General features: G+C 65.0%; 109 protein-coding genes (2 of these 109 running past the window's edge). 75 read left to right on the top strand and 34 right to left on the bottom strand.

Features of this window, described 5'->3' with window-relative positions:
* From CN673_RS16725 to glpK, 14 genes are all read left to right on the top strand, one after another.
* Window positions 1–573, top strand: partial view of a Bug family tripartite tricarboxylate transporter substrate binding protein gene (locus tag CN673_RS16725; RefSeq protein WP_099867538.1) — the 3' portion only. It extends 429 nt beyond the left edge of the window; only the last 573 of its 1,002 coding nucleotides appear in the window; the start codon falls outside the window, past its left edge; it ends in the stop codon at window positions 571–573.
* Between the two features lie 97 nt (window positions 574–670).
* Window positions 671–1,252 carry a tripartite tricarboxylate transporter TctB family protein gene (locus CN673_RS16730; protein ID WP_157928932.1) on the top strand — a complete coding sequence of 194 codons (582 nt, stop codon included), beginning with the start codon at window positions 671–673 and terminating at the stop codon, window positions 1,250–1,252.
* A 9-nt stretch (window positions 1,253–1,261) separates the two neighbouring features.
* Window positions 1,262–2,785 (top strand): tripartite tricarboxylate transporter permease, encoded by a 1,524-nt coding sequence (locus tag CN673_RS16735; RefSeq protein ID WP_099867540.1) that lies wholly within the window; start codon window positions 1,262–1,264, stop codon window positions 2,783–2,785.
* 36 nt (window positions 2,786–2,821) lie between these two features.
* The gene (sauS, locus tag CN673_RS16740; protein ID WP_099867541.1) at window positions 2,822–4,252 is read left to right on the top strand and encodes an acylating sulfoacetaldehyde dehydrogenase; all 1,431 of its coding nucleotides are present in this window, start codon (window positions 2,822–2,824) and stop codon (window positions 4,250–4,252) included.
* 10 nt (window positions 4,253–4,262) lie between these two features.
* Window positions 4,263–5,399 (top strand): succinate--CoA ligase subunit beta, encoded by a 1,137-nt coding sequence (locus CN673_RS16745; RefSeq protein WP_099867542.1) that lies wholly within the window; start codon window positions 4,263–4,265, stop codon window positions 5,397–5,399.
* Window positions 5,396–6,268 (top strand): succinate--CoA ligase subunit alpha, encoded by an 873-nt coding sequence (locus CN673_RS16750; protein ID WP_099867543.1) that lies wholly within the window; start codon window positions 5,396–5,398, stop codon window positions 6,266–6,268. Before CN673_RS16745 ends, CN673_RS16750 begins: the two co-directional genes overlap by 4 nt.
* A 121-nt stretch (window positions 6,269–6,389) precedes the next feature.
* Window positions 6,390–8,165 carry a sulfoacetaldehyde acetyltransferase gene (gene xsc / locus CN673_RS16755; protein WP_099867544.1) on the top strand — a complete coding sequence of 592 codons (1,776 nt, stop codon included), beginning with the start codon at window positions 6,390–6,392 and terminating at the stop codon, window positions 8,163–8,165.
* Window positions 8,166–8,199: 34 nt separating this feature from the next.
* The gene (locus tag CN673_RS16760; protein WP_099867545.1) at window positions 8,200–9,171 is read left to right on the top strand and encodes a phosphate acyltransferase; all 972 of its coding nucleotides are present in this window, start codon (window positions 8,200–8,202) and stop codon (window positions 9,169–9,171) included.
* Window positions 9,172–9,193: 22 nt separating this feature from the next.
* Window positions 9,194–12,028, top strand: coding sequence for a molybdopterin oxidoreductase family protein (locus CN673_RS16765; RefSeq protein ID WP_099867674.1), 2,835 nt, complete (start codon window positions 9,194–9,196; stop codon window positions 12,026–12,028).
* Window positions 12,025–12,768 (top strand): 4Fe-4S dicluster domain-containing protein, encoded by a 744-nt coding sequence (locus CN673_RS16770; RefSeq protein WP_099867675.1) that lies wholly within the window; start codon window positions 12,025–12,027, stop codon window positions 12,766–12,768. The genes CN673_RS16765 and CN673_RS16770 overlap by 4 nt, the downstream gene beginning before the upstream one ends.
* Window positions 12,768–13,694, top strand: coding sequence for a dimethyl sulfoxide reductase anchor subunit family protein (locus CN673_RS16775; RefSeq protein ID WP_099867546.1), 927 nt, complete (start codon window positions 12,768–12,770; stop codon window positions 13,692–13,694). Before CN673_RS16770 ends, CN673_RS16775 begins: the two co-directional genes overlap by 1 nt.
* 87 nt (window positions 13,695–13,781) lie before the next feature.
* Window positions 13,782–14,546, top strand: a complete 765-nt coding sequence (locus CN673_RS16780) for a DeoR/GlpR family DNA-binding transcription regulator (protein ID WP_099867547.1) — start codon at window positions 13,782–13,784, stop codon at window positions 14,544–14,546.
* A 113-nt stretch (window positions 14,547–14,659) separates the two neighbouring features.
* On the top strand, window positions 14,660–16,189 hold the full coding sequence (gene glpD / locus CN673_RS16785) for a glycerol-3-phosphate dehydrogenase (protein ID WP_099867676.1): 1,530 nt from the start codon (window positions 14,660–14,662) through the stop codon (window positions 16,187–16,189).
* Window positions 16,190–16,267: 78 nt separating this feature from the next.
* Window positions 16,268–17,767 (top strand): glycerol kinase GlpK, encoded by a 1,500-nt coding sequence (glpK, locus tag CN673_RS16790; RefSeq protein WP_099867548.1) that lies wholly within the window; start codon window positions 16,268–16,270, stop codon window positions 17,765–17,767.
* Between the two features lie 30 nt (window positions 17,768–17,797).
* Here the strand turns inward: glpK and phnE (CN673_RS16795) are convergent, their stop codons facing one another.
* From phnE (CN673_RS16795) to phnD, 4 genes are all read right to left on the bottom strand, one after another.
* On the bottom strand, window positions 17,798–18,601 hold the full coding sequence (gene phnE, locus CN673_RS16795; RefSeq protein WP_099867549.1) for a phosphonate ABC transporter, permease protein PhnE: 804 nt from the start codon (window positions 18,599–18,601) through the stop codon (window positions 17,798–17,800).
* Entirely contained in the window at window positions 18,595–19,389 is a 795-nt protein-coding gene (phnE, locus tag CN673_RS16800) for a phosphonate ABC transporter, permease protein PhnE (RefSeq protein WP_099867550.1), read from the bottom strand. Before phnE (CN673_RS16800) ends, phnE (CN673_RS16795) begins: the two co-directional genes overlap by 7 nt.
* Window positions 19,386–20,189: a phosphonate ABC transporter ATP-binding protein gene (gene phnC, locus CN673_RS16805; RefSeq protein ID WP_099867677.1), complete on the bottom strand. Its 804-nt coding sequence runs from the start codon at window positions 20,187–20,189 to the stop codon at window positions 19,386–19,388. Before phnC ends, phnE (CN673_RS16800) begins: the two co-directional genes overlap by 4 nt.
* 123 nt (window positions 20,190–20,312) lie before the next feature.
* Complete coding sequence (phnD, locus tag CN673_RS16810; RefSeq protein ID WP_099867678.1) at window positions 20,313–21,320, bottom strand: phosphate/phosphite/phosphonate ABC transporter substrate-binding protein; 1,008 nt, start codon at window positions 21,318–21,320, stop codon at window positions 20,313–20,315.
* Window positions 21,321–21,511: 191 nt separating this feature from the next.
* Here phnD and CN673_RS16815 point away from each other — a divergent pair, with 191 nt between their 5' ends.
* The 6 genes from CN673_RS16815 to CN673_RS16840 all read left to right on the top strand — a co-directional run bounded on the left by CN673_RS16815 (window position 21,512) and on the right by CN673_RS16840 (window position 27,436).
* Window positions 21,512–22,345 (top strand): HAD-IIB family hydrolase, encoded by an 834-nt coding sequence (locus tag CN673_RS16815; protein WP_099867679.1) that lies wholly within the window; start codon window positions 21,512–21,514, stop codon window positions 22,343–22,345.
* 1 nt (window position 22,346) lies between these two features.
* Window positions 22,347–23,117 carry a DeoR/GlpR family DNA-binding transcription regulator gene (locus CN673_RS16820; protein WP_099867551.1) on the top strand — a complete coding sequence of 257 codons (771 nt, stop codon included), beginning with the start codon at window positions 22,347–22,349 and terminating at the stop codon, window positions 23,115–23,117.
* A gap of 157 nt (window positions 23,118–23,274) precedes the next feature.
* Window positions 23,275–24,585 carry a sn-glycerol-3-phosphate ABC transporter substrate-binding protein UgpB gene (gene ugpB / locus CN673_RS16825; protein WP_099867552.1) on the top strand — a complete coding sequence of 437 codons (1,311 nt, stop codon included), beginning with the start codon at window positions 23,275–23,277 and terminating at the stop codon, window positions 24,583–24,585.
* Window positions 24,586–24,656: 71 nt separating this feature from the next.
* Complete coding sequence (ugpA, locus tag CN673_RS16830; RefSeq protein ID WP_099867553.1) at window positions 24,657–25,538, top strand: sn-glycerol-3-phosphate ABC transporter permease UgpA; 882 nt, start codon at window positions 24,657–24,659, stop codon at window positions 25,536–25,538.
* Window positions 25,539–25,546: 8 nt separating this feature from the next.
* Window positions 25,547–26,383, top strand: a complete 837-nt coding sequence (ugpE, locus tag CN673_RS16835; protein ID WP_099867680.1) for a sn-glycerol-3-phosphate ABC transporter permease UgpE — start codon at window positions 25,547–25,549, stop codon at window positions 26,381–26,383.
* A 6-nt stretch (window positions 26,384–26,389) separates the two neighbouring features.
* Window positions 26,390–27,436: a sn-glycerol-3-phosphate import ATP-binding protein UgpC gene (locus tag CN673_RS16840; protein WP_099867554.1), complete on the top strand. Its 1,047-nt coding sequence runs from the start codon at window positions 26,390–26,392 to the stop codon at window positions 27,434–27,436.
* A 273-nt stretch (window positions 27,437–27,709) separates the two neighbouring features.
* Here CN673_RS16840 and CN673_RS16845 read toward each other — a convergent pair whose 3' ends face one another.
* Window positions 27,710–28,156 (bottom strand): Lrp/AsnC family transcriptional regulator, encoded by a 447-nt coding sequence (locus CN673_RS16845; protein ID WP_099867555.1) that lies wholly within the window; start codon window positions 28,154–28,156, stop codon window positions 27,710–27,712.
* Window positions 28,157–28,290: 134 nt separating this feature from the next.
* Between CN673_RS16845 and rocF the strand changes: the two genes are divergently transcribed.
* Complete coding sequence (gene rocF, locus CN673_RS16850) at window positions 28,291–29,211, top strand: arginase (RefSeq protein ID WP_099867556.1); 921 nt, start codon at window positions 28,291–28,293, stop codon at window positions 29,209–29,211.
* Complete coding sequence (gene ocd, locus CN673_RS16855) at window positions 29,211–30,269, top strand: ornithine cyclodeaminase (RefSeq protein WP_099867557.1); 1,059 nt, start codon at window positions 29,211–29,213, stop codon at window positions 30,267–30,269. The genes rocF and ocd overlap by 1 nt, the downstream gene beginning before the upstream one ends.
* A 38-nt stretch (window positions 30,270–30,307) precedes the next feature.
* Here ocd and CN673_RS16860 read toward each other — a convergent pair whose 3' ends face one another.
* From CN673_RS16860 to CN673_RS16925, 14 genes are all read right to left on the bottom strand, one after another.
* On the bottom strand, window positions 30,308–31,288 hold the full coding sequence (locus CN673_RS16860; RefSeq protein WP_099867558.1) for a quinone oxidoreductase family protein: 981 nt from the start codon (window positions 31,286–31,288) through the stop codon (window positions 30,308–30,310).
* A 98-nt stretch (window positions 31,289–31,386) separates the two neighbouring features.
* Complete coding sequence (locus CN673_RS16865; protein ID WP_099867559.1) at window positions 31,387–32,118, bottom strand: amino acid ABC transporter ATP-binding protein; 732 nt, start codon at window positions 32,116–32,118, stop codon at window positions 31,387–31,389.
* Window positions 32,115–32,789, bottom strand: a complete 675-nt coding sequence (locus tag CN673_RS16870) for an amino acid ABC transporter permease (protein WP_099867560.1) — start codon at window positions 32,787–32,789, stop codon at window positions 32,115–32,117. The genes CN673_RS16865 and CN673_RS16870 overlap by 4 nt, the downstream gene beginning before the upstream one ends.
* Before the next feature lie 6 nt (window positions 32,790–32,795).
* Window positions 32,796–33,554, bottom strand: coding sequence for an amino acid ABC transporter substrate-binding protein (locus CN673_RS16875; protein WP_099867681.1), 759 nt, complete (start codon window positions 33,552–33,554; stop codon window positions 32,796–32,798).
* A gap of 112 nt (window positions 33,555–33,666) precedes the next feature.
* Window positions 33,667–35,457, bottom strand: a complete 1,791-nt coding sequence (gene apnL, locus CN673_RS16880) for a D-apionate lactonase (RefSeq protein WP_099867561.1) — start codon at window positions 35,455–35,457, stop codon at window positions 33,667–33,669.
* Window positions 35,454–36,485, bottom strand: coding sequence for a Gfo/Idh/MocA family protein (locus CN673_RS16885; RefSeq protein WP_099867562.1), 1,032 nt, complete (start codon window positions 36,483–36,485; stop codon window positions 35,454–35,456). The genes apnL and CN673_RS16885 overlap by 4 nt, the downstream gene beginning before the upstream one ends.
* A gap of 15 nt (window positions 36,486–36,500) precedes the next feature.
* Window positions 36,501–37,568, bottom strand: a complete 1,068-nt coding sequence (locus tag CN673_RS16890; RefSeq protein ID WP_099867563.1) for an ABC transporter permease — start codon at window positions 37,566–37,568, stop codon at window positions 36,501–36,503.
* Window positions 37,565–39,139 carry a sugar ABC transporter ATP-binding protein gene (locus CN673_RS16895; RefSeq protein WP_099867564.1) on the bottom strand — a complete coding sequence of 525 codons (1,575 nt, stop codon included), beginning with the start codon at window positions 39,137–39,139 and terminating at the stop codon, window positions 37,565–37,567. The genes CN673_RS16890 and CN673_RS16895 overlap by 4 nt, the downstream gene beginning before the upstream one ends.
* Entirely contained in the window at window positions 39,136–39,798 is a 663-nt protein-coding gene (locus CN673_RS16900; protein ID WP_099867565.1) for a DUF2291 family protein, read from the bottom strand. The genes CN673_RS16895 and CN673_RS16900 overlap by 4 nt, the downstream gene beginning before the upstream one ends.
* A 97-nt stretch (window positions 39,799–39,895) precedes the next feature.
* Window positions 39,896–40,837: a D-ribose ABC transporter substrate-binding protein gene (locus CN673_RS16905; protein WP_099867566.1), complete on the bottom strand. Its 942-nt coding sequence runs from the start codon at window positions 40,835–40,837 to the stop codon at window positions 39,896–39,898.
* 82 nt (window positions 40,838–40,919) lie between these two features.
* Window positions 40,920–41,744 carry a phosphogluconate dehydrogenase C-terminal domain-containing protein gene (locus CN673_RS16910; RefSeq protein ID WP_099867567.1) on the bottom strand — a complete coding sequence of 275 codons (825 nt, stop codon included), beginning with the start codon at window positions 41,742–41,744 and terminating at the stop codon, window positions 40,920–40,922.
* Window positions 41,745–41,820: 76 nt separating this feature from the next.
* Complete coding sequence (locus CN673_RS16915; protein ID WP_099867568.1) at window positions 41,821–42,318, bottom strand: GNAT family N-acetyltransferase; 498 nt, start codon at window positions 42,316–42,318, stop codon at window positions 41,821–41,823.
* A gap of 58 nt (window positions 42,319–42,376) precedes the next feature.
* The gene (locus CN673_RS16920) at window positions 42,377–43,147 is read right to left on the bottom strand and encodes an enoyl-CoA hydratase-related protein (RefSeq protein ID WP_099867569.1); all 771 of its coding nucleotides are present in this window, start codon (window positions 43,145–43,147) and stop codon (window positions 42,377–42,379) included.
* 98 nt (window positions 43,148–43,245) lie between these two features.
* The gene (locus CN673_RS16925; RefSeq protein ID WP_099867570.1) at window positions 43,246–44,145 is read right to left on the bottom strand and encodes a LysR family transcriptional regulator; all 900 of its coding nucleotides are present in this window, start codon (window positions 44,143–44,145) and stop codon (window positions 43,246–43,248) included.
* Window positions 44,146–44,265: 120 nt separating this feature from the next.
* Here CN673_RS16925 and CN673_RS16930 point away from each other — a divergent pair, with 120 nt between their 5' ends.
* The 6 genes from CN673_RS16930 to CN673_RS16955 all read left to right on the top strand — a co-directional run bounded on the left by CN673_RS16930 (window position 44,266) and on the right by CN673_RS16955 (window position 53,642).
* Window positions 44,266–45,801, top strand: coding sequence for a 3-hydroxyacyl-CoA dehydrogenase (locus CN673_RS16930; protein ID WP_245409966.1), 1,536 nt, complete (start codon window positions 44,266–44,268; stop codon window positions 45,799–45,801).
* Between the two features lie 29 nt (window positions 45,802–45,830).
* Window positions 45,831–47,033 (top strand): acetyl-CoA C-acyltransferase, encoded by a 1,203-nt coding sequence (locus CN673_RS16935; protein ID WP_099867571.1) that lies wholly within the window; start codon window positions 45,831–45,833, stop codon window positions 47,031–47,033.
* 28 nt (window positions 47,034–47,061) lie between these two features.
* Window positions 47,062–48,282 (top strand): acyl-CoA dehydrogenase, encoded by a 1,221-nt coding sequence (locus tag CN673_RS16940; RefSeq protein WP_099867683.1) that lies wholly within the window; start codon window positions 47,062–47,064, stop codon window positions 48,280–48,282.
* Between the two features lie 38 nt (window positions 48,283–48,320).
* On the top strand, window positions 48,321–50,441 hold the full coding sequence (locus tag CN673_RS16945) for an acetate--CoA ligase family protein (RefSeq protein ID WP_099867572.1): 2,121 nt from the start codon (window positions 48,321–48,323) through the stop codon (window positions 50,439–50,441).
* 180 nt (window positions 50,442–50,621) lie between these two features.
* Window positions 50,622–51,596, top strand: coding sequence for a TAXI family TRAP transporter solute-binding subunit (locus CN673_RS16950; protein WP_157928933.1), 975 nt, complete (start codon window positions 50,622–50,624; stop codon window positions 51,594–51,596).
* Window positions 51,597–51,710: 114 nt separating this feature from the next.
* Window positions 51,711–53,642, top strand: a complete 1,932-nt coding sequence (locus tag CN673_RS16955) for a TRAP transporter permease (RefSeq protein ID WP_099867574.1) — start codon at window positions 51,711–51,713, stop codon at window positions 53,640–53,642.
* Between the two features lie 153 nt (window positions 53,643–53,795).
* Here the strand turns inward: CN673_RS16955 and CN673_RS16960 are convergent, their stop codons facing one another.
* Window positions 53,796–54,998, bottom strand: coding sequence for an alpha/beta hydrolase (locus CN673_RS16960; protein ID WP_099867575.1), 1,203 nt, complete (start codon window positions 54,996–54,998; stop codon window positions 53,796–53,798).
* Window positions 54,999–55,294: 296 nt separating this feature from the next.
* Between CN673_RS16960 and CN673_RS16965 the strand changes: the two genes are divergently transcribed.
* The 4 genes from CN673_RS16965 to CN673_RS16980 all read left to right on the top strand — a co-directional run bounded on the left by CN673_RS16965 (window position 55,295) and on the right by CN673_RS16980 (window position 58,224).
* A complete protein-coding gene (locus tag CN673_RS16965; protein WP_099867576.1) occupies window positions 55,295–55,615 on the top strand; it encodes a hypothetical protein in 321 nt (106 codons plus the stop codon).
* Window positions 55,616–55,688: 73 nt separating this feature from the next.
* Complete coding sequence (locus tag CN673_RS16970; RefSeq protein ID WP_157928934.1) at window positions 55,689–56,084, top strand: DNA breaking-rejoining protein; 396 nt, start codon at window positions 55,689–55,691, stop codon at window positions 56,082–56,084.
* A gap of 154 nt (window positions 56,085–56,238) precedes the next feature.
* Window positions 56,239–57,810 carry a sensor histidine kinase gene (locus CN673_RS16975; RefSeq protein WP_099867578.1) on the top strand — a complete coding sequence of 524 codons (1,572 nt, stop codon included), beginning with the start codon at window positions 56,239–56,241 and terminating at the stop codon, window positions 57,808–57,810.
* A 12-nt stretch (window positions 57,811–57,822) separates the two neighbouring features.
* The gene (locus CN673_RS16980; protein WP_280951196.1) at window positions 57,823–58,224 is read left to right on the top strand and encodes a response regulator; all 402 of its coding nucleotides are present in this window, start codon (window positions 57,823–57,825) and stop codon (window positions 58,222–58,224) included.
* A gap of 22 nt (window positions 58,225–58,246) precedes the next feature.
* On the opposite strand, the gene CN673_RS16985 is transcribed toward CN673_RS16980, so the two are convergent.
* The gene (locus tag CN673_RS16985) at window positions 58,247–59,176 is read right to left on the bottom strand and encodes a sugar kinase (protein ID WP_099867684.1); all 930 of its coding nucleotides are present in this window, start codon (window positions 59,174–59,176) and stop codon (window positions 58,247–58,249) included.
* 207 nt (window positions 59,177–59,383) lie between these two features.
* Here CN673_RS16985 and CN673_RS16990 point away from each other — a divergent pair, with 207 nt between their 5' ends.
* Window positions 59,384–60,841: an aldehyde dehydrogenase family protein gene (locus CN673_RS16990; protein ID WP_245409967.1), complete on the top strand. Its 1,458-nt coding sequence runs from the start codon at window positions 59,384–59,386 to the stop codon at window positions 60,839–60,841.
* Between the two features lie 176 nt (window positions 60,842–61,017).
* Here the strand turns inward: CN673_RS16990 and CN673_RS16995 are convergent, their stop codons facing one another.
* Window positions 61,018–61,785 (bottom strand): FadR/GntR family transcriptional regulator, encoded by a 768-nt coding sequence (locus tag CN673_RS16995; RefSeq protein WP_099867580.1) that lies wholly within the window; start codon window positions 61,783–61,785, stop codon window positions 61,018–61,020.
* Window positions 61,786–61,973: 188 nt separating this feature from the next.
* Between CN673_RS16995 and CN673_RS17000 the strand changes: the two genes are divergently transcribed.
* From CN673_RS17000 to denD, 5 genes are all read left to right on the top strand, one after another.
* Window positions 61,974–62,957: a TRAP transporter substrate-binding protein gene (locus tag CN673_RS17000; protein WP_099867581.1), complete on the top strand. Its 984-nt coding sequence runs from the start codon at window positions 61,974–61,976 to the stop codon at window positions 62,955–62,957.
* 67 nt (window positions 62,958–63,024) lie between these two features.
* Window positions 63,025–63,543 (top strand): TRAP transporter small permease, encoded by a 519-nt coding sequence (locus CN673_RS17005; RefSeq protein ID WP_099867582.1) that lies wholly within the window; start codon window positions 63,025–63,027, stop codon window positions 63,541–63,543.
* Window positions 63,540–64,817, top strand: coding sequence for a TRAP transporter large permease (locus CN673_RS17010; RefSeq protein ID WP_099867583.1), 1,278 nt, complete (start codon window positions 63,540–63,542; stop codon window positions 64,815–64,817). Before CN673_RS17005 ends, CN673_RS17010 begins: the two co-directional genes overlap by 4 nt.
* Window positions 64,818–64,862: 45 nt before the next feature.
* The gene (locus tag CN673_RS17015; protein WP_099867584.1) at window positions 64,863–65,612 is read left to right on the top strand and encodes a glucose 1-dehydrogenase; all 750 of its coding nucleotides are present in this window, start codon (window positions 64,863–64,865) and stop codon (window positions 65,610–65,612) included.
* A gap of 2 nt (window positions 65,613–65,614) precedes the next feature.
* The gene (denD, locus tag CN673_RS17020) at window positions 65,615–66,592 is read left to right on the top strand and encodes a D-erythronate dehydrogenase (protein WP_099867585.1); all 978 of its coding nucleotides are present in this window, start codon (window positions 65,615–65,617) and stop codon (window positions 66,590–66,592) included.
* A 25-nt stretch (window positions 66,593–66,617) separates the two neighbouring features.
* Here the strand turns inward: denD and CN673_RS17025 are convergent, their stop codons facing one another.
* The gene (locus CN673_RS17025; RefSeq protein ID WP_099867586.1) at window positions 66,618–67,343 is read right to left on the bottom strand and encodes a transcriptional regulator NanR; all 726 of its coding nucleotides are present in this window, start codon (window positions 67,341–67,343) and stop codon (window positions 66,618–66,620) included.
* Between the two features lie 158 nt (window positions 67,344–67,501).
* Here CN673_RS17025 and CN673_RS17030 point away from each other — a divergent pair, with 158 nt between their 5' ends.
* The 3 genes from CN673_RS17030 (at window position 67,502) to CN673_RS17040 (ending at window position 71,247) form a co-directional block, all read left to right on the top strand.
* Window positions 67,502–68,761 carry a ribulose-bisphosphate carboxylase large subunit family protein gene (locus tag CN673_RS17030; RefSeq protein ID WP_099867587.1) on the top strand — a complete coding sequence of 420 codons (1,260 nt, stop codon included), beginning with the start codon at window positions 67,502–67,504 and terminating at the stop codon, window positions 68,759–68,761.
* Window positions 68,758–70,050 (top strand): four-carbon acid sugar kinase family protein, encoded by a 1,293-nt coding sequence (locus tag CN673_RS17035; RefSeq protein ID WP_099867588.1) that lies wholly within the window; start codon window positions 68,758–68,760, stop codon window positions 70,048–70,050. The genes CN673_RS17030 and CN673_RS17035 overlap by 4 nt, the downstream gene beginning before the upstream one ends.
* A gap of 138 nt (window positions 70,051–70,188) precedes the next feature.
* Window positions 70,189–71,247 carry an alcohol dehydrogenase family protein gene (locus CN673_RS17040; protein WP_099867589.1) on the top strand — a complete coding sequence of 353 codons (1,059 nt, stop codon included), beginning with the start codon at window positions 70,189–70,191 and terminating at the stop codon, window positions 71,245–71,247.
* Between the two features lie 145 nt (window positions 71,248–71,392).
* On the opposite strand, the gene CN673_RS17045 is transcribed toward CN673_RS17040, so the two are convergent.
* Window positions 71,393–71,701 (bottom strand): hypothetical protein, encoded by a 309-nt coding sequence (locus tag CN673_RS17045; protein WP_099867590.1) that lies wholly within the window; start codon window positions 71,699–71,701, stop codon window positions 71,393–71,395.
* A 221-nt stretch (window positions 71,702–71,922) separates the two neighbouring features.
* Here CN673_RS17045 and CN673_RS17050 point away from each other — a divergent pair, with 221 nt between their 5' ends.
* Window positions 71,923–73,539 (top strand): bifunctional AfsR/SARP family transcriptional regulator/alpha/beta hydrolase, encoded by a 1,617-nt coding sequence (locus tag CN673_RS17050; RefSeq protein WP_099867591.1) that lies wholly within the window; start codon window positions 71,923–71,925, stop codon window positions 73,537–73,539.
* A 10-nt stretch (window positions 73,540–73,549) separates the two neighbouring features.
* On the opposite strand, the gene CN673_RS17055 is transcribed toward CN673_RS17050, so the two are convergent.
* From CN673_RS17055 to CN673_RS17065, 3 genes are all read right to left on the bottom strand, one after another.
* Window positions 73,550–75,052, bottom strand: a complete 1,503-nt coding sequence (locus tag CN673_RS17055) for a tripartite tricarboxylate transporter permease (protein WP_099867592.1) — start codon at window positions 75,050–75,052, stop codon at window positions 73,550–73,552.
* Entirely contained in the window at window positions 75,052–75,519 is a 468-nt protein-coding gene (locus CN673_RS17060) for a tripartite tricarboxylate transporter TctB family protein (RefSeq protein ID WP_099867593.1), read from the bottom strand. The genes CN673_RS17055 and CN673_RS17060 overlap by 1 nt, the downstream gene beginning before the upstream one ends.
* A 74-nt stretch (window positions 75,520–75,593) precedes the next feature.
* The gene (locus CN673_RS17065) at window positions 75,594–76,586 is read right to left on the bottom strand and encodes a tripartite tricarboxylate transporter substrate binding protein (RefSeq protein ID WP_099867594.1); all 993 of its coding nucleotides are present in this window, start codon (window positions 76,584–76,586) and stop codon (window positions 75,594–75,596) included.
* A gap of 172 nt (window positions 76,587–76,758) precedes the next feature.
* On the opposite strand from CN673_RS17065, the gene CN673_RS17070 reads away from it, so the two are divergent.
* Entirely contained in the window at window positions 76,759–77,670 is a 912-nt protein-coding gene (locus CN673_RS17070) for a LysR family transcriptional regulator (protein ID WP_370853066.1), read from the top strand.
* Between the two features lie 12 nt (window positions 77,671–77,682).
* On the opposite strand, the gene rpiB is transcribed toward CN673_RS17070, so the two are convergent.
* The 6 genes from rpiB to CN673_RS17100 form a co-directional block, all read right to left on the bottom strand.
* Window positions 77,683–78,129: a ribose 5-phosphate isomerase B gene (rpiB, locus tag CN673_RS17075; RefSeq protein ID WP_099867595.1), complete on the bottom strand. Its 447-nt coding sequence runs from the start codon at window positions 78,127–78,129 to the stop codon at window positions 77,683–77,685.
* 24 nt (window positions 78,130–78,153) lie between these two features.
* Window positions 78,154–79,428: a TRAP transporter large permease gene (locus CN673_RS17080; protein ID WP_099867596.1), complete on the bottom strand. Its 1,275-nt coding sequence runs from the start codon at window positions 79,426–79,428 to the stop codon at window positions 78,154–78,156.
* Between the two features lie 9 nt (window positions 79,429–79,437).
* Complete coding sequence (locus CN673_RS17085; RefSeq protein WP_099867597.1) at window positions 79,438–79,905, bottom strand: TRAP transporter small permease; 468 nt, start codon at window positions 79,903–79,905, stop codon at window positions 79,438–79,440.
* 80 nt (window positions 79,906–79,985) lie between these two features.
* Window positions 79,986–80,978 (bottom strand): TRAP transporter substrate-binding protein, encoded by a 993-nt coding sequence (locus tag CN673_RS17090; protein ID WP_099867687.1) that lies wholly within the window; start codon window positions 80,976–80,978, stop codon window positions 79,986–79,988.
* Between the two features lie 35 nt (window positions 80,979–81,013).
* Window positions 81,014–81,775, bottom strand: coding sequence for a FadR/GntR family transcriptional regulator (locus tag CN673_RS17095; RefSeq protein WP_099867598.1), 762 nt, complete (start codon window positions 81,773–81,775; stop codon window positions 81,014–81,016).
* 116 nt (window positions 81,776–81,891) lie between these two features.
* Complete coding sequence (locus tag CN673_RS17100; RefSeq protein WP_099867599.1) at window positions 81,892–82,638, bottom strand: SDR family NAD(P)-dependent oxidoreductase; 747 nt, start codon at window positions 82,636–82,638, stop codon at window positions 81,892–81,894.
* 87 nt (window positions 82,639–82,725) lie between these two features.
* Here CN673_RS17100 and CN673_RS17105 point away from each other — a divergent pair, with 87 nt between their 5' ends.
* The 5 genes from CN673_RS17105 (at window position 82,726) to CN673_RS17125 (ending at window position 87,440) form a co-directional block, all read left to right on the top strand.
* A complete protein-coding gene (locus CN673_RS17105) occupies window positions 82,726–83,394 on the top strand; it encodes a GntR family transcriptional regulator (protein ID WP_099867600.1) in 669 nt (222 codons plus the stop codon).
* A gap of 14 nt (window positions 83,395–83,408) precedes the next feature.
* Window positions 83,409–84,359: a TAXI family TRAP transporter solute-binding subunit gene (locus tag CN673_RS17110; RefSeq protein WP_099867688.1), complete on the top strand. Its 951-nt coding sequence runs from the start codon at window positions 83,409–83,411 to the stop codon at window positions 84,357–84,359.
* An 84-nt stretch (window positions 84,360–84,443) separates the two neighbouring features.
* Window positions 84,444–86,264: a TRAP transporter permease gene (locus tag CN673_RS17115; RefSeq protein WP_245409969.1), complete on the top strand. Its 1,821-nt coding sequence runs from the start codon at window positions 84,444–84,446 to the stop codon at window positions 86,262–86,264.
* A gap of 58 nt (window positions 86,265–86,322) precedes the next feature.
* Window positions 86,323–86,736 carry an MbcA/ParS/Xre antitoxin family protein gene (locus tag CN673_RS17120; RefSeq protein WP_099867601.1) on the top strand — a complete coding sequence of 138 codons (414 nt, stop codon included), beginning with the start codon at window positions 86,323–86,325 and terminating at the stop codon, window positions 86,734–86,736.
* Entirely contained in the window at window positions 86,730–87,440 is a 711-nt protein-coding gene (locus tag CN673_RS17125; protein ID WP_370853068.1) for an RES family NAD+ phosphorylase, read from the top strand. Before CN673_RS17120 ends, CN673_RS17125 begins: the two co-directional genes overlap by 7 nt.
* A 36-nt stretch (window positions 87,441–87,476) precedes the next feature.
* Here CN673_RS17125 and CN673_RS17130 read toward each other — a convergent pair whose 3' ends face one another.
* Window positions 87,477–88,496 carry a LysR family transcriptional regulator gene (locus tag CN673_RS17130; RefSeq protein WP_099867603.1) on the bottom strand — a complete coding sequence of 340 codons (1,020 nt, stop codon included), beginning with the start codon at window positions 88,494–88,496 and terminating at the stop codon, window positions 87,477–87,479.
* Between the two features lie 124 nt (window positions 88,497–88,620).
* On the opposite strand from CN673_RS17130, the gene CN673_RS17135 reads away from it, so the two are divergent.
* The 27 genes from CN673_RS17135 to CN673_RS17265 form a co-directional block, all read left to right on the top strand.
* Window positions 88,621–89,403, top strand: coding sequence for a transporter substrate-binding domain-containing protein (locus tag CN673_RS17135; RefSeq protein WP_370853069.1), 783 nt, complete (start codon window positions 88,621–88,623; stop codon window positions 89,401–89,403).
* Window positions 89,404–89,478: 75 nt separating this feature from the next.
* On the top strand, window positions 89,479–90,270 hold the full coding sequence (locus tag CN673_RS17140; protein WP_099867605.1) for a creatininase family protein: 792 nt from the start codon (window positions 89,479–89,481) through the stop codon (window positions 90,268–90,270).
* Between the two features lie 7 nt (window positions 90,271–90,277).
* Window positions 90,278–90,928 (top strand): amino acid ABC transporter permease, encoded by a 651-nt coding sequence (locus CN673_RS17145; protein ID WP_099867606.1) that lies wholly within the window; start codon window positions 90,278–90,280, stop codon window positions 90,926–90,928.
* A gap of 2 nt (window positions 90,929–90,930) precedes the next feature.
* Entirely contained in the window at window positions 90,931–91,587 is a 657-nt protein-coding gene (locus CN673_RS17150; RefSeq protein ID WP_099867607.1) for an amino acid ABC transporter permease, read from the top strand.
* Window positions 91,588–91,594: 7 nt separating this feature from the next.
* Window positions 91,595–92,356, top strand: coding sequence for an amino acid ABC transporter ATP-binding protein (locus CN673_RS17155; RefSeq protein ID WP_099867608.1), 762 nt, complete (start codon window positions 91,595–91,597; stop codon window positions 92,354–92,356).
* 2 nt (window positions 92,357–92,358) lie between these two features.
* Window positions 92,359–93,714, top strand: coding sequence for an aminotransferase family protein (locus tag CN673_RS17160; RefSeq protein ID WP_099867609.1), 1,356 nt, complete (start codon window positions 92,359–92,361; stop codon window positions 93,712–93,714).
* Between the two features lie 5 nt (window positions 93,715–93,719).
* The gene (gene kce, locus CN673_RS17165) at window positions 93,720–94,652 is read left to right on the top strand and encodes a 3,5-dioxohexanoate:acetyl-CoA acetone transferase (RefSeq protein ID WP_099867610.1); all 933 of its coding nucleotides are present in this window, start codon (window positions 93,720–93,722) and stop codon (window positions 94,650–94,652) included.
* Complete coding sequence (locus tag CN673_RS17170) at window positions 94,639–95,139, top strand: GNAT family N-acetyltransferase (protein WP_157928935.1); 501 nt, start codon at window positions 94,639–94,641, stop codon at window positions 95,137–95,139. Before kce ends, CN673_RS17170 begins: the two co-directional genes overlap by 14 nt.
* A complete protein-coding gene (locus CN673_RS17175) occupies window positions 95,136–96,170 on the top strand; it encodes a histone deacetylase family protein (RefSeq protein ID WP_099867612.1) in 1,035 nt (344 codons plus the stop codon). The genes CN673_RS17170 and CN673_RS17175 overlap by 4 nt, the downstream gene beginning before the upstream one ends.
* A 123-nt stretch (window positions 96,171–96,293) precedes the next feature.
* Entirely contained in the window at window positions 96,294–96,737 is a 444-nt protein-coding gene (locus tag CN673_RS17180) for an SRPBCC family protein (protein WP_099867613.1), read from the top strand.
* A gap of 48 nt (window positions 96,738–96,785) precedes the next feature.
* Window positions 96,786–97,130, top strand: coding sequence for a RidA family protein (locus tag CN673_RS17185; RefSeq protein WP_099867614.1), 345 nt, complete (start codon window positions 96,786–96,788; stop codon window positions 97,128–97,130).
* A gap of 82 nt (window positions 97,131–97,212) precedes the next feature.
* Window positions 97,213–98,445: a 3-methyl-2-oxobutanoate dehydrogenase (2-methylpropanoyl-transferring) subunit alpha gene (locus CN673_RS17190; RefSeq protein ID WP_099867615.1), complete on the top strand. Its 1,233-nt coding sequence runs from the start codon at window positions 97,213–97,215 to the stop codon at window positions 98,443–98,445.
* 142 nt (window positions 98,446–98,587) lie between these two features.
* The gene (locus CN673_RS17195; RefSeq protein ID WP_099867616.1) at window positions 98,588–99,601 is read left to right on the top strand and encodes an alpha-ketoacid dehydrogenase subunit beta; all 1,014 of its coding nucleotides are present in this window, start codon (window positions 98,588–98,590) and stop codon (window positions 99,599–99,601) included.
* A 4-nt stretch (window positions 99,602–99,605) separates the two neighbouring features.
* The gene (locus CN673_RS17200; protein ID WP_099867617.1) at window positions 99,606–100,958 is read left to right on the top strand and encodes a dihydrolipoamide acetyltransferase family protein; all 1,353 of its coding nucleotides are present in this window, start codon (window positions 99,606–99,608) and stop codon (window positions 100,956–100,958) included.
* 1 nt (window position 100,959) lies between these two features.
* Window positions 100,960–102,357, top strand: a complete 1,398-nt coding sequence (lpdA, locus tag CN673_RS17205; protein WP_099867618.1) for a dihydrolipoyl dehydrogenase — start codon at window positions 100,960–100,962, stop codon at window positions 102,355–102,357.
* A 92-nt stretch (window positions 102,358–102,449) separates the two neighbouring features.
* A complete protein-coding gene (locus CN673_RS17210) occupies window positions 102,450–103,484 on the top strand; it encodes a LacI family DNA-binding transcriptional regulator (protein ID WP_245409970.1) in 1,035 nt (344 codons plus the stop codon).
* A 77-nt stretch (window positions 103,485–103,561) separates the two neighbouring features.
* Window positions 103,562–104,239: an amino acid ABC transporter permease gene (locus tag CN673_RS17215; protein ID WP_099867619.1), complete on the top strand. Its 678-nt coding sequence runs from the start codon at window positions 103,562–103,564 to the stop codon at window positions 104,237–104,239.
* A gap of 9 nt (window positions 104,240–104,248) precedes the next feature.
* Window positions 104,249–104,905, top strand: a complete 657-nt coding sequence (locus tag CN673_RS17220; RefSeq protein WP_099867620.1) for an amino acid ABC transporter permease — start codon at window positions 104,249–104,251, stop codon at window positions 104,903–104,905.
* A gap of 46 nt (window positions 104,906–104,951) precedes the next feature.
* Window positions 104,952–105,755, top strand: a complete 804-nt coding sequence (locus CN673_RS17225) for a transporter substrate-binding domain-containing protein (RefSeq protein ID WP_099867621.1) — start codon at window positions 104,952–104,954, stop codon at window positions 105,753–105,755.
* Between the two features lie 89 nt (window positions 105,756–105,844).
* Window positions 105,845–106,561 carry an amino acid ABC transporter ATP-binding protein gene (locus tag CN673_RS17230; protein WP_198586043.1) on the top strand — a complete coding sequence of 239 codons (717 nt, stop codon included), beginning with the start codon at window positions 105,845–105,847 and terminating at the stop codon, window positions 106,559–106,561.
* A gap of 24 nt (window positions 106,562–106,585) precedes the next feature.
* Window positions 106,586–107,551: a 2-hydroxyacid dehydrogenase gene (locus tag CN673_RS17235; RefSeq protein ID WP_099867623.1), complete on the top strand. Its 966-nt coding sequence runs from the start codon at window positions 106,586–106,588 to the stop codon at window positions 107,549–107,551.
* On the top strand, window positions 107,548–107,871 hold the full coding sequence (locus CN673_RS17240) for a hypothetical protein (protein WP_099867624.1): 324 nt from the start codon (window positions 107,548–107,550) through the stop codon (window positions 107,869–107,871). Before CN673_RS17235 ends, CN673_RS17240 begins: the two co-directional genes overlap by 4 nt.
* Before the next feature lie 145 nt (window positions 107,872–108,016).
* Entirely contained in the window at window positions 108,017–108,973 is a 957-nt protein-coding gene (gene dctP / locus CN673_RS17245) for a TRAP transporter substrate-binding protein DctP (protein ID WP_099867691.1), read from the top strand.
* Window positions 108,974–108,982: 9 nt separating this feature from the next.
* Window positions 108,983–109,483, top strand: coding sequence for a TRAP transporter small permease (locus tag CN673_RS17250; RefSeq protein ID WP_099867625.1), 501 nt, complete (start codon window positions 108,983–108,985; stop codon window positions 109,481–109,483).
* A 4-nt stretch (window positions 109,484–109,487) separates the two neighbouring features.
* Window positions 109,488–110,804 (top strand): TRAP transporter large permease, encoded by a 1,317-nt coding sequence (locus CN673_RS17255; RefSeq protein WP_099867626.1) that lies wholly within the window; start codon window positions 109,488–109,490, stop codon window positions 110,802–110,804.
* 79 nt (window positions 110,805–110,883) lie between these two features.
* Window positions 110,884–113,040, top strand: a complete 2,157-nt coding sequence (locus tag CN673_RS17260; RefSeq protein WP_099867627.1) for a thiamine pyrophosphate-dependent enzyme — start codon at window positions 110,884–110,886, stop codon at window positions 113,038–113,040.
* On the top strand, window positions 113,037–114,155 hold the 5' portion of the coding sequence (locus CN673_RS17265; RefSeq protein WP_099867628.1) for an indolepyruvate oxidoreductase subunit beta family protein. 486 nt of this gene lie beyond the right edge of the window; the window shows 1,119 of its 1,605 coding nt (coding positions 1–1,119); it begins with the start codon at window positions 113,037–113,039; its stop codon lies off the right edge, out of view. The genes CN673_RS17260 and CN673_RS17265 overlap by 4 nt, the downstream gene beginning before the upstream one ends.

The following is a 114,155-nucleotide window of genomic DNA, read 5'->3' on the forward strand; positions in this document are numbered from 1 at the left end:
TTCTCCGACTGGGAAAGCATGGTCGCCTACATGGAGGAAAGCGGTGAGCAGCTGACGGTCGCCAATCTCGGCCAGGTCGGGTCCATGGAACAGATCACGATGGACATGATGGAGGATGCCGTCGGTCTGGAGTTCCGCAAGGTTGCCTACGACAACCCGTCCGAGCGCTACGGGTCGCTGATCGGCGGCCATGCCGACGTTCTCTTCGAACAGCCCGGCGATGTGCGCAACTTCATCGAGTCCGGCCAGATGAAGCCGATCGTCACCTTCTACGAGGAACGCCCGGAGGTCTTCGCCGACGTCCCCACGCACCGCGATCTCGGCGCCGATTTCGACGCGATGCTGCGGTTTCGCGGCTTCTACGTCAAAGGCGGCACGCCGCAGGATCGGGTCGACTTCCTCGTGGAGGCTTGCGAACGCGGCTTCAACACGGAGTCCTATCAGGCATTCAATGCCGACAACTACATGGATCTGATCGACAGCTTCCGCGACCAGGAAGGCACCCGCCAGCTGATCAACGATACCGTGGCGACCTATCAGGCGATCTACGAGGAGATGGGCATCCTCGAATAGCCGAGGCTCTGCCGGTCGGCGGGCGGCCACCTGGGGGTGCCCCCGCCGACCCCTTTCCCATTCATCCTTCAGAACCATGTCCGGGAGCATTTGTGCCATGGCACGATCGACCGAATTCGACGTGACGACGTCCAGCGGCCCGTCGCCCTATCTTCGTCCCGCTTTGGAATGGGCCGTGTGGGTCGGCTTCGCGCTGCTTGCTTATTCCCAGACCGGACTCTTCGATCGCGAGATACCCGAATACCGCTTCGGCGCGACGGGCTGGCCGCGTGCCGTCTGCCTCCTGATGATCGCCGGCGCCACCGGGCAATTCCTGATGCGATGCCTGACGATCGCGCGCGGCGTCGTCGAAACGGACGCGGCCGAGGAAGCGCCGCGGCAAAAGCTCAGCGGCCGCGAGATCGCGCAGCGCACTGCGATCTTCCTGCTGCCGCTCGTCTATCTCTATGCCGTTCCCTATCTCGGCTTCTACCTGATGACGCCGCTCTTCATGCTGGCGCTGATGCTGATCCTTGAGGTGCGCTCGCCGGGGCCGCTCATCGGCGTGCCGCTCACCGTCTCGGTGATCTTCCTTCTGGTCTTCACCCGCCTTTTCTATGTCGGCATGCCCGTCGGCAATTTGCCGGGCTTCTACGACGTCAACAACGCCATCATCGGGTTCGCCCGGCTGGGCATGTAGGAGGACGTCATGGAAGCGTTCATCGGCGGTACGATCAGCCTTTTCGGCGACCCCACGTCGCTCATGCTGTTCTTCTTCGGCCTGATCGGCGGCATGCTGTTCGGCGCCATCCCCGGCGTCAACATGCTGACGCTCGGCGCCGTTCTTCTGCCCTTCACCATCACCATGAATCCCGAAAACGCGGTGATGCTGTTTTCGGTCATCTACTGCGCCGGTGTCTTCGGCGGGGCGATCACCGCGATTCTCTTCAACATTCCCGGCGCGCCGGAGAACGCGCCAACCTGTTTCGACGGCTATCCGATGACGCAGAAGGGCCAGTCCGGCAAGGCGATCGGCGCGGCCGTCATCTGCTCGGCGGCCGGCGGGCTGGCCTCCGTCATCCTGATGATGACCTCGACCGGCATCATCGCCGGCTGGGCGATCCGCGCCTTCGGCCCGCCGGAGATCTTCGCGCTGATCTTCTTCGGCCTCGCCGTCTCCGCGTCCGTCGGCGCCAAGACGCTGTGGAAAGGCTGGCTGTCGGTGATGATCGGCCTCCTGCTTGCCACGGTCGGCACCGATCCCGTCGGCGGCATCCGCCGCTTCAACGAGGGGTCCTTTCTCGGGCTGGACTACAGTTCCTACTATCTCTCCGCCGGCATTCACTTCATCCCGCTGATCCTCGGCTTCTTCGCCGTGTCGGAAGTGTTGACCCAGGCGATCAACATCGCGACGGGAACCCGCGAGCGGCCGAAGGCGGGGCTTGAGTTCCCCACGATCGCCGAGTTCTGGCAGGTGCGCTACACGATGATCCGTTCGACGCTGATCGGTTTCTTCGCCGGCGTCCTTCCCGGCATCGGTGCGACGCTCGGCGCGTTCCTGAGCTACACCCAGGCGCTGCGCTGGTCGAAGAACCGCAAGAATTTCGGCAAGGGCGAACTTGAAGGTGTCGTCGCGTCGGAAACCGCGAACAACGCGGCAACCGGGGCGGCGATGATCCCGCTGCTTGCGCTGGGGCTTCCCGGCGGCGCGCTGACGGCGATGATCATGGGCATCTTCCAGATTCACGGCATGGAACCGGGGCCGCTCATCTTCATCAATTCCAGCGAGCTCGTCTGGATCACGTTTGCGGCGATGTTCTGGGCCAACCTGATGATCATCGTGCTCGGCTGGGTGCAGACGAAGACCGTGGTGCATATCCTGAGGGTGCCGTTCCGCTGGCTCGCCCCCGGTATCCTCGTTCTGGCGATCGTTGGCGCCTATGCGCTGCGCAATCTCTTCGTCGATGTCTGGGTGATGTTCCTGGCCGGCATCGCGGGCTACTTCCTGCGCTCCACCGGCTATTCGGCGGCCGGCGTCGTGCTCGGCCTCATCCTCGGGGCGATCGGCGAGTCAGCCTTTGCGACCTCGGCGCAACTGCTCGACTATTCGATCCTCAATTTCCTCTCACGGCCGATCGCCGCGACGCTCTTCATCCTGGGCGTGCTGACGATCGTGACCAGCGTCATCAACGAACTGCGCGGGGCCGACCAGCCCAAGGCCCTGATCGACTGATCAGCGGCGCGCGCCGACAAGCCCAAGGAGGCAAAAATGTCAGCAACAGTGGAAAGGCTCGACGAGCGACAGCCGGACGAAGCCGCAAAGGTGGCCGCACTGATCGATCGCGCCCGCGCCGCCATGGAGGCCTATGAGAACCACGATCAGGCCCGCGTCGACGAGGCGGTGACCGCGCTTGCATGGTCGATCTACAAGCCAGAAAACGCGCGCCGGCTGGCCGAACTGGCGGTGGAGGATACCGGGCTCGGCAATGTGGATTCCAAGATCATCAAGAACACGCGCAAGACCTTCGGTACCCTGCGCGACCTGATGCGGGCGAAGACCGTCGGCGTGATCGACGAACAGCCGGAAAGGGGCCTCGTTCTCTACGGCAAGCCGGTTGGCGTGGTGGCCGCCGTCTGCCCGTCGACCAACCCTGCGGCAACGCCGGTCAACAAGGCGATGATGGCGCTGAAGGGCGGCAATGCGGTGATCATCGCGCCCTCGCCGGCCGGTTACCAGACCACGGCGGACACGGTGGCGCTGATGCGGGCGGAACTCGCCAAGGCCGGCCACCCCGAAGACCTGGTGCAGATCCTGCCCAAGCCCGTCAACAAGGCGATGACGCAGGCGCTTCTCGAAATGGCCGATCTCAACGTCGTCACCGGCTCGCAGAACAACGTCAAACGCGCCATGCAATCCGGCACGGTGTCGATCGGCGTCGGTGCGGGCAACGCGCCGGTCGTCATCGACAGTTCCGCCGATTTCGACGATGCGGCGGAGAAGATCACGGCATCGAAAATCTTCGACAACGCGACCTCATGCTCGTCGGAAAATTCGGTGATCATCCTCGACGACGTCTATGAGGAGGCGATGGCGGCGCTCGAGCGGGCTGGCGGCTATCGCTGCTCGCCCGAGCAGAAGGACGCCATCGGCGCCACGCTCTGGGTCGACGGCAAGCTCAACCGCCACGTCCTTGCCAAGGATCCTGCCATCGCCGCAGAGGTGTTCGGCCTGCCGGCCGAAGCCCGCGAACGCAAGTTCTTCATGGTTGAGGAGGCGTCGGTCGGCGGCAAGCATTCCTTTGCCGACGAGAAGCTGTCGCTGGTTCTGACGGTCTATCGCGCCAAGGATTTTGATGATGCCAAGCGCATCGTGCGTGACGTGCTGAACGTGACGGGACGCGGTCACTCGGTCGGAATCCACACGAGCGACATGAACCATGCGCGGGACCTCGCGGCGGCGACTGATGTCGTGCGCGTGCTGGTCAATCAGGCGCACACCTTCGGCAATGGCGGGAGCTTCAACAACGCGCTGCCATTCACCCTTTCGATGGGCGGTGGCACCTGGGCAGGCAACACGATCGACGACAACCTCAACTACCGCTGCTTCATCAACGTCACGCGGCTCGTCACCACCATCGCGGAGGACAAGCCGGGCGAAGACGAACTCTTCGGGGCCTACTGGGCGAAATTCGGCAAGTGAGGGACCAGCGATGAACTTCGAAGAATATGTAGCAAAGCCGCTGCTCGCGGGCGTCGGCATCACCGTTCCCAGGAGCCGCCTTGCCGAGGATCCGGCCGAGGCGGCAAAGGCCGCGGCCGAAATCGGTGCCTGCGTCGTCAAGGCGCAGGTGCCGACCGGCAAGCGCGGCAAGGCCGGCGGGATCAAGCTGGCTGCGAACCCGGACGAGGCGCGCGGCCATGCCGAGGCGATCCTCGGAATGGAGATCGACGGCCATCGCGTGATGAAGGTGACCATCGAGGAACAGGTGCCGATCGCCCTGGAACTCTACGCCAGCATCGTCAGCGATCCGCAGAGCCGCTCGCCCATGCTCCTGTTCTCCGCGATGGGCGGGATGGACGTCGAGGAAGCGGCCGAGACAAATCCCGATGCCATGCGCCGCCGCGTGATCGACATCACCGAGGGGCTGAGCGAGGAAGACGCGGCGGCGGCCTGCGCCGGACTCGACCTTGGCGGGCAGGAAGCGGACGTCGCCAGCACGCTCGTCCGGCTCTACGCGGCCTATCGCATGTTCGACGCCGAGCTTCTTGAGATCAACCCGCTGGTCATCACCAGGGATGGCCGTGTCGTCGCCCTCGACTGCAAGCTGACGGTCGACGATTCCTCCGCGCCGCGCCAGGGCGAGATCGCCGGCCGGGCCAGCGCTGAGAAGATGAGCGCGCTGGAGGCCGAGGCGCGCGCAGCCGATCTCAAATATATCGAGCTTGGCGGCGATGTCGGCATCCTGGCCAACGGCGCCGGCCTTACCATGACGACGATGGATGCAGTGAACCACTATGGCGGCAAGGCGGCGAATTTCCTGGAGGTGGGCGGCGAGGCCTATACCAAGGCGCACACGGCGCTGGCGATCCTTCTGAAGAACCCGGAGATCAAGAGCCTCCTGGTCAATTTCTGCGGCGCATTCGCGCGCACCGATGTCATGGCGTTGGGCGTCGTGGAGGCCTGGAAGGATCTCAAGCCGGATATCCCGGTCTTCTTCACCATTCACGGAACCGGCGAGGAAGAGGCCATCGCCCTCGTCAAGCGCGAACTCGGCATCGAACCTTTCGACCGGATGGACGATGCCGTCAGGGCCGCGGTCGCGGCAACGGGGGCAAGAGCGGCATGATCCTACGCAAGCACCACAAGATCCTCGTCCAAGGGATCACCGGCAAACAGGGCACCTTCTGGACCGGCGAGATGCAGACCTATGGCGCCAACGTCGTCTGCGGCGTCAATCCGCGCAAGGCGGGCACAACGCATCTGGGCGTTCCGGTCCATGCCAGTGCCAGGGACGCGGCCGGGCAGTTTGACGTGGCGCTGATGTTCGTGCCGCCGATGATGGCCAGGGATGCCACGATCGACGTATGCGAAGCCGGTGCCAGGCTCGTGATCTGTCTGGCAGAGCACATTCCCGCCCATGACGTGATGATGATGCATGCCGCGGCGAAGGCAAACGGTGCGCGCATCGTCGGGCCCAACACATCGGGCCTCGTGACCCCCGGCGAGACGTTCGCGGGCATCATGCCGGCGTTCAATCCCAAGGTGTTCCAGCCAGGCCAGGTCGGCGTCATCTCGCGCTCGGGCAGTCTCGGCACGCTAGTCAGCCTCATGCTGACCCAGGAGGGCATGGGGCAGTCGGCGTTTTACGGCGTGGGCGGCGATCCGATGATTGGCACGACAACCCGCGAGGCCCTCGAATTCCTCGATGCGGACGAGCGGACCGAGGCCATCGTGCTGTGCGGCGAGATCGGCGGCAATGCCGAGGAGGAGGCGGCTGACTATGCCCGCACGATGAAAAAGCCGGTGGTGGCCTTCATCGCGGGCCGCTCCTCTCCGCCCGGCAAGAAGATGGGCCATGCCGGCGCCATCGTTTCCGGCGGCAAGGGCGACTATGCATCAAAGCGCCGCGCGTTGGAGAAGGCCGGCGTCAGGGTGGCCGACGTGCCGAGCCAGATCCCCGTGATCATCGGCGAGGAGATGCGCGCCGCGGCCTGAAAACGTCCCATGCCCGCCGAGGGCATGTCCAATCGCATGTTCCAATCTGGCCTTATGACATCCCCCGCCAAGGCGGCAAGATGGGGCCAGTCCGTTTCAAGGGAAGAGGTTTGTTTACGCCATGAAGATGACGACCGAGGAAGCATTCATCAAGGTTCTGCAGATGCACGGCATCCGCCAGGCCTTCGGCATCATCGGTTCCGCGATGATGCCTGTTTCGGATCTGTTTCCGAAGGCCGGCATCACGTTCTGGGACTGCGCCCATGAGACCAACGCGGCCCTGATCTGCGACGGCTACACGCGCACCACCGGCGAGATGGCGATGGCGATCGCGCAGAACGGGCCGGGGGTCACGGGCTTCGTCACTTCGATCAAGACCGCCTACTGGAACCATACCCCGATGCTGCTGGTCACGCCGCAGGCGGCGAACAAGACGATCGGACAGGGCGGTTTCCAGGAAGTCGACCAGATGGCGATGTTCGAGGAGATGGTCTGCTATCAGGAGGAGGTCCGCGACCCCTCGCGCGTCGCCGAGGTCCTCAACCGCGTGATCGAAAAGGCGTGGCGCGGATCGGCGCCGGCGCAGATCAACATTCCGCGCGATTACTGGACACAGGTCGTCGACATCGACCTTCCGCAGATCGTGCGGCTGGAACGTCCCGCCGGCGGGCGCAAGGCGATCGCCGAGGCGGCCAAGCTTCTGTCGGAAGCGAAGTCACCCGTCATCCTCAACGGCGCCGGCGTCGTCATCGGCGACGCGATCGAGGAATCCAAGGCGCTTGCCGAAAGGCTCGATGCGCCGGTGTGCTGCGGCTACCAGCACAATGACGCCTTTCCCGGAAGCCATCCGCTGGCAGTCGGCCCGCTCGGCTACAACGGGTCGAAGGCGGCGATGGAACTCATCGCCAAGGCCGATGTCGTCCTGGCGCTCGGCACGCGGCTCAACCCGTTCTCGACCCTGCCAGGCTACGGCATCGACTACTGGCCGAAGGATGCAAAGATCATTCAGGTGGATCTCAATTCCGATCGCATCGGCCTCACCAAGAAGGTGACCGTCGGCATCTGCGGCGATGCCAAGCTCGTTGCCCAGCAATTGCTCGAACAACTGTCGCCGTCGGCCGGCGATGCGGGGCGCGAGGAGCGCAAGGCGACGATCCACCAGACGAAGTCGGCCTGGCTGCAGAAGCTCGCCTCGATGGACCACGAGGACGATGATCCGGGTACGGTCTGGAACGAGGAGGCACGCAAGCGCGACGCTGATCGCATGTCGCCGCGCCAGGCGTGGAGGGCCATCCAGGCGGGACTGCCGAAGGATGCGATCATCTCGACCGACATCGGCAACAACTGTGCCATCGGCAACGCCTACCCGACCTTCGAGGAGAGCCGGAAATATCTCGCGCCGGGCATGTTCGGGCCATGCGGCTACGGCTTCCCGTCGATCATCGGCGCCAAGATCGGCAACCCCGACACGCCGGTCGTTGGATTTGCCGGCGACGGCGCCTTCGGCATCTCCATGAACGAGATGACCTCGATCGGCCGCGACGAGTGGCCGCCGATCACCATGGTCATCTTCCGCAACTACCAGTGGGGCGCAGAAAAGCGCAACACGACGCTCTGGTACGCCGACAATTTCGTCGGCACCGAACTCAACCTGAAGCTCTCCTATGCCAAGGTCGCCGAGGGCTGCGGGCTGAAGGGCGTCACGGTGACGACGCAGCAGGACCTGACCGCCGCGCTGCAGAAGGCGGTCGAGGATCAGAAGAACGGCGAAACCACGTTCATCGAGGTGATCCTCAACCAGGAGCTCGGCGAGCCGTTCCGGCGCGACGCCATGAAGAAGCCCGTGCCGGTGGCCGGCATCAGCGCCGGGGACATGCGCGCCCAGACCGTCGCGTAGCGCCACGGATCGACGCTGGAGCGAGGAGGCCGCGATGATACTGGAGCAACCGACCACAGAAGCCGATCGCTCGCCGTTCCTGGCGCGCGAGAAGCCGGTGTGCAACGAAAGCCTCTTGCGGCGGGCGCGCGGGCTCGGCCGCTTTCGCGTCGCCATCGCCCAGGCGGCGGCTCCCTTGCCGCTGATCGCCACGCGTCAGGCGATGGAAGCGGACCTCGTCGAGCCGGTGCTGGTCGGCGACAGGGACGCCATCCTTGCCGCCGCCGCCGAGGTCGACTGGGATGTCTCCGGCATCGAGATCATCAATGGCGAGGGCGAGGAGGGGGCGGCCGTCGCCGCCTTTGCCGCCGCGCGCGCCGGTCATGTCGACGCGGTGATGAAGGGCCACCTGCACAGCGACGTTCTGATGCGTGTCGCCATCGACCGGGACCGCGGCATCCGCGGCGGCCAGCGCTTCGTGCATGTCTTCCATCTCACCGTTCCGGGATCCGACAAGCCGTTGTTGATCTCCGATGCCGCCGTCAACGTCGTTCCCGACATGGCGACACGCCAGCAGTCGATTCGCGTTGTCGCCGACATGCTCGCCAAGCTTGGCATCGCGCGCCCGCGCATTGCGATCCTTTCGGCGACGGAGACACCGATGGCGTCGATGGCGTCGTCGATCGAGGCACGCCAGCTTGCCGACTGGGCGGTCGAGGCGGTACCGCAGGCCGATGTGCGCGGACCCTATGCGCTGGACCTCATCCTTTCCTCCGATGCGGTGAAGGTGAAGGAGTTGAAGGATGATCCGGTGGCCGGGCGTGCCGACGGAATTATCGTGCCCGACATCGTTTCGGGCAATGCGCTGTTCAAGGCGCTGGTCTATGTTCGGGGCGCCTGCGCCGCGGGCGTCGTCATCGGCGGCAAGGTGCCGGTGATGCTGACGAGCCGGGCCGATCCGCCAGAGGCGCGGCTTGCCTCCTTTGCGCTGGCAGCGATCGCCGCGCGTGCGCAGACGGCGCAATGATGACAACCAAGGACGGGGCAGATTGACTATTTTCCAGAGAAAGCCGCTTGATCCATCGCCCTACGTGTCCGACGAGGTGCGCAAGACGACCTGCTACATGTGCGCCTGCCGGTGCGGCATCGACGTGCACATGCGCGACGGCAAGGTGCGCTACATCCAGGGCAACCGCGATCATCCGGTCAATCGCGGCGTGCTTTGCGCCAAGGGCTCGGCCGGCATCATGCAGCACTATTCGCCGGCCCGCCTCAGGGCGCCGCTGAAGCGTGTCGGGCCGCGCGGCTCCGGGCAGTTCGAGGAGATTTCCTGGGAAGAAGCGCTGACCACCGCCGCCTCTTGGCTCAAGCCGATCCGTGACACCGATCCCGCCAAGCTCGCCTTCTTCACCGGCCGCGACCAGAGCCAGAGCTTCACCGGCTGGTGGGCCCAGCAATTCGGCACGCCGAACTATGCCGCCCATGGCGGCTTCTGCTCCGTGAACATGGCCGCCGCCGGCATCTACACGATGGGCGGCGCGTTCTGGGAGTTCGGCCAGCCGGACTGGGAACGCTCCAAGATGTTCATGATATTCGGCGTCGCCGAGGACCACGATTCCAACCCGATCAAGCTCGGGCTGTCCCGTCTCAAGGAACGCGGCGCCAAGATCGTCGGCGTCAATCCGGTCCGCACCGGTTACAACGCCATCGCCGACGAATGGATCGGCATCACGCCGGGCACGGACGGGCTTTTCATCCTTTCGCTGGTGCACGAGCTCATCCGGTCCGGCAAGGTCGATGTCGATTATCTGAGGCGCTACACCAACGCGGCCCATCTCGTCATAAAGGACAAGGGTGCGCCCGACGATGGGCTCGTGGCGCGTGACGAGACCGGTGAGGCGCTGGTCTTCGACGAAAAGAGCGGCACCGTCACGGGCTGGAAGAAGATCGCGACGACGGCCGCGCTGAAGGGTGAATTCCGGCTCGCCGACGGGCGGATCGCAGTGCCCGGATTCCAGCTGATGGCGCAGAAATATCTGGACGATGCCTATGCGCCGGACACGGTCGCCACCAGGACCGGCATTCCCGCCGCGACGATCCGCCGGCTCGCGGCTGAACTGGCCCACACCGCCTTTGAGGAAGAGATAACGATCGATCAGCCCTGGACCGACTGGCGCGGCGAGCGGCATGAGAAGATGATCGGCCGGCCGGTGTCGTTCCACGCCATGCGGGGCATCTCGGCCCACTCCAACGGCTTCCAGACCTGCCGCTCGCTTCACCTGCTGCAGATCCTGCTCGGCAGCGTCGAATGTCCGGGCGGCTTCCGCTTCAAGCCGCCCTATCCCAAGCATTTCACCCACCACCCCACGCCACACGGCATGGCGATCCCCTCCAGTCCGCTGGGCGGGCCGCATCTGGGCTATCCGCGCGGGCCGGAAGATCTGCTGGTCGACCCGAAGGGCGATCCGGTGCGCATCGACAAGGCATTCAGCTGGGAGGCACCGCTGTCGGTGCACGGGCTGATGCATATGGTGATCTCCAACGCCGTCGCCGGCGATCCATACGAGATCGACACGCTGTTCCTCTACATGGCCAACATGGCGTGGAACTCCTCGATGAACACGCGCGGCGTCATGGAGATGCTGGAGGCAAAAAAGGAAAACGGCGACTACAAGATCCCGCGCATCATCTATTCCGATGCCTATTCGTCGGAGATGGTCGCCTATGCCGATCTCGTTCTGCCCGACACCACTTATCTGGAGCGCCACGACTGCATCTCGCTGCTGGATCGGCCGATCTGCGAAGCGGACGCGGCGGCCGATGCGATCCGCTGGCCGGTCGTCGAGCCCGACCGCGACGTGCGCGGTTTCCAGACGGTCCTTCTGCAGCTTGGCGTCAAGCTTGGTCTGCCCGGCATGACCGCTGAGGATGGCAGCGCCATCTACAAGGACTACGCCGACTACATCACCCGCCACGAGCGCAAGCCGGGGGTCGGCCCGCTTGCCGGTTTTCGCGGCGAGAACGGCGAGAAGAGCGGGCGCGGCGCGCCGAACCCGGAACAGATCCAGCGTTACATCGACAATGGCGGCTTCTGGGTGAACCACATCCCGGACGAGGCGCTCTATTTCAAGATGGCGAACGCGGCCTATCAGGATTGGGCCGTGGGGATGGGCCTTTTCGACAAGCCGCAGCCCTATGTTTTCGATCTCTACCAGGAGGTGCTGCGCAAGTTTCAGCTTGCCGCCGAGGGGCATGGCAAGCGCCAGCCGCCCGATCATCTGCGCGAACAGGTGAAGACGGCGTTCGATCCGCTGCCGACCTGGTATCCGACATCAGCCGAAACGGGCGGCGGACGCGAAAGGTTTCCGCTCCATGCCATCACCCAGCGCCCGGCGGCGATGTACCATTCCTGGGGGTCCCAGAATGCCTGGCTGCGCCAGATCCACGGCGAGAACCCGCTCTATGTGCCCGGCGAGGTGATGGACGCCTTGAACCTGACCGAAGGCGGCTGGGCCTGGGTGATCTCTGAGCACGGGCGCATAAGGGTGCCGATCCGCCGCACCGACGCGGTCAATGCGCGCACACTTTGGACATGGAACGCCATCGGCAAGCGAAAGGGGGCGTGGGCGCTCTCGGAAAACGCGCCCGAGGCCAGGAAAGGGTTCCTGCTGAACCACCTCATCAACGAATTGCTGCCGCCGAAGGGTGACGGGCTTAGATGGTCGAACTCCGATCCGGTGACGGGCCAGGCGGCCTGGTACGATCTGCGCGTGCGGATCGAGCCGGCAGAGGAGACGGGCCTTGTGCCGGCCGTTGCCGGCCAGGTCTCGCCCGTCGGTCGCGGCCCGAAGACAGTGCGCTACGGAAAGGAATGGACCTCGTGACTGCGCTCCCGGAGACAACGGCCCGCAAGCTGGGCCTGGTCATCGATCTCGACATCTGCGTCGGCTGCCATGCCTGCGTCGTCAACTGCAAGGAGTGGAACACGTCGGGCTACGGCGCGCCGCTTGCCGACGAGGACGCCTATGGTGACCAGCCGGTGGGTGCCTGGCTCAATCGGATCCACACCTATGAGGTCAAGCCGGACAAGGGACTGGCGCAGATCGTCCACTTTCCCAAATCGTGCCTGCACTGCGAGGACGCGCCCTGCGTCACCGTCTGTCCGACCGGCGCGAGCTTCAAGCGTGCCGAGGACGGCATCGTTCTGGTGGAGGAGGACTGGTGCATCGGCTGCGGCCTGTGCGCCTGGGCCTGCCCTTATGGTGCGCGCGAGATGGACCCTGTCGAGCAGGTGATGAAGAAATGCACGCTGTGTGTCGACCGCATCTATAACGAGAACCTGCCGGAAGTGGACCGCGAGCCGGCCTGCGTGGCGACGTGCCCCGCAAGGGCGCGCCATTTCGGCGATCTTGCCGATCCCGAGAGCGACGTTTCGAAGATGGTCGCCGAGCGTGGCGGCTTCGACCTGATGCCGGAGCAGGGGACGAAGCCGGTCAACCAGTATCTCCCGCCACGGCCGAAGACGACCGGCTTCGATGAACCGCCGGCCGATCTCGTTTCCCTGGCTGAGCCGGCGGCCGGCGGCTTCCTCGGCTGGCTCGACCGCGTTCTGGAGAAGGTCTGATGCATCCGGCCTATTCCGTCATCTTCTTCACCGTGACGTCCGGCGCCGGTTTCGGTCTCTTCACGATGCTTGGCCTCGCCCCGCTTTTCGGTTTCGCGCCGACCGGCGCATTCGGCTGGACGGCGTTCGTGCTTGCCTATCTGCTGTCGGTCAGCGGGCTCGTCTCGTCGACGTTTCATCTCGGCCATCCCGAGCGTGCGTGGCGCGCGCTGACCCAGTGGCGCACCTCCTGGCTGTCGCGCGAAGGCGTTCTTGCCATTGCGACGACGGGCGTTGCCGGGCTTTATGCGATCGGCGCGCTGTTCTTCGACCGCGCGATCATCCCGCTTGGACTCCTGACCGCGATCCTCGCGCTCATCACCGTCTATGCCACCTCGATGATCTACGGCGTCCTCAAGACCGTGCAGCGCTGGCACCAGCCCTTGACGCCGGCCAGCTACATCGCATTCTCGCTTGCCGGCGGCTCGGTCCTGATGAGCGCGCTGGTTGCGTTGTTCTCCGCCGAGCGGTCGCCGCCGCTCCTCGTCCTGGCGCTCGCCCTTCTCGGCGGCGCCTGGGCGATCAAGCTGGTGTGGTGGCGGCGCGGCGATACGGAGCCGTTGAAATCCACACCCGCGAGCGCGACGGGGCTTGGCCACCTCGGCCGTGTTCGCATGCTGGAATCGCCGCATACGGGGACGAACTATCTGATGAAGGAAATGGTCTTCACCATCGCGCGCCGCCATGCGCTGAAGCTGCGCGCCATCGCCGGCCTTGCCGGCGGCCTCATGCCGGCGCTGCTGATCCTCATGGCAAGCGTCGTGCCCGGCGCGGGGCTGATCCTGCTTATCGCCTTCGCCGTGCATATCGCCGGCCTCTTCGTCGAGCGCTGGCTGTTCTTCGCCGAAGCGCGCCATGCGGTCGCCAATTACTACGACCGGGGCTGAGGAAAACGCCGCCTTCCGGCTTGTGCGTTTCCTTTGCCGCCCCGCCGGCCTATAGTCCGCGGCGGTTTCAAGGGAGCGGCCGCGGGCATGTATCTGACAGCGCGACAGAGCGACATCGTCGCTCTTGCCAAGGAGCGCGGACGCGTGCTCGTCGACGACCTTTCGGCGCGCTTTGCCGTGACGCCCCAGACGATCCGCAAGGATCTCAACGATCTCTGCGACATGAAGCAGCTCGTGCGCATCCATGGCGGCGCGATGCTGCCGAGCGGCAACGAGAACATGGAATACGAGCAGCGCAAGCTCATCGCCGCCCGTGAGAAGCTGAGGATAGGCGAGCGGGCCGCCGCGCTCATTCCCGACAACGCGTCGCTCTTCATCAACATCGGCACCACGACGGAGGCGGTCGGCGAAGCGCTGACCGGGCATTCCAGCCTGATGGTGATCACCAACAACATCAATGTGGCCAACAAGCTGCGTCTCTTCCCGGCACTGGAAGTGATCATCGCGGGCGGTGTGGTGCGTGGCTCCGACGGCGGCGTCGTCGGTGAAGCCGCGGTCGATTTCATTCGTCAGTTCAAGGTGGACTACGCCGTCATCGGCGCATCCGCGCTCGATGCCGACGGGGCCTTGCTCGACTATGACTTTCGCGAGGTGAAGGTGGCGCAGGCGATCATCGCCAATGCCCGGCACGTCATTCTGGTGTGCGATTCCACCAAGTTCGAGCGCAACGCGCCGGTGCGCATCGGCCATCTCTCGCAGGTCGGAACGTTCATCACCGATCGCTGCGATCGCGACAGCATTCGCAACATCTGCGCGGAGGCCGATGTCCGGCTCATCGAGACCGATATCTGACGCGGGGTTCGGCGCGTTGATTGTTTGACATTCGTTTCAGGTTCACTATCCTTTCGGAAAGTTTCGATCGGCTTCGATCCTCGAAGCGAACACAGCAGCGTCCGGACATATCATTGGCACAGACCGACACAGTCGACATCTTCATCGTCGGAGGCGGCATCAATGGCTGCGGCATTGCGCGCGATGCCGTGGGCCGCGGTTATTCGGTGTGCCTGGCCGAGATGAACGACCTGGCGTCGGGCACCTCCTCCTGGTCGACCAAGCTCGTCCATGGCGGCCTTCGCTATCTCGAGCACTACGAGTTCCGGCTGGTGCGTGAAGCGTTGATGGAGCGTGAGGTGCTGTGGGCGATGGCGCCTCACATCATCCGGCCGCTGCGTTTCGTGCTGCCGCATCATCGCGGCCTGCGCCCGGCCTGGCTGCTGCGCCTTGGTCTTTTTCTCTACGACCATATCGGCGGACGCAAGAAACTGCCGGCAACGCGCACGCTCGACATGCGCCGCGACGAAACCGGCAAGCCGCTCGGGCCGGATTTCGTCAAGGGGTTCGAGTATTCCGATTGCTGGGTCGATGATGCGCGGCTTGTCGCGCTCAACGCGCGCGATGCCGCCGAGCGCGGCGCCGAGATTCTGACGCGCACCGAAATGGTGGCCGCGAGGGCGAAGGGCGACGGCTGGTCGATCACGCTTGCCGACCGCGCCAGCGGCACTACGCGCGAGGTGCGCGCGCGGCTTCTCGTCAACGCGGCGGGGCCATGGGTCGACCATATCCTTGCCCGTCCGCTCGGCCGTGACAGCGCGCACAATGTCCGCCTCGTGCAGGGCAGCCACATCGTGGTGAAGAAGCTCTACGATCATGACCGCTGCTATATCTTCCAGAACGGCGACGGTCGCATCATCTTCGCCATTCCCTATGAAGACGAGTTCACGCTGATCGGCACGACCGACCAGGACTACGAGGGCGATCCGCAGGACGTCGCGATCACCGACGGGGAAGTTGACTATCTCTGCGCCGCGGCCAGCGAGTATTTCGCCGCGCCCGTGTCGCGCGAGAATGTCGTCTGGACCTATTCCGGTGTCCGCCCGCTTTATGACGATGGCGCCTCCAAGGCGCAGGAAGCAACGCGAGACTATGTCCTGAAGACCGAGCGGGTCGACGGAAAGGCCCCGCTGGTCAACATTTTCGGCGGCAAGATCACCACCTATCGGCGCCTGGCCGAATCCATGATGGAGCGGATCGCCGACGCCATCGGTGGCAAGGGCCGTGCCTGGACCGCGGGCGCGGCGCTTCCAGGGGGCGATTTCGCGGTCGAGGACTTCGATCTTGAGGTGTCACGCCTCAGGAAAGCCTATGCGTTTCTCGAGCCCGCTCATGCGCGCCGCCTCGTTCGGCTTTACGGGACGCAGGCACACACGCTTCTCGGGCCGGCACAGGGGACGGCCGATCTCGGCCGCCATTTCGGCGCCGATCTCTATGCTGCCGAGGTCGACTACCTGATCGCCAACGAATGGGCCCGCACGGCGCAGGATGTGCTCTGGCGGCGCACCAAGCGCGGCCTGCATGTCGGCGAGGGGACCCACGCCGCGCTCGACGCATACATGGCCGACCGGATCGGCGCGGTGCAGGCGGCTGCCGCGCAATAGCAATAGGTCCGGCGGTTTCCTCGCGCGCGCCGAAGAGCTAAAGCGGAGATCGAAACGCAAGAGACGGGCGGGAGGATCATGACCGCGACGCACATCCTGGCCATCGACCAGGGCACCACATCGAGCCGCGCCATCGTCTTCGATGCCGAGCGCGCTGTCGCCGGCAGCGGGCAGAAGGAATTCAAGCAGCACTTTCCAAAATCGGGCTGGGTGGAGCACGATGCCGACGAGATCTGGAAGACCGTCACCTGGTCGGTCGAGGAGGCGCTGAGGAACGCCGGGATCGGAGCCGAAGACGTCGCTGCGATCGGCATCACCAACCAGCGCGAGACCGTCGTCGTCTGGGACCGCGAGACGGGCGAGCCCATCCACCGTGCGATCGTCTGGCAGGATCGCCGCACGGCGGCGCGCTGTGCCGAGCTCAAGGATGGCGGACATGAGGCGATGGTGGCTCGCAAGACCGGCCTCCTGCTCGATCCGTATTTTTCGGCGACCAAGCTCGCCTGGTTGCTCGACACCGTCGGCGGCGCGCGCGAGCGGGCCGAGGCGGGCGCCCTGTGTTTCGGCACAATCGACACCTTCCTGATCTGGCGGCTGACCGGCGGCACGTCCTTCGTCACCGACGCGACGAACGCCTCGCGCACGCTGCTTTTCGATATTAAGACGCAGGACTGGGACGACGAACTGCTGGCGCTTTTCGGCGTGCCGCGGGCGATGCTGCCGGAGGTGCTCGACTGCGCGGCGGATTTCGGCACGGCCAAGAAGTCGCTTTTCGGCGCGGGGATACCGATTCTCGGCGTTGCCGGGGACCAGCAGGCGGCAACGATCGGCCAGGCCTGCTTTGCGCCCGGCATGCTGAAATCGACCTATGGGACCGGCTGCTTCGCGCTGCTCAACACCGGCGCGGACCGCGTCGCATCGAAGAACCGTCTTTTGACCACGATCGCCTACAGGCTGGGCGGCGAAACGACCTATGCGCTGGAAGGCTCGATCTTCGTTGCCGGCGCCGGGGTGCAGTGGCTGCGCGACGGCATCGGCGTGATCGAGAAGGCAGACGACAGCGGGGCGCTGGCCGAACGGGCCGATCCCGAGCAGGACGTCTACCTCGTGCCGGCCTTCACCGGCCTTGGCGCACCGCACTGGGACGCCGACGCGCGCGGTGCGATCTTCGGCATGACGCGCAACACCGGTCCGGCGGAGTTCGCCCGCGCCGCTCTGGAGGCCACCTGCTTCCAGACCTGCGACCTGCTCGATGCGATGCATGGCGACTGGTCGGGCGCCAACGGCGACACCGTGCTGCGTGTCGATGGCGGCATGGTCGCTTCCGACTGGACGATGCAGCGCCTTGCCGATCTTCTGAACGCGCCGGTCGACCGTCCGACGATCCTGGAGACCACGGCGCTCGGCGCGGCCTGGCTTGCCGGCTCGCACGCCGGCCTATGGCCGGACCGCGACGCCTTCGCGAAGGCGTGGGAGCGCGACCGGCGCTTCGAACCGCGGATGGACGCGGCAACGCGCACGCGCAAACGGGCCGGCTGGTCGGCTGCGGTGCGCCGTACGCTCACCGACACGCGCTGATCGCCGAGCGTTCCGCGTCGCCACGAAGCTTCAGATGATCCGCTTGCGCAGGACGGCGGAGATGATTTCACCGAGAATGACCAGCGCCAGGATGGCCAGCAGCACGGTCGCCGCTTCCTGCCATGCGAACGTATCGATGGCGCCCTGCAGGATCACGCCGATGCCCCCTGCGCCGACCAGGCCAAGCACGGTCGATTCGCGCAGGTTGATGTCCCAGCGAAGGATGGAGACGGCGAGGAATGTCGGCATCACCTGCGGCATGATCGCATAAAGGATGATCTTGAAGCGCGACGCCCCCGTTGCTTCCAGCGCTTCGACGGGGCGGCGGTCGATCTCCTCGATCGCCTCGCCCATCAACTTGCCGAGAAATCCCAGCGAGCGGAAGGTGATGGCCAGGATGCCGGCGACGACGCCGGGTCCGAAGATCGCCACGAAGAGCAGCGCCCAGATGATGGTGTTGACCGATCGGCTCGACACCAGGATGAAGCGGCCGAGCCACAAGGTTGCGGCGTTGGGGGTCGTGTTCTGCGCCGCGATGTAGGCGACGGGGAAGGAAAGCGCGACGCCGATAACGGTGGCGATGGTGGCGATGTTCACCGTCTCCAGCAGCGCCGCGAGGATCGAGCGCAGATTGGTGACGTCCGGCGGCACCATGCGGCCGAAAAGGTCGGCCATCTGTTCGGGAGCATCGATCAGCCACGGCCAGAAGATTTCGACATTGCCGAACGCCCACACGATGGCGATCAGGATGAAGGCGAAGATGGCGTAGCGCTGCATGCGCTGGCGCGGCGTGAAGCGTGCCCAGTCCTCGGGGTGTGCGTCGAGACTTACCATATCCGCTTCCTGATCTGACCGCTCACGGCCTCGGAGATGAGGATCGCGCCGATGATCACCAGCATGATGGCGAGCGCGAAGTCGTAGTCGTAGCGTCCGAAGGCATTGGCGAGCGTCGAGCCGATGCCGCCAGCGCCGACGATGCCGACCACGGCGGAGGCGCGCAGATTGCTGTCGAGCTGGTAGATCGAAAGCCCGATCTGGCGCGGCATGATCTGCGGGAATACGGCATAGATGAGCGTCTGCGGATAGTTGGCGCCGGCCGCGCGCATCGCTTCGACCTGGCCTTCGTCGATCTCCTCGATCCGTTCCGCCAGCATCTTGGCGACGAAGCCGATCGTGTAGACGATGAGCGTCAGGATGCCTGCAAGCGGCCCGAAGCCGACGGCCTTGACGAAAATGATGGCGACGATGACGGGATGGAAGCTGCGCGCCACGATGATCAGGCCGCGACCGAACCAGTAGACCGGCAGTGGCGCCAGATTGCGCGCTGCCATCAGCGCGATCGGGATGGACAGCAGCACGCCGCCGGCCGTCGAGATGATGGCGATCTGCAGGCTTTCCAAAAAGCCCTCGATCAAGAGTTCGTGGCGGTCGAAGTTGGGCGGAAAGGCGCCGGAGAAGATGCGCTGTGCCCGCTCCAGACCTTCCGCCGCGCGGCCCCAGTCGAAGGGGAGGGTGCCGATCGCCCAGCCGAAATAGACGAGGATCGCCGCCCAGACCGTATAGCGGATCACCGGGTTGGCGATAAAGGGCGGCTTGTGCCAGGTGTCGCGCGCGGTCGTCATGACGTATGCATCGCCGCACTGCCGACCGCCGGGGCCGCGTGCGAACTGTCGCCGCGCTCCTGCGCGGGAACGCCGGCATAGATCTCGTCCATGGCCGGCTTGTCGAGCGCCTCGGGCTTGTCGTCGAAGATGATGCGGCCGAAGCGCATGCCGACGATGCGGTCGGTATAGGCCTTGGCCTCGTGCACATTGTGGATGTTGATCATCACCGGAAGCGACAGCTCGCGCGAGAGCGAACGCAGCAGTTCCATGATCTGCTCGGAGGTCTTGGGGTCGAGCGAGGCTGTCGGCTCGTCGGCGAGCAGGATTTCCGGCTCCTGCATCAGCGCGCGGACCACGCCGACGCGCTGGCGCTCGCCGCCGGACAGTTCGTCGGCGCGCTTGTTGGCATAGTGCGCGATACCGACGCGCTCCATCAGGTCGAAGGCCCGGCGAATGTCCGCCTTGGGGTATTTGCGCAGCGCTGCGCGCCATGTGGAGATGTAGCCGAGCCGGCCCGACTGCACGTTCTCCATGACCGTCAGCCGGTCGACGAGGTTGAACCCCTGGAACACCATTCCGATGCGCCGGCGCGCAGCGCGCAATTCGCGGCCCTTGAGCGCGGTCATGTCGACGCCATTGAGCTCGATCGTGCCCGACGTCGGCTGCACCAGCCGGTTGATGCAGCGAAGCAGCGTGCTCTTGCCGGCACCCGAAGCGCCGATGACGGACACGAGGCCGCCCTCGACGGTCAGGTCGAGATTCTTGAGCACCGGCTTGTCGGAGCCGTAGCTTTTGACGAGGTTGGAGATGCGAAGCATGGCACAGCCTTTGGCGCCGCTTTTGGCCCGGGCATGATCTGCCGGACCTTCAAAACGCGGCGAAAATGAAAAATCGGGACCGGCGCGGCCTTTCGCGGGCCGCGCCGGTCCCGGCATCGTGGGTTATTCCGCGGCCAGACCCTGCGGCGTGTATTCGACACCGTTGGTCTTCTGGATCTGGCGGATGATCGCCCAATCCTTCTGGTAGGAGATCGGGATGAACTTGGTCACGCCAGCGAATTCCTCGCCGAGCGCCGTGCCCTCGAAATCAAACGAGAAGAAGGCTTCCTCGATCTTCTCCTTCAGCTCCGGCGCGAGGTTGTGCGCGTAGGTGTAGGAGGTCGTCGGGAAGGGTTCCGATTCCCAGACGATCTTGACTTCCTCGGGGTCATAAAGACCGCGCTCGGCCATGCGGTCGACCACTTCGGACGCCACGGGCGCGGCGTCGTAGTCGCCGGCGACGACGCCCAGCATCGACTGGTCGTGCGAGCCGGAATAGGTGACCTCGTAATCCTCGTCCGGGGTGACGCCGAGATCGGGGAAGAGGGCGCGCGGCGCCTGGTTGCCCGAGTTGGACGTCGGCGAGGTGTGCGCGATGCGCTTGCCGGCCAGATCTTCCATGGTCTCGATGCCGGAATCGGTGCGGGTGTAGACCTGCAGCGTATAACCGAAGCGCCCGTCGTCAGCGCCCATCAGCGCGAAGGGAACGGCGCCGGCGAGATTGACCGCGAAGGGCGTCGGGCCGGTCGAGAAACCCGCGATGTGCAGGCGGCCGGAGCGCATGGCCTCGACTTCCGCCGAGTTCGACTGCACGGCGAAGAACTGCACGTCCTTGCCGGTCACTTCTTCCAGATGCTCGATGAAGGGATCCCAGATGTCCTCGTAGACGGCCGGATCCTCGACGGGCGTGTAGGCGAAAACCAGCGTGTCGGGGTCTTCCAGCATGCTCTCGTCGGTCGGCGCGTCGGCAACGAGGTCGCCGTCGGCGTCGCAATACATCGTGTCGAGCGCGCCGCGTTCGGCGCAGTCCTCCTGGGCGAAAGCACCCGGTGCGCCAAGCGCGAGGGCAAAGGCGCATGTGGCAAGTGCCACACGCACGGGCGTAACGGTCTTGGTGATGGCTGTGTGCATTGTTGTCTCCTCCGGATGCGGCTTCAGGGGGTCGTCTGCGCGACCCACCGCTCGATCAGACCATAGAGGCGACGGATTGGGACGCGCAACAACAAATCTGCTTTTTTGTGTGACTTGCCAGATTTTTTTTGGCAGTTTCAGTGAAAGTCGCAGATGCGTCGTCGACGCCGCCATTCGGGGAAACGCCAAACATGACACCGCCGCCTGCCGCGCTCGCCACCGTCGAGACGCCTTTGCCGCTCGGCAATCTGCCTGCCGACCGGCTGAGGTCTGTCGACGTGGTGCTGACCGATATCGACGATACGTTGACGCTCGACGGGCGTCTGCCCGCTGTCGCCTATGGCGCGCTGGAGCGGCTGCGCGCGGCCGGAAAGATCGTGATCCCGGTCACCGGCCGGCCGGCGGGATGGTGCGACCTCATCGCGCGGCTCTGGCCCGTCGATGCCGTCGTCGGCGAGAACGGCGCGTTCTATTTCCACCATTCGCCGGAGAAGGGCATGGTGCGCTGCTATGATCGGGCCGCCGGGCAGAGAGCGCGCGACCGCGACCGGCTGGAGGGCGTGCGCGATGCGGTCCTTCGCGGCGTGGCGGGTGCACGCGTTTCGGCGGACCAGGCCTACCGCGAATCCGACCTCGCGATCGATTTCGCCGAGGATGGCCCGCGTCTCAGCGATGCGGCGATCGACGACATCGTCGCGACCTTCGCCAAGGCCGGGGCGACGGCCAAGGTCTCCTCGATCCACGTCAATGGCTGGTTCGGCGACTATGACAAGCTGGGGATGAGCGCGCGGTGCCTGTCGGAGGTATTCGGCATCGATATCCACAGCGAGAATGCACGCGTTGCCTATGTCGGCGATTCGCCGAATGATGAGCCGATGTTCGCCTTCTTCGACAACAGCGTCGCGGTCGCCAATTTTGCCGCCTTTGCCGACAGGGTCGAGCGGCAGCCGCGCTACATCACGGCGCGCGAGGGCGGCGAGGGGTTTGCCGAATTCGCCGAGCAGCTGTTGATGAGCGGACGCTGAGATGAGCCGTCTCGGCAAGCTGGAGCGGCGCGACCGCATTCTCGGGCAGCTCAGGCTCTCGCCCCATGTGCGCATTTCCGAGCTTGCCGACCAGTTCGGCGTTTCTACCGAGACCGTTCGACGCGACGTCGATGCGCTGAGCCGGCAGGGCCTCGTGGCGCGGGCCTATGGCGGCGCGGCAGCCTCCACGGTCGGCTTCCAGCCGCCCTTCGGCGAACGCAACCAGCGGCTCGTGGACGAGCGCGCCCGCATCGCAGGCCGTGCCGCCTCGCTGGTCAAACCGGGCGAGGTGGTGATGATCGACGCCGGCTCGACGACGACCCAGTTCGCCAAGGCGCTGGCGATGCTGAACGTGCCGCTGACGGTGCTGACCAACAGCCTGTCGGTCGCCACCACGCTGGGCCAGCAGCCAACGATCGACATGATCATCTGTCCGGGCGATTTCGTCGCCAGCGAGGCGGCCGTCTACGGCCACGAGACGGAGGCGTTCCTGCGGCGCCACCATGCCGACCACGCCTTCATCGGCGCGAGCGGCATTGCCGAAGCGGGCATCATGGACGCCAACCGCCCCGCCAGTGCCATCAAGCGGGTGATGATCGCCCAGGCGCGCCAGACGACCTTGCTGATCGACCGTTCGAAATTCGAGAAGAGCTATCTGTCGATCATCTGCCCGCTGTCGGACCTTGATGCGGTGATAACGGACTCGCCGCCGGGGCGCATGCTGGAACAGGCACTTGGTGCATCCGGCGTGACCCTGCATGTCGCATTGTGACAGGGTTATCCACGAAATCGCGTACAGGGTGCGCCTGTCCGTCGATCATTTCGTTTTATTGCGTTTCATCTTCATATTGGTGCGCATTTCGGTTGCCCGATCGCGAGGCGCTGCTTACGGTCGCCGCCGTCGACAAGACACATGACGGGAGAACCTGATGACACGCTTGACCCTCGCGGCGCTCGCCGCAACGACTTTGCTGACCGCGACGCCTGCCTCGGCGCAGGTGCAGATCGATTTCTGGCATGCCTTCACCGGGCGGCTGGCCGAACTTCTCGACGCGCAGGTGGCCCAATTCAATGAGAGCCAGAGTGACTATCAGGTGGTCGCTGCGCCGAAAGGCAATTATTCCGAAGCGCTGAACGCGGGCATCGCAGCCTTCCGCGCCGGCGAACAACCGCACATCCTGCAGGTCTTCGAAGTCGGCACCGCATCGATGATGGCCGCCGAAGGCGCCGTCAAGCCGGTCTTCGAAGTTATGGAGGAGGCCGGGGCCGACTTCGATCCGGACGCCTATCTCGCTGCCGTTACCGGCTATTACTCGAACACCGAGGGCGAGATGCTCTCCTATCCCTACAACTCTTCGACGCCGGTGATGTACATCAACCGCGACGCGTTCGAGGAAGCCGGCCTCGATCCGGACATGGAGCTTGAAACGTGGGCACAGGTGGAAGAGGCCGTCACCGCGCTGAAGGAAGGCGGCAGCAGCTGCCCGTTCACGACCGCCTGGCAGAGCTGGGTGCAGCTTGAATCGTTTTCCGCCTACCACAATCTTCCCTTCTCCTCGCAGGAAAACGGTTTCGCCGGTTTCGATACCGAGTTGCAGTTCAATGGTCCGGAGCAGATCGCCCACATTGCCATGCTTGGCGAGTGGACTGAGGACGGCCGCTTCATCTATGCGGGGCGCCGCAACGAGGCGGGCCAGCCGTTCCGCGCCGGCGAATGCGCCATCATGACGGAATCCTCCGCCGGTTATGCAGGCGTCAAGGACGAGGCCGAATTCGCCTTCGACATCCGTCCGCTGCCCTACAATGGCGAAATCGAGGACGCGCCCTACAACACGATCATCGGCGGTGCGTCGCTGTGGGTGCTGGAAGGTCACGAGCCGGAGAAATACGAAGGGGTCGCCGCCTTCCTCAATTTCCTGTCGACCCCGGAAATCCAGGCGCAGTGGCACCAGGACACCGGCTATCTGCCGATCACCACGGCCGCCTACACGCTGTCGCAGGAGCAGGGCTTCTACGAGGAGAACCCGGGGACGGACATCGCCATCATCCAGATGACCGGCAAGGAGCCCACGCCGAATTCGAAGGGCGTGCGCCTCGGCTCGTTCGATCAGGTACGCACCGTGATTGACGAGGAGCTGGAAGCAGTCTGGGCCGGCGACAAGACCGCCGAAGAGGCGCTCAACACCGCCGTCGAGCGCGGCAACCAGTTGCTGCGCCGCTTCGAGCAGGCCAACCGCTAGGCCTCGACTTGACCATCACCCCGGAAGCGGCCATCTCGCTTCCGGGGTGATGTCCTGCCAGTGGGGATGACATGCAAAAGCGCGTGACGTTCAACAACAAGTGGCTGCCCTATCTGCTGTTGGCGCCGCAGATCGTGGTGACGATCGTCTTCTTCTTCTGGCCTGCCGGACAGGCAATCTACCAATCCGCCTTCATCCCTGATCCTTTCGGACTCAGCACCCAGTTCGTCGGCCTTGGCAATTTTGAGTTCTTGCTGAGCGATCCCTACTATCTCTCCTCCTTCGGGACGACGGCGATCTTCAGTTTCTTCGTCACGTTGATCTCGATGAGCTTCGCGCTGTGGCTCGCGGTGATGACCGACCGCGTCATCAAGGGGTCTGGCCCCTATCGCACGCTGCTCGTCTGGCCCTATGCCGTCGCGCCCGCCATCGCCGGCGTCCTCTGGCTGTTCATGTTCAATCCGTCCATCGGAATCCTGCCATGGTATCTGGCGCAGGTCGGCTATGACTGGAACCACACGCTGAACGGCGGCGAGGCGATGACGCTCGTCATCCTGGCCGCTGCATGGAAACAGATAAGCTACAATTTCCTCTTCTTCCTCGCGGGCCTGCAATCGATACCGCGCAGCGTGATCGAAGCGGCGGCAATCGATGGGGCCTCGTTCTGGAAGCGCTTCCGCACGATCGTCTTTCCATTGCTCGCGCCGACGACCTTCTTCCTGCTGGTCGTCAATGTCGTCTACGCCTTCTTCGAGACCTTCGGCGTCATCCATACCATCACGGCGGGCGGGCCGCAGCAATCGACGACGATCCTCGTCTACAAGGTCTATGCCGACGGCTTCGTCGGCCAGGATCTCGGCTCTTCGGCAGCCCAGTCGGTGATCCTGCTGATCATCGTCGGGCTGCTCACCGTGGTCCAGTTCCGCTATATCGAACGACGGGTGCACTACTGATGAGCGGCATGGTCGAGAAGAAGGGCTGGCGCCGGGTGGCGTTGCATGCCGGCATCATCACCGGCATCGCGATCGTGTGTTTTCCGATCTACGTCGCCTTCGTGGCGTCTACGGTGACGCAGGGCGATCTCGTGCGCCCGCCGATGCCTCTTCTGCCCGGGCCGCATCTGATCGAAAACTACACGCGCGCCATCTTCCAGGGCTACGGAACGCCGGTCTGGCGCATGCTGTGGAACTCTCTGGTGATGGCTCTCGGCATCACGGTCGGCAAGATCGCGATCTCGATCGTTTCGGCCTATGCGATCGTCTATTTCCGCTTTCCGTTCCGCATGTTCTTCTTCTGGATGATCTTCCTGACGCTGATGCTGCCGGTCGAGGTGCGCATCGTACCAACCTATGCGGTCGCCGCCGATCTTTCGCTGCTCAACAGCTATACCGGCCTCATCCTGCCGCTGATCGCCTCCGCCACGGCAACGTTCCTGTTCCGACAGCTTTTTCTCACCATCCCGGACGAACTGGTCGAGGCGGCGCGGATCGACGGGGCGGGGCCGATCCGCTTCTTCCGCGATATCCTGTTACCGATGTCGCGCACGAACATCGCGGCGCTCTTTGTCATCCTCTTCATCTATGGGTGGAACCAGTATCTCTGGCCGCTCCTCATTACCACCGATGCCGACATGAACACGATCGTCATGGGCATCAAGCACATGCTGCCGACCGGCGACCAGACGGTCGAATGGCCGGTGATCATGGCGACCGCGCTCCTCGCCATGCTCCCCCCGGTCGCCGTCGTGCTCTTCATGCAGCGGCTCTTCGTCAAGGGCCTGGTCGAAAGCGAGAAATGAAACGTCATGGCTGAAATCGCTCTTCGCGACATCCGCAAATCCTATGGCCCGACCGAGGTGATCCACGGTGTGAGCGCTGATATCGCCGATGGCGAGCTGATTGTCATTGTCGGGCCGTCCGGATGCGGCAAGTCCACGCTGCTGCGCATGGTCGCGGGCCTGGAGACCGTCACCGCGGGCTCGATCGCGATCGGCGGCCGGGTGGTCAACGATCTGGAGCCGCGCGAACGCGACATCGCCATGGTCTTCCAGAACTACGCGCTCTATCCCCATATGTCGGTTTTCGACAACATGGCGTATGGGCTGAAGATCGCCGGCATCTCGAAATCCGACATTGCGGCGAAGGTGAATGACGCCGCACGGATGCTGGAGCTTGAGCCCTATCTTGCCCGCAAGCCGCGGCAGTTGTCCGGTGGCCAGCGTCAGCGGGTCGCCATGGGGCGTGCCATCGTACGCAGCCCCTCGGCCTTTCTCTTCGACGAGCCGCTGTCGAACCTCGATGCCAAGCTGCGTGTGCAGATGCGACTGGAGATCAAGGCGCTACAAAGGAAGCTCGGTGTCACCTCGCTTTATGTGACGCACGACCAGGTCGAGGCGATGACGCTGGCCGACCGGATGATCGTCATGAATGAAGGCGTGGCCGAGCAGATCGGCACGCCGCTCGAAGTCTACAACAATCCGGCGACGACGTTCGTTGCCGGCTTCATCGGCTCGCCGCCGATGAATTTCCTCGATGCCGAGAGATTGCGCTCCGTGCTTGCTAGGCAGGGGCCGAATCGTCTCGATCGCGCCGTAACGATCGGAATCCGCCCCGAGCACGTCGAGCGCACCACGGTCGGCAACGGTCTTCTGGACGCGACCGTCGCATTCATCGAAGCGCTCGGCGCCGAAACCCTGCTGCACCTGAAGACGGACGCCGGCGAGACCGTTGTCGTGCGCAGCGCCAACCCCGAGGAAACCGTCAGGCCTGGCGAGCGGATCGGGTTGAAGGCTGTGCCGGACCATCTCTTCGCCTACGACGCTGACGGCCGCCGCGTTGCCTCGGAGGATTGACGCAGAATTGCAACAGGCGCGGAGCAAGTTAACCAGTCATGCGTCTCACGCATTGGTGCATTGCAGCAAAGACACTGGCGACTCGGGTGGGGATCCCCTAGATATTGGTCATCGACGCGGCGCACTCCTCCTCCCAGCGCCGCCCGATATCGGTCGATGGTTCTCCTCCTCCCAACCATCGACTTGGTTTAAGAGCCTGCCGCACCTCCTCCCGCGGCAGGCTCTTTTTCCGTTTCAGCCCAGGCATTTATCGAGAATTTGCTGCCGGTCCTTTCAGGAAGCGCGCAAGGCCGCGCGCGTGCTGCGCGGGGTGGCGAGCAGAAGGCTGGTCTCGCTGCCGGCGACGCCGGGGATCAGTCTGATGCGGCGCAGCACGGCGTCGAAATCGGACAACGTCGCGGCGCCGAGTTCCACCACGATGTCCCAGCGGCCATTGGTCGTGTGAATCGCCGAGATTTCGGGAAAGCCACCCAGCGCCTTCACCACACGGTCGGCCGCGTGACCCTCGATGTCGATCATCATGATCCCGCGTACCGGCAGATCGACCGCATCGGCGCGCAGGATCACGGTGTAGCCGAGGATCGCGCCCGATCGCTCCAGCCGCTCCATGCGCGCGCGCACGGTGGCACGCGAAACGCCGAGATCGCTCGCAAGATCGGAGATGGACCGCCGCCCGTCATGGCGAAGGCGGGTGATCAATCGGTTGTCGAGTTCGTCCATGGATCATATCGAGCAGCAGATATGCCGTTTTGGCAAGTCGAAATCCAATATTTGTCAATCTGCTCTGTTCCATCCGCCAGCATTTGACGGTTTGCTCATGGACGAAGCAAGTGAGATCGAGGGGCTGTTGGAGCATGCGTGTCAAACTGATCGGCGCACCGGTCGAGGACGGGGCAGGGCGCATGGGCTGCGAGATGGGTCCGAGCGCGCTGCGCACCGCCGGCCTTGCGAGGGCGCTTGGTGATCTCGGTCACGAGGTTCTGGACCTCGGCACTGTCGCGCGTCCACCCGCGATGCCCCTTGCCCACGGCAATACAGCGCTGAAAGCGTTGCCGGAGACGGTCGCCTGGGTCGAGGCGCTTGGCGCGGCGGCTTATGAGGCGAGCGCCGACGGCCTGCCGATCTTCATGGGCGGGGATCACTCGCTCTCGGCCGGCACGGTTGCGGGTCTGTCCCGCCGGGCGAAGGAAAAGGGCCGACCGCTCTTTCTTCTCTGGCTCGATGCCCATCCCGATTTCCACACGCTGGAAACGACGAGAAGCGGCAATCTGCACGGCGTACCGGTGGCCTACGTCACAGGGCAAAAGGGGTTTTCCGGCGTCTTCCCACCGCTTGACGCGCCGGTCGATCCCGCGCGCATCGCCATGCTGGGGATCCGCAGCGTCGATCCGGCCGAACGTGCCGCGCTCAGCGATGCCGGTGTCAGCGTCAACGACATGCGCCTGATCGACGAGCACGGCATTGCGCCGCTGCTACGCACGTTCCTGAAGCGCGTTCAGGCGGAAAACGGCATGCTGCATGTCAGCTTCGACGTCGATTTCCTCGACCCGGCGATCGCGCCGGCGGTCGGCACGACCGTTCCTGGCGGCGCGACGTTTCGCGAAGCGCATCTCGTCATGGAAATGCTGCACGACAGCGGACTGGTCACCAGCCTCGACCTGGTCGAACTCAACCCCTTCCTCGACGAGCGCGGCCGCACCGCCACCTTGATGGTCGACCTGACGGCAAGCCTGATGGGCCGCCGCGTGATGGACCGCCCGACACGGAGCTTTTGATGACCGACACCTTGAACACCGTCCCCTTCGTCAGCGTCGACAACATGATGCGGCTCGTCCTCAAGGTGGGGATCGAGACATTCCTTGGCGAGCTGTCCGCCTATATCGAGGAGGACTTCGCCCGCTGGGACCGGTTCGACAAGACGCCGCGTGTCGCCTCGCATTCGCGCGACGGGGTGATCGAACTGATGCCGACCAGCGACGGCACGCTCTACGGCTTCAAATATGTCAACGGCCACCCCAAGAACATGCGTGAGGGGCGCCAGACGGTCACCGCCTTCGGGGTGCTGGCCGATGTCGGCAACGGGTATCCGATGCTGCTTTCGGAAATGACCATCCTGACGGCGCTGCGCACCGCGGCGACGTCGGCGGTGGCGGCAAAGCATCTCGCGCCGCAAAAGGCGCGCACCATGGCGCTCATCGGCAATGGCGCGCAGGCCGAATTCCAGGCGCTGGCCTTCAAGGCGCTCCTCGGCGTGGATCGCGTCCGGCTCCATGACATCGATCCGTCCGCGACGCGAAAATGCATCCGCAACCTCGCCGGTCGCGGTATCGAGATGCTGCACGCGGCAAGCGCGCAGGATGCCGTGGAGGGCGCCGAGATCGTCACCACGGTCACGGCCGACAAGCAATACGCGACCATCCTCACCGACAACATGGTCGGCGAGGGGATTCACATCAACGCCGTCGGCGGGGACTGTCCGGGCAAGACCGAACTTCATCCCGATATACTGAGGCGCGCCGCGATATTCGTGGAATATCCGCCGCAAACCCGGATCGAAGGCGAAATCCAGCAGCTTGCCGCCGACCATCCGGTCACCGAACTGTCCGACGTCGTCGCAGGGCGGGCAACGGGGCGAAGCGATCCTCGCCAGATCACGCTGTTCGATTCCGTCGGCTTCGCCATCGAGGACTTCTCCGCCCTTCGCTACGTGCGCGACAAGCTGCGCGATACGGGCCTTTACGAAGACCTCGACCTTCTCGCCGACCCCGACGAGCCGCGCGACCTCTTCGGCATGCTCCTGCGCTGCGAGGCGCGCCTGCAGGCTGCGGAATAGAGATCGAGTCGCGGGCCGGCGGATCTGCCTTTCCGGCTCTATGGCACGATTACGATCGCGCCGCTGGCGCGCCGTTCTTCCGCGGCCTGGTGAGCGTCGGCCACCTTTTCGAGCGCGAAGCGCTGGCCGATATCGACGGCGACATGTCCTTTGGCGATCGCCTCGAAGAGGTCGGCGGCATTCTCGCGGAAGATCGCCGGATCGGCGTTGTGCGGGAAAACCGAAGGGCGCGTCAGATAGAGACAACCCTTCTTGTTCAGCATCTCCGGGTCGATCGGCGGCGCCTTGCCGGAGGCCGAGCCATAGATGACCACCAGGCCGAACGGCGCGGCGCAATCGAGCGAGGCGAGCGCGGTGTCCTTGCCCACGGCATCGTAGACGACGCGTGCCTTTTCGCCGCCGGTCGCCTCAAGGAACGCTTTCGGCCAGTCGGGATCGTTTGTTTCGACCGCGGCAATGCAGCCGGCAGCAAGCACCGCATCGCGCTTCTTCGGCGAACTGGTCGTGCCGACGACACGCGCGCCGAGCGCCGTTGCCCAGCGCGTCAGGATCTGCCCGACACCGCCGGCGGCCGAATGGACCAGCAGAAGGTCGCCGGACGCAACGCGGTGGGTGCGGCGGATGAGATACTGCGCGGTCATGCCCTTGAACAGAAGCGTTGCCGCGGTTTCGTCGTCGATGCCGTCAGGGATCGTCACCAGCTTGTCCGCCGGCACGTTGCGCAGGTCCGCATAGGCGCCGACCCCGGCGTTCATGTAGGCGACGCGCTGCCCGACGACGATATCGCCGGCATCGGACCCCACCGCTTCCACGACGCCTGCGGCCTCGAAGCCGAGACCGGTCGGCAGCGGCAGGGGATAAAGCCCCTTGCGCTGATAGGTGTCGATGAAGTTGAAGCCGATGGCGCGCTGGCGGACCTGCGCCTCGCCCGGCGCTGGCGGTGCCAGGTTCTCCTCACGCACCTTAAGTACCGACGGGCCTCCCACCTCGTCGATCACGACGACACGCCGCTTGGCCATGAATTATCCTCCTCACCATGCCCGATGCGCCGCTCTTGCGGCGAGGAGGCTGTGTGCGGCAATTGTCGGGCGCTGGTCAATGCGCCCTGGCCAAAAAGTCAGGTGACCCGGCGCAGGAAGTCGCGGGTTCGCGGGTCCTGCGGGTCGTCGAACAGCCGTTGCGGCGGGCCCTCTTCGACGATGCGTCCCTGATCCATGAAGACGACCCTGTCGGCGATCTCGCGGGCGAACTGCATCTCGTGGGTGACGATCAGCATCGTCTGGCGGCTTTCGGCGACGCGGCGCATCAGGTCCAGCACCTCGCCGACCCATTCCGGATCGAGCGCCGAGGTGGGTTCGTCGAACAGCATCAGTTCGGCGTCGAGCGCCATCGCCCGGCCGATGCCGACGCGCTGCTGCTGGCCGCCGGAGAGCGCGGCCGGATATGACCCCGCCTTGTCGGAAAGGCCCGTCTCGCGCAGCACCTGGTCGGCGCGTGCATCAGCCTCGCTCACCGACTGTCCACGAACGGTGATCAGCGCCTCGGTGATGTTCTCGCGCGCCGTCTTGTTGGCGAAGAGCGAATAGTTCTGGAAGACGAACGCCGTGGCGCGGCGCAGCGCCAGGATTTGACGGCGCGTCGCCTTGGCTGCGTCGACCGAAAGATCGCCGATCGCGATGGTCCCCGCGTCGGGGCGGTCGAGAAAATTGATGCAGCGAAGCAGCGTCGACTTGCCGGTGCCGGATGGGCCGATGATGACGATGCGCTCGCCGGCCTTGATGTCGAGATCGATGCCGCCGAGAACGGTGTTGGCGCCGAAGCGCTTGGTCAGACCCTGGATGCGGATCATCGTGCGAAGGCCCTGTTCAGTCGGGTTTCAAGCCGGCGCTGGCCGAAGGACAGCGCCTCGACGATGATCCAGTACAGTATGGCGACGACCAGAAACGCCTCGAAATAGAGGAAGGATCCGGCGGCCTCCTTCTGCGTCGCTCCCATCATCTCGGTGACGCCGAGCGTGAAGGCGAGCGATGTGCCCTTGATCATGTCGATGAAGTAGTTGACGAGCGTCGGCGCGGCGATGCGGGCGGCCTGCGGCAGGATGATGCGGCGCATCATCTGGCCGCGCGTCATGCCGACGGCTTCGGCAGCTTCCCACTGGCTGCGATCGACCCCCGTGATCGCCGCGCGAATACTCTCGGCCATATAGGCGGAGAAATGCAGCGTCAGGCCCATGATGGCGGCGGTGACACCGTTGATCTGCGTCAGGAACGCCAGCACCTGCGGCAGGCCATAGTAGAACAGGAAAAGCTGCACAAGCAGCGGCGTGCCGCGAAAGAAGCTGATGAACAGGACAACAGCGGAATCGAGGACGGGGACGCGGATGACGCGCTCGACAGCCAGCAGCGAAGCCAGGATGAGGGCGAGTACCATGGCGGCGAGCGCCATGGCGAGTGTCAGTGGGACATAGCCGAGAAGAACGGGCACCAGACCCAGCATGTAGTCCAGATCAAGTGCCCGCATGCCGGCTTACTCCTGCGTGGTGATGTCGCTAGCGAACCACTTATCGGAGATTTCCGCCAGTGTGCCGTCCTCGCGCAGCGTCGAAAGCGCCTGGTTGACCGCGTCGCGCAGCGCCTGGCCCTCCGCGTCGTCGCGGAACGGATAGGCATTTCGGATCTCGCTGAATGGCTGGCCGGCGAGCGCCAGCGGCAGGGGGCTTTCCGCGATCACCTGCGCGGAGGAGACGCGGTCCATGACGAAAGCGTCGACCCGGCCGAGCGCGGTGTCCTGCTCGATGTTGCTCTCATAGGTTCGGATGTCGATCTCGTCGGCGTTCGGCAGATCGCGCAGGAGGTCCTCGAAATTCGATCCGAGATTGACGGCGACCGACTTTCCGGAGAGGTCGTCGGGGCCCGAAATATCGCCCTCGTTGCCCTCGCGCGTGACGATCTGCGCGCCGTCGTAGACATAGGGTTCGCTGAAGATGAAGGCGGCCTCACGCTCGGGCGTGATGGTGATCTGGTTGGCGACGGTGTCGATCCGGCCGGCCTGCAGGGCGCCGATGAGACCGGAGAACGACATCGTCTCGAATTCGACTTCCCGGCCGAGTTCCTCGCCGATCGCGTTCATCAGATCGACCTCGAAGCCTTGCAACTCGTCCTGGCGCACGAAGGTGAAGGGGAAATAGCCGCCCGACATGCCGACACGGATCGGCGCGTCCTGGGCGAAGGCTGGCACAGCGATGCTGATCGCGGCAGCGGTGGCCAATGCGATTTTTGCGAGCATGGTCTTGATCCTTTCCGTTTGGCCTCGCCATATGGCGGCGGGACCCGGCCGGATCAATGGCGCGATGCTGAAAACACCGTTCAACCGGCGCATGGCTGCCTTGCAGGTCCACTTAGGGTGATATCAAGCGAACCGCGAAGGGGCCGAGGCGGCAGGTGGGCTCGTCGATGTCGATCGGTGCCGCCGTCAGGTTGACGAGAAGGACGGCAGGCCCGTCATCGGTTTTAACGCTGAGCGTCGCGCGCCTTCTGTCGAGCGATCGCGCGGTGAGCCTCTTGCCGGACAGTCCGGCAAGCGTCGCGATCACCTCGCCGATCGGCAGGAGCCCGCCCTGCGCCGCGAGAATGCCGCGTGGGCCGGTAAAGGCAGCGGGGACCCAGCGCGTGATGCCGGCATCGGCGATGGCCGCCGCATATCCGGCCGTCCATGCGGCGGCGAACAGGCCGCGCTGGCGCGGATCGTCATGAGCCATGCAGATGCGCTCGCCGTCAGGGTTGTCCATCGTGCGCGAGCCATAGGGGTTCTGCCGCATGGCAATGGTGGTCGGGCCGAGCCGGTAGTCCATGTCGCGCCCCGCAAAGGCCCGCACCGAGCGCGTGATGTGGGCCAGCGCCTCCAGTGTTTCCATGACCGAAATGTCGTCGGCCGCGTGGACGATCGGTGCCGTGCCGTGCGTGACGAAGTCTATCAGATCGAGGGGAGGGCGCTTGCGGTTGAGTTCGGTGAAATAGCTCGCCATGCCGCCGCCGAGCGTGACGTGCGGGAAGGCGCGGCGGGCGGCGGAATAGATGTCCGCGAGCGGCGGGCAGGCCGGCCATCGGCTGCCGGGCGGCGTCGACTGGCGATCGACGGACGGACACACGAAAACCGCGTCAAGCGTCAGGCCGGCGGCGCGCACCATCGCGGCCACGCCGCCAAGCTCCTCGTCGAGATCGCCGTTGGCGGCGAGGATGCACTCCAGTTCGTAGTCTGCCGGATAGGCCCTTTGCAACGCGGCGAATGCGTCGAGTGCGTCTTGTCCATGGCCGGCCATTCTGTCGAAATGACAGAGGATGACCTGCGGCGCGACCGCCCGCAGGGTGTCGATTGCGGCAAGCGCGTCGCTAGCCTCCTCGGGGGCGATGACGAGGCCGATCTTCGGCATGCGGAGATCGCCCGCAAGGCTGTCGTCGCATGGCGGGGCGGGTGATGGCGCGTTGCGTGCCGCGCGCACGCTCAGCGTCACCGACTGGCGATCGGCGATGCCCGCCGGCATGACATAGGGCCAGGGCCTGGCGAGAGGGCGCACATAGGTCTTGTAGGACGCGTCCGACCAGTTGCGCTGGTCCTCCATTTCGAAGGCATCGCCCTCCATCCGGCAATCCACGCTGAGCCCCTCGGGAAAGTGCGTCAGGGCGCGGATGTCCTTGAAGGGCTGCCACGGTTCGATGAGATCGGGAAAGGCCGCCGCCTCTACCACGCCGTCGCAGTGCTCGACGCGCACCGCCTCGCCGGACACACCGCCGATCGGGTGGAGGACGGTAAAGCCGCAGCGGTTGGTCTCAAAGTCGCCGTCCGGCATGGCCTCGACCGAGAATGACAGGCGGCCGTTCGCATCGCCTTCGATCTTTGCACGATAGAGGAGGGTCGCGCCCGGCCCATGGCATTCGCCGCGATAGGACACGCTGAACCGTTCGTTGTCTTCCAGAACGGACAGATCGCGGATGACCGGCGCCAGCGTCCCCCAGTCCCGGTCGCGCACCACATAGGAGATGGCCCGGATGATCTCGGTGTCACCGTAATGGATGTGGCGCAGATTGCCGGCCTCGAGGCGTGCTGTCAGCAGCCCGGCGCGAAGCACGCGGAAGGGTTCTGCGGGGACCGCCGTGCCGTAGAGACGGCATGGATCGGAAGCGCCGTTCATGTCCCGAATTCGCTCATGGCGATCGTCCGGCCGCCGCTTTCGGCCGACGCGTATGCGGCATGGACGAGGGCCAGCGTCTTGAGGTTGTCGCGGCCGGAGGTTTCCGGCTGGCGGCCGGCCGACAGGCAGTCGACGAAATGGCGCTGAATCGCAAGGACGCTTTCCTGGATGTTGTGCCAGGGGCGCTCGGCCCACGATAGCAGCGGAGGCGCGACGTCCGTTTCTCCGGTTTCGTCTCCGTCGTGCACGCTCAGCCGATAATCGGCGCCAAGGCGCAGCGTGCCCTCGCTGCCGTCGATCTCGATCAGCGTCTCGGGAAAATTCTCGCGCGGCAATCGCGTGGCATAGGAGCAGTCGACGATGCTGGTTGCGCCCCCCTGGTGGACGAGCATCATGGTTGCCACGTCCTCTGCGCGGATTTTCGGATTGACCCTTTTCGTGGAAGCCGCAAGCGTCGCGACGTCGCCGAAAAGAAAACGCGCGATGTCGAGGATATGGATGCCCAAATCCTCGATTATGAAGCGCTCGCCAGTGGCGAGATAGGGTTGTCCGGCATAGACGTCGTAGGCGGAGCGGAAGCTGACGCGCCCGAAAAACGGTGCGCCGATGCGGCCCTCGTCAAGCACCGCCCTGACGGTGCGCAGCGCTGACTGCCAGCGGAAATTCTCATGCACCATCAACGTGACGCCGGCGCGGTCGGCAGCCTCGACCATGGCGGCCGCATCTTCCATCGTCTCGGCGAAGGGCTTCTGGCAGATGATGTGGAGCCCGTGGCTTGCGGCCATCTCCACGAGCGGGCGGTGCGTTGCGGCGGTCGTCGCGATGTCGACGAAGTCGAGATCTTCTTCTTCGAGCATCCGTGCTGCGTCGTCATGGGTGCGCGCGATGGTGAAGGCGTCGGCGGTTTGCGAGAGCCGCGCGGTATCCCGGTCGCAAAGCGCGATGATCTGCGCGCCATCGATATCACGCCAGGCGTGGAGATGGTTCTGTGCGAAGAAGCCGCAGCCGATCAGCGCGCCCTTGAGCATCCTTGTCTCTCCTTCTCAGCGTCCGATCGCAGCTTGCTGCTGCAGTGCGACGCGCGCCTGCAGACGCTGCTGGGCCTGGTCGACCACGACGGCGGCGATGATGACAAGCCCCTTGATCACGGTCTGCCAGAAGGACGATACGCCCATCATGACGAGACCGTCGGAAAGGATGCCGATGACGAAGGCACCGACGATTGTGCCAGCGATACGGCCGCGCCCGCCCGACATGGAGGTTCCTCCGAGCACGGCTGCGGCGATGGCGTTGAGCTCGAAGGTCTCGCCGGTCGCCGGGTGCGAGGCGACGAGCTGGGACGAGATGATGAGGCCGACGATCGCTGCGCAGAAGCCGGAGAACATGTAGACGAACATCTTGACGCGCTTGACCTTCACGCCCGAAAGGGCAGCCGCGCGCTCGTTGCCGCCGACGGCGTAGATGTGGCGGCCGAGCGGCGTGCGCTGCGCGAGATAGGCCGCGCCGCAGCCAACCGCGATCAGGATCCAGATGGTGAAGGGTATGCCGAGGAAGGAACCGGCGCCGAGAACATAAAAGCCGTTGGAGCCATACTCCGGATTGCCGTTGAGGTTCGGGAATGTCGACCCGTCGGACGACAGCAGCGCCAGGCCCCGCGCGATATAGAGCGTGCCGAGCGTCGCGATGAAGGGCGCGACGTTGAGCCTGGTGATCAGCGTCCCGTTGACCGCGCCGACGAGGACACCGACGAGAAGCGTGATCGCGATGATCTCGAAGATGTTGAAATAGAGCGTGTAGCCGATGCCGAGATCGACGCCGTTGAGGATCAGCCAGCCCGCCACCATGCCGCACAGGCCGACGATGGATCCGACCGAAAGGTCGATGCCGCCGGTGATGATCACGAAGGTCATGCCGATGGCGAGAAACGCATTGAGCGCGACGTGCTTCGACATGATGACGAAATTCGCGGTGCTGAGGAAGTTGGGCGCGGCGAAGGCGAAGAAGGTGAACACCGCGATCAGCGCGATGAAGGTGCGCATCTTGAGAATGAGCAGCAGCAGCGATTGCCGTGAGGCAGCGGGCGCGCCGACCGTGGCGGTTGTGGTCGTCATGGATAAGCCTCCTCGGTGGCGCTGTCGGGTGCATGGGCCGGCGCATGAGCCGGCGCGTGGCCGACGGCCGATGCGGCGACGATGTCTTCCTCGCGGGCGTCCTCGCCCGAAAACGTGCCGGTGATGCGTCCGTTCGACATCACCACGATGCGATCGGACAGCGACATGACCTCCTCCAGATCGGAGGTGACGAAGAGGATGCCCAACCCCTCGGCGGCAAGCCGGCGCATGGTGCGGAAGATCTCCGCCTTGGCGCCGACGTCGACGCCGCGACTGGGCTCGTCCATCAGCAGGATCTTTGGCCGCGTCATCAGCGCCTTGCCGATCACCACCTTCTGCTGGTTGCCGCCGGAGAGCGAGCTGACCGGGTTCTCCGGGCTGGCGATCTTGATCGTCAGCCGTCGAACGAAATCCATGACGCCGTCACGTTCGCGCCTCAGATCGAGGTGGAAGCCGCGGGCGAAGCTCTTGAGGCTGGAGAGCGACATGTTCTCGCGGATCGCCATGATCTGGATGAGGCCTTCGGCCTTGCGGTCCTCGGGGATCAGCGCGATGCCGCGGGCGATCCGTCCGCTGACGTCGCGTTCGTCGAGCGGCCGGCCCTCGACGTGGAAGGTGCCCGTCGAATGCGGATGTTGGGCCATGATGCATTCGAAGAATTCAGAGCGCCCGGCACCCATCAGCCCGTAGATGCCGATGATCTCGCCGGCCCTCAGCGACAGCGAGACATGGTCGACCGAAAGCGCGCCGGTGCGCGAGGGCAGGCAGATGTCTTCGGCGCGGAAGATCTCCGGGCCGAAATCGTGCGCCTGGGCCTTGGCGAAATCCTTCGAGGCCGAGCCGATCATGTTGCGCACGATCCAGCCGACATCGACGCCGTCCATGGCCTGAGCGCCGGTGATCCGGCCATCGCGCAGAACGGTGATGTAGTCGCCGATACGGATCAGCTCTTCCAGCCGGTGCGAGATGTAGACGATGCCGACGCCCTGACGCTTCAGGTCGGCGATCACGCGGAACAGGATCTCCACTTCCGATGCGCTGAGCGCCGAAGTCGGTTCGTCCATGATCAGGATGCGGGCATCCTGCGCCAGCGCCTTGGCGATCTCGACGATCTGCTGTTCGCCGATCCTGAGTTCGCCGACCAGCGCGTCCGGTGCGATGTCGTGTTCGAGCCGCCGCATCAGCGCGCGTGTCGCCTCGGCATGGTCGGCGCCGTCGATATCGACGCCCAGCCTCGTTTTCTCGCGCGCGATGAAGATGTTCTCGGCGACCGTCATGTTGGGAAAGAGATTGAGTTCCTGAAAGACGATTCCGATGCCGTGGCGCGCCGCATCGCGCGTGTCGGAAAGGACCACCGGCTCGCCGTCCAGGAGGATGGTCCCCTCGGTGAGTTTCTCGACGCCGGCGATGACCTTCATCAGCGTCGACTTGCCCGCGCCGTTCTCGCCCACCAGCACGTTGACGGCTCCGAGGCGGACGTCGAAATCGACCTTGTCGAGCGCGCGGGTGCCCGGATAGACCTTGCTCGCCCCGCGCACGGACAGGCCGATCGGATGGCTTTTCGGGCTCAAGGCGCGATCTCCTCAAGCGCAACCGGCGTCACGAGAATCTCGCCGCCGGCCTGGCTCAGCGCGAACGCGCCGGTGACCCGGACCTGCCGGCCTTCCAGATCGTCGCGGTCAAGCGGGGCCAGCGCGCCGTCATAAGCGCGCGTGTTGAGCGAACGCGAGAGCTGGGCAAAGGCGATCTGATCGCCGAACGAGGTGAAGTCGATGAAGGGCAGCGCATCGCGAAGCGCCGTGCCGCGCAGCACCGGCCCGAGTTGCACCGTCGCATCGCCCGCCCCGTCGCCGTCGATGTCGACATCGGCAGTGGCCGCGCGTGTCTCGGTGTCGGCAGCGACGATCGTGCCGGTGAACTGAGTCGTGAAATTCCATGCGCCGCCGCTGCCCGCCGGGCGGTAGGCGTATTCCTCTCCGGCCGCCTCGATGTCGCTTTCGATCGCCGGCAGAAGCGTGGCGAGATCGGTCGCCGCGTCGTTGAAATGCGCCATCACCTGATCGTCCCACATGGCGGCGACCTGCGCGTCCATGTCGTTGGCCGGCGCCGTGGACGAGCCACCGGCGGCAGAGCCTTCGCCCGCCTCGTCGACGTTCTTCACCAGCTTGCAGCCGGCCAGCGATGTCAGCGTGAGGGCGAGGGCGAGGGTGAGCCGGAAGGGAAGGGGCATGCCGATATCCGTCCTGTGGCGCGCGTCAGCGGACGCAATTGCTGAAAGCCCGCGTCGAAGAGGCGCGGGCTTCCCGCCTTGAAGGCATAATCGCGGATCAGTTCGTCAGCGCGAAGGTTTCAAGCGCATCGGCGTTGTCGGCGTTGATCAGGATGCAGTCCATGAGCTGCTTTTCGTCGAGGCCGGTCGATCCGGTCTTGAGATACTGATCGGCCTGCTCGACGGCCATTTCCGCCTGGCGATAGGCCGGCTGCAGCACGGTCGCCTTGATCCCGCCGGCCTTGATGGAATCACGCACGTCGTTCGACCCGTCGAAGCCGACGACGATGACGTCGGTGCGGCCGGCTGCTTCCAGTGCCGCCCATGCGCCCATCGCCATGGTGTCGTTGCCCGAGATCACGCCCTTGATCTCCGGATTGGCCTGCAGGATGCTTTCCATCCGCTCATAGGCTTCCGTCTGGCTCCAGTTCGCCGATTGCTGGGCAACCATTTCCAGATCGGGATACTGGTCGATCACATCGTGATAGCCCGACGAGCGGATGCCGGCATTGGTGTCGGACTCCTTGCCGAGCAGTTCGGCATACTGGCCTTCCTCGCCCATCAGCGAGACGAACTCTTCGGCGCCGAGCTGTGCGCCCTGATAGTTGTTGGAGACGATCTGCGAAACGGCGATGCCGGTTTCGGAAATCTCGCGGTCGATCAGGAATGAGGGAATGCCCGCTTCCTTGGCGCGGCGGACGGGCGCGACCGATGCGTCGGCGCCGGCATTGTCGAGAATGATCGCCTTGGCGCCGCGTGCGATCGCCGTGTCGAAAAGCTGGCTCTGCTTGTTGGGGTCGTCGTCATGGACAAGCACCAGCGTCTCGTAGCCGAGTTCCTCCGCCTTTGCCTGCGCGCCTTCCGCCTCGGCCTTGAAGAACGGGTTGTCGTGGGACGGTGTGATGATGGCGATCAGATCGGCGGCGGATGCGGCCATGGGCTGGCCGATCATCATCGCGGCGGCAACGCCGGCAAGAAGCACTCTGCGTGTGAAAGTCATGGTTTCCTCCCTCAAAGACCTTCGAAACGAATATGTGAAAAACGCGTCCGGCCTCGCCCCGGACGCATCAGGTCCGCATCGCTCAGGTGATCCGGCGAATGCTCTCGGCGATCTCTCCCGGTTCGAAGACGCCGATCCAGTCGTCGCGCATCAGCCGTGGCTTGCCGTTGGCGATCGCCTTGTTGCAGGCATCGGAAAAGACGCCCTCGACCTCGCCCATCGTGACGGCACCGAGGATGTTGAGATGGCCGAGCAGGAAATCGCGGGCCGCCTCGCGGTCGACGCCGCGGCGCACGACCTCGTCCATCGCTTCCTTCATGACGACGAGCAGCGTGGCGCACACCGTCTCCGACAGTCCAGGCTCCAGCAGCGCCATCTGTTCGACGGTCACCCGGTGGGCGCGCAGGATCGGCTTGAAGATGGTTTTCGCGATGTCCTCGCCGATCGCATAGTGCTCCTCCGGCCCTTGCATCAGAGCCGAGACGATCGCCTGTCGCGCGGCGACACCGCCGAAGAAGTCACGCTTGGCTGCCATGTCCGTCTCGTCGTTGAAGATCGGCGGATGGCACGGATGCGTGACGAAGAAGGTGACGTCATCGCGCTCGGGGAAATGACCGGCGAAAGGAGCTGCCGCATCCAGCGCCATGAGGATGGTGCCCGGCGCGACCTTGTCGATCAGGCCCGATGCGACCTTGCGGATTGCCGTGTCGGGCACAGCAAGGATAACGGCTTTGGCGCCATCGAGCGCATCCTCCAGCGCGACGCAGTCGACGCCCACTTCTGCCTTCAGGCGCTGACGGCCGGCCTCGCCGACCTCGACATGCGCCACGTCATAGCGCGAGCCGACGAGATTCTTCGATAGCCGGACGCCCATTTTGCCGCCGGCGCCGATCAACGCGATCTTCATGAATGGTCCTCCCCAAACGTGTGGGAAGGACCATCGCAGTGAAAGATCACCTTGTCAACTGGTATGACGAGATGACTTATTGGGCGTCAAACCCCGGATGGAACGCGACACGCCCGGTGGGGGCGGCGCCGCTGAAGACGAGGCGTTGAAAATAGATCGGCGGCGGGCCCTCGAATGTGAGGGCGGGATCGTGTGTGAACCCGAAGCGGGCATAATAGGCCGGATCACCGAGCACCACGCAGCCGCGCGCGCCCTGCGTCTCAAGGCGCGCCAGGCCGACGCCGATCAGTTGCCGGCCGATGCCGTGTCGCTGCCGGTCGGGCCGCACAGATACGGGGCCGAGCCCGAACCATCCATCATGTCTGCCGTTGATCGTCACCGGCGAGAACGCGGCATGGCCGACCACTGCTCCATCCTCGACCGCGACGAGCGAAACCGTCAGCGCGTCGGCCGCGCGCAAGGCGTCGACGATCGCCGCCTCCGTTCCGCTTGCATAGGGAACGGTGGAAAAGGCGGCCGACGTGACCGCGCGAATGTCGTCGCCGTCGCCGGCCCGTTCGTCGCGAATGTCCATGCGTCAGACCTGCCCGAGGCGGAGGCGGCATGCAAGTCGGTCTTGCCGGGCCTTGCGGTTATTTGCCCGAAAAGGCCGCCGTGCGCTTTTCGAGGAAGGCGCGCATGCCCTCCTTCTGGTCGTCCGTCGAAAAGAGCATCTCGAAAAGCCGTCGTTCCATCAGGAGGCCGGTGTCGAGCGAGGCATCGGCGCCGGCCAGCGTGACCTCCTTGGTCAGCCGGATGGAGATCGGCGGCAAAGCCGCGATGGTGCGAGCGATTTCGAGCGCGCGCTCCATGACGTCGCCATCCGGCACGACCTCGCTCGCCAGCCCCATTGCGAAGGCCTCGGTGCCGGTCACCGGCTCTCCCGTCAGCACCATTTTCATGGCCCGGTATTTGCCGACCGCGCGGATGAGCCGCTGCGTGCCGCCGCCGCCGGGCATGACGCCGACGCGCACTTCGGGCTGGGCAAAGCGCGCGTTCTCGCCCGCCACGATGATGTCGGCGTGCAGCGCCAGTTCGCAGCCGCCGCCGAGCGCAGCGCCGCGCACCGCCGCGATGATCGGCACCGGGCAGGCGACGATGACGTTCCAGAATTGGCGGATCCGGCGGCGCATGATGTCGACGGCGCCATCCTCCACCACTTCCTTGAGGTCCGCACCCGCGGCAAACGCCTTGTCGTCGCCGGTGACGATGACGCAGCGCAGGCTTTCATCCTCGTTCAGCGCCTGGAACTGGGCGACGATCTCGGCGCGCAAGGCCGTGTTGAGCGCGTTGCGCGCTTCCGGGCGGTTGAGCCGCAGCACCACGATGCCGGCCGCTGGCTCCTCACGCAGGACAAGTGCCATCTTCGCTCCTCCGTTGATACGGCAGCGACGCTAGCGGCTCGGGGCGTTATTGGGCCAATGGAATTACAAAATGGCGTTCATTCATTTCGATGATGATCCTAAAGCCGATGGCACAGCGCCTGCAGGGCCTGGCGCAGCCAGATGTGCCCCGGATCACGCTCCATGTTGTCGCTCCAGATCACGTAGATCGGGATTTTTGGAAAATCGATGGGCGATTTCAGAACCTTGACCCGAAAATGCTCCATGTAGAGCATCGCCATGCGGCGCGGCAGTGTGCAGATGAAATCGGTGCTCTTGACGATCAGCGGCATGGAAATGAAGTGCGGCACATGCAGGGCGCGATTGCGCGACAGGCCTCGCTTTGACAACTCCCGGTCGACCATCGGGGCTTTTTGCGAAAGCACCACATGGGGCAGGGAGATGTACTGCTCGAGCGTCAGCGTGTCGCGGATCGTCGGATGGTCGACGCGAACCATGGAGACGAGTTCGTCCGTCATCAGGTGCTGGTTGGTGAAGCCTTCGCCCCTGACCCTGAAATAGTCGATCGCCAGATCGATCCGCCCGTCCTTGAGGTCTTCCTGCAGCGCCAGGCTCTGCTTCGGCAGGACCTGCGCCTTGATATGCGGCGCAACGCCCGTGAGCCAGTCCATGAAGCGCGGCGTGATCACGGCTTCGCCGTAATCCTCGGCGGCGATGGAAAAGATGCGGTCCGACTGGGTGTAGTCGAACTGGGCTGCGGTGTTGCGCAGCGCGCTGGTGATCAGGTCCAGCGCCTGACGCACCTCCTGGATCATCTGGCGGGCGCGCGGTGTCGGGCTCATGCCGCGGGCCGTGCGCAGGAACAGCGCATCGTCGAGCGCCCCGCGCAGCCGCGCCAGGGCGTTGGAGACCGCCGGCTGGCTCATGGCCAGCCGATCGGCGGCGCGCGTCAGGTTGCCCTCGGTGTAGATCGCTTCGAACACCAGCAGCAGGTTGAGATCGATCGTCCGTAAATTCATGACATCAATAATGACGATTATGGACTTCAATTAGACTTATAGCATGCCTGCTTCTAGCGTTCCTGGCAATGAGGAGAGCGACCGGACGGGACGCCGGTCGAAAATGCGAGGAGGCGGGCCGTGGCAATCGACAATGCCGCTGAAATCAGAACCATCGGCGTCGTTGGCGCCGGGGCGATGGGGCGGGGGATCGCGCAGGTCGCGGCGACCGGCGGCTATGCGGTGCGTCTCATGGATGCCAAGCCGGGTGTCGCCGATGCCGCCCGGACGTTCGTCGGCGATCTTCTGACGCGCGCCGTCGACAAGGGCCGGATGACCAAGGACGAGGCCGATGGCGCCATGCAGCGCCTGACGCCGGTCGAATCCCTCGGCGCGCTCGCTGATTGCGATCTTGTCATCGAAGCGGTCGTCGAAAAGCTCGACGTCAAGCAGGCGGTGTTCGCAGAGCTTGAAGACGTGGTCGGCGATGATTGCATCCTCGCCAGCAATACCTCTTCGCTCTCCATCACCGCGATCGCTGCGGGCAGCCGGCGCCCCGAACGCTTCGCCGGCATGCATTTCTTCAACCCGGTGCCCCTGATGAAGCTGGTGGAGGTGATCGATGGGCTTTTGACCGGGCCGACCGTCGGCGAGCGGCTGGTCGAGGTCGGCCGGCGCATGGGACGCGAGCCGGTGCGCGTCGGCGATGCGCCGGGTTTTCTCGTCAACCAGATCGGCCGCGGCTACACCATCGAGGCGGCCCATATCGCCGACGAGAAGATCGCCGATTTCGCCGCGATCGACCGCATCATGCGCGACCTCGTCGGCTTTCGCATGGGCCCGTTCGAATTGATGGACCTTACCGGCCTCGATGTCACCCATCCGGCGACCGAACTCATCCACGACCAGTTCTATTTCGAGCCGCGCTACCGACCCTCGCTCCTGATGGCGCAGCGTGCGACGGCCGGCGTCCTCGGCCGCAAATCCGGCGGCGGGTTCTACGCCTATGCCGACGGCAAGCCAGTGACGATAGCCGAGGCGGCGCCGGCCGGAACGGCGGATCGTCCCATCTGGGTCAGCCGTGCGGATGCCTGTCTCGGCGGCGGGCTGGCGAAGGCGCTTGCGGCGGGCGGTGCGAGACTGGACGAGGCGGCGAGACCGGGCAGCGATGCGGTCTGCGTCGTCACGCCGATCGGCCAGGATGCGACGAGCGCGGCGCTTGCCGAGGGCCTCGACCCGGCCCGCACCGTGGCGGTCGACGGCCTCTTCGGCTTCGACCGGCGGCGCGTCGTCATGCCAACGGCGGCCACCGCGCCAGAGGTGATGTCGCAAGCGCGGCTCGCGCTGGCCGCCGGCGGCGTGCCGGTGACGGTGATCCGCGAAAGTCCGGGCTTCGTCGCCCAGCGCATCGTCGCGATGATCGTCAACATCTGCGCGGCGATCGCCCAGAGCCAGGCGGCCGCGCCGGACGACATCGACAAGGCGCCGCAACTCGCGCTCAATTACCCGGCCGGGCCATTGAGCCTCGGCGACAGGATTGGCGCGGACCGCATCCTCAGGGTGCTGGAATCCCTGCAGGCGGCGTATGGCGACCCGCGCTACCGGCCAAGTCCCTGGCTTTCGCGCCGCGCGCGGCTCGGCCTTTCGCTGACGGCGCCGGACCCGTCCCTGACATGACCGACCGAAACGTTTGAAGGATTGACCTGATGCTCGACGCCTATCTCTACGACGGACTGCGCACGCCCTTCGGACGCCATGGCGGCGGGCTCGCAAGCGTGCGGCCGGATGACCTTCTGGCCGGCGTGATCCGCGACGTCATGCTGCGCGTCCCATCGGCGCGCCCCAGGATCGAGGACATCGTCGTCGGCTGCGCCAATCAGGCAGGCGAGGACAGCCGCTGCGTCGCCCGCCATGCCGGGCTCCTTGCCGGTCTGCCGATCGAGGTCGGCGGCACCGTCGTCCAGCGCAATTGCGGCAGCGGCCTTGGCGCCATCGCCTCCGCCGCCCATGCCATCACGGCGGGCGAAGGCGAGGTCATGATGAGCGGCGGGGTGGAAAGCATGAGCCGCGCCGCCTTCGTCATGAGCAAGGCCGAAACCCCGTTCAGCCGCAACGTGCAGATCTTCGATTCCGGCGTCGGGGCGCGCTTTCCCAACAGGAAGATTGAAAAGACCTTCGGTGACGATTCGATGCCGCAGACGGCGGACAATCTTGCGGAATGCCATTCGATCAGCCGCGGGGATGCGGACCGCTTTGCCCTGCGCTCGCAGGAAAACTATGCCCGCGCGGCCGCTGCCGGCTATTTCGACGAGGAGATCGCACCGGTATCCATTCCCCAGCGCAAGGGCGACCCCAAGATCGTGGCAAAGGACGAGCATCCGCGTGCGACGACATTCGATGCGCTGGAGGGGCTCAAGCCGCTTCACGCGGGCGGTGTGACGACCGCAGGCAGTTCGTCCGGCATCAATGACGGCGCCGTCGCGCTCCTGATCGGCAACCGCGAGGCGGAGCAGAAGCTGGAACGCGCACCAAGGGCGCGGATCCTGGCGACGGCCGTCTCCGGCGTTGCGCCGAAGATCATGGGATACGGCCCCGTGCCGGCGTCGACCAAGGCGCTGAAGCGTGCCGGCCTTGCGATCGGCGACATGGACGTCATCGAGATCAACGAGGCCTTCGCCGCACAGGTTCTGGCCTGCCTCAAGGGTCTTGGCGTTGCCGCCGACGACAGCCGCGTCAATCCCAATGGCGGGGCCATAGCGCTCGGCCACCCGCTTGGCGCATCGGGCCCGCGCATCTTCCTGACGGCTGTGCGTCAACTGGAGAGAACCGGCGGGCGCTATGGCCTCGTCTCCATGTGCATCGGCATGGGGCAGGGGATCGCCGTGGTGATTGAACGCCTGGAGCATTGAGGGAAAGGACGTTGCCATGACTGTCGCCATGCACGCCGCGCCGGCCGCCGACGAGGATTTTTCCGCCTTCACGCAACTCGGCGGGGCATTCCAGTGGGACGATCCGTTCCGCATCGACGATGCGTTGTCCGACGACGAGCGGATGATCCGCGACAGTGCCCGCGCCTTTGCCCAGAAGCGGCTGATGCCCGGCATTCGCGACGCCAACCGCACAGAAAGCTTCGATCCGGCGATCATGCGCGAGATGGGCGAGATGGGGTTTCTCGGCGCGCCGATCGAGGGTTATGGCTGCGCCGGCATCAGCTATGTGGCCTACGGGCTGATCATGCGCGAGCTCGAGCGCGTCGACACGGCCTATCGCTCTGCCTGCGGCGTCCAGACGACGCTCGCCATGACGCCGATCTATGCCTATGGCAGCGAGGCGCAGCGCCGCAAATATCTGCCCGATATGGCAAAGGGCACGCTGCTCGGCTGCTTCGGCCTCACTGAGCCTGACCACGGCTCCGACCCCGGCAGCATGAAGAGCCGGGCGCGCAAGGTCGCGGGCGGCTGGCGGCTTTTCGGCAACAAGATATGGATCACCCATTCGCCGATCGCCGACATCATGGTCGTCTGGGCCAAGGACGATGACGGCGTGATCGGCGGGTTCATCCTGGAACGCGGCATGGACGGCATCTCGACGCCGAAGATCGAGGGCAAGTTCTCGGTCCGCGCCTCGCCGACCGGCGAGATCGCGATGAACGATGTCTTCGTGCCCGAGGCGAACCGGTTGCCTCATGCCAGGGGTCTCGCCGCACCCTTCGGCTGCCTCAACAATGCGCGCTTCGGCATCTGCTGGGGCGCGATCGGCGCCGCCGAGTTCTGCTGGCACGCGGCGCGAAGCTACGTGATGGAGCGCAGCCAGTTTGGCCGGCCGCTCGCCGCCAACCAGCTGATCCAGAAGAAGCTCGCCGACATGCAGACCGAGATCACGCTCGGCCTGCTTGGGTGCCTGCATCTCAGCCGGTTGAGGGACCAGAAGCAGGCTTCACCGGAGATGCTGTCGCTGTTGAAGCGCAATTGCGCCGGCAAGGCTCTGGACATCGCGCGCACGGCCCGCGACATGCATGGTGCCAACGGCATCGCCGACGAGTATCACGTCATACGGCATGTGATGAACCTGGAGACGGTCAACACGCTGGAAGGTACGCACGACATCCACGCGTTGGTTCTCGGCCGCGCGCAAACGGACATTCAGGCGTTCCGCTGACAGGACTGGCAAGACGGCCGGGGAGGGGCCAGGACAAGATGACAACCGATCTATCACGGCTCGTGCGCCCGCAATCCGTCGCCGTCGTCGGCGCTTCGTCCGATTTCCGAAAGGTCAGCGGTCGCCCGATCAAGCATCTGATCGACAAGGGCTATCAGGGCCGCATCTTTCCGATCAATCCGAAGGCCGAGCGCATCGGCGACATCCCGGCGCTCGCCTCGATCGCCGATCTGCCGGAGGGCGTCGATCTCGCCATCGTGGTCCTGCCGGCCGATGCGGTCGCGGGCGCCATCCGCGCGCTCGGCCGGCGCAAGGTCGCGGCCGCTGTCGTTTTCGCCTCCGGTTTCGGCGAAGTCGGGCCAGAGGGCGCGGCGATGGAAGCCGAGCTTGCCGGCGTCGCGCGCAGTGCCGGCGTGCGGCTCCTCGGGCCGAACTGCCTCGGCCTGTTCAATGCGTTCGAGCGCATGATCGGGACGTTCAGCCAGTATGTCGACGGCGAAGTGCCGGCCGGCCCGGTCGCCTTCGTCTCGCAGTCCGGTGCCTTTGGCACGGCCATCTCCGCGCTGGCGCGGGCACGCGATCTCGGCCTCGGCTATTTCGTCAACACAGGCAACGAGGCCGACATCACCTTTGTCGACGCGATGGGCGAGGTCCTTGCCGACGAGCGCATCAGGGTCGGGGCCGGCTATATCGAGGGCCTGAAGGACGGGCCGGGGCTGGTGCGCCTTGCCGAAAAGGCAATGGACCTCGGAAAGCCGCTGGTTCTCACCAAAGTGGGCCGAACCGGTGCCGGCGCGAAGGCCGCCGCTTCGCACACGGGATCGCTGGCCGGCGAGGATATCGTCTTCGACGGTGTGCTCAGCCAGAACGGCGTCCTTCGCGCGCGCAACGAGGAGCATATGCTGGACCTCGTCGAGATCCTCGCCAATTGTGCATTGCCGGCTGGCGGCGGCGTCGGCATCGCCACGCAGTCGGGCGGAGCTGGCGTCCTCATGGCCGACCGCGCCGAGGAACTCGGGCTGACGGTCGCCGAATTGTCTGACGCCACGCGGGCGAAGATCGCCGCCACCATTCCCGGCTTCGGCGCCACAGGCAATCCGGTCGACGTCACCGGCCAGTTCGTCGCCGATCCGGCGGTCCTCAGCGACAGCGTCGTCCATATGCTGGCGGACCCGGCCGTCGATGTCGGCATTGTCTGGCTGCAGCTCATGGGCGGCCATGTCGACACGCTGGTCTCGATCTTCGAGGACATCAAGGCCCGTGTGGAAAAGCCGTTCGTGGTCGCCTGGGTGGCTGCGCCGGAAGCTGCGCTCAGGGCGCTTCGTGCGCGCGGCATCGCCGTGCTGCGCGGCGCTGAGCCTGCTGTCGACGCGGTCGCGGGGCTTGTGCGCTTTGCCGCCGCGCGCCGCCAGCATATGGACGACAAGCACGATGTGCCTTCAGGCGCGCCGGGGCATTCACGCCTGACACAAGACGGCATCGTGCCGACTGTCATGGCGACGGAGCTGTTGCAGTCTGCCGGCGTCTCCATCGTGCCGGCGCGTGCTGCCCGGTCGGTCGAGGAGGCGGTGGCCGCGGCAGCCGAGCTCGGCTACCCGGTCGCCATGAAGGTGGAATCCCCCGATATCCTGCACAAGACGGAAATCGGCGGCGTCAGACTTGGCCTTGCCGATGAGGCTGGGGTGCGGCGCGCGTTTGGTGAACTGGACGCGGCGGCGCGGCACCATCGCCCGGATGCGCGGCTCGATGGCGTCGTGCTGCAGCCGATGCGCACAGGCGCGGTGGAGGCGGTGATCGGCCTGAAGAACGATCCGGTCTTCGGCACGGTCGTGATGCTCGGTCTCGGCGGTATCTTCATCGAGGTGCTGAAGGACGTCGTCTTCGCAAGATGCCCCGTCACGCCGAGCCAGGCAAATGCGATGATCGGCGGGCTCAAGGGTGCCGCGATGTTCGGCGCGGTGCGCGGGCGTGCCCCGGTCGACACGAAGGCGCTGGCGGAGATGGTGGTCGCGGTCTCGCGGTTCGGCGCCGAGTACGACGGCGCGATCAGCGAGCTCGATCTCAATCCGGTGATGCTGAGCGCCAGCGGCGCGGCGGCTGTCGATGTCGTGTTGATCGGTGAGGGGGCGTCGGCGACGAACCTCGCGCGATCCGCCTGAACGGCCTTGGCAGCGCATTCATGCAGCCTATAAGGCAGATTATGAGTATCAATTGGACGAATAATGCTGACGTGACTACCGTCGTGATATGGCGGAAACCCCGTCGAATTTAACGGGTAAACGGAGTTTTGGTCGAAAAACGCTAATCGTTCTGGGAGGAATATCGAGATGGCGTATGCAATGAGAACAGTGATCGCGGCAGGGGCGCTGGCGCTCGCCACACAAGGCGCCGTCGCACAGGATTTCAGCCTCATGTCGGCACCGTTCGGAAGCGGCTCCTACGTGCTCGGCGGCGCGCTGGAACAGATCGTCGCCGCCAATTCCGAAACCATCCGCGTCAGCCACAGCGAAAGCCCGGGCTTTGCCTTCAACCACATTCAGCTCCAGCGTGAACCGGATCTGCGCAAGACCATGATCATCGGGTCGGGCCGGGCGATCAGCCAGCTTGCCGTGCGCGGCGAGCCGCCCTTCGAGGAAGAGCTGCCGCCGGTCAAGGCGCTCGCCAACTACAATCTCGGCAGCAATTTCCTGGCGACGCTCGATCCCGAGATCAAGACCGTCGCGGACCTTGAGGGCCGGCAGGTCGCGCTCGGCCGGCCGCCGCAGATCAACTGGACGATCCAGCCCGAATGGCTGCTCAAGGAAGGGTGGGGGCTCGGCGACAGCGTCTCGATCCAGTATCTCGGCACGCAGGAAGCGGTGACGGCATTGCTCGACGGTCAGGTCGATGCGGCGATCGTCGGCGGCTATTTCGATCCGCTGTCGCAGCAGATGGAACTGTCGCCGCAGACGTCGGAATTTCTCGCCTCGGGACGTGAGGCGCATTTCCTCGACTGGGGCACCGCGGAGGTGGAGAAGACCGCCGAAGCAGGCATGCCGATGACGCCGATCACGCTGCCCGCCGAGGCGCTGCCCGGCCGCGACGAGCCGCTCGAAGGCTTTGCCGACACGATTTCCTGGACCGTCTCGGAGGAATTCCCCGAAGAGGCGGCCTACGAGATCACCAAGCTGATCATCGAACATGTCGGCGAGTTCGCCGAATATCACGCGCTGGGCAAGCTGATGTCGCCCGAGGCGCTGGTCTATGGCTGGGACCGGGAGGAGTTCCATCCCGGTGCGCTGCGCGCCTACCAGGAAGCCGGTATCCTGGAATAAAGACCGCCGCGCCCGCCTGCGCCGGATGGCCGGGCGGGCGCCGTCATCCGCATCGGTACCCGTGGTGGACCCCTCGGCGCCTCGACTGGCGCCGGGATGGAGGAGGTGGATCCCATGACGTTCGAGAAGGTTCTCAACGCGCTCATCCTGACGGTCGCCCTGGCCGCGGTCGGTTACCACATGCTGATCACCCAGGTCCTGCTGGTCGGCTCGTTCGAACACCAGACGATCCATCTCATCTTCCTCATCGCGCTGATCTTCCTCGGCGGCATCCGCGCCGCCGAAACATGGGTCTCGCGCCTTGCCTCGACCGCCTTCCTCGCGGCCGGGCTCCTGGCCACCGGCTATATCCTCTTCAATCTCTCGCATCTTGAAATGGTGCTCGGGTTTCCCGAGCCGACGGACGTCCTGATCGGCGTGCTCTTGATCCTCGTCGTCCTGGAAGGCACACGCCGGGCCTGGGGCATGGTGATGCCGCTCGTCGTCATCGTCTTCGTCGCCTATTTCTTCCTCGGCCACCATATGCCGGGGCCGCTCTATCACCGCCCGTTCAATTTCAGCTACGTGATCTCCTATCTCAGTGTCGGACTTTCGGGCATCTACGGCAGCTTCCTTTCGATCTCCGCCAATTACGTCTTCCTCTTCGTCGTCTTCGGCGGGCTTCTGGAAATCCTGAAGGTCCACGATCTCTTCGAGGAACTGGGCAAGATCGCCGGGCGCTATCTGCGCGGCGGGGCAGGTCAGACGGCGGTCGTCTCCAGCGCGCTCGTCGGCACGGTCACCGGCGCGGCCGTCGCCAATGTGGCGATCACCGGCGCCTTCACCATCCCCTACATGAAACAGACGGGCTACAGGCCGCACGTCGCCGGCGCGATCGAGGCGACGGCCTCGACCGGCGGGCAGCTGATGCCGCCGGTCATGGGCGCGGCGGCATTCCTGATGGCCTCGTTCCTCGGCATCTCCTACGCCAGCATCATGCTCGCCTCGCTCATCCCGGCGATGCTCTATTTCTGGAGCTGCATGCTCAGCGTCCAGCTCATCGCGGTGCGCCACAAGATCGAGGCGCCGGTGCAGGCCGTCGATACCGGCCTCATCCTGCGCCGACTGCCGCTCTTTGCCATTCCGCTTGCGGTGCTCGTCGTGATGCTGCTCATGCAGTATTCGGCCAATCTCTCGGCATTCTGGGCCATCATCGTCGCGATCGTGCTCGCCTATGTCTCGCCCGAGACCCGCCCGACGCCGCTGGCGCTTGCCAAATGCCTGGCGCGCGGTGCCATCGTCGGCGCGCAGATCGGTATCGCGCTCGCCTGCGTCGGGCTGATGGCGCAGACGCTGATCACCACCGGCATGGGCACCAAGATCGCCGGACTGGTGGAGATGCTGAGCGGCGGCAGCCTGCTCCCGGCGCTTCTCATCACCATGGTGGTCTCCATCATCCTCGGTCTCGGCATCCCGACCAGCGCAGCCTATGCGCTCGTCGCCATCGTCGTCGTGCCGGCGCTGGTGCGCATGGGCGTGACGCCGCTCAGCGCCCATTTCTTCGCCTTCTATTTCGCCGTCGTCTCGGCCATCACGCCGCCCGTCGCGCTCGCCTCGCTCGCCGGGGCGAGCATTGCCGGCGCGGACTACATGAAGACGTCGCTCTGGGCCTTCGGCATCGCGATCTCCGGCTTCATCATCCCGTTCCTCGTGGTCTACAACCCGGTTCTGGTGCTCGCGCCCGACAGCTGGTTCCACGGCATCTTCGCGCTGATCGCGGTGCCGGTCGGCATGAGCGCGCTGACGATGGCCATGTTCAACTGTGCGCTGACCATGTTCACGCTCACCGAACGCGCAATGGCGATCGGCTCGGCCGTGCTGATGCTCGGCTTCGTCGTTCTGCGCCAGGACACCAGCCACAGCCTCGAATATGCCGCGCTGACCCTCGGCCTCGCCATCTTCGCCGCCCTGATGAGCGGCCAGCTGCGCAAGCGCCGCGCCGAAAAGGCCGAGACCGCCAGCGGCCCGACACCGACCGGCCCGGCACGGCTCCACGGCGTGCTCTAGCGAATGGTGGAACGGCGCGACCCAGGGTGTGGTGCCAGTTCCATAAGAAGACTTATGCAGCTGAATGCGGGGCGTAGAAGCCCGAGGTGCCGGACTTCGGTGGACACGGATTGGCGGATTTTGGAACGTCAGGCTTCGAATTTTGTCATCAGCTCAAGGCGCCAGGTTCCTTTTGCGAAGATATTCATGCGTTATTGTCAGCCTCGCCTGGTTGCCGATCGAGTTTGAGGCGATCTGATCGTAGACATGATTGGCGAATGGAATGCGGACGATATCGACTTCAACGCCGGCTGCCTTCGCCGCCTCGACGAACGCATAGACGCTATCGGACACGACGAGGCCATCTCTCTCTGGTTCGATCACCAAGGTGGGTGGTGCCTCGGCCGAAATGTAGGTTGCCGAACTGATCGCCGATATCCTTTCCGGAAATTCGTCCGGCGTGCCACCCACATATCCCATCATCAGCATTCGGGGCTCGAAGCCCGGCACCGGGAAGCCACGTTCATAGGTGGCGACGGGATCCACAGCAGGATATTGTACGACGACGGCCTTGGGCACCGGCACATTTCCGCAATTCGACCGTACGCGGCCCAGTGCTGCACCATAGGCCAGATTGATGGCGAGATTGCCGCCGGCGGAGTCTCCTGCCAAGACAATACGCTCCGGGTCTCCGCCAAACGTCTCCGCGTTAGCGTAAACCCAAGCAAGGCCGCAGGCCACGTCCACTGGGGCTTTGTTCCATGTCGGGTTATCAGGTGTGAAAAGTCGATAGCTCAAGCTGAACACGACCCAACCACGATCGGCAAACCAGCGCAGATCGGCCGCAGTCTCGGTATTGGTGCCGATCATGAAACCGCCGCCGTGAATATAAGCGTAGACGGGCGCGACGAGTGGCGGCGTTGGCGGAAGATAGATTGCGGCTGTAAGGGCATTGCCCTCTACGTTAGAAAATGTCGCGATCTGATCGGGCCGCGGCTCTGCCATCTTTCCCAGGAAGAGACCGGTAACAGGATTGATCCTTCCACCCGCTGCGCCTGCCGCCAACATGATGCTGCCGACAATGAAGGTCGAAGCCAGCACTCCTGCAAGTGAAATGACAATTGCGGCGAGACCGAGCCGATGGGATCCCAATCTCCAGCATGCAATGCCGACAATCGCGGCGATCAACGCAAGCATCACGAGATGAGGCCCAAACGTCGTCCAAAGCGACGACGACATGGCCGCGTAGTAACTGTATGTCGGGTCGAGCGTGGCGCCGAGAGCCAAAGCCAACACCATTCCAGCAACTGCGATGGCTCCGAGGCACAGCACCAGTTTTAGCCACCACAGCGTGTTGCGCTTCGAACTCTGAACCATGTGGCTGCCTCGCAGAGCCTCGCCGACAATCGATCACACAGAAACCGAGATTAACACGAACCGTGCTCAGTTCGGTTGTGAACGTCAGTGTTGGCGGAACGATGGTTCTCCCTCTTGATCGGCAACGACCCGAACCCGGCCGGAAGCCGACGAACACCGGAAGAAACAAGATCCCAGACCCCTCACCCAGTCGACGCATCAGGCGCCCCACGAAATCAGCATTGTCAGCTCTGTCCGATGGGCGCATTCTGGCCGCAGGATGCGTCAGGGTCTGTTGATCGGCAGGGAGTGCGGTCATGATGGGCGTGCGGTGTTCCTTCGTTCTTGTCCTGGTCGCCGGGCTGGCGGGTTGCTCGGAAACCACCGGGCCACCCGCGCTGTCCCCGCCAGACCCCGCACCCATGCGGACCGGGAGTGCCACGGACGAGCAGGCGTGCGAGCTTGCGGTGACGCGCCAGACGAACAATGGCGACGTCGTGACGCTCAGCTCGGATTTCTCGCAGGCCAACACGGAGGTGATCGTCGGCGTCGGGCCGGATCGCGCCCGTTGGCGCTGCCTCGTCTCCAGCGGCGAGGTGGCCGAGGTCATGTCGCTGACGGACGAAGGCGCGCTTTGACGGCGTCGCATCGCATCCTGGCGCATACAGGCGCTGCCTGTCGCAGCGCGCACCATCGGCCATCGAGGGCTCCATGAAACGTTCCATGTCGCGTGCCGCCGTCTGCGTCCTCCTCGCCTGGCTGCCCTCGGCTGCGGGCGCGCAGAAAACACAGACGGTGCGCTTTCCCGCTGGTCCGACAGGCACGACGATCGAAGCGTCGGTGACCGGAGACAGCTATGCCGACTACAAGCTGGCGGTCCGCAGCGGCCAGGTCATGCGGGTCACGCTCGATCCGGAAACGGTCTACTTCAACATCCTGCCGCCGGGCAGCGAGGGAGAGGCGATCTTCATCGGCTCCATGGAAGGCGGCAGCTTCTCCGGAACCCTTTCGATGGACGGCATCTATACCATCCGCGTCTACCAGATGGGCGCCGCCGCCGACGAAGGCCGAACGCGCGGTTTCACCATCGATGTCGGCGTGAAGTGACGAGTTCGATGGTGCAGGCGCGGTCCAACAAAAGATAAACTGGTCTCTGCTTTATACTGTATCGCCAACGTTCTTATTCTGATCTAAGCGATGAGACCTTTTGTCGTCTCATCAATCGCCGGGTCGCATTCGCTTGAAGCCAGATAGACAACTTATGGACGAACCCTCACGCTCGGCGGCGCTCCACAGCTATATGGTGCTGGACTCGCCGCGTGAGGAGGAGTTCGACGATATCGCGAAGCTGGCGGCGGAAGTGTGCGGCACGCCGATCGCGGTCGTGAACCTGGTTGATACCTACCGCCAGTTCTTCAAGGCGGAAGTCGGGCTCGGTGTTCGAGAGACGCCGCTTGAAACCTCCTTCTGCGGGCACGCCATACTCGCCGAAGACATGATGGTCGTGAACGATGCGTCGAAGGATCCGCGGTTCGACGGAAACCCGTTGGTGCACACGGAAGGTGGCCTGCGGTTTTATGCGGGTGCAATCCTCAAGGCGCCGGGTGGACTGCCAATCGGCACCGTCTGCGTTCTGGACACCGTCCCGCGCGATCTCGATGATCATCAGATTCGTACGTTGAAGCTTCTGGCGCGGCAGGTCATGACGCAGCTCGAACTCAGGCGTTCTGTTGCTCACCATGCGTCGGCCGCCGAACGTCTCTCGGCGCTCATGGAATTGGGCGAGCGCTTGCGGCCCTGCGAAAACCCGGCTGAAATGGGCAGCATCTCCGGCGAGATCGTGGCGCGCACGCTGAAGGTGACCCGCGCCGGCTTCGGACGTTTGCGAAGCGAATCCCGCTCGATCACGATCGACGGTGACTGGGTGAGCGAAGGTCAGGTGAGTGTCGCCGGCACGCATGAATTCGGCGACCATGGCCCATTCAGCGCCGTTTTGCGGCAAGGGCAAAACGTCGTGTTCGAGGATGCCAGGACCGATGCCCTTCCGGAAGGCGTGTCGGCATTCCTCCAATCGATCGACGTCATGTCGATGATCAACGTCCCGGTCGTCAGCAATGGAAAGACGATTGCGATCTTCTTCGCCCACGACCGGGCGCCCCGCGCCTGGAGTCCCAGCGACGTCGATTTCGTCCGGTCGGTGGCGGATCGGGTTCAACTGAGCATGGATAGGCTGAATGCCCGGAAAGATCAGGAAGTTCTGAATCAGGAACTGAGCCATCGCCTGAAGAACACCTTGGCGATGGTCCAGGCCCTCGCCACGCAGACGCTTCGACCGGTCACGGATCGCCAGGCGGTGGACGCCTTTACCCAACGGATCGGGGCGCTGTCACGGGCCCACGACGTCCTGCTCAATCAGAACTGGTCGGAGGCGAGCGTTCGGGACGTCACTGCGGCGGTGCTGTCGACATTCGATCGATCAGAGCGTTTCACTCTCCTGGGCCCGAACCTGCGCATGGGGCCACGGGCGACGCTATCGCTGTCGCTGGTTCTCCACGAACTGGCAACCAATGCCCTGAAATACGGCGCCGTTTCGGTGCCTGAAGGCCGCGTTTCCGTTGAATGGCAAGTCGAGCCGGGAGAGATTGAACGCACTTTCGTGTTGCGTTGGACCGAAAAGGGCGGTCCGCCTGTGTACGAGCCCGCAGAGCGCGGGTTCGGGTCGCGGCTGATTCGGATGGGTTTGATTGGAACCGGTGGCGTCGACATCAGTTACGAACATTCGGGCCTGGTGGCTCGCATGCAGGCTCCGCTGTCGCAGATGCAGCAGGCATAAGGCAGTATCGGTTTGATCCAGCCTTCTCACCATCGGCCCATTGTCCTTGTCGTCGAGGATGAACCGCTCCTGCGTATGGCAGCGGTGGGTCTCGTCGAAGATGCCGGCTTCGACGCGCTCGAAGCATGCGACGCGACCGAAGCCGTGAGGATCCTCGAAAGCCGTACGGACATTCGCATCGTGTTCACGGACATCGACATGCCGCGAGGCATCGATGGCATGAAGCTTGCCGCCTTGATCCGCGATCGTTGGCCGCCCATCCACATCATCGTGACGTCCGGCCACGTGGCGGATCGGAACGTGCGGCTACCAGTCGATGCCAGCTTTTTCGGAAAGCCCTACGATGAGCGGCAGGTCACCAAGGAGCTCCATCGGATGGCTGCAGTCGCGCAGCGAGAAGTGCCGGGACTGTGAAGCACGGGCATTGTTTGCCCCCTCACCTCCGGAGCACATCGAACGGCACCAGCGCGCCGCGATGGGCGATGCACCGGGCGGCGGTGGCGTGGGCGCTTCGGGCGGCGGCTTCGGAGTCTGCGCCTTCGGCGCGGGCGGCGAGATAGGCGCCGTTGAAGCTGTCGCCCGCCCCTGTCGCGTCGAGCACGGCGCTGACCGGTTCGGGCGCGATCTCGGCTTGTCCGGCGGGCGTAGACAGCAGAGCCGGCGCGCGCCCGTTTTTCACCACGACTTCATCGGCGCCGAGAGCGCGATAGCGCGCGGCGGTGGCATGAGGATCGGTATCGCCGAAGAAGCGGGCCTCGTCGTCGAAGGTCGGCAGCACGATCGTCGCCGCGCGGCCGGCTTCGCTCACCGCCTCGCGCGCTGCATCCTCGCTCGGCCACAGCGCCGCCCGGATGTTGGGATCGAAGGCGACGGTGGCACCGGCGGCTCGCGCCGTTTTCAGCGCATCGAACAGCGTTCGCCGCGCGGTCGCGGTGAGGATGGCGAGCGTGATCCCCGAAAAATAGACGATCGCCGCGCCGTCGATCGCTTTGGCCAGCGCGGCCGGGTCGTCGGCGAGGCAGCGCGCGGCCGACATGTCGCGCCAGTAGGTGAAGTGCCGGTCGCCGTCCGCCTGATGGATGAAGTAAAGGCCCGGCCGGCGATCGGGGATCGTGCGGATCGCGCCGGTGCCGATGCCGTTGTCGTCCATGAAGGCGCGCATCGCGGCGGAATAGCGGTCGTTGCCGAGCGCGCTGACGTAGTCGACGGTCCAGTTCTCTGCCAGCGCGGCGCGGGCATACCAGGCCGCGTTCAGCGTGTCGCCGGCAAAGCCCATGTGCCAGCGTCCCCCGGCGCTCTCTCCGTCGGGATCGCCGCCCGACATCTCGATCATCGCTTCGCCTATGGATACCAGACGTTTGGGCATGCCGATCTTTCCTCGTTCATGCGCGCCTGCCAGGGTGAAGCGCGCCGCCATCCCGATATCCGATCGCACCGCCCTCCGTCCAGCCTTGGCCGAGACCCTCGCCGGGACGTGGCGATTGGTAAAGTTGTTTGACTCATCGCTTTGCCGTACCGCATAGTACGCCGTCAGGACTTGCGGCAGCGCGATGCACGGCGGACGGAGGATCACATGCTCGACAAGACGGCCATGATGGCGCTTGGCCATATCATCGACGGCGCGGTGGTGGACCGGGCCGAGGCGGGCGGCATCGACGTCATCGACCCCTCGACGGGTGGAGCCTTCGCCCGCATCCCGGCTGGCGGCAAGGCCGAGATCGACCGGGCTGTCCAGGCTGCCCGCTCTGCCTTCGAGGGCGCCTGGGGCGAAAAATCCGCTCTGGAACGGGGCCGCATCCTCATCAGGCTCGCCGGGCTGATCGAGGCGCATTTCGACGAGCTGGCCGATCTTGAATGCCGCGACACCGGAAAGCCGATGAAGCAGGCGCGCGCCGACATCACCGCCGCTGCGCGCTATTTCGAATATTACGGCACCGCGGCAGACAAGCATCACGGCGAGACCATTCCCTATCAAAAGGGCATGACGGTCATGGCGCTGCGCGTGCCGCATGGGGTGACCGGACACATCATTCCGTGGAACTACCCGGCGCAGATCTTCGGACGCTCCGTCGGCGGAGCGCTGGCTGCTGGCAATGCCTGCGTGGTCAAGCCGGCGGAGGACGCCTGCCTGACGCCGCTCAAGATCGCCGAACTCGCCATCGAGGCGGGCCTGCCGGCCGGTGCGCTCAATGTCGTGTGTGGCCTCGGCACTGAGGCCGGCGCGGCGCTCGCTGCCCATCCCGGCATCAACCACATCTCCTTCACCGGCTCGCCGCAGACCGGAACGGCGGTCGCCAGGGCCGCGGCCGAGAACCACGTCCAGGTGACGCTGGAACTTGGCGGCAAGTCGCCTCAGCTCGTCTTCGCCGATGCCGATCTCGACGCGGCCCTGCCCGTGATCGTCAACGCGATCGTGCAGAACGCCGGCCAGACCTGCGCCGCGGGCAGCCGGGTGTTGATCGAACGGTCGATCTATGACGATGTCATGGCGAAGCTTGCCGAACGGTTCGCCGCGCTCACCGTCGGTCCCGGCGCTGAGGACCGCGATTGCGGACCGATCATCAGCGCCAGGCAGCTCTCGCGCGTCAAGACGCTGGTCGACGCCGCGCTGGCGGACGGCGCAAAGGTTGTGGCCAAGGCAGCGCTCGGAGCCGACGCGCCGGATGGCGGTTTTTATTATCCGCCGATGCTGCTCGACGGAGCGGCGCCGGAAAGCCGTCTGGCGCAGGACGAGGTGTTCGGCCCTGTCCTGGCCGCCTTCCCCTTCGACGACGAGGCCGAGGCGATCCGCCTTGCCAACGCGACGCCCTATGGCCTGACCGCATCGGTCTGGACCGCCGATGGCGGGCGGCAGATGCGCTGCGCCAACGCCATCGAGGCCGGTCAGGTCTTCATCAACAATTACGGCGCCGGCGGCGGAATCGAGCTGCCCTTCGGCGGCATGAAGCGCTCCGGCTACGGCCGTGAAAAGGCGTTTGAAGGCATGATCAGTTTCACCACGGTCAAGACGGTGGTGCTCAAGCACGGTTGACACGCCAGACTTTTTCCCTCCCGGGACGGGCGTCGCGACCCTGGTTGCGGCGCCTTTTTTCGTGCGGCGGATCGGGACGGGGCGAGCCGGGTAGGATGACGCAGGACCCGGCGCGACGAGGCCGCCGTGACCGCCGGCGATTTCTCGGACCTGGCAAGCGTGGCGGTCGCCGGCTGTCAGAAGCCGGGCCGGTTGCTCATCATCCGCACGCGTGCGTGCTCGATGTGGTTGCGCATGGCGCGCTTGGCCTTGGTCGCGGCGCCGGCCTCGATGTGGCGGAAAATGTCCTCGTGTTCGGCCTGCACGGCCTCCGTGCTGACCAGCGGCTGGAACTGCACGAGAAAGCGCATCAGGTTGACCGAGCGCGAGACGTCGTATTCCAGCGATTGCAGCGTCTGGACGATGCGCTGGTTGCAGGTGGCGGCGGCGACGGCCTCGTGGAAAGCGTAGTCGTGATGGTGCAGGATGGCGTCCTGGCGCATCGCCTCGTCGAAGCGGTCGAGCGCGGCGCGCATGCGTTGGATGTCGGCGGGCCCGCGCCGCCTGGCCGCCAGGCTCGCCGCCTGCGGTTCAATGATGAGGCGCAGTTCGATGCCGCGCAGAAGGTCGCCAATGCGCTCGAGCGCGTCGCGATCCGTAGCGTCCGCCCCGTCCTCCCGGCGCGCGCCGATTGGATTTTGAACGTAATTGCCAGAGCCGCGCACCGACGAGACCAGGCCTTCGTCGCGCAGCCTGTCGAGCGCCTCGCGCAGCACCGGGCGCGAGACGTCGAATTCTCGCGCCAGGCTGTTCTCCGAAGGCAGACGCGTGCCGACCGTTATCATGCCGGTGACGATCGCGTGGAACAGGTTCTCGTAGACGCGGTCGGCCAGACGCTCCGGCTTGGGGCCGGATAGATCGGCGATCGGGAAGTCGGCAAGGCCCGCGGGCGCGGATTTGTCCATTCCATTCACTCATCTGAGGATCGGGACGTCAGACCGCTCTTTCTCGCCGACCGCGCACCTGCCGTGAAGGGCGGGAAAGGCTGATCATCATACCAGTCCAAGTCAAGTTGTAAAACAGGTTGACTGAATTCTCAGCCATCGTCAAACTCCCGGCCTCGTGATGGGGAGAAGCACCAGGGAGGAAACCAATGTTTCACTATCGCACGATCACACGCGCCTTCGTCGTGGCGCTCGCGGCGTCGGCGGCCAGCGGCGCGCTGGCTCAGACCACGCTGAATTTCGGACACACCACCGCTCAGGGCTCGCACTATTCCGTCGGCGTCCAGGCCTTTGCCGATACACTCTCGGAACTTTCGGACGGCAAGTTCGAGGTGCGCGAGCAGGCCGCCGGCGCACTGGGCGGTGAGCGTGACCTGATCGAAGGGCTGCAGATCGGCTCGGTCGAACTCGTCATTTCCTCGACCGGTCCGCTCGGCAACTTCGTTCCCGAGACGCTGGTGCTCGACCTGCCGTTCCTCTTCAAGGACTATGCCTCGGCACGTTCCGTGCTCGACGGCGAGATCGGCGACGAACTTCTCGAAAAGATCAACGAGAACGGGCTGGTTGCCTTGGCCTGGGCCGAAAACGGCTTTCGCCACGTGACCAATTCGCAGCACCCGATCGAAACGCCCGAGGACCTTGCCGACCTCAAGCTGCGCACGATGGAGAACGCCGTGCACATGGAGGCCTTCACGGCCGCTGGCGCGGCGCCGACGCCGATGGCGTTTCCCGAGGTTTTCGCGGCCCTCCAGCAGGGTGTGATCGACGGTCAGGAAAACCCGATCCCGGTGATCACCTCGTCCAACATGTGGGAAGTGCAGGATTATCTGACACTGACCGGCCACGTCTATTCGCCGGGGATCATCCTTGCCTCGCCGAGCCTTTGGGACACGCTGTCGGACGAGGAAAAGGGCTGGTTCGAGGAAGCGGCCGACGCGGCGGTGACCGCCAACCGCGCGAAGGTCGAGGAAGACGAGGCAAGCGGCGTCGACATGCTGCGCGAAAAGGGCATGGAAGTCGTCGAGGAGGTCGATACCGATGCCTTCCGCGAAGCGGTGCGGCCGGCCTATGACACCTTCATCGCAGAGCATGGCGAGGAGATGCTGACGCGCATCCAGGAAGCGCAGGAATAATTCGCCCTGATCGAAAAAACCCGTTGAGTCGGCCGCGCCCGTCGCGGCCGGCTTAAGGGAGCTTCCCATGCACTGGTTTCTCGCCGTCGAACGGCGCCTGACGCGCACAGCGCTGGAACTGGCGATCATCGCCATGGCGCTGGTCGTCGCGCTTACCTTCTATCAGGTCGTCACCCGGTTCGTGCTCGGCCATCCGTCCGCCTGGTCGGAAGTCGCCGCGCGCTCGGCCATGATCTGGATGGTCTTTCTCGGGCTGGCGGCGGCCTTCCGCATGGGCTCGATGATCGCCGTGGATCTTCTTGTCGACCTCAGCCCGCCGGCGATGCGCCGGATCGTCCACATGATCGTCGGCGTCGCCTCGCTTGTCTTCCTCGCCATCCTGATCTGGTATGGCACAGCAATGGCCTTGAGGGTACGCAGCCAGAACCTTGCCGGAATGAGCATCACCATCGCCTGGGTCTATGCCGCCCTTCCCGCCGGCTCCGCGCTGGCGCTTTTCGGCGTCATCGCGCGGATGATGGAGGTCTGGCGCGAGCCAGCGGGGGCGCATGACGACGAGCTGAAGAACGTGGAGGGATCGGTTTGAACGCCGCCCTCGCCTTTTCGCTGCTCATCCTCTTTTCGCTTGCCGTGCCGATCGGCGTATCACTGGTGCTCGCCAGCGCTTTCGGCGTGCAGTTCTTTTCCAGCGTGCCGCTGCTGCTCGTCGCGCAGCGGGTCTTCACCAGCCTCGATTCCTTCCCGCTGCTCGCCGTGCCGCTTTTCATCCTGTCGGGGAACCTGATGGCGGCGGGCGGCATTTCGGAGCGCCTGGTCGACCTCGCCAAATCCATGGTCGGCGGCATTCAGGGCGGACTTGCCTGCACCTGCGTCATCACCTGCATGATCTTCGCCTCGGTCTCCGGCTCGTCGGTGGCGACCACCTTCGCCATTGGCGTCATCCTGATTCCGGCCATGGTCAAGCACGGCTACCCGGTCGGCACGGCGGCGGCGATCCAGGCCTCCTCGGCCGAGCTTGGCGTCCTGATCCCGCCATCGATCCCGCTGATCCTCTACGGCGTTTCGACGGAAACCTCGATCGGCCAGCTGTTCCTCGCCGGCGTCGGGCCGGGCATCCTGGTCGCGGCGGCCCTCTTCGTCTACCTGCTCGTTTTGTGCCGCATCAAGGGTTACGGCAAGGATGACGGGCGCGAGAGCCAACCATTCCTCAAGGCGCTGGTGCGTTCATTCTGGGCGCTTCTCATGCCCTTCGTGGTGCTGGGCGGCATCTATGGCGGCGTCTTCACGCCGACCGAGGCCTCGGCGATCGCCGTCGTCTACGCGCTGTTCGTCGGCCTGTTCGTCTACCGTGCGCTGACATTCGCCTCGATCCACGCGGCCTTTCGCCAGTCGGTGATTTCCAGCACGGTGATCATGATCATCATCGCCGGCGCGGGGTTGTTCTCCTTCCTCGTCACGCGCAGCGGCCTGCCGTCGATCATCGCCGAATGGGTGCAGCAGGTCTTCACCAACAAGGTGGCGTTTCTTTTCGCCGTCAACATCTTCCTGTTCCTTGTTGGCATGTTCATCGAAACCTCGGCGGCAATCCTCGTGCTGGCGCCTCTGCTGACGCCGATCGCCATCGCCTATGGCGTCGATCCGGTGCATTTCGGGCTCATCATCGTCGTCAACCTGGCGCTCGGCATGTTCACGCCGCCCGTGGGGGTCAATCTCTTCGCAGCCTGCGCGGTGGCGAACATATCGATCCAGCGCATCATCCCCGCGCTGGTGCCGATGGTGGCCGTGGTGATGGGCTGCGTCCTGCTCGTGACCTATGTTCCCTTCATTTCCCTTGGCCTCGTCGAGTGGCTCTACCGATGACGGCCTTCACCGCCTGCCCCCAATGATCACATCGAGGAGTGAACCATGAAACTGAAAGACAAGGTCGCGCTGATAACGGGCGCCGGCGGGGGCTATGGCGAAGGCATCGCGCATTACTTCGCCAGTGAAGGCGCCAAGGTGCTGGTCGTCGATATCCGCACTGATGCGGCCGAGAAGGTCGCCGGCGCCATAGGAGATGCCGCGCGCGCCTTCACGGCCGACGTGACGAAAAGCGACGACACCAAGGCGATGATCGACGCGGCCGTGAAGCATTTCGGCAAGCTCGACATCATCGTCAACAATGCCGGCACGACGCACAAGAACCAGTCGATGCTCAATGTCGACGAGGCGACCTTCGACAAGGTCTACGCCGTCAACGTCAAGTCGCTCTATCATGCCGCCATGCACGGTGTGCCGGTGCTGGAGAAGAATGGCGGCGGCGTCATCATCAACATCGCCTCGACGGCCGGCGTGCGCCCGCGCCCTGGCCTTGTGTGGTACAACGGCTCCAAGGGCGCCGCGATCGCCATCACCAAGTCCATGGCCGCCGAGCTCGCCGAGAAGAAGATCCGCGTGTGCGCCATCAATCCGGTGATGGGCGAGACCGGCCTGACCGATCAGTTCCTGCCCGGCGACGACACCCCGGAAACGCGCGCCAAGGTCATTGCCGGCATCCCGCTCGGCCGGCTTTCGCTGCCCATCGACATCGCCAAGGCCTGCGGGTTCCTGGCGTCCGACGAGGCCGACTTCATCACCGGCGTCTGCCTCGAGGTCGACGGCGGCCGCTGCATCTGACCATGGCAAAGATACTCATCATCGGCGGTGCCGGCATGCTCGGTCTGCGCCTTGCGCAAGCGTTGCTGGAGAATGGCGAGGCCGGCGGAGTACCGCTCGAACGCCTGACCCTCTTCGACATGGCGCCCGCCGCGATCGGCGATGGCGATGGGCGCCTGTGCGTTGAGACCGGGGACATTGCCGAGGCGGGTGTCGCCGCGCGGCTTCTTGCCGGGCGGCCGGACGTCATCTTCCATCTCGCGGCCATCGTCTCGGGCGAGGCCGAGCGGGACTTCGACAAGGGTTACCGCATCAACCTCGATGCGACCCGCGCGCTCTTCGAGGCGATCCGGGTCGAGAACGCGGCGTCGGGCTATTGCCCGCGCGTCGTCTTCGCCTCATCGCTGGCCGTCTTCGGCGTTCCGCTGCCCGACGTCATCGGCGACGACCAGATCCTGACGCCGATGTCGAGCTATGGCACACAGAAGGCGATCGGCGAGTTGCTGCTTGCCGATTACAGCAGGCGCGGCTTCATGAACGGGATCGGCCTGCGCCTGCCGACGATCTGCATCCGGCCGGGCAAGCCCAACGCGGCCGCCTCGGGGTTCTTCTCCAATATCCTGCGCGAGCCGCTGGCCGGGCAGGAGGCGGTGCTTCCTGTCGGTGAAGACGTGCGCCACTGGTTCGCCAGCCCACGCGCGGCCATCGGCTATCTCGTTCATGCCGCCGCGATCGATACGGCCAAGCTCGACGGGCGCCGCAACCTCACCATGCCGGGCGTATCGGCGACGGTCGCCGACGAGATTGCCGCGCTGGAACGCTTCGGCGGCAAGGAGGCGGTGGCCCTGATCCGCCGCCAGCCGGATCAGGCGATCGAGGCGATCATCTCGACCTGGCCGAAGGCGTTTAATGCCAAACGGGCGCTGGCGCTCGGATTTGTCCCGGACGCATCGTTCGATGCAATCGTGACGGCGCATCTGGAGGATGCAGGCGGCCGGTGATCTCTCCAAGGCCCCGTCATCGGCGTCAATGATGGCGATAAAGATCGGCCGAGCGGTCGAGGTGAACGCGCATTGCCTCGACTGCGCGCGTCTCGGCTCCCTCGCCGATCCGGTCGACGATCAGCGCATGCTCGCGCAGCGTCACCTCTTCCTGGCCCGACCAGATCAAGAGATCGGTGTGGTAGGTGAAAAGCCAGTTCAGCATCGCCTCGCTGACGGCGACGAAGATCGGGTTGCCGGAAAGGCCTGCGATGCGGGTGTGAAAGGCGATGTCGGCGCGGATGAAGGCGGGCGGGTCGCCAAGCTTTTCGCGCTGCGCATCGATCAGCGTGCGCAGCGCCGCGATATCGTCGGGCCTCGCCTTTTCGGCCGCGATGCGGACCATGCCGAGTTCGAACAGCCGCCGCGCTTCCTTGAGGTTTTCCAGATTGTCGGGCGAGGCGGAAAGCAGAAGCCGCGCGGCCGCGTCGGCCTGGCGAAAGACCGCCTCGGCAGAAAGCGGGCTGACCCGTGACCGTTCGCCGTGGGAAATGGTGATCAGTCCCATGGTCTGCATCGATTGCAGCGCCTCGCGCACCGCCGGCCGTCCGACGCCGAAACGCTCCATCAGCGCCCGTTCGGAGGGCATCGGATCGCCGGGCGCCAACTCGCCGCGCACGATCATCTCGCGCAAGCGGTCGAGAACCTGGTCGGACAGTTTGCGCCGAACGATCCTGTCCGCGCCGGGCGCGCCGTCGTTGAAGCTGTCCATTGCGCTCCCGTTTCTCCTCAGAACGATGCCCTTTCTAGCGCGATCGCATGCGCGGGTGAACCGCGCGGTGCCCACTATCCAAAGCTACGCGACTGCAAGAACTTGTCAACTGGTATGACAAGATGATAATGGCTCGGAGGGATATCGGGGGACCGTTGATGGAAAGACTTGTCGCGCGCTACGAACTGGAAAGTCCGCTGCCGCTTGCCGATGCGGCCGCGGTGATCGCGGGCGAACAATCATCCGGCACGTTCATGCGACTGCCGGGCGAAACGGATGCGTTGCTTGCCCGTTCCGGCGCGCGGGTGGAATCGGTGATCGAGCGATCGGCCTCCGACCGCCCTGCCCTGCCCTGTGTCACAGAAGGCATCCGCTACCAGCGCGGCGAGATCGTCATCTCCTGGCCGCTTGCCAACATGGGGCCGTCGCTGACCAATGTGCTGGCGACGGTCGCGGGGAACCTTTTCGAGCTTGCCGAGGTCTCCGCGCTTCGCCTTCTCGACATCACCTTTCCACCGGCTTTCGCCCGTGCCTGCCCCGGCCCGGCTTTCGGTGTGGAAGGCACGCTGGCGCTGGCCGGGCTGACATCGGGGCCGATGATCGGCACCATCGTCAAACCGAGCGTCGGCCTCTCGCCCGACGAGACGGCGGCGCTCGCCGATCAGCTCATCGCCGGCGGCATCGACTTCATCAAGGATGACGAGTTGCAGGCGAACGGCTCCCACTGTCCGCTTGCCGAGCGCGTCGAGAAGGTGATGACAGTTGTCAACCGCCACGCCGAGCGCACCGGCCGCAAGGCGATGTACGCCTTCAACATCACCGGCGAGATCGACGAGATGAAGCGCAATGCCGATCTCGTCGCGAAGGCTGGCGGCACCTGCCTGATGGTGAGCCTTCATGCCATCGGGCTCGCCGGCATGGCGGCGATCCGCCGTCATGCCGCACTGCCGCTGCACGGCCACCGCAATGGCTGGGGTCTTTATCAGCGCTCGCCGGATATCGGCATCGCCTATCCCGCCTGGCAGAAGTTCTGGCGCCTGGCCGGGGCCGATCATCTGCACGTCAACGGCATCGCCAACAAGTTCTCCGAAAGCGACGCCTCGGTCATCGCCTCGGCGCGTGCCGTCGGCGAGCCGCTTTTTGCCGCGCCGCTGCCCGCGTTCAAGGCGATGCCGGTCTTTTCGTCGGGACAAACGGCGGTGCAGATGGAGCCGACCTACCGGGCGCTTGCCTCCACCGGCTTCATCTATTGCGCCGGTGGCGGCATCATGGGCCATCCGGGCGGCGTTGCCGGCGGCGTTGCAAGCCTGCGCCAAGCGGCCGATGCCGCGATCGCCGGCATTCCCGTCGACCGTCACGCGGCAAGCCATCCCGAACTCGCCCAGGCGCTCGAGCTGTTCAAGGCCAAGCGGCGATGAGCAAGCAGGCTCTCTCGCTCGCCTACTACGGCGACGATTTCACCGGGTCGACCGACGTGATGGAGGCGCTTTCGGGCAACGGCGTGCCGACGGTGCTGTTCACCCGCATCCCGACGCGCGAGGAGCGCGCGCGCTTTTCCGGTTTTGCAGCGGTCGGCCTCGCCGGGTCGAGCCGCAGCCGCACGCCTCAATGGATGTCGGCAGAACTGCCGGTCGCCTTTCGCTGGCTTGCGGCCGAGCCGGCAACGATCGTCCACTACAAGGTGTGCTCGACCTTCGACAGCGCGCCGGAGCGTGGCTCGATCGGCCGCGCGCTGGAGATCGGGCTCGACGTCTTCGGGCAGGACATGGCGGCGATCGTCGTCGGCGCGCCGCAGCTTCGCCGCTATACCTTCTACGGTCATCTCTTCGCCGCCTATGGCGAAAGCGTTTATCGCATCGACCGCCATCCCGTCATGAGCCGCCATCCCGCAACACCGATGGGCGAAGCCGATCTGCTGCGCCATCTGGCCGGTCAAACCGATCATCCCGTGGCGCTGCTGCCGGCCGATGCGTGCGACTGGTCCAAGCGCATCGCACACGCAGCAGAGGGCGGCGCGCGCGGCCTCCTCGTCGATGTCCACGATGCTACGAGCCAACATCGCGCGGGCGCTGTGCTGCGCGCCATGGCAGATGCCGGCCGGCGGTTCGTCATCGGCTCGTCGGGTGTCGAATATGCGCTCCTGGCCGGCGCTTCGCCGCAGAAATTCGAACCACTTGCGCCGCAGGAGCGCATCGCCGTGGTGTCTGGCAGCTGCTCGCCAACGACGGAGCGCCAGATCCGCGCGGCCTGCGCCGCCGGGTTCGAGGGCATTGCCGTCGATCACGCCGCTCTCGGCGCAGAGGGCCCTGAGGGGCCGTCTTTTCGGGCAGCTCTCGCGAGGGCCGATGCGGCGCTGCGCGATGGCAAGAGCCCGCTTGTCTATACGGCACTCGGCGCGGCGACGGGTCGCGCCGGAGAGGATGGCGGCGCCGCGACGGGCCGGGCGCTTGGTGCGCTTCTTGCCCGGCTGGTCGATGGGCATGGTCTGTCGCGAATTGCCGTTGCCGGCGGCGACACGTCGAGCCATGCCGTCGCCGAACTCGGCGTCCTGGCGCTGACCTTGAGGAAGCCGGTCCCGCAAAGCCCTGGATCGCCGGTGTCGCTGGCGCATTTCGGCAACGAACGCCCGCCGCTCGAACTGCTGCTGAAGGGCGGCCAGATCGGCGGCGACAGCTATTTCGCCGATCTGCGCGACGGCCGGCTGTGAACGCGCGGCTGCACCCTCGCGGCGTTGCTGGCGTCAACCTGACGGAATCGCCATCGAGGACTCTATGCGTCGTGCTGGAACTGCCTAGATAGAGACGGGAGCTGCATAGGAGCTGCCGCGGTGTCTCTCCCTGAAACGATGAGTGCAATCGTGCTGACCGGCCATGGTGGGCTCGAGAAGCTGGAATGGCGCGAGGATGTACCGGTCCCGTCTGTCATGAAGGGTGAAGTGCTGATCCGGGTGGGCGCCTCGGCGGTCAACAACACCGATGTGAACACACGCACCGGCTGGTATTCCAAGTCCGTCAGAGGCGACACGGGATCGGCCGCAACACAAGGGTATGGTGGGGCGTCCGACGCTGATGGTGGCTGGGCCGGAGCGTTGCGTTTTCCACGCATACAAGGCGCGGACTGCTGCGGCGAGATCGTCGCGGTCGGCGAAGATGTCGACGACGCACGTTTAGGTCAGCGTGTCCTCGTTCGCCCGATGTACCGCCCGGCAGGCTCGGGCGCAGACACGCTGGAGACTTTCGGTTCAGAGCGCGATGGCGGCTTTTGCGAATACACGACCGTCGAAGCGGACAATGCCTTGCCGGTCGACAGCCGCCTCACGGATGTCGAACTTGCGTCCTTCCCTTGCGCTTTCTCTACCGCCGAAGGCATGATTCAGCGTGCGTCGCTGGGTGCGGAGCGCGTGTTGATCACCGGCGCATCGGGCGGTGTCGGCTCGGCTGCGGTGCAGCTTGCCAAGCGACGCGGTGCGGATGTGACGGTTGTTACGAGCCCTGAAAAGATGGATGCGCTGAAGGCGCTCGGCGCGGACGACGCGCTCGATCGGGGCGAAGCGCTTCCCGAACGCGCATTCGACGTTGTTCTCGATCTGGTGGGCGGACCGCGCTGGCCCGAACTACTGGAAACGTTGAGGGTTCGAGGACGCTATGTCACGTCCGGGGCGATTGCCGGTCCAATCGTCGAGCTTGATCTGAGGACGCTTTACCTTGCAGACCTCACACTCATCGGAAGCACAAGGCAGGAGCGGCGTGTCTTCGCGGATCTGGTCGGATACATCGAGGCCGGCGAAATCCGGCCCGTGGTCGCCAAGACCTTTCCACTTCGCGAATTGCGGGCGGCTCAGGAGGCCTTCCTCCAGAAAGCCCACATTGGCAAGATCGGGATCGAAGTCAGCGACAGGCGCTGACGCGAGGACATCTGCGGTGTTGACGGCCTTCGCAGACGGCGAAGCGGCCGGCCCGGATATTCTCCGGACCGGCCGCTTCGTCTATGGGGAACCGTCGGCCGCAATGTGTGGGGCGCCTTGGGCCGAACGGCTCCCCCACCGGTCCTTATCGGACCGGGACCCAGGACGGCAGGGCATCGAGCGTCGACTGGCGCGCCCGCGTGCTGTGTCGCTTGGGATGATCGCCGAAGCCGTAGGTGGCGGAGTATTCCCCGCGGCCCATGCCGTCGTCGCGAATGGCCGCGGTGGGACGCATGTCGAGGCCCGTCGTCGCCTGCGACCCGATGCGGTCCGTCAGAACCTGCGACGCCGGAGAATGATCGCCGAAGCCGTTGTCGGCGTCGAACTCTCCGGCGAACACGGTGCCGGCTGCGAGAATTGCCGCGAATGCGGCGCCTGCTGCAAGATATGTCATTGGAACTGTCCCTTCCTCTGAGCGGCCTTTCCCGGCCATGGTGTTTTTGATGATGAATGCCGGGGCCCGGGGCGTTTTTGCGCGGTGCCTTGCGACGGAAAGCGTTATCGCGCTGGCCCATGTGAACGAGCGTGGTAACGAGCGTGGTATTTGGGTGCGGCAAGGTGTAAAATGACACATCGCCCGGAGCCGGGGGGCTTCGTACTGCGTCGGGTTTCGTCATGGCGCCGCGGCTGGCGATCAGTGTTCTCGGGGAGCTTCAGGTTCGACGGGCCGGCGAAGCGGTCCCTTTGCCCTCATCGAAGCGCACGCGCGCCCTTCTCGCCTATCTCGCACTCACCGGCCGGCCGCACCGGCGCGAACGGCTTTGCGAACTCTTGTGGGACGTACCGGACGACCCGCGCGGTGCGGTGCGCTGGTCGCTCAGCAAACTGAGGGCGGTCGTCAACGAGAACGGGCTCGACCGTATCCACGCCGACCGCGAGCGCGCCGCTCTCGACATGGCAACGGTCGACGTCGACCTGATCGCCATCCGCCGGGCGATAGAAAATGGCGATGATCTTTCCGTCGCCCGGCTGGAGCGTATGGAGGAAGCGCTGGCGACCCCTCTGCTCGACGGGTACGACCTGCCGCGTCAGGAAAGCTATCAGTTCTGGCTGATCGAAGAACGTGCCGAAGCCGAGCGACTGCGCCTCGCGGTGATCAAGCGTTTATGCGAGCATCCCGATCTGGAGCCGGTCGCGCGGCCCCGCTACGGCCGTCGCTGGCTGGAAATCGACCCGCTGAGCGAGCCGGCGGCGCTGTTCCTCGCTCATGCATTGCAGGCGCTCGGGCGCGTGGACGAGGCCCGTTCGGTGATAGCTGCCTTCAACCGCACGGCTCAGGCGAGCGGCGTCGCCCCCATCGAGGAGACGCCGCGGATTGAGGCGCATGGCGCGGGCCGCCGGGTGGCCGATCATCCGATCGCGCCGCCATCCGCCCGCCAATTGCTCAAGCATCAGACGATCAGTTTCTGCACGGCGCCCGACGGGGTGCGCATCGCCTATGCCAGCGTCGGCGATGGACCGCCGGTGGTGAAGACCGCCAATTGGCTCAACCATCTGGAACTCGATTGGGACAGCCCGATCTGGGGCAAGACGTTTCAGTCCTATGCCCGCGGCCGGCGGTTCATCCGCTACGACGAACGCGGCAACGGCCTGTCGGACTGGGAGGTGGAGGATCTGTCGTTCAACGCATTCGTGGAGGATCTCGAAACGGTCGTCGACGCACTCGGCCTCGATCGTTTTCCGCTGATCGGCATGTCGCAAGGCTGTGCCGTCTCGATCGACTACGCGGTGCGCCATCCCGAGCGCGTCAGCGCGCTGGTGCTGATCGGCGGCTATGCCCATGGCTGGCGCATCGGTGCGAGCGAGGAGGAGATCGGCCAGCGCGAAGCGGTGATGACGCTGACCTATCACGGCTGGGGCCAGAACAATCCGGCCTACCGGCACATCTTTTCACAGACCTTCATGCCCAACGCCACCGCCGACGAACTGGCCTGGTTCGACGAGTTCCAGCGCCAGACGACCTCACCGGCCAATGCCGTTCGCTTTCTCAAGGTGTTTGCCGACATCGACGTGCGCCACCTGCTCGGCGCGGTGGGTGTCCCGACGCTCGTCCTGCACTCGCGCCATGATCGGCGCGTGCCCCTCGCCCAGGGCCGGATGCTGGCCGTCGGCATTCCCAATGCCCGTCTCGTCACGCTGGAGAGCGAGAACCACATCATCCTCGGCCACGATCCGGCGTGGGAGGTGATGACGGCCGAGATTGGCCGTTTCCTGATCGAGCATGGCGGCTGACGGACGGCGTTCAGCCGTCCGCTTCGGCAGCTTTCGATCGCCGTTTGAACAGCGGCGTCTGGCTGACGATGATGAAGATCAGGAACAGCGTCAGCGCCAGAGACAGCGGGCTGGTGAAGAACTCGGTGAAGAAACGTGAGAGATCGTCGCGCGCCGATATCATCGCGCGGCGATAAGACGTGTCCATCAGCGGCCCGAGGATGACGCCGAGGATCACTGGCGCAACGGGGAACCCGTAGACCTTGAGGAAATAGCCGAGGATGCCGAAGGCGAGCATCCAGTAGACGTCGGTTAGGCTGTTCTGCACCGCATAGGTGCCGACGACCGACAGCACCACGATCAGCGGCAGGATGACGCCCTTCGGCGCCTCCACAAGCTTGGAGAAGATCCGGACGCCCGTCAGCCCGAAGATCAGCAGGAAGATGTTGGCAAGGAACAGGCAGCCGACGGTGAACCAGAAGAGATGCGGCGTCTCCACCATCAGCAGCGGTCCTGGCTTCAGCCCGTGAATGTAAAGCGCGCCGATGATGATCGCCGTGACGGCATCGCCGGGAATGCCGAGGGTCAGCATCGGCACATAAGCGCCGCCGACCGCGGCGTTGTTGGCCGATTCCGGGGCGACCAGTCCCTCATAGGCGCCCTCGCCGAAGGGCCGGGAGGGGTTCTTGACGGTTCGCTTTGCCTGGTCGTAGGCGATGAGCGATGCAATGTCGCCGCCCGTGCCCGGCAAAGCGCCGATGACGACGCCGATGGTCGAGGAGCGCAGCGACAGCGGGATGTATTTCTTCACCAGCCGCCATTCAGGGATGAGACGACCGACCTTCTGCTTGACGCTTGGCAGATGGATGGTGCGCATCTGGAAGAGCACCTCGGCGACCCCGAAGAAGCCGATCATCGCCGCGACGTAGGAAATGCCGCCCATCATCTGGAACTGACCGAAGGTGAAGCGGCCTTCCGCCGTCATCGGATCCATCCCGACAAGGCCGATGACGACCCCGAACGCGGCCGCGAAAATGCCCTTGGCAAGCGAGCTCGACGCCAGCGTGCCGACGAGCAGGATGCCGATGATGGCGATCAGCAGATAGTCGCGCGGCGCAAAGAGGAGCGCGAACTGCGAGATCAGCGGCGCTGCGAGCGCGAGCGCCAGAATGCCGACGAAGCCGCCGATGACGGACATGACCGTCGTGAGGCCGATCGCCTGTCCCGCCTCGCCGCGCTGGGCCAGCGGGTAGCCGTCCAGCGCGGTGGCGACGGCGCTCGGTGCGCCGGGTATGTTGAGCAGGATGGCGCTGCGCGAGCCGCCATAGACGCCGCCGAGATAGACCCCGGCGATCAGCGCCAGCGCGTCGTTGACGTCCCAGGTGAAGGTGAATGAGATCAGGATCGACGCGGCCATCGTCACCGACAGGCCGGGGATGGCACCGATATAGATGCCGGCGAGCGTACCGATCGCGGTCATCGCCAGAAGGCTCGGATCGAGCCATGCCATGAAGAAGTAGCCGAGACCTTCCATCAGAAAATCACCCCGCGCGGCAGGACGACGACGAAGACGTAGCGGAAAAGAACGTAGATGGCCGCCACCGCGACGATGCTGACGATGAGGGTGCGCAACAGATTGCCGCGCCAGAGGAACGCCATGCCGGCAAACAGGAAGAGGAACGAGGCGAGGATGAAGCCGAGTGGCTGGAGCAGCAGCATGTAGCCGATGATCATCGCCGCAAAGAGCAGTATTCGTGGCGCGACCACGTCGGCGAAAAAGGAGGCGCCGTTTTCCGCCCGGCGCCGTCGCGCCGCATCGAGAAGCACGATCAGCCCGGTGACGACCATGGTTCCCGTCGCCAGCATCGGGAAGACACCGGCCGAGGAGAGCGAAGAAAAGCCGGAGATCGACCACGCCTGATGGGCGAGAACGAGACTGGCGAGAACGAGGACGAGCGCGAAGGCGAAGGCGCCGGGCGCTTGTGTCGGTTGCTGCTGCACGGTTTCACCTCCTGCGCTGGCGCGGCTTCAGGGCGGCCGGACCGTGCCGGCCGCCCAAGGGTCACGGAATGGCCTCAGGGGCGCTCGATTCCGAGGTCTTCCGGCGAGACCTTGACGGCACCGGCATCGGCGAGCGTCCAGGCGGTGGCCGATTGCCACTGCTGGAGGAATGCGCTCGCCTCGTCTCCGGAGATGTTCATCATGATGTTGGTGCTGTCGGCCATCAGCTGCTGGAACTTCTCGGTCTCGGCCGCCGTCTTGTAGGCCTCGACCAGCTTGGCCTTGATATCGTCCGGCGTGTCGGACTTGACGAAGATGCCGTAGAACGGGCCCCAGGGAAGCAGGCTTTCGAGTTCGGGGTAGTCCGCGGTGATCGGCGGAACGCCCGGCAGCGCCTCGATCTCCTCGGCATTGAACACGGCGAGCGCCTTGACGGTGCCGGCCTCGATCAGCTCGGATGCCGCGGATGCGCCGACCGGCATGAAATCGACATGCCCGCCCTGCAGCGCGGTGAGGCCAGGTCCCTCGCCGTCGAAGGGGACCGCCGTGACTTCATAGTCGGCTACCGTGCTCAGCATCGCGCCGATGGTATAGGGAATGCCGCCGGGGCCGGTCGATCCCATCTTGATCTCGCCAGGGCGCGACTGGGCATCCTCGACGAGGTCCTTGAAGCTGTCCCAGGGTGCATCCGGGCTGGCGACGATGACGCCGACACCGCGGCCGAGAATGTTGACGGGGTAGAAGTCGTCATAGTCGATCTCGGACATGCCCATGACGCCGTGAAGCTGCGGATTTTCCGCGCCGTAAAGGACGGTGTAGCCGTCGGACGGGGCGGCCTGGACGTAGTTGGTCGAAAGCGCGCCGGCGGCGCCGGCCTTGTTGAGCATGACGATCGACGTGCCGAGCGCTTCCTCGGCGGCAGGGGTCACGGCGCGGGCCACGACATCGGTCGCGCCGCCGGCTCCCCACATGATGACACCGAGAAGTTCCCGCTCGGGATAGTCCTGAGCGGCGGCGACGGTTGCGGTCGTGGCGAGCGCACCCGCCAGAATAAGTGTCCTGATCATGGAAATCCTCCCGATTGGCGTCTTTTCAGCAGGCGTCCATCATCGCGGCGAAGATGCTGCGCTCGCGGCTCTCCTCCCGAGATGCGCCTGCCCTCGGCACATGCCACAGCACAAACGGTAACACAAATACCAATTTGAACTCATCCTATAACATGACATTATAGAATTGATCGTGGATGGTCTTTGGGAGAGGGATGTGCTGACGCTGCGTCAGATCGAGATCGTGCGCGCCATCATGGTGTCGGGGTCGCTTGCCGGCGCGGCGCGGCTGCTCAACGTGTCCCAGCCCGGCATCAGCCGGGCGATGAAGCACATCGAGACCAATATCGGTTTTCGGCTGTTCGTGCGACAGGGCGGGCGCTACGTGCCGTCCAAGGAAGCCACGCACGTCTTCGACCAGATCAACGAGGTGCACCGGAAGATCGACGATCTCAACGTGTCGATCGAGAACCTGGAGCGTGGCCAGTCTGTGGAGCTGCGCATCGGCGCGGTGCCGAGCATCGCCAACGCGATGGTGCCGCGCGCGGTGCTGAGCATGCGCCGAACGAGCCCCGACCTTTCGATGAACATCGAAATCCTGAAGCTGGAGGAAGCGATCGACTATCTCATGCTGGGCCGCGGCGAGCTGGTCTGCATGAGCTACCGCCTGCACCATCCGGCGCTCGTCTTCGAGCCGCTGGCGCGCGGGCGTCTCGTCTTCGTCGTGGCGCCGGAGCACGAGGCCGCCGGGATGGCGAGCATATCGGTTGCCGAGATCGCCCGCTATCCGCTGATCGGCATCGACCCGAACGACCCTTACGGGCGGATCATGGCCGGGCTTTTCGAGCGCAGCGGCCTTGCCTACACCATTCCGATCAAGGCGCGTTTCTCCTCGACCGTCATCTCGCTGGTACGCCAGAACGCGGGCGTCGCCGTGCTCGACATCTTCTCCGTGCAGGATATCCCGCCCGACATGCTGCGCGTCATCCCGATCGACGAACCGACCGGGTTCGACACCTATGTGGCGTTTCGGCGCGACGCGGTCATTTCCAGCTTCGCCGAGAAGTTCGTCGCGTCGCTGCGCGAGACGATGGGCGGCGTGTGAGCCCTCCGAACGTCAGCGTTCGGCATCCATGGCGTGCAGCTTTTCCACGCGGCGGCGGAAGTCCTCGTCGGTGGAGAACTCTGCATCGAGATAGGCGGTGACGAGATCCTTGGCGAGCCAGGCGCCGACGATCTGGGCGCCGATGCACATGACGTTGACGTCGTCATGCTCGACCGACTGGTGGGCCGAATGCACATCATGGCAGACGGCGGCGCGGATGCCCTTGACCTTGTTGGCCGCGATCGAGGCGCCGACGCCGGTGCCGCACACCATCAGGCCGCGCTCGCTGGCGCCGCTGGTGATCGCCGACGTCACCTGCTTGGCGATATCGGGAAAGTCCACCGGCTTGTCGTCGTGCGAGCCGACATCCTCGACGTCGTGACCGAGCGCGCGCACGTGCTCCACGATCGCCGCCTTGAGGGGAAAGCCTGCGTGATCCGATCCGATGACGATGCGCATTTCATGATCCTTGGTGTTGGAGCTCTAGCGAATGAAGCTGGGAAGCCAGAGCACGAGGTCCGGCGAGAAGGTGATGATGGCAAGCGTTGCCACCAGTGGGACATAGAACGGCATGAGCGCCCATAAAAGCTGCCTGAGCGTGATCTTGGCGATCGACGAGACGAGGAACAGCGAAAGGCCCATGGGCGGCGTCAGCAATCCGAGCATCAGGTTGAAGATGACGATGATGCCGAGATGCACCGGATCGATGCCGGCAAGCACCATGGGCGGCGCGATGACCGGCACGACGAGCAGCGTTGCGGTCGTTGAATCGAGGAACATGCCGGCGATGAAGAAGATCAGGTTGGCGATCAGCAGCAGGATGATCGGGTTGGTCGAGATGGACAGAATGAAACGGGCGAAATCCTGCGGCACCTGCTCGACGGCGAGAATCCAGCCGAACAATGCGGCGGCGGCGACGATGATCAGGATCGCGCTGGTGCTACGCGCCGTGATGATCAGCGCTTCCCACACATGCGCAAGGGTCATCTCGCGGTAGAAGAGCGTGCTGATGACGATGACGTAGACCACGGTGACCGAAGCCGCTTCGGTCGGGGTGAACAGGCCAAGCAGCATGCCGGCGATCATGAAGACCGGCGCGAGCATGGCCGGCAGCGCGGGCAGGAGCGCCGTGAACAGTTCGCGCGGCGAAGGCCAGCGCTCGGATCGCGGCATGTCCTTGACGATGGCGATGATGGCGGCGGTGATCATCAGGAGCACGACGCAGATGAGCGCCGGCACGATGCCCGCCATCAACAGCTGAACGATGGAGACGCTGGTGACGGAGCCGTAGACGATCAGCGGAATGCTGGGCGGGAAGATCGGCCCGACGACGGCGGAGGCGGCGGTCACCGCACCGGCGAACGGCGCGGAAAATCCGCGCTTCTTCATCGCCGCGATCTCGATACGGCCAAGCCCGCCGACATCGGCGAGCGCGGCGCCCGACATGCCGGAGAAGATCAGGCTGGAGAAGATGTTGACCTGCGCCAGGCCGCCATGGATGCGCCCGACGAGCACGTCGGCGAAATGAAAGATGCGGTCGGTGATGCCCGACAGGTTCATCAGGTTGCCGACGAAGATGAACACCGGCACCGCGACCAGCGGGAAGCTGTCGAGCGCGTAGGTGACGCGCTGCGCAAGCAGGCCGAGCGGAAAGCCCTCGATCAGCACATAGGCGATCGACGGCAGGATGATGGCATAGACCACCGGGAAACCGAGCATGAAGAGGACGAGAAACGCCCCGATGAGAAGAAGGCCCATGGTCTTGCCTCAGAGGCTGACGTTTGTGTCGATCTGCGGCGGACGACGCAGATGGACGAGGTGGACGAGCGCGGCACCGAGAAAGCCGCAGAAGGTGAAGCCGAGAAACAGCCAGAACGGGATGTGCAGCGTCGGCGTCGCATTGGACAGGTTCTGGAAGATCGACCCGAACGTCACGAAGGCCATGAAGCCGCAGCCGGCGATCGCCAGGATCGAGACGGCAAGGCGTGCCGCGATGCGCCCGCGCCGCGGCAGCGCTTCCTGGAACTCGCCCATGACGATGTTCTCGCCGGAGCGCACCGCCAGCGGATAGGTTGCGAAGACGAGCGCGATCAGCAGGAAGCGCGTGAATTCCTCGGCGCCGACGATGGCCGAGCCGAAGACGTCGCGCGCGATCACCTGGATGAAGGGAACGGCGACGAGCAGCGCCAGGATGGCGACGCACAGCACTTCGAGCGCGCGGGGAACGAGACGCATGGCGGTCTCCTAGCGGACGGACGGGAAGGATGTGCCGGCCGGCGCGTCAGGCGCGCCGGCCGGTCGGGAGGATCGGCCTGTTACTCGACGGCTGCGATCTGCTCGATATAGGTCGTATAGGCGGGGAAGTCCTCGTTGATCTGCGCGAGAACCGCTTCGCGGAACGCTTCGATGTCGAGACCGTCTTCCTCGGTGATGACCGTCATGCCGGCATCCTCGACTTCCTTGACGAGTTCAGCTTCCGAATCCGTTGCCCATTGCAGCGATTCATCGGCCTTGGCGTCGAGGATTTCCGTCACGGTGTTGCGTGTCTCCTCGTCAAGAGCCTGCCAGGCATCCTCATTGACGAAGACGGCGAGGACGGACTGCATGTGGCCGGTCATCGCGACGTGCGACTGCACCTCGTAGAGCTTGTTGGAGGTGATCATGGTCAGCGGGTTTTCCTGGCCGACGACGAGGCCGGTCATCAGGGCGGTCGGCAGTTCGGCGACCTCGACGGGCGTCGGCGTCGCGCCGAAGCCGGTCACCATCGAGATCCACAGATCGAGCGGCACGGCCCGGAACGGCTTGCCGGCGAGATCTTCGGGCGACTTCACTTCGAAATTCGAAGAGATGTGGCGGGCGCCGCGATAGATGCGTCCGATGATGCGCACGCCACCCTCGGCCACGAGCTGCTCGTTGAGTTCCTGCAGCGCCGGCGAGGTTTCCGGATCGGTCGCGGCAACCGCATGCGCGCCGTCGCGATAGATGAAGGGCGCATTGAAGACCGCGATTTCCGGAACGATGCGCTCGAGCGAGGCGAAGTCGTGGTGGCCCATGGAGATCGACCCCATGCGTACGCCGTCGACCATTTCCGCGACGCCGCCGAGCTGGCTGGCCGGGAACACCTGGATCGTCAGCGCGCCGTCGGTCGCCGCGGCGACTTCTTCGGCGACTTCCGCCGCGTAGCGCGTCTGGATGTCGCCTTCCGCGCCGACGTGAGCATAGCGCAGTTCCTCAGCGCTGGCCGATGCCGTCGCAAGGCCGGCAATGAGCGTTGCGGCGGTGAGGCCGCGGGTCAGTCTGTTCAGCATGATTTCCTCCATCCCTTTATCGTTGTGAGGCTATTTCAAGTCGTCCGATCACCTGTCCTGCGGGTGTAGGTGGCGATCAGGTTTTGCCGACGGATCTCGTCGCCAATCGCAAAATGCTCGCGCAGCCGCGCCTCGGCCGCATCGGGATCGCGCTCCATGATCGACAGGAAGACCTGGCGGTGCGATTCCACGAGGTCGTCGATGATGGCCGGCACCTCCACCGTGTCGCGGCGGCGCTCGACATGGCTGCGCATCAGAAGGTCGGAGATGGAGCGGTAGACCGTCATCAGTGACGGGCTGTGGCTGCACGCGACCAGCGTGTTGTGAAATTCGAAGTCGGACAGGCCTCCGCGATCGGGGTCGTGCAGCGTCTCGGTCAGCGCCTTCAGCTTCTCGCCGAGGCGCTTCAGGTCATTGCTGTGCGCGCGCTGGCAGGCCAGGCGGATGGCCTGGCACTCGATCGCGATGCGCATGTTGACGACGTCGTCCAGCACGTTGCCTTCCTGGGCGAGCGCGAAGGTGAAGAAATCACCCAGCACGTCGAGGTCGGGGGCGCTGACGAAGGTGCCACGCCCGTGCTGGATGTCGAGGAAGCCGAGCATGGCGAGCGAGCGCAGGACTTCGCGCAGGAGCGGCCGGCCGACGCCGAGCTGCAGGCTGAGCTCGCGTTCGCCGAGGAGCCGGTCGCCGGGTTTCAGCGCGCCGGACAGCAGTTGCTCGCGGAAGAACGCGAAGACGCGCTCCGACCCGCCAGCCGTGCCCGCTTCCAGTTCCGTCTTGATGCCGGCGTCCGACATGGCTCCTCCCACCGTGGTAAGACCAGTTAGGTCACACCAAGACGCAGAGTCAAGACCACTTGCGGCACTCACAGCGCTGACAGGAGAAAATTGGTAAGACCAGTTGCAGCGACTGCTCAGATCGCCGGTGCCGCGATCGCCGCGGAGGCGCCGCCGTCGATCGTCAGCGTTTCGCCGTTCATGAACCCGTTCGCATCAGAAACGAGGAACATCACCGCATCGGCGATCTCGTCCGCGCGCGCCACGCGGCCGCCGAGCGTGCCGCGCGTCCACAGGCCCCGTGCTGCCGAGGCCTCGCCTTCCTGCATGCCGGCGGTGACCGGGCCTGGGGCGACGGCATTGACCAGAATGTTGTGGCTGCCAAGTTCCACGGCCATGGCGCGGGTCAGGGAAAGGATCGCACCCTTGGACGCGGCATAGGCCGAACGGCCGGGGCTGGTGCGCAAGCCGTGCACGGACGCGATGTTGACGATGCGCCCGCCGCCACTGGCGATCATCTGCCGGGCGCCGGCCTGAAGAGCGCGGAACGCGCCGAGCACGTTGACGGCGAAGACGGCATCGAGATCTCTTGCGGAAAGCTCGACGAAAGCGCCGCGCCGGATGATGCCGGCGGCGTTGACGAGGACGTCGAGGCGCTTTTCCTCGCCGACGCTTTCGAAGGCCGTCTCGATGCTGGTGGCGCAGGCGAGGTCGCACGGCACGAACCGCGCGTCGGCGTCGGCAAGGGCGCCGATCAGCCCGGCGGCGACATCGGTGTTGTCCGGGTGGTCGAGGAGAAGCACCCGATCGCCACGGGCGCAAAGCCGGTCGACGATCACCCGACCCAGACCGCCGCACGCGCCGATGACCACGCTGACGCGCATGCCGCACCCTCCCGTTCAAATCGTAATATATTTTGGTTGATCACTATAGGCCCGGCCTTATAGTGACAAGCGGGAACGGGAGGGTTCATGCGGGTGGAGGAAGCGGCGGCCGGCCAGCCGGTCGTCAAGCGGATCGTCGATCGTTTGAGAAGCGAGATCTCGCTGGGCCAGTGGCGGCCGAGCGAGCGGCTGGGCATCGAGGAGATGCGCGCGCGCTTCGGTGTCAGCGCGATTTCCATGCGCGAGGCGCTCTCGGTGCTGACCGGCGAAGGTTATGTCACCGCCCTGCCCCAGCGCGGCTTTTTCGTCAGCGCCTATTCACGCGAAACGCTCCGCGACATGACGCGGGTGCGCGGCGAGCTGGAATGCGTCGGCCTGCGATGGTCGATGCAGAACGCAACGGTCGACTGGCGCGCGCTGGTCGTCGGCGCTCATCACGGCCTGCGCGAGCTCGAACTTCTGGTGGCACGCGACGGCAAACGCCACGCGGTGCAGTGGGACCAGCGCAACCGCGACTATCACATGTCCTTGTGCGAGGCCTGCGGCTCGCCGGCGCTTCTGGCGCAGATCGCCAGCCTCTACGACCTTACGCGCCGCTACCGGCTGGCTGCGCTCGACGCCATTGCGATTCCCGGCGACGCCTCGTTCCGCGAGCACGAGGAAATCCTTCATCTCGTGCTCGACGACAAGGCCGCCGAGGCCGAGGCGGCGCTGCGCGCGCACATCATCAACGCAACCAACGAACTGGGCAAATGATCAGGGAGACCTTCATGAGAAAAACCATCGCAACGATGCTCGCCGCCACGGCGGCGCTTGCTCTTGCCGCCGGCACGGCCGGAGCCGAGACCCGCGTGACCTACAAGTCGGCCGCCGCCGGCACGGCCTACTACCAGATGGGCGTCGAGCTCTCCGAGGCGATCAAGGCCGGCACCGAAGGCGAGGTCATCCTGACGCTGGAGGAAAGCCAGGGCTCGGTGCAGAACGTCATGGAAACGGCGGCGCGCACGGGCAACTACGTCTTCACCACGCCGCCCGGCCTCGTGACGCAGGCGCTTTCCGGCGAAGGCCCCTTCGCTGAGCGCAACAGCCCGAACTTTCAGGAGATCCGCGGACTTTTCCCGATCCCGGCGATCACCATGCAGATCGTCGTGGCAGGTGAAGAAGGCGTCATCTCGCTCGACGATCTGGGGGGCAAGACCCTGCTGATCGGCCGCGGCAGCTTCGGCGCGCGCGAAGCCGAGCGCTACATGGAACTCTTCGATCTTGCCGACAAGATCGAAGTGGCCGACGCCGAGATCGGTGCCGGGCCGGATGCGCTGAAGAACGGGCAGATCGACGGCTTCGTCACGGCCGGTTCCTTTCCTTCGCCGAACGTCATTGAGACGGCGGCAAGCCTGCCGGTCAGCCTCGTATCGATGACCGAGGAGCAGATCGCCGAGACGGGCGCGGCGCACCAGACCATCCCCGGCGGCACCTATTCGGGCATCGACGAGGACGTGGAGACGACATCCCTGCCGGTGATCGCCTATACGACGTCGCAGATGGACGAAGAAACCGCCTACACGATCACCAAGACATTCTGGGACCGGCGCGAGGCGCTGGCGGAGACCTCGCCCTGGTGGGGCGGCATCACCGAAAGCATGGTCGCCAACATCGCCGGTGAAATCCATCCCGGCGCGTTGCGCTACTATGAGGAAGCCGGTATCGACGTGCCGCAATAACGAACGGACGGGGCGTGGGACGCTCCGGCGGGAAAGGCACGGGCCGCTTGAGCGGCCCGTTGCGCATTTGAGGGAGGAAACACGATGACGGGCGCGATGAAGACCGCGGCCTCCGACGGGCTTGCAGCGCCTGTCGGCCACAGGGCCGACAAGCGTGCGCATCCGGTCTGGATCGTGCTCGGCGCGCTCTCCGTCGCTTTCCATCTTGGACTGATCTTCTACGGGCTGGCGCCGGCGCTGGTCAGCCGGCCGATCCACATGGCGCTGGCCATGCCATGGATCCTCGTCTTTTCCGCGCGTGGACAAGCCGAGCGGCTGAGCGGAATGGCGCTGACAGCCCTTGGCGTCGCGGCGTGCGGCTATATCGCCCTCAACGAGGCGGCCATTGGCAGCCAGTACGGCTTCGTCGAAGGCAACTTCCAGATGCTGCTCGGCGTCTTCCTTGTGCTTCTGGCGCTGGAAATGGCGCGCCGGGCGATCGGCTGGCCGCTGCCGATCGTCGCCGCCTGTGCGCTCGCCTATGGCGTCTTCGGCCAGTACATTCCCGGCGAGTTCGGCCATCCCGGCCTGCCGATGGCGAGCTTCATGGGCACTCTGACGCTGGCGGAGGGCGGTCTTTGGGGGTCGCTGACGGGCGTCGGCGTCACCGTCGTGTCGATCTTCGTCATCTTTGGCGCGGTGCTCAACGCCGGTGAGGCGGGCAGCGGCTTCATGAACATCGCCAGTGCTTCGGCCGGGCGCCTGACGGGCGGTGCGGCCAAGGTGTCGGTGATTTCCTCGGCGCTGTTTGGCTCGATCTCCGGCTCGGCCTCGGCCAACGTCGCCTCGACCGGCGCGATCACCATGCCGACCATGGTGCGCCTCGGCTACCCGCGAAAGCTTGCCGGCGCCGTGGAAGCGGTGGCCTCGTCCGGCGGACAGATCATGCCGCCGCTGATGGGCGCGGGCGCCTTCGTCATGGTGGAACTGACCGGCACGCCCTATCCCGCCATCATGGCCGCGGCGATCCTGCCGGCGCTTCTCTATTTCCTCACCGTCTGGGTCGGCATCAACGCCTATGCGACGCGGTTCGACCTGCGCCCGCTGGAGCAAAGCCAGCAACCCTCGCGCCGGGATGTCGTCGTCACGTCGATGTTCTTCCTCATCCCCTTCGCGATTCTGATGGAGCGCATGTTCCATGCCGGAAACACGCCGCAATATGCCGCTTCGATCGCGATTTTCGCCGGTGCGCTGCTGCTGTTCTTCAACGTGCGGCTGGAATTCTCCGTCGCCGGCTTCACAACGCGCATGGCCGACGCGCTGGTGACGGCGGGACGGCAGATCGCGCTGATTGCATCGATCATCATCTGCGCCTCGATCGTCATCGGCGTGCTCGCCATGACCGGGCTCGGCGTCAAGATCACGTCGATGATCCTGTCGGTCGCCGGCGACCAGCTCTGGCCGGCGCTGCTCTTGACGGCGCTCGCCTGCCTGGTGCTCGGCATGGAGGTGCCGACGACGGCGGCCTACGTGATCTGCGTTTCGGTCGCCGGGCCGGCCCTGACGGCGCTGGGGCTCGAACCGCTGCTGGCGCATCTCTTCGTTTTCTGGTTCGCGCTTCTGTCGACCATCACGCCGCCGGTGTGCGGGGCGGTCTTCATCGCGGCCGGGATGATCGGCGAGAACTGGTTGAAGGTCGCCTTCACGGCGATGGCGCTCGGTGTCGGGCTCTACATCATCCCGCTCGCGATGATCGCCAACCCGGACCTGATCGGCTTCGGCGGGGCGCCCGGCATGGCGCTTCTGACGGCGCTGAAACTGGCGCTCGGCCTGACGGCGGTTTCCTACGGGGTCATCGCGCGCAAGGCATGGTATTGGCGCGCCGGCCTGACGATCACCGGGCTGGCCGTGATCTTCGTGGTCTGACGAAGTATTGCCAAATGGCAGCATACTTCCTATATTCGGCCATATAGGAGACCATGTCATGCCTGCTCTTCTGCGCGTCGACAACCCGGCCGATCCGTTCATTCCCTCGCCGATATCCGAGCCCGAAGCGGCGGCGATGTTTCGCGCCGTCGTCAATCTCCTTCGGCGCTGGGCGGTGACGGACGATGAGGCGGCGATCCTGCTCGATCTGCCGGTCAGGACCTATCGGCGCTGGAAGGCGGACGGACCGGGTCGGATCGACAGGGACGGCAAGGCGCGGCTATCCAACCTGATGGGCATTCACAAGGCGCTGAGGATCATCTTTTCCGAACCGCAGCGCGGCTATGACTGGGTGCGCAAGGACAACGATGCGTTCGGCGGTCGTCCGGCGCTCGAGGTGATGCTTGGCGGCGAGCTGACCGATCTCATGCGGGTGCGCCGCTATCTCGACGCGGAGCGCGGCGGCTGGTGATCGTGCCGGATGCGGTCGGCGCCGCCGATGTCGACTGGCCTTCAGCGCGGCGCATCATACGCAGCGTGCATCCTCCCATCGATCTCTTCGAGGATATCGCCGATCCGGCCGACTGGCCGCTCTTGATCTCAGCCGAGCAGAAGACCAATCCGCGCCTGATGGAAACGATCGGGACGCTCGATCTCGTGCCGCCCGAACGCCGCGTCGGCGGGCCGGGGGCAAGCTATCTGATGGCTCCCTTCACCCATGTCAGCCGCGACCGCCCGAGCCGCTTTTCCGACGGTTCCTACGGTGTGCTTTATGTCGGCGATCGGTTCGAGGTCGCGCTGTTCGAAACGATCCATCACCACGGCAGGTTCATGGCGGCAACGCGCGAACCGCCGGGCTGGACCTCGCAATTTCGCGAGATCATCATGAAGGTGTCTGGCCGCCTGCATGATCTGCGGCCTCATGCGGAAGATGCGGTCTTCCATCCGGACGATTATGCCAACGCCCAGGTGCTCGGCGCACAACTGCGCCGAGGCGGCGCGCAAGGCGTCGTCTATCGCAGCGTGCGTTTCGAAGGCGGAGACTGCGCCGGCCTTTTCTACCCCGACCTGGCTGCCGATGCGGCGCAGGGCCGCCACCTCGATTATCACTGGAACGGAAGCGCCGTCGATTTCTGCCGTGACCGCGACAATGGCGCGATCTTCCAGATCGTCTGATCCAGGACCCTTTCACGCCTGCACAGACGTGGCCGTTCAGGTGGCGCGGTAGTCGCGCTCGGCGATCGGCAGCGCCTCGATGCGCTGATGCAGCAGATCGAGCATCGCGCGCTCGGCCCTGTTGTGGTGAGTCTTGGGGTTGTGCACGACATAGATGTCGATCGCCGGCAAATTGTCATAGGGCGGCAGGGGCCAGAGCAGCCCGGCATCGACGTCGCGCCTTGCAACATGAACAGGCAGCGGCCCGATGCCGAGACCGGCGACGATCATGCGGCGCACTTCTTCCAGATTGGACGAGACCCCGACCACCTTCTCGCCAAGCTCTGCCTCGGCCCGCAGGAGCGTCACGGCCCGCAGCGCGTCTGTCAGCTGGTCGGTCTGGAAGGAGACCGACGTTTCGCCGCGCAGGTCCGACAGGGCAATGTCCTTGCGCCCGAACAGCCGGTGCTCCGGTCCACAGAAGAAGCCGAAATATTCGCGAAAGAGCCGCGCGTAGGAAAGGCGCGCGTCGCGCTGATGGACGAGGCAGATGGCGAAGCTCGCCTGGCGCTGCAGCACCGCGGTGCCGGCATCGCGGCTCGTCATGACGTCGATCGACATCGTTGCCTGACGGTGCAGCCGATGAAAATCGGAGAGCACGCCATCAAGCAGCGGCGAGACGACATGGCTGGCAAGCGCCAGCGTGACATGCCCGCTGACCTCCTCGTCCATGTCGCGGATCAACGTGGAAAGACGCGAAATCGTGCCGAAGATCTCCACGGCCTCGGCGTGGAGCATACGGCCGGCAGGGGTGACCTCGAAGCGTCCGCCGCCGCGCGCCACGAGCCGCTTTTCCAGCCGGTCCTCAAGGCGCCGCAGCGCATTGGAAACCGTCGGCTGCTTAAGGCGCAGCCGGTTGGCGGCGGCGGTGATGCCGTTCTCCTCGACGATGACCAGAAACGTGCGGATGAGGTTCCAGTCGAGGTCATAGGGCAATCGCGACAAACGATCGGCCACCGGGCGGGCAGCGGCGCGGCGGGCGACGGTGTGCCCATTCTCTGAATCTATCTTTTTCATTGTCATTATCTATTTGAAGAATGCCGCCGGCTTTCGCAATGTCCATTTCCGGCCCGCTTCCGCATCAAGGCAAACGAGATAACGCGAAGGGCCTCCAGAATCGGGAAAAGGACCACTCAAGATGATGAAGCAAATGGCACTGGCGGCAGCCGGTCTTGCGGTCTCGGCGCTGGCGCTCGGTGCGCCGGCAATGGCTGACGATCTCGCCGCCGTCAAGGAAGCAGGCGAATTGCGCATTGCATCGAGCGGGGCCTACCCGCCCTTCTCGCTGGTCAACGACCAGAACGAGGTCGTCGGCTTCGACGTCTCCATCGGCAAGGCGATCGCCGAGCGGATGGGTGTCGAGCCGGTTGTCACCACGACGGCCTGGGACGGCATCATCGCCGGGCTGCTCGCCAACAAATACGACACGATCATCGGATCGATGTCGATCACGCCGGAGCGCGAGAAGGCGGTCGATTTCGTCGGGCCTTACTACCATGCCGGCCGTGCGATCTTCGTCACCGAGGATTCCGACGTTGAGACGCTGGAAGACCTTCAGGACGCCACGATCGGCGTCACGCTGGGCGAAACCCACGAAAAGTGGGCGCGTGAACAGAGCGACATGGGCTGGGATCTGCGGACCTACAAGGGCCTGCCGGAACTTCTGCTCGAACTGGAGAACGGCCGGATCGAGGCGATGGTCATCGATTCCATTCCGGGCCGCGTGGCGATCACCAAGGAGGGGCGCCCGATCCGCGAACTGGAACTGCCCGATCTCGAAGGCGGCAGCGTCGAAGTCGGTATCGCCATCCGCAAGGACAATCCGGAACTGAAAGCCGCGATGCAGGAAGCGCTGGATGCCATCATGGAAGACGGCACCTACGAAGACATCGCGATGGAGTGGGTCGGCGCCGACATTCGCTGATCTGAGGCAACCCGCCGTCCGGTCATCTCCTGCCGGGCGGCGGCTCTTTTCCTGCTCCGTACTATCGAGAAAACAATGAATCCCATCTACGGAAAGCTGACCTGGGAAGAGGTCCGCGACGCCGACAAGGACCGCGTCGTCATCCTGCCGGTCTCGGCGACGGAAGACCACGGGCCGCACATGGCGCTCGACACCGACACCGTGCTCGGCACCTCGGTCGCCGAGGGGGTGGCCAAGGCGGCGCCGGACGAGGTCTTCGTGATGCCGACCATCCCCTACGGCTTCAACGAGCACCACAAGGATTTTCCAGGCGTCATCTGGATACAGCCGGAAACGCTGATCGCCTTCGTCACCGACGTGACAAAGTCGCTCGCCCATCACGGCTTTCGCCGCATCCTCTTGCTGAACAGCCACGGTTCCAACCATGCAGTGCTGGATCTTGCGGCGCGCAAGACGGTGATCGAGACCGAGATCATCTGCGTTTCGGCGTCCTACTGGAACCTGATGTCGGACCGGATCAACGAGATGCGCAAATCGCCGACGGGCGGCATCGCCCATGCCTGCGAATTCGAGGCGGCGATGTACATGCATCTCGACCCCGACCACATCTACCCGGAGAAGGCCGCGAGCCAGATCATCCACGATCCGGAAAGCCGATATTTCAACCTCGATCTGGCTGCCGGCGGCAGCCGCGCCATGCTGATGCGCTGGTGGTCGGCCCAGTCGCCGGACGGCACCATGGGCGATCCGACCGTCGCCGATGCGCAAACCGGCAAGCGCTTCTACGAGGCGGCGGTGGAGGAAACGCTCGGCCTTGTACGCGAGATGCGCAAGCTGCCGATCCTCAAGCGCGTCGACCACCACTGAGCCCGGCATGGATTTCGCGCTGATCGCCAAAGTCTGGACGTTCTTCGCCGCAGCGGCATGGGTGACGCTCCAGATATCCGCGCTGGCGATCTGCCTTGGCCTGTGCCTCGGCTTTGCGGCAGCACTCGCCAGCATTTCGCGAAACGTGTTGCTGCGGTTTCCGGCACGCGTCTATGTCAGCATCTTTCGCGGCACGCCGGCGCTGATCCAGCTTTTCCTGCTCTACTACGGCGGACCGCAGATCGGCCTTCAGCTCGGACCGTTCGAAGCGGGGGTGATCGGGCTCGGCATCAACATCGGCGCTTACATGACCGAATCGATCCGCGGCGCGATCCTCGCCGTGGAGAAGGGCCAGATGGAAGCCGCGCGGTGTCTCGGTCTCGGCCACGTCCAGTCGATGCGCAACGTGATCCTGCCGCAGGCGTTGCGCCTGATGGTGCGCCCGCTCGGGGTCAACGCGGTGGCGCTGATCAAGGGCTCGGCGATCGTGTCGACCATCTCCGTGGTCGAACTGACCTACACCGCGCACCGCTACATCTCCTCGACCTACAAGCCGTTCGAGATGTTCATCCTGGCGTCGCTCTTCTACCTCGTCATCGTTTCCGTCGTTTCCTTCGCGGTGAACAGGATCGATGAACGCGTGGCGCTGGAGAGCTGACGGTGGGTCTCGATTTCTCCATTCTCGCCGGCTACGAAGGCGTGCTCGTCCAGGGCGCGATATGGACGGTCGGACTGACCGTCGCGTCCATCGTGCTCAGCCTCGTCATCGGCACGCTGATGGCCGTCTTCCGGCTCAGCGGCATGAGGATCGTGCGCTGGCCGGTGTCCTTCGTGATCTGGCTCTTCATGGGCACGCCGCTGCTGCTGCAGCTTTATCTCATCTATTTCGGGCTGGTGCAGATCGGCCTCGATCTCAACGCGTTCACCGCCGGCGTCATCGCGCTCAGCCTGCATTTCGCGGTCTATGACGCAGACATCATCCGCGCCGGCATCGTGGCGGTCGACAAGGGCCAGTACGAGGCGGCGCGCAGCCTCGGCCTCTCGCACGCCCAGGCGATGCGCAAGTCGATCGTGCCGCAGGCGCTCTACAATGTCGCCCCCGCGCTCGGCAACATGATGATCGCGCTGTTGAAGGAGAGTTCGCTGGTCTCCGTCATCGGCGTCATGGAACTGACGCTGTCGGCGCAACGCGCGATCAGCGACACCTTCCGCCCGTTCGAATTCTACCTCGCTGCGGCGGTGATCTACTATGTCCTCAACCTGGTTCTCGAGCAGGCGGTCAAGGCCGTCGAACGACGCTCGGCCAAGTACCGTTAGGCAGACGATGAGCAACGACCCCATCATCCGCATCAAGGATCTGCACAAGAGCTTCGGTCCGGTCGAAGTGCTCAAGGGCATCGACATGGATGTCGCGCCCGGTCAGATCGTCGCGCTGATCGGCCCGAGCGGCTCGGGCAAATCGACACTGCTGCGCACGATCAACCAATTGGAGGACGTCACCTCTGGCGAGATCTTTTTCGATGGCGCGCTGGTCAACAGGGACCTGCCGCACCGCCAGCGCGAAAAGCACCTGAACCGGCTGCGCCAGGACATCGGCATGGTGTTCCAGCACTTCAACCTTTTCCCGCACCTCACCGCCATCGAGAACGTGACGATGGCACCGGTGCTGCTCGGCCGGCAGACGAAGACGCAGGCGCTGGCCGAGGCGCGCGCGCTTCTCGAGAAGGTCGGCCTCTCGGACCGGGCCGACTACTATCCTTCGCGCCTGTCGGGTGGCCAGAAGCAACGTGTCGCGATCGCCCGCGCGCTCGCCATGAACCCGAAGGCGATGCTGTTCGACGAGGTGACTTCGGCGCTCGATCCCGAACTCGTCGGCGAGGTCAACAAGGTCATGAAGCAGCTCGCTCAGGAGCACATGACCATGATCATCGTGACGCACGAACTGCGCTTCGCCTCCGATGTCGCCGACCATGTCGTCTTCATGGCGGACGGGGTCGTGGTCGAGGAAGGTCCGCCTGACGCGCTCTTTCGCGCACCACAGCACGAACGCACCAAAGCCTTCCTCCAGCAGGTCTTCGAGGGTTGAGAATGAACGCCGCCGCCCCCGCCCCATCCAATCTCTTCTACCAGACGCGCCAGCGTCGGCCGCTGATCAGCGAGGCGCGCGGGGTCTATATCTGGGACGTCGACGGCAAGCGCTATCTCGACGGATCGAGCGGCGCGATGGTTGCCAATATCGGACACGGCAACGAGCGCGTTCTCGAAGCGATGCGCCAGCAGATGGCGAAGGCGACCTTCGGCTATCGCCTGCATTTCGAGAACGAACCGGCCGAGCGGCTGGCGCGCCTGACGGCCGAGAGGATGCCGAAAGGGCTCAACAAGGTGTTCTTCGTGTCCGGCGGGTCCGAGGCGGTGGAAAGCGCGATCAAGCTCGCGCGCCAATGGGCGGTCGCGACGGATCAGGCAACGCGCTGGAAGGTGATCTCGCGCACGCCGTCCTATCATGGCGGCACGCTCGGTGCGCTGGCGTTGACCGGCATGCACACCATGACCGACCCGTTTGCGCCGATGATGCGCGAGATGCCCAAGGTGCCGGCGCCGCGCGCCTATCTCGACCGCGACAACCTCGATGACGAGGCGCGCGGGCTGAAATATGCCGACATGCTGCGCGAGCGGATCATCGAGGAAGGGCCGGAAAGCGTCCTTGCGTTCATCATGGAACCGATCGGCGGGGCATCGACAGGCGCGCTCGTGGCGCCGGACAGCTATCATGCCCGCATCCGGGAAATCTGCGACGAGTTCGGGATTCTCCTGATTCTCGACGAGGTGATGACCGGTGCCGGACGCACCGGCCGGTTCATGGCGGCCGAGCACTGGAACCTCAAGGCCGACATCGTCACCATGTCGAAGGGTTTTGCATCGGGATACGTGCCGCTCGGCGCGATGGTCGCCGACGAGACCATCGTCGAGCCTGTTCTGGAAGCCGGCGGCTTCATCCATGGCTACACCTATGCCGGCAACCCGCTGGCATGTGCCGCCGGGCTCGCCGTTCTGCAGGAGATCGAGCGCGAGGACCTCGTCACACGGGCCGAGCGCATGGGGAGCGAACTGAAGCTGCAGCTCGAAGGGCTGATGGATCGCTTCCCCTTCATCGGCGACGTGCGCGGCAAGGGGCTTCTGCTCGCCTTCGAACTGGTCTGCGACCGCAAGACGATGCGGCCACTGGCGAAGGAGATCGACGCGCACGTCCACCTGGTCGAGGAAGCCTACAAGCGCGGACTGATCATCTATTCGCGCCGCACCCACGGCACCAGCGGCGACCATTTCATGGTCTGTCCGCCACTGATCGTCGACGAGAGCCATATCGTCGAGATCATCGAGACGTTGGAGGAAAGCCTGACGGCGCTCGCCCACCGCTTCGATCTTCCGCTCGTTGCGGGGTGAGCGACATGGCGGAGAAGGTCATCCTCACCTGCGCGCTCACCGGCTCCATCCACACGCCGACCATGAGCCCGCATCTGCCGGTGACGGCCGACGAGATCACCGAGCACGCCCTCGCCGCGCACGAGGCGGGGGCCACCATCCTGCATCTGCACGCCCGCGACCCCGCGACCGGGAAGCCGAGCGCCAGGACGGAAGATTTCATGGGCTTCCTGCCGCGCATCAAGCAGGGCTGCGACGCCATCCTCAACATTTCGACCGGCGGGTCCTCCCAGATGACGCTGGACGAGCGGCTGGCGGCGGCGCGGGCCGCCGAGCCGGAAATGTGCTCGCTCAACATGGGGTCGATGAATTTCGGCATCTTTCCGCTCGCCGAGCGCTACAGGCACTGGAAGCATGACTGGGAAAAGCCGTTCCTCGAGGCGACGAAGGACGTGGTCTTCAAGAATTCCTTCGGCGATATCGAGACCATCCTTTCCGATCTCGGCGAAGGCTGCGGTACGCGCTTCGAATTCGAATGCTATGATGTCGGCCATATCCAGACGCTGGCCTGGTTCCTGAAACGCGGACACGTCAAGCCGCCGGTCTTTCTTCAGTTCGTCATGGGCGTTTTCGGTGGAATCGATGCCAGCGCGGAGAGCCTGATGGCCATGAAGGCGACCGCCGACCGGCTGCTCGGCAACGACTATCGGTTCTCGGTGCTGGCCGCCGGGCGGCGCCAGATGCCGCTTGGCACCATGGGCGCGGTGATCGGCGGCAATGTGCGTGTCGGCCTGGAGGACAGTCTCTTCGACGGCAACAGCCGGGCGCTTGCCGAGAGCAACGCCGACCAGGTGCGCCGCATGCGGCGGATCCTGGAAGAGCTCGGCTTCGAGATCGCGTCGTCTGAGGAGGCGCGCCACATGCTGCACCTCAAGGGAGGCGATCGTGTCGCGTTCTGAGGTGACGATCCGGCTGGCCGGGCCGGCGGATGCGGCCATCGTCCACCGGCTCGTCGGCGAACTGGCAGAGGCGCAGGGCACGCCTGAGGACAATCGCTCGACGCTCGAGGATTTCATCCGCGCCATGCGTGCCGAACGGCCGATCTTCGAAGCGCTGATCGCCGAGGCGAAGCGCGAGCCGTCAGGGCTCTGCCTGTTCTTTCCCTATTTCTCGACATGGCGCGGCAAGCCGGGTCTATACGTCCAGGACCTTTATGTGGCCGCCGGCCTGAGGGGCAGCGGGCTTGGCCGGCGCCTGCTGCAGGAAGCCGCCGCCCACGGCAAGGCGCAATTCGGCGCCAGCTTCATGCGGCTGTCGGTTCTCAATGGCAACGATGCCGTCGGGTTCTACGACCGGCTGGGATTTGCTATCGCGGATGGCGACACGGTGCACGATCTGAGCGGGGCGGCCTTCGAGCGCCTTGCGGTGAAAACGGAGATTTCATGAAATTTGTCCATGCCGACCGGCAGAAGCAGCACGATCCAGTCATGTTTCTCTCCTCCGGTGCGCAGAAACCGAACCCGGAGGTGCCGGAACGGCTCGATCGGCTGATCGGCGGGGCGAAGGCCGCCGGGCTGGAGCGGATCGATGCCAGCGATCACGGGCTCGGCCCGATTGCCGCGGTCCACACGCCCGAATACATCGCTTTCCTGCAGAACATCTACACCCGCTGGCAGCGCATGCCGGACGCCTCTGCCGAGGTGATCCCCAACATCCATCCCGACCGTCGCGACTTCCCCTACCCGGCCTCCGCCGTCGGCCAGGCCGGATATCACATGGCCGACACCGCCTGCCCGATCTCCGAGCACACCTTCGAATCGGCCTATTGGAGCGCGCAAAGCGCGATCGGCGCGGCCCGGCTGGTGCGCGATGGCGGCGAGCGGGCCGCCTACGGGCTGTCGCGCCCGCCCGGCCACCACGCGTTTTCCGATCTCGCCGGGGGGTTCTGCTTCTTCAACAATTCGGCAATCGCGGCACAGGAATTTCGCAAGAGCGCCGACCGCGTTGCCATACTCGATGTCGACCTGCATCACGGCAACGGCACGCAGGGCATCTTCTACCAGCGCGCCGACGTGATGACGGTTTCGATCCATGCGGACCCGGTGCGCTTCTATCCCTTCTTCTGGGGCCATGCGGCCGAACGCGGCGAAGGTCCGGGCCTCGGCTACAATCTGAATTTGCCGCTTGAGCGCGGCTCGAAGGACGATGTCTTTCTCGAAGCGCTGGAAGCGGGTTTGAAGCGTATCCGCGCCTATGCGCCCGACGCCGTGGTCCTCGCGCTCGGTCTCGACGCCTTCGAAGGCGACCCGTTCGGCGGGCTCGGCGTCACGACGGAGGGCTTCGCCCGCATCGGCGCGGCCTGCGCCGGCTTGAACGTGCCGATGGCCATCATCCAGGAGGGGGGCTATCTTTGCGACGCGCTGGGCGACAACCTGACGGCCTTTCTCAACGGCTTTGGTGAGGCCGCGGCCGCCTGACTGAGACAAAGCGGTGCAAGAAAAAAGGATGCGTGCGCCGCGCGATGTCGGGAGGCGTGCTCCTCCTTCGTCCTTTGGCCATCGGGCCGCTCTGCGGCCGAGCCAAGGGAAAGGATCAGGACAATGCCAAGCACCGTCACGTTTCACCGGATCATCGCCACGCGACCGGAAAAGGTCTTCCGCGCCTTTGTCGAGGCCGACGCCATCGCCAGCTGGCTTCCGCCGTTCGGCTTCGTCTGCACCGTCCACGAACTCGAGGCCAAAGTCGGCGGCCGGCACCGGATGTCGTTCCGCAATTTCACGACCGGCAAGAGCCATTCCTTCGGCGGCGAATACGTCGAATTCGTTCCCGGCGAGCGGCTCGTCTATACCGACCGTTTCGACGATGCCAACCTGCCCGGCGAAATGACGGTGACCGTCACCATGAAGCCGGTCTCGACGGGCACGGAACTGAGGATCGAGCAGCGCGGAATACCCGACCTCATCCCGGCCGAGGCGTGCTATCTCGGTTGGCAGGAATCGCTGCGCAAGCTTGCCAAACTGGTCGAGCCGGACATCGGCGAATAGCATCGGGCGCGGCCCGCAGTAAGTAAGCGAGACGAAAGGACAAACGACATGACCATCAGACGAATCGAACCCGGAAAGCGCATGAGCCAGGCGGTCGTTCATGGCGACACGGTCTATCTGGCTGGTCAGGTGGGCGCGCCGGGCGAGAGCGTGACGAAGCAGAGCGAAGCGATCCTCCAGTCCGTGGAGCGGCTGCTTGCCGAGGCCGGGTCGGACAAATCGAAGATATTGCAGACGACGATCTGGCTCGCCGACATGGCCGATTTCGCCGAGATGAATGCGGTCTGGGACGCCTGGGTGGATCCGGGCAACCCGCCGGCAAGAGCCTGCGGCGAGGCCAGGCTCGCCACACCCGACTACCGCGTGGAAATGATCGTCATCGCCGCACGCTGAGGCGGGTCCGCGTCATGGCTGGATTTCCGCGGAGAACGCCTCTACCGTTCGGGCAGATGTGCCAGATGGGAGAGCGCGACCGATGCCGGACGTCCAGCCGCTTCAGCTTCATGTCCCCGAGCCCGAGGTGCGCCCTGGCGACCAGCCGGATTTTTCCAACGTCAAGATCCCGCAGGCCGGCTCCGTCGAACGGCCGCCCGTCGACGTCGATCCGAAGGAAATCCGCGATCTCGCCTATTCGATCATCCGCGTCCTGAACCGCAAGGGTGAGGCGGTCGGCTCATGGGCCGGCAGCCTCAGCGACGAGGCGCTGCGCGACGGGCTGAAGGACATGATGACGCTGCGCGCCTTCGATGCGCGCATGCAGACGGCACAGCGCCAGGGCAAGACGTCGTTCTACATGCAGCACATGGGCGAGGAGGCCGTCTCCTGCGCTTTTCGCAAGGCCATGGAACCGGGCGACATGAACTTTCCGACCTATCGCCAGGCCGGCCTGCTGATCGCCGGCGGGTACCCGATGGTCGAGATGATGAACCAGATCTATTCCAACGAGGCCGACCCGCTGAAGGGCCGGCAGTTGCCGATCATGTACTCCTCCAAGGAGCATGGTTTCTTCTCCATTTCGGGCAATCTCGGAACGCAGTTCATCCAGGCTGTCGGCTGGGCCATGGCCTCGGCGATCAAGAACGACACGAAGATCGCGGCCGGCTGGATCGGTGACGGATCGACCGCCGAGAGCGACTTCCACGCGGCCCTCGTCTTCGCCTCGACCTACCGGGCCCCCGTCGTCCTCAACATCGTCAACAACCAGTGGGCGATCTCGACCTTCCAGGGGATCGCGCGCGGCGGCTCGGGAACCTTTGCCGCGAGAGGGCTCGGTTTCGGCATTCCCTCGTTGCGCGTCGACGGCAACGACTATCTTGCGGTCCACGCCGTCGCCAAATGGGCGGCGGAACGCGCGCGGCGCAACCTCGGTCCGACGCTGATCGAATACGTGACCTACCGGGTCGGCGCGCACTCGACTTCGGACGATCCCTCCGCCTACCGGGCCAAGACGGAGTCCGATGCCTGGCCGCTCGGCGATCCGGTGATCCGGTTGAAGAACCATCTGATCGTCAAGGGCCTTTGGAGCGACGATCGCCACAAACAGGCCGAGGCCGAAGTGCTCGACGGCGTCATCCAGGCGCAGAAGGAAGCCGAAAAGCACGGCACGCTGCATTCGGGCGGAAAGCCGTCCACCCGCGACATGTTCGAGGGCGTCTACGAGACCATGCCGCCGCATCTGAGGCGCCAGCGCCAGGAAGCGGGTGTGTGATGGTGCGATCAAGATGCGGCACGATCGTGCCGCTTACCGGCCCCCTCACGAGCGATCTCCAAGGAGCTGGTCTTCGCCCGGGCCGAGGAAATCGCGTCCTTTCCCGCAAGGGGCGAGGTGCGACCATCACTGGAGACCGCCCATGCCGCGCATGACGATGATCGAGGCGATCCGCTCGGCGATGGACGTCTCCATGGGGCGCGACGACGACGTGGTCGTTTTCGGCGAGGACGTCGGGTATTTCGGCGGCGTTTTCCGCTGCACGGCGGGGCTGCAGCAGAAATACGGCAAGACGCGCTGTTTCGATGCGCCGATCTCCGAACTCGGTATCGTCGGCGCGGCGATCGGCATGGCGGCCTATGGCCTCAAGCCCTGCGTGGAAGTGCAGTTCGCCGACTACGTCTACCCGGCCTACGACCAGATCGTTTCCGAGGCCGCACGGATCCGCTACCGCTCCAATGGCGGCTTCACCTGTCCGATTGTGGTGCGCATGCCGACCGGCGGCGGCATCTTCGGCGGGCAGACGCACAGTCAGAGCCCGGAAGCGCTGTTCACCCACGTTTCCGGACTCAAGGTCGTCGTGCCGTCCAATCCGCATGATGCGAAAGGGCTCCTGATCGCGGCGATCGAGGACCCCGACCCGGTGATCTTCCTGGAGCCGAAGCGGCTCTACAACGGGCCCTTCGACGGCCATCACGACAAGCCGGTGACGCCTTGGTCGAAGCATCCGCTCGGCGAGGTGCCGGACGGTCACTACACCGTGCCGCTCGGCAAGGCCGAATTGCGCCGCGAGGGGTCGGCTCTGACCGTGCTGGCCTACGGCACGATGACCTTCGTCGCCGAGGCCGCGGCGGCCGATACAGGCATCGACGCGGAGATCATCGACCTGAAGACCCTTCTACCGCTCGATCTCGACACCATCACCGCCTCGGTGAAGAAGACCGGCCGATGCGTCGTCGTGCATGAGGCGACGCTCACCTCGGGCTTCGGCGCCGAGCTCGCCGCGCTGGTGCAGAAACACTGCTTCTATTCGCTGGAAGCGCCGATCACCCGCGTCACCGGCTGGGACACGCCCTACCCGCACGCGCAGGAATGGGACTATTTCCCCGGACCGGCCCGCGTCGGCCGGGCCCTGCGCGAAACGATGGAGGCTTAAGGCGATGAGCGAGCACGTCATCAAGCTTCCCGATGTGGGAGAAGGCGTCGCCGAGGCCGAACTCGTCGAATGGCACGTCAAGGTTGGCGACGTGGTGCGCGAAGACGATGTCGTCGCCGCCGTGATGACCGACAAGGCGACGGTGGAGATTCCCTCGCCGGTTGACGGCGAGATCGCATGGCTCGGCGCCGAGGTCGGCGATGTAGTGGCCGTCGGCTCGCCGATCGTCAGGATCAGGACCGGCGAGGCGCCATCGGCGGACGCGCCCATGGATGACGGCGCTGAAAAGGCGCCGGCGGCCGATGGCATGAGCGCGCAGGGTGAGGACCTCCCGCCACCGCCGGAGGAAGAGGCGCCCGATTCGGCCGACGCGAAGTCGGCAGAGAAAAGGCCCGCGGAGGGCAAGCCGCAACCGCATAGTCCTTCCACGCCGCCGCGCGGCAATCGGGGGACGTCGGCGGGCGGAATACCGCGGCCGACGGGCGAAAAGCCGCTCGCCTCGCCGGCCGTGCGCCTGCGCGCCCGTGACGCCGGGATCGATCTGCGCCAGGTTCCGGGCAGCGGTCCGGCGGGCCGCATCACTCATGACGACCTCGACCAGTTCATCTCCCGCGGCCCGCAGGCGGGCGCGGCACCCGGCCTTGCCCGGCGGACCGACATCGAAGAGGTGAAGCTTGTCGGGATGCGCCGGCGCATCGCCGAGAAGATGGCAACGGCCAAGCGACACATTCCGCACATCACCTATGTCGAGGAAATCGACATGAGCGCGCTGGAGGATCTGCGCGCGGCGCTGAACAAGTCGCGCCCGGCCGACAGCGTGAAGCTGACCCTCCTGCCCTTCCTGATGCGCGCGATGGTCAGGGCGATCGACGACCAGCCGCAGTTCAATGCGACGTTCGACGACGAGGCCGGCATCGTTTCCCGCCATGGCGGCGTCCATATCGGCATCGCGGCGCAGACCCCGGCAGGCCTCGTGGTGCCCGTCGCGAAGCATTGCGAGGCGCGCGATCTGTGGGACTGCGCGGGCGAGTTGAACCGTCTGTCCGAGGCGGCCAAGGCAGGCACGGCCTCGCGCGAGGACCTCAGCGGCTCGACCATCACCATCACCTCGCTCGGCGCGCTGGGCGGCATCGTCACGACGCCCGTCATCAACCATCCGGAAGTCGCCATCATCGGCGTCAACAAGATGCAGATGCGCCCGCACTGGGACGGCACCGATTTCGCGCCGCGGCGCATGATGAACCTGTCCTGCAGCTTCGACCACCGCATCATCGACGGCTATGACGCCGCCGTCTTCGTGCAGCGGATCAAGGCGCTTCTGGAGACGCCTGCGATGATCTTCGTGGAGGATCGATAGGATGAAGGAAATCGCCTGCAAGCTGCTTGTCATCGGTTCCGGTCCCGGTGGCTATGTCTGCGCCATCCGCGCCGGCCAGCTCGGCCTCGATACGGTCATCGTCGAGGCGAAGAAGCCGGGCGGAACCTGTCTCAATGTCGGCTGCATCCCATCCAAGGCGATGATCCACGCGGCCGAGGAATTCGCGCGCGTCAAGGCGATGGCCGCCGGCGACAGCCCGCTCGGCATCGCCCTTCAGGGCCCTGCGATCGATCTGGCGAAGACGATCGCCTGGAAGGATCGCATCGTCGGCCGGCTGACGACGGGCGTTTCCGGCCTCCTGAAGAAGGCCGGCGTCAAGACCGTGCAGGGCTGGGCGCGCTTTCGCGACGGCAAGACGGTGGAGGTGAAGACCGAGACCGGCATGCAGATCATCCGCGCCGAAACGATCGTCATCGCCACCGGGTCGGAATCGGTGGATCTGCCGGGCCTTGCGTTCGGCGGCGCGGTGATCTCTTCGACCGAGGCGCTGGCGCTGACGACGGTGCCGGAGCGTCTCGTGGTCGTCGGTGCCGGGTATATCGGGCTGGAGCTTGGCACGGCCTTCGCGAAGCTCGGGGCCAGGGTGACCGTCGTCGAGGCGACCGATCGCATCCTCCCGCTCTACGATGCGGAACTGACGCGGCCGGTTGCAAGGCGCCTCGAGGACCTCGGTGTCACCGTCATGCTGTCGGCAAAAGCGAAGGGCCTTTCGACAAGGGACAATGGCCTGACCGTCGAAACGCGGGACGGGCAGAGCGAAAAGATCGCCGCCGACAAGGTGCTCGTCACCGTCGGGCGCCGAGCGCTGACCGACGGCTGGGGCCTGGAGGAACTGGACCTCGACATGGACGGCCGGGCGCTCCGCATCGACGAGACCTGCAGAACGTCCATGCGCGGCGTCTATGCGATCGGCGACGTCACCGGCGAGCCGATGCTGGCGCACCGGGCGATGGCGCAGGGCGAGATGGTGGCGGAGATTGTCGCCGGCCATCGCCGGGCCTTCGACAAGCGCGTGATTCCGGCCGTCTGCTTCACCGACCCGGAAATCGTCACGGCGGGGCTGTCGCCGGACGAGGCGCGGCAGAACGGCCGCGAAATCAAGATCGGCCTTTTCCCTTTCCAGGCCAATGGGCGGGCGATGACGATGGAGGCGGAAAGCGGCTTCGTGCGCGTCGTGGCGCGCGCCGACAACCATCTGGTGCTCGGTATCCAGGCCGTCGGCCAGGGCGTCTCGGAGCTTTCGGCCGCTTTTGGCCTGGCGATCGAGATGGGCGCGCGGTTGGAGGATATCGCCGGAACGATCCACGCGCATCCGACGCAGGGCGAAGGTCTCCAGGAAGCAGCGCTGAAGGCGCTCGGCGCGGCGCTCCATATCTGAGGGCCATGCCGGAGCTTTCGCGCAACAGCGGGCTGGACAGCGGTCGTTCGCATTGGCTAGTCTCGATTAGATCGATCTAATCGGGAGGGCCCATGAGCGACGAGCCGATCAAAGCAAAGCGCATCACGCTTCTGGACGTTGCCCACCATGCCGGCGTGTCGCGGGCAACCGCGTCGCTGGTCGTGCGCAACAGCCCGCTCGTCAGCGATACGACGCGCGAGACCGTCGAGGCGGCAATGGCCGAACTCGGCTATGTCTACAATCTCGGCGCGGCGCGGATGCGCGCGGCGCGCTCGCGCACCGTCGGCGTCATTGTCCCCAACCTGTCCAATCCGTTTTTCGCGGTGATGATCGCCGGGATCGAATCGGTCCTCGAAACGGCGGGCTATGCGGTGATCCTCGCCAATTCGCATGAGAGCGCGGAGAAGGAGACGGGCTTCCTGCGGCGCATGCGCGAGCATGGCGTCGACGGGCTGGTGCTGTGTCCCTCCGAAGCGACCGCGCCCAGCATCATCTCCGACGCGGCCAAATGGGGTTTACCGCTCGTCCAGGCGCTGCGCATGGTGCCGAACACGAAAAGCGACTATGCCGGCATCGACTATCGCGGCGGCATGCGCCAGGCGACCGCCTATCTGATCGATGCAGGACACCGCCGCATCGGCTTCATCAGCGGCAATCGCCACCATTCGGCCCAGGCCGATCGCCTTGCCGGCTTCAACGATGCCCTTGCCGGTGTGGCGGGATGCGCGTCCTTCGTCATGGAGGTCGCATTGACGCACCAGGCCGCCCGCGCCGCCGCCAAGGATATCGTGGCGCGATCGCCCCCGCCGACGGCGCTCATCGGTTTCAACGACGTGGTCGGCCTCGGGCTGCACCGCGGGCTGTCCGATCTCGGGCTGTCGATCGGCGAGGATATCGCGCTCATCGGCTTCGACAACGTCGCGGAAGCCGAACTGGTGCGGCCCGCCCTCGCCTCCGTTTCGACGGAGCCCCATCGGGTCGGGGCGCATGCGGCTGAACTTCTGCTGCGCCGGCTGGACGAACCCGAGGCCGACCACGCGCACCGCATCGAGCCGGCCGTCTTCGTCGAACGGGAGTCTTGCCAGAGCGTGAAGAGCGATGCTTGACCTGCGCGCCTTTTGCATTTAGATCGATCTAAACACGGGATGATCCCGGTCGGCCGCTCGGAGGGGCGGCGGGAGGTATGACGGTGAACTACACGTTCAATTTCGAGCCGGTCTTCGCCAATTTCGACCAGCTGCTGGCCGGCGCTCTGGTGACGATCCAGCTGTCCCTCGGGGCCATGGTGTTCGGCACGGTGATCGCGATCGCCTGCGCCGTCGGCAAGACGGCCGGGCCCGCGCCAGTTCGCTTCCTGGTGAACGCCTATATCGAGATCATCCGCAACACGCCGTTCCTCATCCAGATATTCTTCATCTTCTTCGCCCTGCCGGCGCTTGGCCTGCGCTTCGATCCGAACACGGCGGCGCTGATCGCGCTCACGGTCAATGTCGGCGCCTATGCCACGGAGATCATTCGCGCCGGGATCGAGTCGATCAACAAGGGCCAGGTCGAGGCCGGAACGGCGCTCGGGCTGAAGCGTGGCCAGATCTTCCGATACATCATCATGAAGCCGGCCTTGCGCACGATCTATCCGGCGCTGACCAGCCAGTTCATCTACCTGATGCTGACGTCGAGCGTGGTGTCGGTGATCTCGGCCACCGACCTGGCCGCCGCCGGTAACCTCATCCAGTCGCAGACCTTCACCTCCTTCGAGGTCTATCTGGTGATCACCGGCATGTATCTCGTGCTTTCGCTCGGGTTCTCTGCGCTCTTCTCCGCCATCCAGCGGACGGCCTTCAACTACCCGTTGGCACGCTAGGAGCACGGTATGATCAGACAGTTCGGCATCACCGAGTTCTGGTTCATCGTCGCGGCGGTGCAATGGACGCTGGCGCTTTCGGCCGTCGCCTTCGCCGGCGGCGCGGTGGGCGGCATGGCGATCGCGCTGGCGCGCGTTTCCGAGATCAAGCCGCTGCGATATTCGGCGCTGGCGATCATCCGGTTCTTTCAGGGCACGCCGCTTTTGATGCAACTGTTCCTCGCCTTTTTCGGGCTTCGCATCCTCGGCGTCGAAATCAATCCGTGGATTGCCGCGGCCATCGCGTTGACGGCGCATGCCAGCGCATTTCTCGGCGAGATCTGGCGCGGCTGCATCGAGGCGGTGCCCAAGGGCCAGTCCGAAGCGAGTTGGGCGCTGGGTATCGGCTACTATGACCGCATGGTCTCGGTGGTTCTCCCGCAGGCCGCGCGCATCGCCGTCGCGCCGACGGTCGGATTTCTCGTGCAACTGATCAAGGGCACCTCGCTCGCCTCGATCATCGGTTTCGTCGAGCTGACGCGGGCCGGGCAGATCATCAACAACGCGACGTTCTCGCCCTTCACCGTCTTCGGCATCGTGGCCGCGCTCTATTTCATCCTGTGCTGGCCGCTCTCGCTGCTGGCGACGCGCATGGAGCGCCGTTTCGCCGTCGCGACCCGGCGCTGACACTTCATCGCATCATCATCTCAAAACCAAGGGAAGGAGACTGACAATGACTATCCTGAAGAAGGCGGCAACGCTCGCTGCGGGCGCACTGATCTCGGCCTCTCTCGCCGTCTCGGCCGTTAGCGCCCAGACCGTCGAGGAAATCAAGGAACGCGGCACGATCAACATCGGCATGCTGGTCGACTTTCCGCCGTTCGGCATCCTCAACCAGGAAGGCCAGCCCGACGGCTATGACGCCGATGTGGCCAAGCTTTTGGCCGAGGACATGGGTGTCGACGTGAATCTCGTCGCCGTGACCGGGCCGAACCGCATTCCTTATCTGCAGTCCAACCAGGTCGACATCCTCGTCGCCTCCCTCGGCGTCACACCGGAGCGGGCCGAGCAGGTGGATTTCTCCGAAGCCTATGCCGGTATCGAGATCTTCGTCTTCGGCGATGCGGATCTTGAAATCGCTGATGGCGCAGCCCTTTCCGGTCAGAACATCGGCGTTGCCCGCGCCTCGACGCAGGACACCGCGATCACCGCCATCGCGCCGGATGATGCCAACATCCAGCGTTTCGACGACGACGCATCGGCTGTCCAGGCGCTCCTGTCGGGGCAGGTGCCGCTGATCGGTGCATCCAACACCGTGATCGCGCAGATCAACGAGGCGGCGCCCGACCAGTACTCCACCAAGTTCTCGCTGGCGCAGCAGAGCCAGGGCATCGCCACCCGCAAGGGCGCGGACGAGTTGATGACCTACATCAACGACTTCCTGGCCAGGAAGAAGGAAAGCGGCGAACTCAATGCGCTGCATGAAGAATGGGTCGGCAATCCGCTGCCCGAATTCGTCGTCGAAGGCGCCGAATAAGCCAACCGATAGCGGGGATACAACCCATGACCACGACCAGCGATCCGGGTGGACGCGGCGATCTGAAGGCCGGTGTCCCCGCCGTCACCATGAAGGATGTCGACAAGTGGTACGGCAGCTTCCATGCCCTGAAAGACATCGACCTGACGGTCGCGCGTGGCGAAAAAATCGTCGTGTGCGGCCCGTCGGGCTCGGGAAAGTCCACCCTCATCCGATGCATCAACCAGCTTGAAACGGTGGAGAAGGGCACGATCACCGTCGAGGGCATCGAACTTACGGCGGGGCCGAAGAACGTGGAAAAGATCCGCCGGGACGTCGGCATGGTCTTCCAGCAGTTCAACCTGTTTCCGCACATGACCGTGCTGCAGAACTGCATGCTCGCGCCGATGAAGGTGCGCGGCACGACAAAGGCCGACGCCGATGCGACCGCGCGCAAGTATCTGGAGCGTGTGCGCATTCCCGAGCAGGCGGACAAATATCCCGCGCAGCTTTCCGGCGGCCAGCAGCAGCGCGTCGCCATCGCGCGGGCGCTGTGCATGAACCCGAAACTCATGCTGTTCGACGAGCCGACCTCGGCGCTCGACCCGGAGATGGTGAACGAGGTGCTCGACACCATGATCGACCTTGCCCAGGAGGGCATGACCATGCTCGTCGTGACGCACGAGATGGGCTTTGCCCGCAAGGTCGCCGACCGGGTGATCTTCATGGACCGCGGCGAGATCGTAGAGGTTGGGGAGCCGGAAAGCTTCTTCTCCAACCCCAAGCACGAGCGCACCCGCACCTTCCTCGGCCAGATCAGCCATTGAGCGCGCAAGAGAAGGACAAAGGCCATGAAACCCACGATCATGATGTTCGAGCCGATGCTGCCGGAGATCGAGGCAGCGCTTGATCGCGATTATGACGTCTGCCGGATGACGCAGGAGGAAGGCCGTGCGCGCGCCGACGCTCAGCCGGAGGCGATCCGCGCCGTGGTCACCGGCGGCGGAACGGGGCTTGACCCGGCCTGGTTCGACCGGCTGGACAATCTCGGCATCATCGCCGTCAACGGCGTGGGAACCGACAAGGTCGATCTTGAAAGAGCCCGCAGGCGCGGCGTGCATGTCACGACGACGCCGGGCGTTCTCACCGACGATGTTGCCGACATCGGCATGGCACTTGTGCTCGCGTCGCTGAGGAGGCTTGGCGAAGGCGAGCGCATGGTGCGCGCCGGGGACTGGGCCAGGGGCGGCAAGCTGCCGCTCGCAACGAGCCTGAAAGGCAAGACGATCGGCATTCTCGGCCTTGGCCAGATCGGCAAGGCGCTGGCCCGGCGGGCCGAGGCGTTCGGCATGCGCGTTGCCTATTGGAACCGCTCCGATGTCGCCGACGCCGGCGGCTGGCAGCGATCGGACACGCCGCGCGACCTCGCCGAAGCCGCCGATATATTGGCGGTGTGCGTCGCGGCCAACCCGCAGACGGAAGGCATGGTCGACGCCGCCGTCATCGATGCGCTCGGTCCGAACGGCACGCTCGTCAATGTGGCGCGCGGCAGCGTCGTCGACGAGGCCGCGCTGATCGAGGCGCTGAAGGACCGGCGCATCGCCGGCGCCGGACTGGATGTCTTCCTCAACGAACCGCAGATCAATCCGGCCATTGTCGAACTGGACAATGTCGTGCTGATGCCGCATCAAGGCAGCGCGACGCTTGAGACGCGCCAGGCCATGGGCGCCATCGTACTCGACAATCTTCACGCTTATTTTGCCGGTCGGACGCCGCCGCATTGCGTCGTTCACCCGGTCCGAGAGGCCGCGCAATGATCGTTCGTCAGGCCTTCTTCGAGGGCCGCATTCACGCCGGCCGTGAGGCGGAGTTCCGCACCTTCGTGGAGCAGCGCCTGATCCCGATGTGGCGGACGTTTCCCGGCGTGCGGGACGTTCGCGTCATGTTTGCGACCGGCCGCGACGACGGCGCCCCCGCCTTCCCGCTGTCGCTGGCGATGGTGTTCGCCGACGATGCCGCCTTGCAGCGCGCGCTGGACGCGCCAATCCGCTGCGAGAGCCGTGTTGTCACGACCGAACTGATGAAGATGTTCGATGGATACATCCATCATCACGTGTTCAAGCTGGCCGACGCCTGAGCCTTCAATAGAAGTGTTCTAAACGGGCATTGACGGATCGGATCGCGCTCTCTAGAAATATGCAAATGAATATATCTCGCGTGTCGTTCATGCCGTTGGGGAGATGGCGGGCGCGCGGAAGATAACCAAACGGGAGGACTGCACCATGAAGAATGCACTCATTTGCGCGGCCGCATTCGCCGTCACCGTCGGATACGCCCAGGCCGAGGAAGTGACGCTGCGCGGCGCGACCGGCTTTGCCACCGGCACCGCCTTTTCGCGTCCCTATGAGGCCTTCGTCGACTGGATCAACGAGAATGGCGAGGGCGTCCTGCAGATCCAGAACGTCGGCGGTCCGGAATCGGTGCCGCCCTTCGAGCTCGGCAATTCGGTCTCTTCCGGCGTGGTCGACATCGCCAATGTGACCGCCGCCTTCTACACCAACATGCTGCCGGAAGGCGACGCGCTGAAGCTGGCGCGCAACACGATCCAGGAGCAGCGCGAGAACGGCTGCTACGAGACGATCGACACGCTTCACCAGGAGCGGATGAACGTCAAATATCTCGGCCGCACCGGCGACCATGTGAACTTCCACCTCTATACGACGCAGCCGCTCGAGACGGCCGACCTGTCGGGGCTGACGATCCGCACGACGCCGGTCTATCAGGCGATGTTCGAGGCGCTCGGTGCGACCCCGGTCACCACGCCGCCCGGCGACGTCTACACGGCACTGGAGCGCGGCACGATCGACGGCTATGGCTGGCCGATCCAGGGCGTCCTCGATCTCGGCTGGGAAGAGCAGACGGGCTATCGCATCGATCCGGGCTTCTATCAGGTCGACGTCAACATCCTCGTCAATCTCGATCGCTGGGAAAGCCTTGACGACGAACAGCGCGCACTGCTCGAAGAAGGCATGGCGTGGCTCGAGGCGCAGAACGAGAACAATCTGACGATCAACGAGGAAGAGGCCGCCAAGCAGGCCGAAGCGGGGATCGAGACGATCGAACTCAGCGAGGAAGAGCAGGCCAAGTGGCTCGACGCTGCCGAGACCGCCGGATGGGACGCGATCTCCGCCGTCAATGCCGACGTGGCGGAGACGCTGCGCGGCTGCCTCGGCGAATAGTCGGGTCCGATGTCTTTTTTCGATCGCGTCTTCGAGCGGATCATTCTCGCCTTCGCCGTTCTGGCGGGGGCGATCTTCTGCGCCATCACCATCGCGCTGACGCTCAATGTGGCAATGCGCTTCTTTCTGGGCGACAGCCTCTATGGGATGGTCGACGCGATCGAAATGGGCCTCATGGCCGCAACCTTCCTCGCCGCGCCGTGGGTGCTTCATCGCAACGCGCATGTTGCCGTCGATATCTTCCTGACCGGCCTTTCCGCGCCGGGTCGCCGCCGGGTCGACATTGTATCATCGGCGTTCGGGGCCGTGCTGTCGCTCGTCTTTGCCTGGGCATCGCTCAAGGCGTTGCTGATCGCGCTCGAACGCGGCTCCATGATCCGCGGCGTTCTCGTGCTGCCCGAATGGATCACGTTGACGGCGCCGGTCATCGGCGGGTTCCTGCTCGCCATCGAATTTGGTCGCCGGATGGCCCGCGGCCCGGCAATCGACCGCCAGCAGGCAGGGCTCTGACGCCATGGATTGGGTTCTGACGCTGACGCTGATGCTGGGCGCGCTGATCGCGCTTCTCGCCACCGGCCTGCCTGTCGCCTTCGCCTTCATCGCGGTCAATGTGGCCGGTGCCTATTTCATCCTGGGCGGCGAGAACGGTCTCATCCAGATGGCGCGCAACGCGACGCAGTCCGTCGCCAGCTATCCTCTGGCGCCGATCCCGCTCTTCATCCTGATGGGCGAGATCCTGTTCCAGAGCAAGGTGGCGCACCGTGCCATCGATGCCGTCGAGCGCATCGTCGCCAAGGTGCCTGGCCGGCTGTCGGTCGTCACGGTCTTTGGCGGCACGATCTTTTCCGCACTGTCCGGCTCGACCATCGCCAACACCGCGATGCTCGGCTCGACCCTGATGCCCTCGATGCTCGCCAAGGGTTATCATCCGACGCTGGCCATGGGTCCGATCATGGCGTCCGGCGCGATCGCGATGCTCATTCCGCCTTCCGCGCTTGCCGTGCTGCTTGGCTCGCTCGCCGGCATCTCGATCTCGCAGCTGCTCGTCGCCGGAATCCTGCCCGCGCTTCTCCTGTCGGGCCTTTTCGTCATCCTCATCCTGTCCATCGCGACGTGGAAGCCGCACCTGGCGCCAGCCGACGATCAGCCGACCATGACGCTGTGGGAGCGTTGGCGGCCGTTCTGCATCTACGTCCTGCCGCTTTCGGCGATCTTCGCGGTCGTCATCGGCAGTCTGCTTCTCGGCATCGCATCACCCACCGACGCGGCGGCGCTCGGCTGCTTCGCGGCGATCGCGGCAAGCCTTGCCTATCGCTCGCTCACCTTCGCCAATCTCGCCACGGCGATCATGGAAACGGTCAAGCTCACGGTGATGATCATGTTCATCATCGCCGCGAGCCAGACCTTCAGCCAGATTCTGTCGTTCTCGGGCGCGACGTCGGGGCTGATCGGACTGATCAACGGCTGGGAGCTCACGCCGGATCAGATCCTCATCGGCATGATCCTCATCCTGCTGTTCCTCGGCTGCTTCATCGACCAGGTATCGATGCTGATGGTGACGATCCCGATCTTCATGCCGCTGGCGCGGGCCGTCGGGATCGACGACCTTGTGCTCGGCGTCATCTATCTCCTGACGATGGAGATCGCGCTGCTGACGCCGCCCTTCGGACTGCTGCTGTTCGTCATGCGCGGTGTGGTGCCCGACAGCATCACCATGAAACAGATCTACGCCGCGGTCGCGCCCTTCCTCGTGGTCAAGCTTTTCGTGCTGGCGCTGGTTGTCCTGATCCCGGCACTCGGCACGTGGCTGCCGGCCTTTCTGCAGAACTGACGGTCACGCGCCGGATGGACAGGTCGCGGTCGCTGGCGTAAATATATGCAAATGAATATAGTTTGAGGGATGGAGCAAGATGGCTGAACGATCATTCGCAAAGGAGGTGCAGCAGCTGAAGATCGGCGCCGGCGAGGAATTTCGCGGCGAAGGCATCCTTGCCATCACCAAGGCCCTGCTGGAATGCGGTGTCGGATATGTCGGCGGCTATCAGGGTGCGCCGATCTCACATTTGATGGACGTGCTTGCCGACGCCCAGGACATCATCGGCGACCTTGGCGTGCGCTATGAGGCGAACGCCTCGGAAGCGGCCGCCGCGGCCATGCTGGCCGCCTCGGTGCACTATCCGATCCGCGGCGCCGTCGCCTTCAAGGCGCCCGTCGGCATCAATGTGGCGTCCGACGCGCTCGCCAATCTCGCCTCGGGCGGCGTGACCGGCGGCGCGCTGGTCATTATCGGCGAGGATTACGGCGAAGGCTCCTCGATCATGCAGGAGCGCAGTCACGCCTTTGCGATGAAGTCGCAAATCTGGCTGCTCGATCCCCGCCCCAATCTTCCATCCATGGTCAAGGCGGTGCGCGACGGCTTCGAACTGTCGGAAGCCTCCAACACGCCGGTGATGCTGGAACTGCGTATTCGCGCCTGTCATGTCCACGGCGCCTTCACCGCACGTGACAACCAGCCGCCGCCGCTGAGCGTCGCCGAAGCGCTGAAGGATCCCAAGCGCAAGACCGACCGTATCGTGCTGCCGCCGGCGGCCTTCGCGCACGAGCAGGAAAAGATGACCAGGCGCTGGCCCGCGGCGGTCGACTTCATAAAGAGCCGCAAGCTCAACGAGGTCTTTGGCCCGCAGAACGGCCGTGTCGGCATCGTCCTGCAAGGTGGCATGTACAACACCGTCATCCGCGCGCTGCAGCGCCTCGGCCTTGCCGACATCTACGGCGAGACGGATGTGCCGCTCTACGTGCTGAATGTCACCTATCCTCTCGTAGACGATGAGTTCCTCGATTTCTGCGAGGACAAGGATGCCGTGCTCGTCGTCGAGGAGGGTCAGCCGAACTACATCGAGCAGGCCCTTGGCTTCATGCTCTACAAGGCCGGCCGTCGCACGCGGCTTTGCGGCAAGGACTATCTGCCGCCGGCCGGTGAATATACCGGATCGGCGATGCTCGAGGGTCTTGGCGCCTTTCTGCGCGACAATGATGGCGAACGACTGCCGGCACGCCACCGCGCGCCCAACCGGCCGATCGCGGAGACGCCGAGCGTCGACCTGACGAAGACCGTTCCGCCGCGCCCGCCGGGCTTTTGCACCGGCTGTCCGGAACGGCCGATCTTCGCGGCCATGAAGATGGTCGAGGAGGAAATGGGGCCGCACCAGATCGCGGCCGATATCGGCTGTCACCTGTTCTCCATCATGCCGCCCTTCGAGATCGGCGGCACGACGATGGGCTTCGGCCTCGGGCCGGCCTCGAATGCCGCCTTCGACGGCGGCGGCGAAAAACGACCGATCTCGATCATCGGCGATGGCGGGTTCTGGCACAACGGTCTGACATCGAGCGTCGGCAACGCGGTCTTCAACGAGTCCGACGGCGTGATCATGATCGTCGACAACTACTATTCCGCCGCCACGGGCGGGCAGGATGTTCTGTCGTCGCGGGCCGAGAACAAGTCGAAATCCACCAACAATTCGATCGCCGGCGCGGTGCGCGGCATCGGCGTCAAATGGGTCCGGGAGATTGACCGGACCTACGATGTCGGCAAGGTGCGCGACACGCTGAAGGAAGCCCTGACCACAAAGGAAAAGGGTCCCAAGGTCATCATCGCCTCGTCCGAATGCATGCTCAACCGCCAGCGCCGCGAAAAGCCGGCGATGGCCAGGGCGATGAAGTCGGGCGAGCGTGTGGTCAAGCCGAAATTCGGCGTCGACGAGGATGTCTGCACCGGCGATCACGCCTGCATGCGCCTTTCGGGCTGCCCATCGCTGTCGCTCAAGAAGCTGGACGATCCGTTGCGCGACGATCCGGTCGCGGCGATCGACCAGTCCTGCGTCGGCTGCGGCAATTGCGGCGAGGTGGCGGATGCGGCGGTGCTCTGCCCGTCCTTCTACCGCGCCGACGTGGTGCACAATCCAACGGCCGGTGAGAACCGCTTCCACCGTTTCGCCAGCCGGCTCATTGCCCGGCTCCAGGCGCGGCGCGCCGCCAAACGTCTGACATTTGCGAGGCAGGGCGCATGACAACCCATATCCGTGATTTCGTGCCGGAGGGCGGGCGGCCCGCACCCGAAGGATTGATCAAGCTGGCCGTGCTCGCGGTCGGCGGCCAGGGTGGCGGTGTCCTGTCAAACTGGATCGTCGACCTTGCCGAGCAGAACGGCTACCGGGCACAGACCACGTCGGTTCCCGGTGTGGCCCAGCGTACCGGCGCGACCATCTACTATGTCGAGATGATGCCCGACGAGGGGCGCGAGCCGGTGTTCGCACTGATGCCTTCGCCCGGCGATGTCGACATCCTGATCGCCGCCGAGATCATGGAGGCGGGACGCGCCATCACGCGCGGCTTCGTCACATCGGACCGCACGACGCTGATTGCCTCCAGCCACCGCATGTACGCCGTATCGGAGAAGATCGTTCCCGGTGACGGGCGCGCCGGGACCGAAGCGGTGCTGCCGGTGGCGGCGGAAATGTCGCGCGCCTTCATCTGCTTCGACATGGAGCAGGTGGCGGCGGCGGCCAAGAGCCACATCTCCGCCAGCCTCTTCGGCGCGCTCGCCGGATCCGGCGCCCTGCCCTTCGAACGCGAGGCCTACGAGCAGACCATCCGTGCCTCGGGGCGTGGCGTCGAAGCAAGCCTCAAGGCCTTCGCCAGCGCCTACGATCGTGCTGGCGGTGCGGTCGAACCCGCGCCCGAGCCGGCCCCTGCGATTGCGCTCGCCGCCGCTCCTGCGCCTGCCGGCCCGTCGGGGCTCGTCGAAGTCTGGGCCGGGCTGACGGCCAGGATCGCCCTGCTGCCGGCGACTGCGCAGGACATGGTACGGCGCGGTGTCGAAAAGGTCGTCGATTTCCAGGATGTCGACTATGGCGACGAATATCTTGCCGCGGTCGAGAAAGCGGCGGCACGCGACGCGGACCATGGCGGTGCGATGCATCAGTTCGCCTTCACAGTGGCGCTGGCCAAGCATCTCGCCAATGCGATGTGCTACGATGATGTGATCCGTGTGGCCGATCTCAAGACGCGCGGCTCGCGCTTTGCCCGCGTGCGCGCCGATGTCGGGGTCGGGGACGATGCTGTCGTCAAGATCACCGAATTCATGCATCCGCGCGCGGAGGAGATCTGCGGCATGATGCCGGCC

This window comes from Neopararhizobium haloflavum (genome assembly GCF_002750855.1).
Lineage (GTDB): Bacteria > Pseudomonadota > Alphaproteobacteria > Rhizobiales > Rhizobiaceae > Georhizobium > Georhizobium haloflavum.

Bases quoted from the DNA above. Each gene is read 5' to 3' on its own strand.
- glpK (WP_099867548.1), top strand. From the start codon at position 16,268: ATGACCGCGACGCACATCCTGGCCATCGACCAGGGCACCACATCGAGC.
- CN673_RS17100 (WP_099867599.1), bottom strand. From the start codon at position 82,638: ATGCGCGTCAGCGTGGTCATCGGCGCGTGCGGCGGTCTGGGTCGGGTG.
- CN673_RS17160 (WP_099867609.1), top strand. From the start codon at position 92,359: ATGAACGCCGCCGCCCCCGCCCCATCCAATCTCTTCTACCAGACGCGC.
- CN673_RS17185 (WP_099867614.1), top strand. From the start codon at position 96,786: ATGACCATCAGACGAATCGAACCCGGAAAGCGCATGAGCCAGGCGGTC.
- CN673_RS16860 (WP_099867558.1), bottom strand. From the start codon at position 31,288: ATGGCCAAGCGGCGTGTCGTCGTGATCGACGAGGTGGGAGGCCCGTCG.
- CN673_RS16950 (WP_157928933.1), top strand. From the start codon at position 50,622: ATGAGAACAGTGATCGCGGCAGGGGCGCTGGCGCTCGCCACACAAGGC.
- CN673_RS17240 (WP_099867624.1), top strand. From the start codon at position 107,548: ATGATCGTTCGTCAGGCCTTCTTCGAGGGCCGCATTCACGCCGGCCGT.
- lpdA (WP_099867618.1), top strand. From the start codon at position 100,960: ATGAAGGAAATCGCCTGCAAGCTGCTTGTCATCGGTTCCGGTCCCGGT.
- CN673_RS17065 (WP_099867594.1), bottom strand. From the start codon at position 76,586: ATGATCAGGACACTTATTCTGGCGGGTGCGCTCGCCACGACCGCAACC.
- CN673_RS17035 (WP_099867588.1), top strand. From the start codon at position 68,758: ATGAGCAAGCAGGCTCTCTCGCTCGCCTACTACGGCGACGATTTCACC.
- CN673_RS16890 (WP_099867563.1), bottom strand. From the start codon at position 37,568: ATGACGACCACAACCGCCACGGTCGGCGCGCCCGCTGCCTCACGGCAA.
- CN673_RS17210 (WP_245409970.1), top strand. From the start codon at position 102,450: ATGAGCGACGAGCCGATCAAAGCAAAGCGCATCACGCTTCTGGACGTT.
- denD (WP_099867585.1), top strand. From the start codon at position 65,615: ATGGCAAAGATACTCATCATCGGCGGTGCCGGCATGCTCGGTCTGCGC.
- CN673_RS17110 (WP_099867688.1), top strand. From the start codon at position 83,409: ATGAGAAAAACCATCGCAACGATGCTCGCCGCCACGGCGGCGCTTGCT.
- CN673_RS16945 (WP_099867572.1), top strand. From the start codon at position 48,321: ATGACAACCGATCTATCACGGCTCGTGCGCCCGCAATCCGTCGCCGTC.
- ugpB (WP_099867552.1), top strand. From the start codon at position 23,275: ATGACACGCTTGACCCTCGCGGCGCTCGCCGCAACGACTTTGCTGACC.
- CN673_RS16885 (WP_099867562.1), bottom strand. From the start codon at position 36,485: ATGCTCAAGGGCGCGCTGATCGGCTGCGGCTTCTTCGCACAGAACCAT.
- CN673_RS17230 (WP_198586043.1), top strand. From the start codon at position 105,845: ATGAAGGATGTCGACAAGTGGTACGGCAGCTTCCATGCCCTGAAAGAC.
- CN673_RS17195 (WP_099867616.1), top strand. From the start codon at position 98,588: ATGCCGCGCATGACGATGATCGAGGCGATCCGCTCGGCGATGGACGTC.
- CN673_RS16840 (WP_099867554.1), top strand. From the start codon at position 26,390: ATGGCTGAAATCGCTCTTCGCGACATCCGCAAATCCTATGGCCCGACC.
- CN673_RS17000 (WP_099867581.1), top strand. From the start codon at position 61,974: ATGTTTCACTATCGCACGATCACACGCGCCTTCGTCGTGGCGCTCGCG.
- CN673_RS16730 (WP_157928932.1), top strand. From the start codon at position 671: ATGGCACGATCGACCGAATTCGACGTGACGACGTCCAGCGGCCCGTCG.
- CN673_RS16875 (WP_099867681.1), bottom strand. From the start codon at position 33,554: ATGCTCGCAAAAATCGCATTGGCCACCGCTGCCGCGATCAGCATCGCT.
- CN673_RS17015 (WP_099867584.1), top strand. From the start codon at position 64,863: ATGAAACTGAAAGACAAGGTCGCGCTGATAACGGGCGCCGGCGGGGGC.
- CN673_RS17095 (WP_099867598.1), bottom strand. From the start codon at position 81,775: ATGTCGGACGCCGGCATCAAGACGGAACTGGAAGCGGGCACGGCTGGC.
- CN673_RS16990 (WP_245409967.1), top strand. From the start codon at position 59,384: ATGCTCGACAAGACGGCCATGATGGCGCTTGGCCATATCATCGACGGC.
- CN673_RS16760 (WP_099867545.1), top strand. From the start codon at position 8,200: ATGATACTGGAGCAACCGACCACAGAAGCCGATCGCTCGCCGTTCCTG.
- CN673_RS16935 (WP_099867571.1), top strand. From the start codon at position 45,831: ATGCTCGACGCCTATCTCTACGACGGACTGCGCACGCCCTTCGGACGC.
- CN673_RS17025 (WP_099867586.1), bottom strand. From the start codon at position 67,343: ATGGACAGCTTCAACGACGGCGCGCCCGGCGCGGACAGGATCGTTCGG.
- CN673_RS16870 (WP_099867560.1), bottom strand. From the start codon at position 32,789: ATGCGGGCACTTGATCTGGACTACATGCTGGGTCTGGTGCCCGTTCTT.
- dctP (WP_099867691.1), top strand. From the start codon at position 108,017: ATGAAGAATGCACTCATTTGCGCGGCCGCATTCGCCGTCACCGTCGGA.
- CN673_RS16815 (WP_099867679.1), top strand. From the start codon at position 21,512: ATGACACCGCCGCCTGCCGCGCTCGCCACCGTCGAGACGCCTTTGCCG.
- phnD (WP_099867678.1), bottom strand. From the start codon at position 21,320: ATGCACACAGCCATCACCAAGACCGTTACGCCCGTGCGTGTGGCACTT.
- CN673_RS17180 (WP_099867613.1), top strand. From the start codon at position 96,294: ATGCCAAGCACCGTCACGTTTCACCGGATCATCGCCACGCGACCGGAA.
- phnE (WP_099867549.1), bottom strand. From the start codon at position 18,601: ATGGTAAGTCTCGACGCACACCCCGAGGACTGGGCACGCTTCACGCCG.
- CN673_RS16820 (WP_099867551.1), top strand. From the start codon at position 22,347: ATGAGCCGTCTCGGCAAGCTGGAGCGGCGCGACCGCATTCTCGGGCAG.
- CN673_RS17140 (WP_099867605.1), top strand. From the start codon at position 89,479: ATGAATCCCATCTACGGAAAGCTGACCTGGGAAGAGGTCCGCGACGCC.
- CN673_RS17105 (WP_099867600.1), top strand. From the start codon at position 82,726: ATGCGGGTGGAGGAAGCGGCGGCCGGCCAGCCGGTCGTCAAGCGGATC.
- CN673_RS17120 (WP_099867601.1), top strand. From the start codon at position 86,323: ATGCCTGCTCTTCTGCGCGTCGACAACCCGGCCGATCCGTTCATTCCC.
- CN673_RS17030 (WP_099867587.1), top strand. From the start codon at position 67,502: ATGGAAAGACTTGTCGCGCGCTACGAACTGGAAAGTCCGCTGCCGCTT.
- CN673_RS16975 (WP_099867578.1), top strand. From the start codon at position 56,239: ATGGACGAACCCTCACGCTCGGCGGCGCTCCACAGCTATATGGTGCTG.
- CN673_RS17055 (WP_099867592.1), bottom strand. From the start codon at position 75,052: ATGGAAGGTCTCGGCTACTTCTTCATGGCATGGCTCGATCCGAGCCTT.
- CN673_RS16750 (WP_099867543.1), top strand. From the start codon at position 5,396: ATGATCCTACGCAAGCACCACAAGATCCTCGTCCAAGGGATCACCGGC.
- apnL (WP_099867561.1), bottom strand. From the start codon at position 35,457: ATGAACGGCGCTTCCGATCCATGCCGTCTCTACGGCACGGCGGTCCCC.
- rocF (WP_099867556.1), top strand. From the start codon at position 28,291: ATGCGTGTCAAACTGATCGGCGCACCGGTCGAGGACGGGGCAGGGCGC.
- CN673_RS17005 (WP_099867582.1), top strand. From the start codon at position 63,025: ATGCACTGGTTTCTCGCCGTCGAACGGCGCCTGACGCGCACAGCGCTG.
- CN673_RS17080 (WP_099867596.1), bottom strand. From the start codon at position 79,428: ATGGGCCTTCTTCTCATCGGGGCGTTTCTCGTCCTCTTCATGCTCGGT.
- CN673_RS16915 (WP_099867568.1), bottom strand. From the start codon at position 42,318: ATGGACATTCGCGACGAACGGGCCGGCGACGGCGACGACATTCGCGCG.
- CN673_RS17175 (WP_099867612.1), top strand. From the start codon at position 95,136: ATGAAATTTGTCCATGCCGACCGGCAGAAGCAGCACGATCCAGTCATG.
- CN673_RS16745 (WP_099867542.1), top strand. From the start codon at position 4,263: ATGAACTTCGAAGAATATGTAGCAAAGCCGCTGCTCGCGGGCGTCGGC.
- CN673_RS16985 (WP_099867684.1), bottom strand. From the start codon at position 59,176: ATGCCCAAACGTCTGGTATCCATAGGCGAAGCGATGATCGAGATGTCG.
- CN673_RS17200 (WP_099867617.1), top strand. From the start codon at position 99,606: ATGAGCGAGCACGTCATCAAGCTTCCCGATGTGGGAGAAGGCGTCGCC.
- CN673_RS16905 (WP_099867566.1), bottom strand. From the start codon at position 40,837: ATGACTTTCACACGCAGAGTGCTTCTTGCCGGCGTTGCCGCCGCGATG.
- kce (WP_099867610.1), top strand. From the start codon at position 93,720: ATGGCGGAGAAGGTCATCCTCACCTGCGCGCTCACCGGCTCCATCCAC.
- CN673_RS16900 (WP_099867565.1), bottom strand. From the start codon at position 39,798: ATGCCCCTTCCCTTCCGGCTCACCCTCGCCCTCGCCCTCACGCTGACA.
- CN673_RS16865 (WP_099867559.1), bottom strand. From the start codon at position 32,118: ATGATCCGCATCCAGGGTCTGACCAAGCGCTTCGGCGCCAACACCGTT.
- phnE (WP_099867550.1), bottom strand. From the start codon at position 19,389: ATGACGACCGCGCGCGACACCTGGCACAAGCCGCCCTTTATCGCCAAC.
- ugpE (WP_099867680.1), top strand. From the start codon at position 25,547: ATGGTCGAGAAGAAGGGCTGGCGCCGGGTGGCGTTGCATGCCGGCATC.
- CN673_RS17250 (WP_099867625.1), top strand. From the start codon at position 108,983: ATGTCTTTTTTCGATCGCGTCTTCGAGCGGATCATTCTCGCCTTCGCC.
- rpiB (WP_099867595.1), bottom strand. From the start codon at position 78,129: ATGCGCATCGTCATCGGATCGGATCACGCAGGCTTTCCCCTCAAGGCG.
- CN673_RS17130 (WP_099867603.1), bottom strand. From the start codon at position 88,496: ATGAAAAAGATAGATTCAGAGAATGGGCACACCGTCGCCCGCCGCGCC.
- CN673_RS17115 (WP_245409969.1), top strand. From the start codon at position 84,444: ATGACGGGCGCGATGAAGACCGCGGCCTCCGACGGGCTTGCAGCGCCT.
- CN673_RS17155 (WP_099867608.1), top strand. From the start codon at position 91,595: ATGAGCAACGACCCCATCATCCGCATCAAGGATCTGCACAAGAGCTTC.
- CN673_RS17225 (WP_099867621.1), top strand. From the start codon at position 104,952: ATGACTATCCTGAAGAAGGCGGCAACGCTCGCTGCGGGCGCACTGATC.
- CN673_RS16735 (WP_099867540.1), top strand. From the start codon at position 1,262: ATGGAAGCGTTCATCGGCGGTACGATCAGCCTTTTCGGCGACCCCACG.
- xsc (WP_099867544.1), top strand. From the start codon at position 6,390: ATGAAGATGACGACCGAGGAAGCATTCATCAAGGTTCTGCAGATGCAC.
- CN673_RS17215 (WP_099867619.1), top strand. From the start codon at position 103,562: ATGACGGTGAACTACACGTTCAATTTCGAGCCGGTCTTCGCCAATTTC.
- CN673_RS17260 (WP_099867627.1), top strand. From the start codon at position 110,884: ATGGCTGAACGATCATTCGCAAAGGAGGTGCAGCAGCTGAAGATCGGC.
- CN673_RS17135 (WP_370853069.1), top strand. From the start codon at position 88,621: ATGAAGCAAATGGCACTGGCGGCAGCCGGTCTTGCGGTCTCGGCGCTG.
- CN673_RS16845 (WP_099867555.1), bottom strand. From the start codon at position 28,156: ATGGACGAACTCGACAACCGATTGATCACCCGCCTTCGCCATGACGGG.
- CN673_RS16960 (WP_099867575.1), bottom strand. From the start codon at position 54,998: ATGGTTCAGAGTTCGAAGCGCAACACGCTGTGGTGGCTAAAACTGGTG.
- CN673_RS17145 (WP_099867606.1), top strand. From the start codon at position 90,278: ATGGATTTCGCGCTGATCGCCAAAGTCTGGACGTTCTTCGCCGCAGCG.
- CN673_RS17085 (WP_099867597.1), bottom strand. From the start codon at position 79,905: ATGCGTCTCGTTCCCCGCGCGCTCGAAGTGCTGTGCGTCGCCATCCTG.
- CN673_RS17220 (WP_099867620.1), top strand. From the start codon at position 104,249: ATGATCAGACAGTTCGGCATCACCGAGTTCTGGTTCATCGTCGCGGCG.
- CN673_RS17045 (WP_099867590.1), bottom strand. From the start codon at position 71,701: ATGACATATCTTGCAGCAGGCGCCGCATTCGCGGCAATTCTCGCAGCC.
- CN673_RS17190 (WP_099867615.1), top strand. From the start codon at position 97,213: ATGCCGGACGTCCAGCCGCTTCAGCTTCATGTCCCCGAGCCCGAGGTG.
- ugpA (WP_099867553.1), top strand. From the start codon at position 24,657: ATGCAAAAGCGCGTGACGTTCAACAACAAGTGGCTGCCCTATCTGCTG.
- CN673_RS16920 (WP_099867569.1), bottom strand. From the start codon at position 43,147: ATGGCACTTGTCCTGCGTGAGGAGCCAGCGGCCGGCATCGTGGTGCTG.
- CN673_RS16995 (WP_099867580.1), bottom strand. From the start codon at position 61,785: ATGGACAAATCCGCGCCCGCGGGCCTTGCCGACTTCCCGATCGCCGAT.
- CN673_RS17090 (WP_099867687.1), bottom strand. From the start codon at position 80,978: ATGCTGAACAGACTGACCCGCGGCCTCACCGCCGCAACGCTCATTGCC.
- CN673_RS17050 (WP_099867591.1), top strand. From the start codon at position 71,923: ATGGCGCCGCGGCTGGCGATCAGTGTTCTCGGGGAGCTTCAGGTTCGA.
- CN673_RS16925 (WP_099867570.1), bottom strand. From the start codon at position 44,145: ATGAATTTACGGACGATCGATCTCAACCTGCTGCTGGTGTTCGAAGCG.
- CN673_RS16955 (WP_099867574.1), top strand. From the start codon at position 51,711: ATGACGTTCGAGAAGGTTCTCAACGCGCTCATCCTGACGGTCGCCCTG.
- CN673_RS16775 (WP_099867546.1), top strand. From the start codon at position 12,768: ATGCATCCGGCCTATTCCGTCATCTTCTTCACCGTGACGTCCGGCGCC.
- CN673_RS16940 (WP_099867683.1), top strand. From the start codon at position 47,062: ATGCACGCCGCGCCGGCCGCCGACGAGGATTTTTCCGCCTTCACGCAA.
- ocd (WP_099867557.1), top strand. From the start codon at position 29,211: ATGACCGACACCTTGAACACCGTCCCCTTCGTCAGCGTCGACAACATG.
- CN673_RS16970 (WP_157928934.1), top strand. From the start codon at position 55,689: ATGAAACGTTCCATGTCGCGTGCCGCCGTCTGCGTCCTCCTCGCCTGG.
- phnC (WP_099867677.1), bottom strand. From the start codon at position 20,189: ATGCTTCGCATCTCCAACCTCGTCAAAAGCTACGGCTCCGACAAGCCG.
- CN673_RS17255 (WP_099867626.1), top strand. From the start codon at position 109,488: ATGGATTGGGTTCTGACGCTGACGCTGATGCTGGGCGCGCTGATCGCG.
- CN673_RS16910 (WP_099867567.1), bottom strand. From the start codon at position 41,744: ATGAAGATCGCGTTGATCGGCGCCGGCGGCAAAATGGGCGTCCGGCTA.
- CN673_RS17040 (WP_099867589.1), top strand. From the start codon at position 70,189: ATGAGTGCAATCGTGCTGACCGGCCATGGTGGGCTCGAGAAGCTGGAA.
- CN673_RS16965 (WP_099867576.1), top strand. From the start codon at position 55,295: ATGATGGGCGTGCGGTGTTCCTTCGTTCTTGTCCTGGTCGCCGGGCTG.
- CN673_RS16780 (WP_099867547.1), top strand. From the start codon at position 13,782: ATGTATCTGACAGCGCGACAGAGCGACATCGTCGCTCTTGCCAAGGAG.
- sauS (WP_099867541.1), top strand. From the start codon at position 2,822: ATGTCAGCAACAGTGGAAAGGCTCGACGAGCGACAGCCGGACGAAGCC.
- CN673_RS17235 (WP_099867623.1), top strand. From the start codon at position 106,586: ATGAAACCCACGATCATGATGTTCGAGCCGATGCTGCCGGAGATCGAG.